General features: G+C 61.0%; 118 protein-coding genes, 1 pseudogene and 1 riboswitch (2 of these 120 only partly in view). Of the genes and pseudogenes, 58 read left to right on the plus strand and 61 right to left on the minus strand.

Features of this window, described 5'->3' with window-relative positions:
* A protein-coding gene (locus HGHM_RS13610; RefSeq protein ID WP_019142093.1) for a 5-formyltetrahydrofolate cyclo-ligase crosses the window boundary here: on the plus strand, positions 1–545 show its 3' portion. It extends 7 nt beyond the left edge of the window; 545 of the gene's 552 nt are visible here — the last part of the coding sequence; the start codon falls outside the window, past its left edge; the stop codon is at positions 543–545.
* A gap of 35 nt (positions 546–580) precedes the next feature.
* Here the strand turns inward: HGHM_RS13610 and metF are convergent, their stop codons facing one another.
* The 5 genes from metF to metK all read right to left on the minus strand — a co-directional run bounded on the left by metF (position 581) and on the right by metK (position 5635).
* A complete protein-coding gene (metF, locus tag HGHM_RS13615) occupies positions 581–1441 on the minus strand; it encodes a methylenetetrahydrofolate reductase [NAD(P)H] (RefSeq protein ID WP_019142094.1) in 861 nt (286 codons plus the stop codon).
* A 1-nt stretch (position 1442) separates the two neighbouring features.
* Positions 1443–1781 carry a phage holin family protein gene (locus tag HGHM_RS13620; protein WP_019142095.1) on the minus strand — a complete coding sequence of 113 codons (339 nt, stop codon included), beginning with the start codon at positions 1779–1781 and terminating at the stop codon, positions 1443–1445.
* A gap of 130 nt (positions 1782–1911) precedes the next feature.
* A complete protein-coding gene (gene ahcY / locus HGHM_RS13625) occupies positions 1912–3339 on the minus strand; it encodes an adenosylhomocysteinase (RefSeq protein WP_019142096.1) in 1428 nt (475 codons plus the stop codon).
* Between the two features lie 25 nt (positions 3340–3364).
* Positions 3365–3438: riboswitch (S-adenosyl-L-homocysteine riboswitch) on the minus strand.
* Between the two features lie 37 nt (positions 3439–3475).
* Positions 3476–4447: a M14 family zinc carboxypeptidase gene (locus tag HGHM_RS13630; protein ID WP_245549216.1), complete on the minus strand. Its 972-nt coding sequence runs from the start codon at positions 4445–4447 to the stop codon at positions 3476–3478.
* 9 nt (positions 4448–4456) lie between these two features.
* Complete coding sequence (gene metK / locus HGHM_RS13635) at positions 4457–5635, minus strand: methionine adenosyltransferase (RefSeq protein WP_019142098.1); 1179 nt, start codon at positions 5633–5635, stop codon at positions 4457–4459.
* A 175-nt stretch (positions 5636–5810) separates the two neighbouring features.
* On the opposite strand from metK, the gene HGHM_RS13640 reads away from it, so the two are divergent.
* From HGHM_RS13640 to HGHM_RS13695, 12 genes are all read left to right on the plus strand, one after another.
* The gene (locus tag HGHM_RS13640) at positions 5811–6668 is read left to right on the plus strand and encodes a lysophospholipid acyltransferase family protein (protein ID WP_019142099.1); all 858 of its coding nucleotides are present in this window, start codon (positions 5811–5813) and stop codon (positions 6666–6668) included.
* Complete coding sequence (locus HGHM_RS13645) at positions 6665–7564, plus strand: LpxL/LpxP family acyltransferase (protein ID WP_019142100.1); 900 nt, start codon at positions 6665–6667, stop codon at positions 7562–7564. The genes HGHM_RS13640 and HGHM_RS13645 overlap by 4 nt, the downstream gene beginning before the upstream one ends.
* A gap of 36 nt (positions 7565–7600) precedes the next feature.
* The gene (dapF, locus tag HGHM_RS13650; protein WP_019142101.1) at positions 7601–8452 is read left to right on the plus strand and encodes a diaminopimelate epimerase; all 852 of its coding nucleotides are present in this window, start codon (positions 7601–7603) and stop codon (positions 8450–8452) included.
* A 217-nt stretch (positions 8453–8669) separates the two neighbouring features.
* Entirely contained in the window at positions 8670–9338 is a 669-nt protein-coding gene (locus HGHM_RS13655; RefSeq protein ID WP_019142102.1) for a DUF484 family protein, read from the plus strand.
* Position 9339: 1 nt separating this feature from the next.
* Positions 9340–10317 carry a tyrosine recombinase XerC gene (xerC, locus tag HGHM_RS13660; protein WP_020693850.1) on the plus strand — a complete coding sequence of 326 codons (978 nt, stop codon included), beginning with the start codon at positions 9340–9342 and terminating at the stop codon, positions 10315–10317.
* A gap of 45 nt (positions 10318–10362) precedes the next feature.
* Positions 10363–11565: a class I SAM-dependent rRNA methyltransferase gene (locus tag HGHM_RS13665; protein ID WP_019142104.1), complete on the plus strand. Its 1203-nt coding sequence runs from the start codon at positions 10363–10365 to the stop codon at positions 11563–11565.
* A gap of 103 nt (positions 11566–11668) precedes the next feature.
* A complete protein-coding gene (locus tag HGHM_RS13670) occupies positions 11669–12697 on the plus strand; it encodes a CobW family GTP-binding protein (RefSeq protein WP_019142105.1) in 1029 nt (342 codons plus the stop codon).
* A 499-nt stretch (positions 12698–13196) separates the two neighbouring features.
* Positions 13197–13685, plus strand: a complete 489-nt coding sequence (gene dksA, locus HGHM_RS23855; protein ID WP_075111750.1) for an RNA polymerase-binding protein DksA — start codon at positions 13197–13199, stop codon at positions 13683–13685.
* Positions 13686–14046: 361 nt separating this feature from the next.
* Entirely contained in the window at positions 14047–15450 is a 1404-nt protein-coding gene (locus HGHM_RS13680; RefSeq protein ID WP_019142107.1) for an STAS domain-containing protein, read from the plus strand.
* Positions 15451–15663: 213 nt separating this feature from the next.
* Complete coding sequence (gene hslV, locus HGHM_RS13685; protein ID WP_019142108.1) at positions 15664–16200, plus strand: ATP-dependent protease subunit HslV; 537 nt, start codon at positions 15664–15666, stop codon at positions 16198–16200.
* A 43-nt stretch (positions 16201–16243) separates the two neighbouring features.
* Positions 16244–17575, plus strand: coding sequence for an ATP-dependent protease ATPase subunit HslU (hslU, locus tag HGHM_RS13690; protein ID WP_019142109.1), 1332 nt, complete (start codon positions 16244–16246; stop codon positions 17573–17575).
* A gap of 51 nt (positions 17576–17626) precedes the next feature.
* Entirely contained in the window at positions 17627–17827 is a 201-nt protein-coding gene (locus HGHM_RS13695; RefSeq protein ID WP_026076025.1) for a hypothetical protein, read from the plus strand.
* A 52-nt stretch (positions 17828–17879) separates the two neighbouring features.
* Here HGHM_RS13695 and HGHM_RS22330 read toward each other — a convergent pair whose 3' ends face one another.
* From HGHM_RS22330 to gspG, 12 genes and pseudogenes are all read right to left on the minus strand, one after another.
* Entirely contained in the window at positions 17880–18776 is an 897-nt protein-coding gene (locus HGHM_RS22330; protein ID WP_081583565.1) for a type II secretion system protein N, read from the minus strand.
* A 280-nt stretch (positions 18777–19056) separates the two neighbouring features.
* On the minus strand, positions 19057–20277 hold the full coding sequence (gspF, locus tag HGHM_RS13705) for a type II secretion system inner membrane protein GspF (RefSeq protein WP_019142112.1): 1221 nt from the start codon (positions 20275–20277) through the stop codon (positions 19057–19059).
* An 8-nt stretch (positions 20278–20285) separates the two neighbouring features.
* Complete coding sequence (gene gspE, locus HGHM_RS13710) at positions 20286–21725, minus strand: type II secretion system ATPase GspE (protein WP_019142113.1); 1440 nt, start codon at positions 21723–21725, stop codon at positions 20286–20288.
* A gap of 2 nt (positions 21726–21727) precedes the next feature.
* Complete coding sequence (gene gspD / locus HGHM_RS13715) at positions 21728–23941, minus strand: type II secretion system secretin GspD (RefSeq protein WP_019142114.1); 2214 nt, start codon at positions 23939–23941, stop codon at positions 21728–21730.
* A complete protein-coding gene (locus HGHM_RS13720) occupies positions 23938–24711 on the minus strand; it encodes a type II secretion system protein N (protein WP_019142115.1) in 774 nt (257 codons plus the stop codon). The genes gspD and HGHM_RS13720 overlap by 4 nt, the downstream gene beginning before the upstream one ends.
* A gap of 13 nt (positions 24712–24724) precedes the next feature.
* Entirely contained in the window at positions 24725–25246 is a 522-nt protein-coding gene (gspM, locus tag HGHM_RS13725) for a type II secretion system protein GspM (protein ID WP_019142116.1), read from the minus strand.
* Positions 25243–26493 carry a type II secretion system protein GspL gene (gspL, locus tag HGHM_RS13730; RefSeq protein WP_026076026.1) on the minus strand — a complete coding sequence of 417 codons (1251 nt, stop codon included), beginning with the start codon at positions 26491–26493 and terminating at the stop codon, positions 25243–25245. Before gspL ends, gspM begins: the two co-directional genes overlap by 4 nt.
* Positions 26494–26512: 19 nt before the next feature.
* Positions 26513–27445, minus strand: coding sequence for a type II secretion system minor pseudopilin GspK (gene gspK / locus HGHM_RS13735; RefSeq protein WP_019142118.1), 933 nt, complete (start codon positions 27443–27445; stop codon positions 26513–26515).
* Between the two features lie 8 nt (positions 27446–27453).
* Complete coding sequence (locus HGHM_RS13740) at positions 27454–28113, minus strand: PulJ/GspJ family protein (RefSeq protein ID WP_019142119.1); 660 nt, start codon at positions 28111–28113, stop codon at positions 27454–27456.
* 9 nt (positions 28114–28122) lie between these two features.
* Positions 28123–28531 (minus strand): annotated as a pseudogene (gspI, locus tag HGHM_RS21315) (type II secretion system minor pseudopilin GspI).
* Position 28532: 1 nt separating this feature from the next.
* Entirely contained in the window at positions 28533–29045 is a 513-nt protein-coding gene (locus HGHM_RS13750) for a GspH/FimT family pseudopilin (RefSeq protein ID WP_019142121.1), read from the minus strand.
* Positions 29033–29497: a type II secretion system major pseudopilin GspG gene (gene gspG / locus HGHM_RS13755; RefSeq protein WP_034348528.1), complete on the minus strand. Its 465-nt coding sequence runs from the start codon at positions 29495–29497 to the stop codon at positions 29033–29035. The genes HGHM_RS13750 and gspG overlap by 13 nt, the downstream gene beginning before the upstream one ends.
* Before the next feature lie 549 nt (positions 29498–30046).
* Here gspG and HGHM_RS13760 point away from each other — a divergent pair.
* Positions 30047–30382 (plus strand): cupin domain-containing protein, encoded by a 336-nt coding sequence (locus tag HGHM_RS13760; protein WP_019142123.1) that lies wholly within the window; start codon positions 30047–30049, stop codon positions 30380–30382.
* Between the two features lie 22 nt (positions 30383–30404).
* Here HGHM_RS13760 and HGHM_RS13765 read toward each other — a convergent pair whose 3' ends face one another.
* The 6 genes from HGHM_RS13765 to HGHM_RS13790 form a co-directional block, all read right to left on the minus strand.
* Positions 30405–31673: a glycerate kinase type-2 family protein gene (locus HGHM_RS13765; protein WP_019142124.1), complete on the minus strand. Its 1269-nt coding sequence runs from the start codon at positions 31671–31673 to the stop codon at positions 30405–30407.
* A 15-nt stretch (positions 31674–31688) separates the two neighbouring features.
* Positions 31689–32687 carry an NAD(P)H-dependent glycerol-3-phosphate dehydrogenase gene (locus tag HGHM_RS13770; protein WP_019142125.1) on the minus strand — a complete coding sequence of 333 codons (999 nt, stop codon included), beginning with the start codon at positions 32685–32687 and terminating at the stop codon, positions 31689–31691.
* A gap of 41 nt (positions 32688–32728) precedes the next feature.
* On the minus strand, positions 32729–33175 hold the full coding sequence (locus HGHM_RS13775) for an SH3 domain-containing protein (RefSeq protein WP_019142126.1): 447 nt from the start codon (positions 33173–33175) through the stop codon (positions 32729–32731).
* Between the two features lie 103 nt (positions 33176–33278).
* Positions 33279–33776: a protein-export chaperone SecB gene (gene secB, locus HGHM_RS13780; protein WP_019142127.1), complete on the minus strand. Its 498-nt coding sequence runs from the start codon at positions 33774–33776 to the stop codon at positions 33279–33281.
* A 70-nt stretch (positions 33777–33846) separates the two neighbouring features.
* Positions 33847–34110, minus strand: coding sequence for a glutaredoxin 3 (gene grxC / locus HGHM_RS13785; protein ID WP_026076031.1), 264 nt, complete (start codon positions 34108–34110; stop codon positions 33847–33849).
* A 13-nt stretch (positions 34111–34123) separates the two neighbouring features.
* Entirely contained in the window at positions 34124–34525 is a 402-nt protein-coding gene (locus tag HGHM_RS13790) for a rhodanese-like domain-containing protein (protein ID WP_019142129.1), read from the minus strand.
* A gap of 141 nt (positions 34526–34666) precedes the next feature.
* Here HGHM_RS13790 and gpmA point away from each other — a divergent pair, with 141 nt between their 5' ends.
* The 5 genes from gpmA (at position 34667) to HGHM_RS13815 (ending at position 39872) form a co-directional block, all read left to right on the plus strand.
* Positions 34667–35413 carry a 2,3-diphosphoglycerate-dependent phosphoglycerate mutase gene (gene gpmA, locus HGHM_RS13795; protein WP_019142130.1) on the plus strand — a complete coding sequence of 249 codons (747 nt, stop codon included), beginning with the start codon at positions 34667–34669 and terminating at the stop codon, positions 35411–35413.
* A gap of 92 nt (positions 35414–35505) precedes the next feature.
* Positions 35506–36837, plus strand: a complete 1332-nt coding sequence (locus HGHM_RS13800) for a murein hydrolase activator EnvC family protein (RefSeq protein ID WP_019142131.1) — start codon at positions 35506–35508, stop codon at positions 36835–36837.
* 3 nt (positions 36838–36840) lie between these two features.
* Positions 36841–38304 carry a S41 family peptidase gene (locus HGHM_RS13805; protein WP_019142132.1) on the plus strand — a complete coding sequence of 488 codons (1464 nt, stop codon included), beginning with the start codon at positions 36841–36843 and terminating at the stop codon, positions 38302–38304.
* A 112-nt stretch (positions 38305–38416) separates the two neighbouring features.
* Complete coding sequence (locus HGHM_RS13810; protein ID WP_034349052.1) at positions 38417–39181, plus strand: HesA/MoeB/ThiF family protein; 765 nt, start codon at positions 38417–38419, stop codon at positions 39179–39181.
* Positions 39182–39407: 226 nt separating this feature from the next.
* Positions 39408–39872, plus strand: coding sequence for a host attachment protein (locus HGHM_RS13815; RefSeq protein WP_019142134.1), 465 nt, complete (start codon positions 39408–39410; stop codon positions 39870–39872).
* 247 nt (positions 39873–40119) lie between these two features.
* Here HGHM_RS13815 and HGHM_RS13820 read toward each other — a convergent pair whose 3' ends face one another.
* A complete protein-coding gene (locus HGHM_RS13820; protein ID WP_019142135.1) occupies positions 40120–40536 on the minus strand; it encodes a hypothetical protein in 417 nt (138 codons plus the stop codon).
* A gap of 333 nt (positions 40537–40869) precedes the next feature.
* On the opposite strand from HGHM_RS13820, the gene HGHM_RS13825 reads away from it, so the two are divergent.
* Complete coding sequence (locus HGHM_RS13825; protein WP_019142136.1) at positions 40870–41769, plus strand: DMT family transporter; 900 nt, start codon at positions 40870–40872, stop codon at positions 41767–41769.
* A gap of 108 nt (positions 41770–41877) precedes the next feature.
* A complete protein-coding gene (locus tag HGHM_RS13830; protein ID WP_034349056.1) occupies positions 41878–42765 on the plus strand; it encodes a DMT family transporter in 888 nt (295 codons plus the stop codon).
* Here HGHM_RS13830 and pabB read toward each other — a convergent pair.
* The 5 genes from pabB to argB all read right to left on the minus strand — a co-directional run bounded on the left by pabB (position 42762) and on the right by argB (position 48050).
* Entirely contained in the window at positions 42762–44630 is a 1869-nt protein-coding gene (pabB, locus tag HGHM_RS13835; protein ID WP_051155298.1) for an aminodeoxychorismate synthase component I, read from the minus strand. The genes HGHM_RS13830 and pabB overlap by 4 nt on opposite strands.
* A 34-nt stretch (positions 44631–44664) precedes the next feature.
* Complete coding sequence (locus HGHM_RS13840; RefSeq protein ID WP_019142139.1) at positions 44665–45555, minus strand: DMT family transporter; 891 nt, start codon at positions 45553–45555, stop codon at positions 44665–44667.
* Between the two features lie 131 nt (positions 45556–45686).
* Positions 45687–46262, minus strand: coding sequence for a nucleoid occlusion factor SlmA (slmA, locus tag HGHM_RS13845; RefSeq protein ID WP_019142140.1), 576 nt, complete (start codon positions 46260–46262; stop codon positions 45687–45689).
* A gap of 4 nt (positions 46263–46266) precedes the next feature.
* Complete coding sequence (locus HGHM_RS13850; protein WP_034349061.1) at positions 46267–46992, minus strand: pyrimidine 5'-nucleotidase; 726 nt, start codon at positions 46990–46992, stop codon at positions 46267–46269.
* A 143-nt stretch (positions 46993–47135) separates the two neighbouring features.
* A complete protein-coding gene (argB, locus tag HGHM_RS13855; RefSeq protein ID WP_019142142.1) occupies positions 47136–48050 on the minus strand; it encodes an acetylglutamate kinase in 915 nt (304 codons plus the stop codon).
* Positions 48051–48254: 204 nt separating this feature from the next.
* Here argB and HGHM_RS22685 point away from each other — a divergent pair, with 204 nt between their 5' ends.
* Positions 48255–48476: a cysteine-rich CWC family protein gene (locus tag HGHM_RS22685; protein ID WP_075111723.1), complete on the plus strand. Its 222-nt coding sequence runs from the start codon at positions 48255–48257 to the stop codon at positions 48474–48476.
* A gap of 14 nt (positions 48477–48490) precedes the next feature.
* Here the strand turns inward: HGHM_RS22685 and HGHM_RS13865 are convergent, their stop codons facing one another.
* From HGHM_RS13865 to HGHM_RS13875, 3 genes are read right to left on the minus strand one after another with little or no spacing between them, the layout of a single operon-like run.
* Positions 48491–49183 (minus strand): SPOR domain-containing protein, encoded by a 693-nt coding sequence (locus HGHM_RS13865; protein ID WP_019142144.1) that lies wholly within the window; start codon positions 49181–49183, stop codon positions 48491–48493.
* Positions 49177–49959: a type III pantothenate kinase gene (locus HGHM_RS13870; RefSeq protein ID WP_019142145.1), complete on the minus strand. Its 783-nt coding sequence runs from the start codon at positions 49957–49959 to the stop codon at positions 49177–49179. The genes HGHM_RS13865 and HGHM_RS13870 overlap by 7 nt, the downstream gene beginning before the upstream one ends.
* A 4-nt stretch (positions 49960–49963) precedes the next feature.
* Positions 49964–50761 carry a biotin--[acetyl-CoA-carboxylase] ligase gene (locus HGHM_RS13875; RefSeq protein ID WP_019142146.1) on the minus strand — a complete coding sequence of 266 codons (798 nt, stop codon included), beginning with the start codon at positions 50759–50761 and terminating at the stop codon, positions 49964–49966.
* A gap of 77 nt (positions 50762–50838) precedes the next feature.
* Here HGHM_RS13875 and HGHM_RS13880 point away from each other — a divergent pair, with 77 nt between their 5' ends.
* From HGHM_RS13880 to HGHM_RS13930, 10 genes are all read left to right on the plus strand, one after another.
* Entirely contained in the window at positions 50839–51969 is a 1131-nt protein-coding gene (locus HGHM_RS13880) for an MlaE family ABC transporter permease (protein ID WP_019142147.1), read from the plus strand.
* Complete coding sequence (locus tag HGHM_RS13885) at positions 51966–52748, plus strand: ABC transporter ATP-binding protein (RefSeq protein ID WP_019142148.1); 783 nt, start codon at positions 51966–51968, stop codon at positions 52746–52748. Before HGHM_RS13880 ends, HGHM_RS13885 begins: the two co-directional genes overlap by 4 nt.
* A gap of 18 nt (positions 52749–52766) precedes the next feature.
* The gene (locus HGHM_RS13890) at positions 52767–53702 is read left to right on the plus strand and encodes an MlaD family protein (RefSeq protein WP_019142149.1); all 936 of its coding nucleotides are present in this window, start codon (positions 52767–52769) and stop codon (positions 53700–53702) included.
* Positions 53703–53711: 9 nt separating this feature from the next.
* Complete coding sequence (locus tag HGHM_RS13895; protein ID WP_019142150.1) at positions 53712–54326, plus strand: ABC-type transport auxiliary lipoprotein family protein; 615 nt, start codon at positions 53712–53714, stop codon at positions 54324–54326.
* 71 nt (positions 54327–54397) lie between these two features.
* Entirely contained in the window at positions 54398–55525 is a 1128-nt protein-coding gene (locus tag HGHM_RS13900) for a VanZ family protein (protein ID WP_019142151.1), read from the plus strand.
* Between the two features lie 50 nt (positions 55526–55575).
* Positions 55576–55893: a (2Fe-2S) ferredoxin domain-containing protein gene (locus HGHM_RS13905; RefSeq protein ID WP_019142152.1), complete on the plus strand. Its 318-nt coding sequence runs from the start codon at positions 55576–55578 to the stop codon at positions 55891–55893.
* Between the two features lie 70 nt (positions 55894–55963).
* Positions 55964–56599, plus strand: coding sequence for an alpha/beta hydrolase (locus tag HGHM_RS13910; protein WP_019142153.1), 636 nt, complete (start codon positions 55964–55966; stop codon positions 56597–56599).
* Between the two features lie 78 nt (positions 56600–56677).
* Complete coding sequence (locus HGHM_RS13915) at positions 56678–57823, plus strand: D-alanyl-D-alanine carboxypeptidase family protein (RefSeq protein ID WP_019142154.1); 1146 nt, start codon at positions 56678–56680, stop codon at positions 57821–57823.
* 303 nt (positions 57824–58126) lie between these two features.
* Positions 58127–58972 (plus strand): D-amino acid aminotransferase, encoded by an 846-nt coding sequence (locus tag HGHM_RS13925; protein ID WP_019142156.1) that lies wholly within the window; start codon positions 58127–58129, stop codon positions 58970–58972.
* Positions 58973–59078: 106 nt separating this feature from the next.
* Positions 59079–59348, plus strand: coding sequence for an HP0495 family protein (locus tag HGHM_RS13930; RefSeq protein ID WP_085940186.1), 270 nt, complete (start codon positions 59079–59081; stop codon positions 59346–59348).
* Between the two features lie 25 nt (positions 59349–59373).
* Here the strand turns inward: HGHM_RS13930 and gcvA are convergent, their stop codons facing one another.
* Positions 59374–60276: a transcriptional regulator GcvA gene (gcvA, locus tag HGHM_RS13935; RefSeq protein ID WP_019142158.1), complete on the minus strand. Its 903-nt coding sequence runs from the start codon at positions 60274–60276 to the stop codon at positions 59374–59376.
* A 151-nt stretch (positions 60277–60427) separates the two neighbouring features.
* Between gcvA and HGHM_RS22335 the strand changes: the two genes are divergently transcribed.
* Positions 60428–60781 (plus strand): DUF2917 domain-containing protein, encoded by a 354-nt coding sequence (locus HGHM_RS22335; RefSeq protein WP_019142159.1) that lies wholly within the window; start codon positions 60428–60430, stop codon positions 60779–60781.
* Positions 60782–60828: 47 nt separating this feature from the next.
* A complete protein-coding gene (locus HGHM_RS13945; protein ID WP_019142160.1) occupies positions 60829–61140 on the plus strand; it encodes a cupin domain-containing protein in 312 nt (103 codons plus the stop codon).
* Between the two features lie 158 nt (positions 61141–61298).
* On the opposite strand, the gene HGHM_RS13950 is transcribed toward HGHM_RS13945, so the two are convergent.
* The gene (locus tag HGHM_RS13950; RefSeq protein ID WP_019142161.1) at positions 61299–62315 is read right to left on the minus strand and encodes an asparaginase domain-containing protein; all 1017 of its coding nucleotides are present in this window, start codon (positions 62313–62315) and stop codon (positions 61299–61301) included.
* Positions 62316–62546: 231 nt separating this feature from the next.
* Between HGHM_RS13950 and lipB the strand changes: the two genes are divergently transcribed.
* A complete protein-coding gene (lipB, locus tag HGHM_RS13955; RefSeq protein WP_019142162.1) occupies positions 62547–63188 on the plus strand; it encodes a lipoyl(octanoyl) transferase LipB in 642 nt (213 codons plus the stop codon).
* Positions 63189–63238: 50 nt separating this feature from the next.
* On the plus strand, positions 63239–64222 hold the full coding sequence (gene lipA, locus HGHM_RS13960; protein WP_019142163.1) for a lipoyl synthase: 984 nt from the start codon (positions 63239–63241) through the stop codon (positions 64220–64222).
* A 62-nt stretch (positions 64223–64284) separates the two neighbouring features.
* On the opposite strand, the gene HGHM_RS13965 is transcribed toward lipA, so the two are convergent.
* The 8 genes from HGHM_RS13965 to HGHM_RS21325 all read right to left on the minus strand — a co-directional run bounded on the left by HGHM_RS13965 (position 64285) and on the right by HGHM_RS21325 (position 71026).
* Complete coding sequence (locus HGHM_RS13965; protein WP_019142164.1) at positions 64285–64812, minus strand: TlpA family protein disulfide reductase; 528 nt, start codon at positions 64810–64812, stop codon at positions 64285–64287.
* Positions 64813–64869: 57 nt separating this feature from the next.
* Positions 64870–65301, minus strand: coding sequence for a DsrE family protein (locus tag HGHM_RS13970; protein WP_019142165.1), 432 nt, complete (start codon positions 65299–65301; stop codon positions 64870–64872).
* A 13-nt stretch (positions 65302–65314) separates the two neighbouring features.
* A complete protein-coding gene (locus HGHM_RS13975; RefSeq protein WP_019142166.1) occupies positions 65315–67258 on the minus strand; it encodes a M48 family metalloprotease in 1944 nt (647 codons plus the stop codon).
* 52 nt (positions 67259–67310) lie between these two features.
* Positions 67311–67898, minus strand: coding sequence for a LemA family protein (locus HGHM_RS13980; RefSeq protein ID WP_019142167.1), 588 nt, complete (start codon positions 67896–67898; stop codon positions 67311–67313).
* 81 nt (positions 67899–67979) lie between these two features.
* Complete coding sequence (locus tag HGHM_RS13985) at positions 67980–68642, minus strand: BON domain-containing protein (protein ID WP_019142168.1); 663 nt, start codon at positions 68640–68642, stop codon at positions 67980–67982.
* Positions 68635–69231, minus strand: a complete 597-nt coding sequence (locus HGHM_RS13990) for a phosphoheptose isomerase (RefSeq protein WP_019142169.1) — start codon at positions 69229–69231, stop codon at positions 68635–68637. The genes HGHM_RS13985 and HGHM_RS13990 overlap by 8 nt, the downstream gene beginning before the upstream one ends.
* A 203-nt stretch (positions 69232–69434) precedes the next feature.
* Positions 69435–69806: a YraN family protein gene (locus tag HGHM_RS13995; protein ID WP_019142170.1), complete on the minus strand. Its 372-nt coding sequence runs from the start codon at positions 69804–69806 to the stop codon at positions 69435–69437.
* Positions 69806–71026, minus strand: a complete 1221-nt coding sequence (locus tag HGHM_RS21325) for a penicillin-binding protein activator (RefSeq protein WP_019142171.1) — start codon at positions 71024–71026, stop codon at positions 69806–69808. Before HGHM_RS21325 ends, HGHM_RS13995 begins: the two co-directional genes overlap by 1 nt.
* A 14-nt stretch (positions 71027–71040) precedes the next feature.
* Here HGHM_RS21325 and rsmI point away from each other — a divergent pair, with 14 nt between their 5' ends.
* Positions 71041–71949 carry a 16S rRNA (cytidine(1402)-2'-O)-methyltransferase gene (gene rsmI / locus HGHM_RS14005; RefSeq protein ID WP_019142172.1) on the plus strand — a complete coding sequence of 303 codons (909 nt, stop codon included), beginning with the start codon at positions 71041–71043 and terminating at the stop codon, positions 71947–71949.
* Between the two features lie 8 nt (positions 71950–71957).
* On the opposite strand, the gene HGHM_RS14010 is transcribed toward rsmI, so the two are convergent.
* The 6 genes from HGHM_RS14010 to HGHM_RS14040 form a co-directional block, all read right to left on the minus strand.
* Complete coding sequence (locus HGHM_RS14010) at positions 71958–72971, minus strand: septal ring lytic transglycosylase RlpA family protein (RefSeq protein WP_034349068.1); 1014 nt, start codon at positions 72969–72971, stop codon at positions 71958–71960.
* A 315-nt stretch (positions 72972–73286) separates the two neighbouring features.
* Positions 73287–74399: a rod shape-determining protein RodA gene (gene rodA / locus HGHM_RS14015; RefSeq protein WP_019142174.1), complete on the minus strand. Its 1113-nt coding sequence runs from the start codon at positions 74397–74399 to the stop codon at positions 73287–73289.
* A gap of 5 nt (positions 74400–74404) precedes the next feature.
* Entirely contained in the window at positions 74405–76423 is a 2019-nt protein-coding gene (gene mrdA / locus HGHM_RS14020; protein ID WP_019142175.1) for a penicillin-binding protein 2, read from the minus strand.
* 89 nt (positions 76424–76512) lie between these two features.
* Positions 76513–77025 carry a rod shape-determining protein MreD gene (gene mreD / locus HGHM_RS14025; protein WP_026076035.1) on the minus strand — a complete coding sequence of 171 codons (513 nt, stop codon included), beginning with the start codon at positions 77023–77025 and terminating at the stop codon, positions 76513–76515.
* Positions 77025–78140, minus strand: a complete 1116-nt coding sequence (mreC, locus tag HGHM_RS14030; protein ID WP_019142177.1) for a rod shape-determining protein MreC — start codon at positions 78138–78140, stop codon at positions 77025–77027. Before mreC ends, mreD begins: the two co-directional genes overlap by 1 nt.
* 121 nt (positions 78141–78261) lie before the next feature.
* Entirely contained in the window at positions 78262–79305 is a 1044-nt protein-coding gene (locus HGHM_RS14040) for a rod shape-determining protein (protein WP_019142178.1), read from the minus strand.
* 244 nt (positions 79306–79549) lie between these two features.
* Between HGHM_RS14040 and gatC the strand changes: the two genes are divergently transcribed.
* The 4 genes from gatC (at position 79550) to gatB (ending at position 83404) form a co-directional block, all read left to right on the plus strand.
* Positions 79550–79858 carry an Asp-tRNA(Asn)/Glu-tRNA(Gln) amidotransferase subunit GatC gene (gatC, locus tag HGHM_RS14045; protein WP_019142179.1) on the plus strand — a complete coding sequence of 103 codons (309 nt, stop codon included), beginning with the start codon at positions 79550–79552 and terminating at the stop codon, positions 79856–79858.
* A gap of 45 nt (positions 79859–79903) precedes the next feature.
* Positions 79904–81376: an Asp-tRNA(Asn)/Glu-tRNA(Gln) amidotransferase subunit GatA gene (gene gatA / locus HGHM_RS14050; RefSeq protein WP_019142180.1), complete on the plus strand. Its 1473-nt coding sequence runs from the start codon at positions 79904–79906 to the stop codon at positions 81374–81376.
* Positions 81373–81876 (plus strand): hypothetical protein, encoded by a 504-nt coding sequence (locus tag HGHM_RS14055; RefSeq protein ID WP_019142181.1) that lies wholly within the window; start codon positions 81373–81375, stop codon positions 81874–81876. Before gatA ends, HGHM_RS14055 begins: the two co-directional genes overlap by 4 nt.
* Positions 81877–81943: 67 nt before the next feature.
* On the plus strand, positions 81944–83404 hold the full coding sequence (gene gatB, locus HGHM_RS14060) for an Asp-tRNA(Asn)/Glu-tRNA(Gln) amidotransferase subunit GatB (RefSeq protein WP_019142182.1): 1461 nt from the start codon (positions 81944–81946) through the stop codon (positions 83402–83404).
* A 102-nt stretch (positions 83405–83506) separates the two neighbouring features.
* Here the strand turns inward: gatB and HGHM_RS22340 are convergent, their stop codons facing one another.
* Both HGHM_RS22340 and pyrE read right to left on the minus strand, forming a co-directional pair.
* Positions 83507–84100, minus strand: coding sequence for a DUF4124 domain-containing protein (locus HGHM_RS22340; RefSeq protein ID WP_019142183.1), 594 nt, complete (start codon positions 84098–84100; stop codon positions 83507–83509).
* Positions 84101–84118: 18 nt separating this feature from the next.
* Entirely contained in the window at positions 84119–84784 is a 666-nt protein-coding gene (gene pyrE / locus HGHM_RS14070; protein ID WP_026076036.1) for an orotate phosphoribosyltransferase, read from the minus strand.
* Positions 84785–84949: 165 nt separating this feature from the next.
* Between pyrE and HGHM_RS14075 the strand changes: the two genes are divergently transcribed.
* Entirely contained in the window at positions 84950–85747 is a 798-nt protein-coding gene (locus HGHM_RS14075) for an exodeoxyribonuclease III (protein WP_019142185.1), read from the plus strand.
* Here the strand turns inward: HGHM_RS14075 and HGHM_RS14080 are convergent.
* The 11 genes from HGHM_RS14080 to HGHM_RS14130 form a co-directional block, all read right to left on the minus strand.
* Entirely contained in the window at positions 85737–87023 is a 1287-nt protein-coding gene (locus HGHM_RS14080; RefSeq protein ID WP_019142186.1) for an AmpG family muropeptide MFS transporter, read from the minus strand. The two genes, HGHM_RS14075 and HGHM_RS14080, sit on opposite strands and share 11 nt — an antisense overlap.
* Positions 87024–87157: 134 nt before the next feature.
* Entirely contained in the window at positions 87158–87760 is a 603-nt protein-coding gene (metW, locus tag HGHM_RS14085) for a methionine biosynthesis protein MetW (protein WP_019142187.1), read from the minus strand.
* Complete coding sequence (gene metX / locus HGHM_RS14090; protein WP_026076038.1) at positions 87757–88896, minus strand: homoserine O-succinyltransferase MetX; 1140 nt, start codon at positions 88894–88896, stop codon at positions 87757–87759. The genes metW and metX overlap by 4 nt, the downstream gene beginning before the upstream one ends.
* A 238-nt stretch (positions 88897–89134) precedes the next feature.
* Positions 89135–90886: a phosphoenolpyruvate--protein phosphotransferase gene (gene ptsP / locus HGHM_RS14095; RefSeq protein WP_019142189.1), complete on the minus strand. Its 1752-nt coding sequence runs from the start codon at positions 90884–90886 to the stop codon at positions 89135–89137.
* A 19-nt stretch (positions 90887–90905) separates the two neighbouring features.
* Positions 90906–91175, minus strand: a complete 270-nt coding sequence (locus tag HGHM_RS14100; protein ID WP_019142190.1) for an HPr family phosphocarrier protein — start codon at positions 91173–91175, stop codon at positions 90906–90908.
* Positions 91176–91189: 14 nt separating this feature from the next.
* Positions 91190–91597 (minus strand): PTS sugar transporter subunit IIA, encoded by a 408-nt coding sequence (locus tag HGHM_RS14105; protein WP_019142191.1) that lies wholly within the window; start codon positions 91595–91597, stop codon positions 91190–91192.
* A gap of 65 nt (positions 91598–91662) precedes the next feature.
* The gene (gene gshB / locus HGHM_RS14110; RefSeq protein WP_019142192.1) at positions 91663–92607 is read right to left on the minus strand and encodes a glutathione synthase; all 945 of its coding nucleotides are present in this window, start codon (positions 92605–92607) and stop codon (positions 91663–91665) included.
* Positions 92608–92617: 10 nt separating this feature from the next.
* Positions 92618–93916: a glutamate--cysteine ligase gene (gene gshA, locus HGHM_RS14115; protein WP_019142193.1), complete on the minus strand. Its 1299-nt coding sequence runs from the start codon at positions 93914–93916 to the stop codon at positions 92618–92620.
* 264 nt (positions 93917–94180) lie between these two features.
* Positions 94181–95713, minus strand: a complete 1533-nt coding sequence (locus HGHM_RS14120; RefSeq protein WP_019142194.1) for an ammonium transporter — start codon at positions 95711–95713, stop codon at positions 94181–94183.
* 11 nt (positions 95714–95724) lie between these two features.
* Entirely contained in the window at positions 95725–96063 is a 339-nt protein-coding gene (locus tag HGHM_RS14125; protein WP_019142195.1) for a P-II family nitrogen regulator, read from the minus strand.
* Between the two features lie 20 nt (positions 96064–96083).
* Complete coding sequence (locus HGHM_RS14130; RefSeq protein ID WP_019142196.1) at positions 96084–96839, minus strand: TorF family putative porin; 756 nt, start codon at positions 96837–96839, stop codon at positions 96084–96086.
* 236 nt (positions 96840–97075) lie between these two features.
* On the opposite strand from HGHM_RS14130, the gene HGHM_RS14135 reads away from it, so the two are divergent.
* The 16 genes from HGHM_RS14135 to HGHM_RS21340 form a co-directional block, all read left to right on the plus strand.
* Positions 97076–97321 carry an accessory factor UbiK family protein gene (locus tag HGHM_RS14135; RefSeq protein WP_026076039.1) on the plus strand — a complete coding sequence of 82 codons (246 nt, stop codon included), beginning with the start codon at positions 97076–97078 and terminating at the stop codon, positions 97319–97321.
* Positions 97318–98841 (plus strand): YifB family Mg chelatase-like AAA ATPase, encoded by a 1524-nt coding sequence (locus HGHM_RS14140; RefSeq protein ID WP_019142198.1) that lies wholly within the window; start codon positions 97318–97320, stop codon positions 98839–98841. Before HGHM_RS14135 ends, HGHM_RS14140 begins: the two co-directional genes overlap by 4 nt.
* Entirely contained in the window at positions 98841–99779 is a 939-nt protein-coding gene (locus HGHM_RS14145; RefSeq protein ID WP_019142199.1) for a DMT family transporter, read from the plus strand. Before HGHM_RS14140 ends, HGHM_RS14145 begins: the two co-directional genes overlap by 1 nt.
* Before the next feature lie 41 nt (positions 99780–99820).
* Entirely contained in the window at positions 99821–100354 is a 534-nt protein-coding gene (locus HGHM_RS14150; RefSeq protein WP_034348531.1) for a hypothetical protein, read from the plus strand.
* Positions 100355–100483: 129 nt separating this feature from the next.
* Entirely contained in the window at positions 100484–100831 is a 348-nt protein-coding gene (locus HGHM_RS14155) for a DUF1840 domain-containing protein (protein WP_019142201.1), read from the plus strand.
* The gene (locus tag HGHM_RS14160) at positions 100828–101664 is read left to right on the plus strand and encodes an alpha/beta hydrolase (RefSeq protein ID WP_019142202.1); all 837 of its coding nucleotides are present in this window, start codon (positions 100828–100830) and stop codon (positions 101662–101664) included. The genes HGHM_RS14155 and HGHM_RS14160 overlap by 4 nt, the downstream gene beginning before the upstream one ends.
* Before the next feature lie 63 nt (positions 101665–101727).
* Positions 101728–102366 (plus strand): LysE family translocator, encoded by a 639-nt coding sequence (locus HGHM_RS14165; RefSeq protein ID WP_019142203.1) that lies wholly within the window; start codon positions 101728–101730, stop codon positions 102364–102366.
* 47 nt (positions 102367–102413) lie between these two features.
* Complete coding sequence (rsmB, locus tag HGHM_RS14170) at positions 102414–103724, plus strand: 16S rRNA (cytosine(967)-C(5))-methyltransferase RsmB (RefSeq protein ID WP_026076041.1); 1311 nt, start codon at positions 102414–102416, stop codon at positions 103722–103724.
* A 149-nt stretch (positions 103725–103873) separates the two neighbouring features.
* Positions 103874–104455: a DUF4390 domain-containing protein gene (locus HGHM_RS14175; RefSeq protein WP_019142205.1), complete on the plus strand. Its 582-nt coding sequence runs from the start codon at positions 103874–103876 to the stop codon at positions 104453–104455.
* A gap of 2 nt (positions 104456–104457) precedes the next feature.
* The gene (locus HGHM_RS14180; RefSeq protein ID WP_026076042.1) at positions 104458–106758 is read left to right on the plus strand and encodes a sensor histidine kinase; all 2301 of its coding nucleotides are present in this window, start codon (positions 104458–104460) and stop codon (positions 106756–106758) included.
* A 195-nt stretch (positions 106759–106953) separates the two neighbouring features.
* A complete protein-coding gene (locus HGHM_RS14185; RefSeq protein WP_019142207.1) occupies positions 106954–107670 on the plus strand; it encodes a response regulator in 717 nt (238 codons plus the stop codon).
* Positions 107667–108029 (plus strand): hypothetical protein, encoded by a 363-nt coding sequence (locus HGHM_RS14190; protein ID WP_019142208.1) that lies wholly within the window; start codon positions 107667–107669, stop codon positions 108027–108029. Before HGHM_RS14185 ends, HGHM_RS14190 begins: the two co-directional genes overlap by 4 nt.
* Before the next feature lie 143 nt (positions 108030–108172).
* Positions 108173–108430 (plus strand): BTH_I0359 family protein, encoded by a 258-nt coding sequence (locus HGHM_RS14195; protein ID WP_026076043.1) that lies wholly within the window; start codon positions 108173–108175, stop codon positions 108428–108430.
* A 296-nt stretch (positions 108431–108726) separates the two neighbouring features.
* Positions 108727–109422 carry a tRNA (guanine(46)-N(7))-methyltransferase TrmB gene (gene trmB, locus HGHM_RS14200; protein WP_019142210.1) on the plus strand — a complete coding sequence of 232 codons (696 nt, stop codon included), beginning with the start codon at positions 108727–108729 and terminating at the stop codon, positions 109420–109422.
* A 370-nt stretch (positions 109423–109792) separates the two neighbouring features.
* Positions 109793–111235, plus strand: coding sequence for a sigma-54 interaction domain-containing protein (locus HGHM_RS21335; protein WP_222859830.1), 1443 nt, complete (start codon positions 109793–109795; stop codon positions 111233–111235).
* Between the two features lie 236 nt (positions 111236–111471).
* Positions 111472–111622, plus strand: partial view of a hypothetical protein gene (locus tag HGHM_RS21340; protein ID WP_148415511.1) — the start only. Its footprint extends 1037 nt past the window's final position; 151 of the gene's 1188 nt are visible here — the first part of the coding sequence; its start codon is at positions 111472–111474; its stop codon lies off the right edge, out of view.

The following is a 111622-nucleotide window of genomic DNA, read 5'->3' on the forward strand; positions in this document are numbered from 1 at the left end:
ACAAAGCGAATTTGCGCTCCACGCTGCTTGCGCACAGACAGGCAATTCCCGCCGAAGTTCGCGCAGAGTGGGATGCTGTGATAGGCGCACGCGTGCTCGCATGGCTCGCCACGCATTCTGTGCAGACACTTGGAATCTACTGGCCAATGCGCGGCGAACCGGATTTGAGGGAAACCTATCGGGAACTGGCAAGGAGCGGCGTTCAGCTGGCCTTGCCCATGGTGGAGGTGCGAGATGCGCCGCTGCGCTTTGCAGCATGGACGCCGGATGAGCCCTTGGTCAAGGATGCGCTTGGCGTCTTGGTACCGGCTGATGGCAGGCATGTGATCAAGCCCGAAGCCCTGCTGATTCCCTGCGTCGGATTCAATTCAAACAACTTCCGCTTGGGATATGGCGGCGGATTCTATGACCGCACGCTTGCGAGTCATCCCCGTCCATTCGCGATCGGCATCGCCTACGCATCCCTGTTCGCCGATTTCGAAGCGGCGCCGCATGACATTCCGCTGAATCTCGTCATTACCGAACAGGCCGGAGCAGCGTATTGATACTCGTGCGCCGTCCTGAGGCAGCGCACAATAATTCAAATTGCAGTTGCGGCTGAAGTTTTGCCAAGCCGCTCGCAAATATCGAGCGTCGCATTGGCCTGATTCAGCGTATAGAAATGCAGGCCGGGCGCACCACCCGCGAGCAGGCGTTCGCACAGCTCGGTCACCACATCCAGCCCGAACGCTCGGATCGACTGGGCATCGTCGCCGAAGCTGGCAAGCTTGAGCCGGATCCAGCGCGGGATCTCGGCCCCGCACATGTCGGAGAAGCGCATCAGCTGCGAGTAGTTCGTGATCGGCATGATGCCGGCCACGATGGGGATGTCGACTCCGGCCTTGCGTGCTTCCTCGGCAAAGCGGAAGTAGGCATCGGCATTGTAGAAATACTGGGTGATCGCGGCATTGGCTCCGGCCTTGACCTTGCGGACGAAGCTCTGCACATCGTCTTGCGGCGACTTGGCCTGGGGATGCATTTCCGGATAGGCAGCCACTTCAATGTGGAACCAGTCGCCGGTTTCGGCGCGGATGAATTCCACCAGCTCATTCGCATAACGCAGTTCGCCCGATGTCAGGCCCGCGCCATAGCCGCTCGGCAGGTCGCCGCGCAAGGCCACCAGGCGCCGGATGCCATGCGACTTGTATTGCTGCAGGATCTCGCGCAGGCTGTCGCGCGAACTGCCGATGCAGGACAGATGCGGCGCCGCCTCATGACCTTCGCGCATGATTTCGAGCACGGTTTCCAGCGTGCCCTTCTGGGTGGAGCCGCCGGCGCCAAAGGTGACGGAAAAATATTTCGGCTTCAGCTGAGCCAGTTTCGCACGCGTGGTGCGCAGCTTTTCCAAGCCCTCCGGTGTCTTGGGCGGGAAAAACTCGATGCTGATGTTTTGCTGAGTCATGTTATTTCAGGATGAGCGCTGACAGTATCCAGGAGATCAGGCTGTACAGGAGCGCGCCGAAAACGGCTGCCATGAATCCCGTGACATGGAAACCCTGGACAAAATTGGCGACGGCCCAGAACAGCAGGCCATTGATGACGAGGATGAACAAGCCGAGGGTCAGCACCGTCACCGGCAAGGTCAGCAGGACCAGGATCGGCCGGATCAGGGCATTGACCAGGCCCAGCACCAGGGCTGCGATCAGGGCCGAGGTAAAGTCCCGCACCTGGATCGACGGCAGGACATAAGGCAGGACGAACAGGGCTGCGGCATGGATAAGCCAGCTAATGAGCAAGCGCACAGTCTCGGCTCCTTCAGTAAGACGGCAAACAAGGCAGGCACGGGAAGCCGCAATCTGCCTGCGCAGCTCCCACACACCCACTCCGGACACTTCACCAGCGCATCCTTCCGCATGCGGAAGGATGGTGGCCTTAGTAGCGATAATGCTCCGGCTTGTACGGCCCCGTCTTGTTGACGCCGATATACGACGCCTGCTCGTCGGTCAGTTCGGTCAATTGCGCATTGAGCTTCTTCAGCTGCAGGCGCGCGACCTTTTCATCCAAGTGCTTGGGCAAGGTATAGACGCCGACCGGATAGTCCTTGGTATTGGTGAACAGCTCGATCTGCGCGATCGTCTGGTTGGCGAAGGACGAGCTCATCACATATGACGGATGGCCAGTAGCGCAGCCAAGGTTGACCAGGCGGCCTTCCGCCAGCAGGATGATGCGCTTGCCGTTGGGGAAGATCACATGATCGACCTGGGGCTTGATGTTTTCCCAGGTGTACTGGCGCAGCGCCGCGACTTCGATCTCGTTGTCGAAGTGGCCGATGTTGCAGACGATGGCCTGGTCCTTCATGCGCTTCATGTGCTCGTGTGTGATGACATGGTAGTTGCCGGTACAGGTGACGAAAATGTCGCCATGCTCGGCGGCGTAATCCATGGTTACGACGCGGTAGCCTTCCATGGCTGCCTGCAATGCGCAGATCGGGTCGATTTCCGTGACCCAGACTTGGGCCGACAGCGCCCGCAATGCCTGCGCCGAACCCTTGCCCACGTCGCCGTAGCCGCAGACGACGGCGATCTTGCCGGCGATCATAACGTCGGTGGCGCGCTTGATGCCGTCGACCAGCGATTCGCGGCAGCCGTACAGGTTGTCGAACTTGGACTTGGTCACCGAATCATTCACGTTGATCGCCGGGAAAGCGAGCTTGCCTTCCTTGTGCATCTGGTACAGGCGATGCACGCCGGTGGTGGTCTCTTCGGTCACGCCCTTGATCTGCGCGAGACGAGTGGAATACCAGGTCGGGTCGGTCGCCAGCTTCTTCTTGATTGCATTGAACAGGCAGACGGCTTCATCGGAATCCGGATTGTTCAGGACGCTCGGGTCTTTCTCCGCGCGCGCACCCAAGTGCAGCAACAGCGTGGCATCGCCGCCGTCATCGAGGATCATGTTGGAATAGCCGCCATCCGGCCATTCGAAGATGCGATGGGTGAAGTCCCAGTACTCGTCGAGCGACTCGCCCTTGAAGGCGAACACTGGCGTGCCGTTGGCAGCAATCGCGGCGGCAGCATGGTCCTGGGTCGAGTAGATGTTGCAGGATGCCCAGCGGACTTTCGCGCCCAGCGCTTCCAGCGTCTGGATCAGCACCGCGGTCTGGATGGTCATGTGCAGCGAACCGGTGATGCGCGCGCCCTTCAGCGGCTGCGACGCCGCGTATTCTTCGCGAATCGCCATCAGGCCGGGCATTTCGGTTTCGGCAATCTTGATTTCCTTGCGGCCCCAGTCAGCCAGGCTGAGGTCGGCGACGAGAAAATCCTGAGTCGGGGAAGTGGTGGTTTTCGAGATTACGGCGCTCATCACGCCCTCCTTTCATAAGAAAAAAGTAACGTGAGCGCCGTTGTAGAGATATCCAAGCCTGACACGGCGCTAGGCCGTGCTGCAACGCTCCTTGGAGGGCAAAATTATACCGCAGCTTTTCGGGGCCGATCCCTGGTCAGGGCCGTGCGCCGCCGTTTTTCCTCTCGTCCACAGGCGACAAGGCCACTGGCCGCAGCGCGGGCACCGTATCCTTCTGCGGCACATTGCGCTCGATCCAGCCCAGCATGTCCTGCCAGATGCGTTGCACTTCTGCCTTGGGCGGCATGGCTTGCGCATTGGGCAACTCGATTGTGACTACCGGCACCTTCTTGTGCAAGCCGCTGTAATTGCCGAGCGATCCGGGATAGACGCCAACCCGGTTGAACAGCAACCGGCCGAAACGGCGCGGCGGCGTGGCAGGGCCGTCGAGGTCGAGCACGCCGAAGGGCGCATGCACGGAAATGATGACATGCGGCCTGAAGCGCTCCATTTCCTGATGCAGCCAGCGGCTTTCCGGCTCGGACAGCGGGGTCGTGCCCGGAAAGCGGCGCGGATCGCTGCGGGTGGTTTTCATCCAGTAACGCGGCGCCTCCTGTTGCCAGCCGGGCGTTGGAAAGTTCCGGTTCAGGTCGACGCCATTTGCATTCATGCGCTGTGGCTTGGAGGCAAGCAAGCCGTCGGGATTCACCACGGGCATCACGCGCCAGTGGAATCGTTGTGCAACCGGCCCCTGCATCCATTGCATCCACTGGAACACGATCGCCGAGGAAGTCAGCTCATCGCCGTGTATCCCGCCGAGCAAAAGGACACGCACCGGCTCTTTGGCCGGAATGTCATTTGCTACAGGAAAGTCACGCGCAAGAAGCGGGAAGCCCTTTAGGGAGAACGAGCCGGTCGGCACCAAGGCACCGTGCTCGCAATTCGCAAGCAGCACGCCGGGCAGTCGCCCGATCAACCGCTTGCACCAGCCGCTCTGCTGCCCGGGATCGGCGGTTCCGGCAACTGCGGCTGCCGCGGAACCGGGCAGGCCAGCGCCGGCTCCGGCCATGAGGATGCAAGAGACAAGGCGCGCAATCAGGCCAACGGTGCGCACTCCTGCCCTTCGCATGGGCAGCGCTTACAGGCCGGCCGCAGCGCGCAGCGCCGCCGCCTTGTCAGTACGCTCCCAGGTGAACTCCGGCTCTTCGCGGCCGAAGTGGCCGTAGGCGGCCGTCTTCGCATAGATCGGGCGCAGCAGGTCGAGCATCTGGATGATGCCTTTCGGGCGCAGGTCGAACAGCTCGTTGACGAGTGCGGCGATCTTTTCATCCGGGATCACCCCCGTGCCCTCGGTGTAGACCGTCACGTTCATTGGCCGTGCCACGCCGATGGCGTATGCCACCTGAATCTGGCACTGGCGCGCCAGGCCGGCGGCGACGACGTTCTTGGCCACGTAGCGCGCGGCATAGGCCGCCGAGCGGTCGACCTTGGTCGGGTCCTTGCCCGAAAATGCGCCGCCGCCGTGCGGGCAGGCGCCGCCATAGGTGTCGACAATGATCTTGCGGCCGGTCAGGCCGCAGTCACCCTGGGGGCCGCCGATGACAAAGCGGCCGGTCGGGTTGACCAGGTAGCGGGTGTCCTTGAGCCACTCCTTGGGCAGCACCGGCTTGATGATTTCTTCGATCACGGCTTCGACGAATGCCGGCTTCATCTTGGCGCCGTCGCTCATCTCGGGGCTGTGCTGGGACGACAGCACCACGGTGTCGACCGAGTGCGGCTTGCCGTCGACGTAGCGCATGGTCACCTGGCTCTTGGCGTCGGGACGCAGGAAAGGCAGGCGGCCATCCTTGCGCAACTGAGCCTGGCGTTCGACCAGGCGGTGCGCGTAGTAAATCGGCGCGGGCATCAGCTCCGGCGTTTCATCGCAGGCATAGCCGAACATCAGGCCCTGGTCGCCGGCACCGGTGTTCAGGTGATCGTCGGAGGCATGGTCCACGCCCTGGGCGATGTCATTGGATTGCTTGTCGTAGGCGACCAGTACCGCGCATCCCTTGTAGTCGATGCCGTATTCGGTATTGTCGTAGCCGATGCGCTTGATGGTGTCGCGGGCGACCTGGATGTAGTCGACGTGTGCATTGGTCGTGATCTCGCCGGCCAGCACCACCAGGCCGGTGTTGCACAGCGTCTCGGCAGCCACGCGCGAACGCGGATCCTGCGTGAAGATCGCATCAAGAATAGCGTCGGAAATCTGATCGGCGACTTTGTCCGGGTGACCTTCCGAAACCGATTCGGAAGTGAAGAGATAATCATTTGCCATCGCAGGCTCCTATTGATTAAGAAGTTGACCCTTGTCGCGGCCAATCGATGAGCCTGCGACGCTTTAGCGAGATTTGTATTCCGCCTCGCAAGTTGTCTGTTAACTCGGCGGATAAAACTTTCGTGATATTTTACGCCTCTTGGAAAAAATCACCAACCGCCCCCCTCTTTTATTGATGCTCGTCACACTTTTTCGTTTTTTGTCCAAATTGCCATTGCCGGTGCTGCATGCGGTTGGCATCGTGATCGGCTGGCTGGTCTATCTCCTGTCTCCCTCCTACCGGAACCGGCTGAAAGAAAACATCTCTCGCGCCGGCTTTGCATCCGCGCTGCCGGCTTCGATCCGTGAAGCCGGCAAGAATGTGTTCGAACTGCCTTTCATCTGGTGCGCGAAGCCCGAGCGCGTCCTGAAAACCGCCACCGTGGAAAACTGGGAACTGGTGCAGGCGGCACTGGACGCGAAGCGCGGCGTCATCCTGCTGACGCCCCATCTCGGCTGCTTCGAAATCATCGCCCAGGCGATTGCGCAAAGGATTCCGCTCACCGCGCTCTACCGCCCGCCGCGCAAGGCAGCCCTCAAGCCCTTGATCGAAGGCGCGCGCTCCCGGCATAACCTGTTCCTCGCGCCCGCCAACCTGGGCGGCGTGCGCACGCTCCTCAAGGCGCTCAAGCAGGGCGGCGCCATCGGCCTGCTGCCGGACCAGGTTCCGCAAAACGGGGAAGGTGTTTGGGCCGACTTCTTCGGCAAGCCGGCATACACCATGACCCTGTCGGCCAAGTTGCAGCAGATGAGCGGTGCACCCATCATCCTCAGCTATGCCGAGCGCCTGCCCCGCAGCAAGGGCTATCTGGTGCGATTCGTGCCGTTCGAGCAAGCCTTGGGCGAGACGCCGGAACAACAGGCGCGGGCCATCAATGTCGCAATGGAAAAATTGATCGCGCGCTGCCCGGCACAGTATTTGTGGAGCTATAACCGCTACAAGAGGCCGGCCGGTGTCAGTGCGCCGCCGCCCGCCAAGGACGAGAAAGCATGAGGTTGCTGCTGGCTCTGATGTGGCTGCTGCACTGGCTGCCTCTGCCCGTGCTCGGACGCCTGGGCGAGGCGGCCGGTTCACTCTTGTTCCGAATCATGGGGCCGAGGCGCAACATCTGCCTGACCAATCTGCGTCTGTGCCTCCCCGAGCTGTCGGACAAGGAGCGCGAAGCGATCGCAAAGCGGCACTTCCAGGCCTACGCTCGCAGCATTCTCGAGCGCGGCATCCTCTGGTGGGCCTCCGAAGCGCGCATCAAGCGCCTGGTGGAATTCGAGCCTTGCATGCCACTGGATGAGATACGCGCCAACCCTACCATCCTGTTGTGCCCGCATTTCGTGTGCCTGGACGTCGCCGGCGCCGCGATTGCGATGCAAACATCCGGCTGCTCGATCTATACGCCGCAACGGAACCCGGTATTCGATGCCGTCCTGCGCAAGGGCCGCTCACGCTTCAATCCAGTGAAGCTGCTCTCCCGGGCGGAAGGCATCAAGCCCGTGATTCGCGTCTTGCGCCAGCGCTTGCCTTTTTTCATGCTGCCGGACCTCGACTTCGGTCCGCAGGATGCGGCCTTCGTTCCGTTTTTCGGCATCCCGGCAGCAACCCTGACCGCCCCTGCCCGGCTCGCAGCCGTGACCGGTGCCAAGGTCATTCCCGTCATCTCTACCTTTCTGCCGAATTACCGGGGATGGAAGGTGACTTTCTATCCGGCCTGGGAAAACTATCCGGGCGATGACATTCTGGCAGCGACACGGCGCATGAATGAATTCATCGAAGAACGCATCCGGGAGGTACCCGCGGAGTACTTCTGGACCCACAAGCGTTTCAAGACCCGTCCTCCTGGCATGCCGAGCGTGTATGCCAAGAACGCACCGGACGCGATGCCTTTCGAAGAGTAAAGCAAGCGCGGCCCGACGACAGCCTATAATCACAGTATGAAAATCAAGTTCACCAAGATGCATGGTGCCGGCAATGATTTCGTCGTCATCGACGCCATCAGCCAGCACATCAAGCTCACGCCCGCACAATGGCGCTTCCTGGCCGACCGCCGCTTCGGCGTCGGCGCTGACCAGATACTGGTGGTGGAAAAGCCGCAATCGGCTGGTGTCGATTTCCGCTACCGCATCTACAACGCCGACGGCGGGGAAGTGGAACAGTGCGGCAATGGCGCACGCGCCTTCGTCAAGTTCGTGACTGACAAGGGCCTGACCTCAAAGCAGGCCATCCGTGTCGAAACCATGGCAGGTGTGATCGAGCCGCGGCTCGAAGCCGACGGTCGCATCACGGTGGACATGGGCGCCCCCTTGCTGGAGCCGCACCAAGTACCTTTCGATGCCAGCGGGTTGACGGGAAAACAGGAAGGCGAAGACTTGCTGTGGCCGGTCGACATCCATGGCAAGGCGAACTGGATTTCGGTGGTTTCGATGGGCAATCCGCATGCAGTGCAAGTCGTGGAGGATGCGGAGACCGCGCCCGTCACCGCCGATGGCCCGGCGATCGAACACCATCCGCGTTTCCCGAAACGGGTGAATGCCGGCTTCATGCAAATTCTCGACCGCCATCAGATCAAGCTGCGTGTATTCGAGCGCGGCGCCGGCGAAACGCTGGCCTGCGGCACCGGCGCCTGTGCCGCCGTTGTCGCCGGCATCCGGCGCGGATTGCTGGATTCGCCGGTGAAGGTGAGCACGCGTGGCGGCGAACTGTCTATCGCCTGGGAGGGCCAAGGGTCGGCGGTCATGCTGACCGGTCCGGCAGTCAGCGTGTTCGAGGGCGAGATCGAGGTTTGACGCAATTATCCTGACGCTATCCGCCTTCCTCCAGGAGGCGGATCAGCCACCCTCCCTGCGCCGTTTTCTAGCCCGCTGCCGCAGGCTGTCCGCATGCGGATTTCCTTCCTGTTCCTGCAAATCCGCTGCTTTTGTCGGTTAAAATCGAGCCTCAATTGCGGCTCGGCATTGAAGCCGGCGCACCGGTGATCTCCCACCACTATTGATCCTTCTACCCATGAGCCATCCACTTGATTCCGACGCGGTTGCCGATTACCTGGCAACCAATCCCCATTTTTTCGAAGAACACGGCGATCTGCTGGCGAGGCTCAGACTGGTCAGCCCGATCGGCGGTCGCACCGTGTCCTTGCAGGAAAGGCAAATGGAGGTCCTGCGCGAAAAGGTCAAGACGATGGAATTACGCCTGGCCGAGTTGCTGCGGATCGGGCAGGAAAACGATGCGATCAGCCAGAAGTTCGTGCAGTGGACACGTTCCCTGCTGCTGGCGCGCAACGATGTCGACCTGCCGCATGTGCTCGTCAACGGACTGCAGACGATCTTCTCCGTGCCCCAGGCCACCTTGCGCATCTGGGGCGTAGCGCCCGAGTTTTCCCATACCTGGTTCGCGGCCGCGGTGTCCGACGATGCGAAAATCTTCTGCAACGGCTTGACCGCCCCCTTCTGCGGCCAGAACCTGGATTTCGAGGCAGCCTCCTGGCTCGACGATGGTGCCGCCGTCCAGTCGATCGCGATGCTGCCGCTGCGCACGGGCGCTGCGCCGGAAGCCTTCGGCCTGCTGGTGCTGGGATCGCCCGATCCGACCCGGTTCACCTCCGACATGGCGACCGATTTCCTGCAAATGATCGGCGAAACCGCAAGCGCCGCACTGACCTACTTCCTCGACTGACTTGCTTTTCCCCGTGGGCGCCGACGCCAATCACGCCAGCTTGAACGGCTACCTGGAAAATCTGCGTACCCAGCGCAAGCTGTCGGCGCACACCCTCGATAGCTATCGGCGCGACCTGGCGGAACTCGCGGCCTTTGTCGAAGCCTTGCCGGGCAAGCCCGGGGTCGGCGCGGTCAACCACTTTCAGATCCGCAAGTTCGCGTCGCAACTGCATGCGAAAGGCTTGAATCCGCGCTCCATCGCCCGCAAATTGTCCGCCTGGCGCGGCTTTTACGAATGGCTTGCCGAGCATGAGACGCTGGCAGCCAACCCGGTCGATGGCGTGAAGGCGCCGAAACGCAGCAAGCCCTTGCCGAAAGCCTTGTCCGCCGACGATGCGGTGCGGCTGGTCTCGGAACATAATCCCGCCAAAGACTCCCATTCGCCCTCGCAGCTATGCAATCGCGCGATGTTCGAACTGTTGTATTCCAGCGGCTTGCGCGTGTCGGAACTGACGGCGCTGGATGTGCGCTATGCAAAGGATGGTGACCATGAATCGGCCGGCTGGGTCGATTTCGATGCCGCTGAAGTGATTGTCACCGGCAAGGGCAGCAAGCAGCGCAGGGTGCCGGTCGGGAAGCCGGCGCTCGAAGCGCTTGCATCCTGGATGGCTGTGCGCGGAGCGCTGCTGAAGAGTGACTCGCATCCGCTATTCCTGACCGAGCGCGGCACTCGCATGTCGCCGCGCGTCGTCCAGACACGGCTGAAGGCGCATGCACGCGCACTCGGGATTCCCGCAGATGTGCATCCACATGTGCTGCGGCATTCCTTCGCGTCCCACGTCCTGCAGTCGTCAGGCGATTTGCGTGCCGTGCAGGAAATGCTCGGCCATGCATCGATCGCTGCCACGCAGATCTACACTTCGCTCGACTTCCAGCGCCTTGCACAGGTCTACGATGCGGCGCACCCGCGCGCGAAGAAGGCGAATTCCGGCAAATAAGCGCAGCCAAGCGCGCTCCTGCTACTAGAGATTAGAGTTCAGACCATGCTCACCATTACACTCAAGCCCGGCAAGGAAAAAAGCCTGTTGCGCCGCCATCCCTGGATCTTCCCCGCCGCGATCGAGCGAATCGACGGCAAGCCGGAAGAAAAGTCGAAGCCCGGCGCCACCGCGGTGGTGCAGTCGGCATCCGGCCAGTTCCTGGCGCGCGCCGCGCACAGCCCGAAGTCGCAAATCCGCGCACGGGTCTGGAGCTTCAGTGAAAATGAGCCGGTCGATCATGCGATGATCAAGCGCCGCCTGAAAAAGGCGATCGACTATCGGCGCGCTGCCGTCCGCGATACCGATGCAATCCGGCTGGTGTTCGGCGAGGCGGATGGCTTCCCGGGACTGGTGGTCGACTGGTATGGCGGCAAGGATGGCCACCTGGTCTGTCAGTTCCAGTCGGCCGGCGTGGAAACCTGGAAGGTGCCGATCGTGCAAGCACTGATTGCCGAAACCGGCTGCCCGAACGTGTATGAGCGTTCCGACGCGTCGGTGCGCGAACGCGAAGGCCTGCCGCTAGTAACCGGCACCCTGGCCGGCGCGGAACCGCAGGAAGAAACCCTGGTGACCGAAAACGGCGTGCGCTATGCGGTCGATATCCGAACCGGCCACAAGACCGGCTTTTATGTCGACCAGCGCGACAACCGCAGGCTGGTGATGGACCATGCAAACGGGCGCGATGTACTCAATTGCTTCTGCTATACCGGAGGCTTTTCGCTGGCGGCACTGAAAGGCGGCGCGAAGAGCGTGATCTCCATTGATTCATCCGGTGAAGCGCTGGCAGTCGCTCAACGCAACATGGCATTGAACGGTTTCGACGACGCAAAAGCGCAATGGTGGGATGCGGATGTGTTCAAGACGCTGCGGAGCCTGCGTGAGCAAGGCCAGTCCTTCGACCTGATCGTGCTGGACCCGCCGAAGTTCGCCTCCTCTCCCGCCCATGTCGAGCGCGCGGCGCGGGCTTACAAGGATATCAACCTGCTCGGGCTGCAACTGCTGCGCGAAGGCGGCTTGCTGTTCACCTATTCCTGCTCCGGCGCCATCAGCGCGGACCTGTTCCAGAAGATCGTCGCTGGCGCTGCGAGCGATGCCAGAGTCGATGCGCGCATCCTGCGCCGGCTGTCGGCTGGCGCTGATCACCCGATGACGACGAACTTCCCGGAAGGGGAATATCTGAAGGGCTTGATGCTGCACAAGCTGTAATACCGACCGGTGCCGGATTTTGCACGCCGATCGCACAATTTGGGCATAATCCTCGGTCCGGTTTCTTTTTGAGGATGGCGCACAGCGCGCGCCCAGTTAAGTCATGGCACTGATTCCAACCACAATTCTGACCGGCTTCCTCGGTGCTGGGAAAACTACCTTGCTCAACCGCATGCTGCGCGAGCCGCACGGCCACAAGATCGCCGTGATCGAAAACGAATTCGGCCAGGAAAACATCGATAACGAAATCCTGGTGCAGGAGAGTAACGAACAGATCGTCGAGATGAACAACGGCTGCATCTGCTGCACCGTGCGCGGCGATCTGATCGTGGCGCTGGAAACCCTTGGACGCAAGCGCGACGAGGGTGAATTGCAGTTCGACCATGTGGTCATCGAAACCACGGGCGTGGCGAACCCGGGGCCGGTCGCGCAAACCTTTTTCATGGATGACGCAGTCGCCTCCCGCTATCTGCTCGACGCCATCATCACCGTCGTCGATACCAGACATGCGATGCAGCAGCTCGACGAACATGAAGAAGCCCAGCGGCAGGTTGGTTTCGCCGACCGGATACTGCTGTCCAAAACCGACCTGGTCGACGCTGCCCAGACAGAAACGCTGATCGCGCGCCTTCGTCGCATCAACCCGCGCGCCACAATCGGCAGGACCGAATTCGGCAAGGTGCCGGTCAGCGAAGTGCTTGACCTGCGCGGCTTCAATCTGAATGACAAGCTGGAAATCGACCCGGCCTTCCTCGCGGAAGAAGAACATGAACATCATGATTGTGACGAACATTGCGATCATGATCATCACGATCACCATCACGCCCATCATTCGGATGGCATTGCTGCCTTTGCATTCAAGAGCGACCGCCCGTTCGATGTGGCGAAGCTGGATGAATTTCTGGGCAGTCTGGTGCAGGTTTATGGACCGCGCATGCTGCGCTACAAAGGGGTCCTGTGGATGGAAGGCGCCGACCGCAAGGTGGTTTTCCAGGGCGTCCATCAGATGATGGGAACCGATATTGGGGCGAAATGGAGCGATTCCGAACCGCGCGGCAGCAAAATGGTGTTTATCGGCAAGAATCTGCCGAAAGACATTTTTATTCGCGGTCTGGAACAATGTTTGGTATAAACTATGAAAGTTTTGATTCAGGCTTGACGTCCGGAGGCAGCTAATCACTTGACAATAAGCATGGGAAAGTTCCATGCGAGGCCCGCCGCAAATCCGGGCAGTTCTTTGAATTGAGGACACTATGAACGCAACCGTTACAAGATCCGTCCCGAAGAGCAAGGCGAGCAAAACCGACACCAAGCTGTCCGCCAAATCAAGCGCTACCGGTAAGCTAGCTTCAGCGACCAAAACCGCAAGCAAGCCTGCAGTCAAGGCAGCGGCAAATCCGACAAAAGCCGTGGTCAGGAACAGCAAAATAACTGCTGAAGTCAAAATCCGGTCGGAAGCGGCGCCTGAAGCGGTGCGAAAATCCAACACCAAGCCGGCTCCTGTCAAAACTGTGGCATTGTCTGCGGCAAGCAGGACCGGATCTTCATCGAAAACCGCTGCACAACACGGTCAGGCTTTGCCGCCTGATGTTATGAGCAGCAACAATGCAAATCCAGGATCAGTAGATAAAATGGGACAAACCCAAGTTTCGAAAGCAAGCGAAGTGGCTACCAAAACAACGAAACCGACTCCGAGTAGCGCAGGCAATGCTCCTTTGCTGACTGAAGAAGAAATTCTTCAGATGAGCGACAAGGATTACATGAACGACGCGCAATTGGCCTTTTTCAAGGCTCGGCTGCAGCAACTCGAAAGAGATCTGCTGAAGAATGCCGGTGAGACGACGGAGCACTTGCGTGAAACCGTCCTCGTGCCGGACCCTGCCGATCGCGCGACGATCGAGGAAGAGCATGCGCTGGAGTTGCGTACCCGGGATCGCGAGCGCAAGCTGCTCAAAAAGGTGCAGCAGGCAATCGCCAGCATCGATGCTGGGGAATATGGCTGGTGCGAAGAAACCGGGGAACCGATTGGCATTCCACGCCTGCTTGCACGCCCGACCGCAACCCTGTCGCTGGAAGCGCAACAGCGCCGCGAACTGAAACAGAAGCTGTACGGCGACTGATATTAGCCGCGCCGGTTGAGAATTCCGGCTCGCAGACCAGCAGAATAAGTGTGCATTTCTCCTGAATTGCACACTTGTTTGCTTATGAGGGCTGCACCTTTCCCGCCTTGCCAGCCATTAAACCAAATGCAACATTTTGCTTGCTTTTTGTGGCTGGCACTCGGCTTCGCCAATTGACAAAGCACAATACTCACGCTGTAATCCTTTTCCGGCGTCGAATTTGTGTTACCTTTAGGCACTATCAGTCACTTTTGTCCGCAAGGGCGGTGAACGCACACTGTCACGGCCGATAGCAGCTATACGAACGGACACAAGCCACGCCACCGCAAGTAGCGCGTGGCCACACTCAATCAGGGACAACGTGGGAATTTTTACGCTTTTTGGAAAGAAGGATGAGCCGGAAGAAAAGCCTTCCGGCAAAAGTTCTTCGCAAGCAAAACGCGACAAAACCCTGCCCGGCAACGATGGCGGTCGTTCGCAGGCAGGTCAACGCAATATGCACGTCGCCCGCGCTGCGACGGCAAAGAAAATCGATGCCATCGAATCCGAAATGTCCTCGGAATTCGTCCGGGCGGCCAATACCATTCCCGGCAACACCGTGCCCGGCCCCGCTACTGTCCCGGGGAACCTGCCCCAACCATCGCGCGCCAATGCTTCAGCATCCGCACAGCCCGGCAGCCCCACGCTGAGCCAGCCCACACTGCCGGTCATGGGCCCCACCACGGAATTCTTGCTGGATGGGGCAACCGCCCTCGGCGATATCGCCGTGCCCGCATCGGATGCGACGGCTGTTCTTGAGGAAGCCGCAATTCTGTTTGCCAATGGGCAAACCGCTGTGGTTGAGCAAATGCTGCTGGGAGCGATTCAGGAAGACAATCTCGGTGGCGCCACGCTGACGGCATGGTGGATGCTGTTTGACCTGTACCAGATCAGCGGGAAGCAGCAGGAATTCGAAAATCTCTCCATCGAGTACGTCAGCAAGTTCGAAACTTCACCACCGGCATGGGTCAACGCCAGCGCCGCCAGCGTAAAGAAGGCACCGGCCGGCGCCGTACCGACAGTGGCGTTTTCAGGCAAACTGGATGCCAGCAGCAGCAAGCTGCTTGAACGCCTGCAGAAGCTGTCCGAAACCAACCGCACCTTGCGTCTCGAATTCAACCGGGTCAGCGAAGTCGCGCCAGAAGGCTGCAGCCTTTTGCTGGATATGCTGAAGAAGCTGCACAAGTCCGGACATGACCTGATCCTGGTCGGCGCTGCAGAGCTTCTCAACAAGATCCGGGCAGTCGTGGAAGTCGGCAGGCGTGATGAAACCGAAGATCCATGGCTGCTGCTGCTGGAAATCCTGCGCCTGTTGAACCGGGAAAAGGAATTCGAGGAAGCCAGCATCGATTACTGCGTCACGTTTGAAGTTTCTCCGCCGGCCTTTGTCGCGCCGAAAAACAAGGTGACGACGGCAGCCGCGGAAGCGGCGGCAGCCGACGGCGAAAGCGACCACTTCAAGATGCCTGCAATAATCGAAGGCGCGATCGATCCACTGATCCTGGCAATCGGTGCCTATACCGATCAGCATAATCCAGCGTTCATCGATTGCTCGCGCCTGAACCGCGTCGATTTCAGCGCAGCAGGAAAATTGCTGACCGGCCTGGCGCCATTCTGCAGCAATGGCAAGACCATTGAATTCCATAACGTCAATCATCTGGTTACTGCCCTGTTCAGCATCATCGGATTGAAGGACATCGTCCGCATTTCCCCCCGCAAGAGCTGATTCCGGCCCGCGGGAACCTTCCCTGTAAATTCAAGCCTCTTCACAAACCTTCTCCGCTTCCCGCGGCGAAGGTTTTCGTTCATTGCCGCCGTTTTGTCCTTGCGTTGCCGATTAGCGGCTTCCAGGACGGCACTTGTAATCCGCCATGGCATCCCCAACTGGACAAAGTTACGCGCACAACAATTTCTGTTTTATCGTTTTCAGAGGCCAAGCATGGAACAATTTCACGGCACCACCATCCTGACGGTGCGCCGCGGCAATGTCGTCGCATTAGGCGGCGATGGCCAGGTGACCCTGGGCAATGTGGTCATGAAAGGCAGCGCCCGCAAGGTACGCAAGCTGTATCAGGGCAAGGTGCTTGCCGGATTCGCGGGCGGAACCGCGGATGCCTTTACCCTGCTCGAACGTTTTGAAGGCAAGCTGGAAAAGCACCAAGGCCATTTGCTGCGTGCCTCGGTGGAATTGGCCAAGGACTGGCGTACCGACCGCATTCTGCGGCGTCTGGAAGCCATGCTTTTGGTAGCAGACCGCGAATCGACGCTGATCATCACCGGCAATGGCGATGTGCTGGAACCGGAACTGGGCATTGGCGCAATCGGTTCCGGCGGCGTGTATGCGCAGTCAGCGGCGAGAGCCCTTTATGAAAATACCGAGATGTCGCCGGCCGAGATCGTGAAGAAATCGCTCACCATTGCTGGAGAGCTATGCATCTACACCAATCTGTCGCACATCATTGAAACGCTGGATTAACCCGCCCCTGGTTTGCGGGCCACTTGAATAGCAAAGATTCATCATGAACATGACCCCTCAAGAGATCGTTTCCGAACTCGACAAGCATGTCGTCGGCCAAGGACGCGCGAAACGCGCCGTCGCCATTGCGCTGCGCAACCGCTGGCGGCGGCAGCAGGTAGCGGAACCGCTGCGTCACGAGATCACGCCCAAGAACATTCTCATGATCGGCCCGACCGGTGTCGGCAAGACCGAAATTGCGCGTCGCCTCGCCAAGCTGGCCGACGCGCCTTTCATCAAGGTGGAGGCAACCAAATTCACCGAGGTCGGTTATGTCGGGCGTGACGTAGACACGATCATCCGCGACCTGATCGATATCGGCATCAAGCAGACGCGCGAAGCAGAAATGCGCAAGGTGCGCGCGCGCGCCGAAGACAATGCGGAAGACCGGGTGCTCGACATCCTCGTGCCGCCGCCGCGCGATTTCGGTTTCGGCACTTCCGCTTCTTCCGACAGCGACTCCAGCACGCGTCAGACCATGCGCAAGCGCTTGCGCGAAGGCGCGTTCGACGAGCGCGAAATCGAAGTGGAAGTGGCCGATGCCGTGCCGAGCATGGAAATCATGGCCCCGCCCGGCATGGAAGAAATGACGGAACAGATCAAGTCGATGTTTTCCGGCCTGGGCAGCGGCCGCAAGAAGATGCGCAAGCTCAAGATCAAGGAAGCGATGAAGCTCCTGGTCGAGGAAGAAGCGGCGAAGCTGGTCAACGAAGACGAGCTGAAGCAGAAGGCGATCGCCAACGTCGAACAGAACGGCATCGTGTTCCTGGACGAGATCGACAAGATCGCCACCCGCTCGGAAGTCGGCGGCGCCGATGTCTCGCGTGCCGGCGTGCAGCGCGACCTGCTGCCTCTGGTGGAAGGCACGACCGTCAACACCAAGTACGGCATGATCAAGACCGATCACATCCTGTTCATCGCATCGGGCGCCTTTCACTTGTCCAAGCCTTCGGACCTGATTCCGGAATTGCAGGGTCGCTTCCCGATCCGGGTCGAACTGGAATCGCTGTCGATCGCCGATTTCGAGCGCATCCTGACCGGCACCGATGCCTGCCTGACCAAGCAGTATGAAGCCCTGCTGTCGACGGAAGGCGTGCGGGTTGAATTCACCGCGGACGGCATCCGGCGCATTGCGGAAATCGCCTTCTCCGTGAATGAGAAAACAGAAAACATCGGCGCGCGCCGCCTGTACACAGTGATGGAAAAGCTGCTGGAAGAAATGTCGTTCTCGGCCACCGAGAAGGCAGGCCGGACGGTAAGCGTGGATGCGGCCTACGTGGATGAAAAGCTGGGCGCACTCTCCGTCAACGAAGACTTGTCGCGTTACGTGTTGTGATCAACAGCGCAGGCCAACGTGCCTGCGCTCCTTTCTGATTCCACCAGCATCATGGCAAACAAGGCGCTTGCCAAACGGCAGAAGATGACCATCCGGGTCGAACCGTCCCAGAAGGCGTTGAAGCCGCGCAACCCAATTGCACTCGCTGCAAAACAACGCGTTGCCGGCAGCCATCAGAAATCCGTTTCCGCCCAGCGGCAGATGGAAAAGCGCGCGCTGAAAAAGGCGGTCAACGAACCGGAAGACAAATAAAGGCGACAGGCCGCCTGAGTGTGCCGCCTGCCGCCTACCTCATTGTCTGCCCTTACTGTGGCGCCGAAGCAGCGCTGCCATGGGATTGACGCAAGGCGGGATTGGCAGCCGGGTTGGTGTTGGTCGTACCCGCAGGTGCGGCCGGAGTTCCTGAAGAAGCACCGGTGCCGGTCGCTCCTGTCTGTGCTGCTACCGAACCCGGATTGACCACCATCGAGGGCGGCGCGGTTGTACCGGGGGTTGCAGGCATGGCGGCGGGAGCAGCCGGAGAAACGGATGACTGCGCGGATGACTGGGGCAATGCTTGTTGTACCGGCGGTGCCGCCGTCGGGGCGGCGCCAGGCTGTTGCGTTCCCGGCAGGGAAGGAACACCCGGTGCGGCCGAAGACGGGGCTTGCGCAGCGGGAGCGGCCGGTGCAGCTGCCGCCGGCATCTGGGGCGCGAGTACACCCGACGGACGAGCCTGAGCGGCAGCACCTGGTGCTGCGGACGCCGGGGATGATGCGGGCGCCGAAAGCGGCGAATTGCTCGCCAGATTCACTTGCGCCTTTGCGCTTTCCGGCAATTCCACCCGCTTGCTGGCACCACCATCCGACAGCAGTACGTAATCCTTGTGCACTTCCTTGACGATCACACCCGGCACCACTTCCCTGCCCGCTCTCACCGCCTGCGCTGGCTTGCCGTCGGCGCTGAGAATCGCCACACTTTCACTTGCAGTGCCGGACATGATGATGCCGCGCAACTGATAATTGGTCGCGACATCGGCCTTGCCGGCGCGTCCTCCAAACAGGGAGGACGCCGAATCCACGTTGACTTCAGCATTCGCCACGCGCGGCGGCGCGGCCACCGGGCGCAAGGGCGGCTTGAACAATTGCAGCCCCCAGTACGCGAGCGACGCGCACAGGGCCAGGAACAGAACAAAACTCGCAACCAGGGGCAAGCGTTTCATTGGTTCTTGTCCTCGAGGGTGTTATGAAGCAGGTAGGGGGCCGCGCAGCCCCGCGAACTGGTCGAATGCAAGGCGCGCCGACGCGTCGTAGCGGTGCTACGGCAAGGAGCCGCAACGCTGCAGGCGGCCCGTTCCCGGGGCTGCCCGCAGGGTTCATGCGAGAAGGGCGCCCCGCGGTGTCGCGTGCCGCTTGCAGTGCCCGCACTGCGGCGCATCCCGCTCCTGGCGGATGCATCCCTTCTCGCATGAACGCGACCCCCTGCCTGCTTCATAACACCCTCTACCGTACCAGCTGATTGATTTCAATGATCGGCATGAGCACCGCCAGCACGATCAGCAACACCACCACCCCCATGACCAGGATCAGCGCCGGCTCAAGCAGGCCGGCGATCGTCATCGCGCGCCGCTCCAGATCCTGTTCCTGCGCATTCGACGCGCGCTCCAGCATCGCCGGCAATTCCCCGGTCACTTCGCCGGCGCGTATCATGTGGATCAGCATTGGCGGAAAATGCTTGTGAGCCGACAGGGCGCGGGCCAGCCCCACGCCTTCGCGCACGCTGTTGGTCGCGTCTTCCACCTGCTCGCGCATGGCAACGTTCGACAAGGTGTCACGGCTGGTCTGCAGCGCACGCAGGATGGGCACGCCAGAGCCGGTTGTGATCGCCAGCGTGCTGGCAAAGCGCGAGGTATTCAGGCTGCGCTCGAACTTCCCATATAGCGGCGCGGTCAGCAGCCAGCTGTGCCAGCGGTACTTGATCTCGGGATTTTTCAGCGCCCTGTTCCATGCGAAAAACACGCCCGTCAGGATGATCAGGACGATCCAGCCATAGCTGCGCACGAAGTCCGAAATGGCCAGCATGATTACCGTCAGCAAAGGCAGTTTCTGCTTGGTATTGGCGAACACCGACACGATCTGCGGGACAACATAGGCCAGCAGGAAGATCACGATCGCAAATGCCACCACCGTCACGATGGCCGGATAAGTAAAGGCAAGCCGAACCTTTTGCACCAGCGAATTGCGCCGCTCGATATAGTCGGCCAGGCGCGACAGCACCCGGGCCAGCTGGCCGATCTGTTCGCCGGACGTAACCAGCGCCCGGTAAATGTCGGCGAAGTCTCGCGGATGGCGCGCCAGCGCATCCGACAGCGAGGAGCCGCCCATGACTTCCGCGCGGATCGATGCAATCAGGTCACGTACGTAAGGCCGCTCGGCCTGTTCCAGCAAGGCGGAAAACGCTTGTTCCAGCGGCAGGCTGGCTTCCAGCAGGCTGGCCAGCTGGCGTGTGAACAGGGCCAGCTCGGTGGTCGACAGACGGTCGCCGAAGGCACGCCTGCGCGCCTGGCCGAGTTCGTCGACCTGGGCGGCAATCGCTTCCACCGTGATCGGCACCAGGCCCTGCGTACGCAAGTCGGAGCGCGCGGCGCGCGCATTGTCGGCATTGACGACACCTTTCCGGGTGGCGCCAACGGCATCAACGGCTTCGTAGCGGAATGCTGGCACGGCGCTTCCTAGTCTTTAGTCACGCGCAGCAGTTCTTCCTGCGTGGTAACACCCGCAGCCAGCCAGCGCTCGCCGTCTTCACGCATGGTGCGCATGCCGTTGCGCTGCGCAGTAGTACGGATCTCGGCTTCGGGCGCCCGGTCATGGATCTGGGAGCGGATTTGATCGGTGGTGGTCAGCAGTTCGTACACCCCGACCCGCCCCTGATAGCCGGTATGGCCACACTTGTCGCAGCCGACCGCATGCCAGCGCTGGCCGTCGTTACGCTTGCACACCGGGCAGAGCTTGCGCACCAGACGTTGCGCCACCACGCCAAGCAGCGAGGACGACAACAGGAAAGGTTCAATGCCCATGTCGAGCAGGCGGGTGACCGCCGACGCCGAATCATTGGTATGCAGAGTGGCCAGCACCAGGTGACCGGTCAGCGAAGCCTGGACCGCGATCTGCGCGGTTTCCAGGTCGCGGATCTCGCCGATCATGATGATGTCCGGGTCCTGGCGCAGGATTGCGCGCAGTGCCTTGCCGAAGGTCATGTCGATGCGCGAATTGACCTGGGTCTGTCCCACGCCCTGCAGTTCGTATTCGATCGGGTCCTCCACCGTCAGGATATTGGTGGTGGGCGCATTCAGCTGCGACAGCGCCGCATACAGCGTGGTGGTCTTGCCGGAACCGGTCGGCCCGGTGACCAGCACGATGCCATGCGGCTGGCTGATCAGGTGATCGAATTCGCGCCGCACCTCTTCACTCATTCCAAGGTGCTGCAGATCGAGCCGGCCGGCTTCCTTGTCGAGCAGACGCAATACTGCGCGCTCGCCATGCCCGGTCGGCAGGGTGGAAACGCGCACGTCGACTGGCTTGCCGCCCACGCGCAAGGTGATGCGGCCGTCCTGCGGCAGGCGCTTCTCGGCGATGTCGAGCTGCGCCATGATCTTGATCCGCGAAATCAGCGAAGCATGGATCGCCTTCTTCGGCCGCACGATGTCGCGCAGGTTGCCGTCGACGCGAAAGCGCACCACCGATACCTGTTCGAAGGGTTCGATATGGATGTCGGATGCTTCCTCGCGCAGTGCCTGGGTCAGCAGTGCATTGATCATGCGGATCACCGGTGCATCGTCGGCCGACTCCAGCAAGTCTTCGACCGCCGGCATGTCGTTCATCAGCTTGGTGAGGTCGAGGTCGGATTCGAATTCATCGACCACTTGCGCCGCATCGCCGCCGGAGCCGGCATAGGCTTGGGCAATCGCCGCTTCAAGCTCTTCGCGCGGCATCGGTTTCAGTTTTACCCGGCCGAAGCGGCGGCTTACTTCCGCGATGGCCGTGGGTGCGGTGGCGTCGGATACCCAGACCTCCACCGCATTGTTGGCCGCCTCGCTGCGCCGCGCCAGCAGCGCGAAATCGCGCGCAAAGGCGTAAGGCAGGAGGCGGGCGTCGTTTACTACTGTACTCATGGTTATCTGCTTTGCTTCAATTCCGGATTCGTTTCCGGCGCAGCTGGCGCCGGGACCTGTTCGGGCGGAGATTCTGGTCCGGGCACGGTCGGCGTGTTTTCGGGGCCGATGATTTTCAGTACCTTGCCGCCCATGGGACGGCCGTCCTGCAGCGGCGGCAGCACTGGCGCAGTCTCATCCGAGAACAGCACATTGTGCTTCGGCTGGCTTTCGATTTCCACACCGCGGATATAGTCGTAGCGGTCAGCCACGACATCCATGCTCTGTTCATTAGTCCGAATGACGGTTGGCCGCAGGAAAACCATCAGATTGGTCTTCGTATGGTTGCGCGTCCGGTACTTGAACAGATTGCCAAGTACGGGAATGTCGCCGAGCCCCGGCACCTGTTCGGTGGTCGAGGTGTCGTTGTCTTCAATCAGGCCGCCCAACACAATGATTTGACCATCGTCAACCAAAACGTTCGATTCGATCGAACGCTTGTTGGTAATTATTCCCGCGGCATTCGTGGTATCACGGATGCTGGACGTTTCCTGATAAATGTTGAGCTTGATCGTGCCGCCCTCGGACACCTGCGGCCGCACGCGCAAGGACAGGCCGATATCCCTGCGCTCGATCGTCTGAAATGGATTGGTGCCCGCTGCCGACGTCGTGTATTGGCCGGTAATGAATGGCACGTTCTGGCCGACGATGATTCTTGCCTCTTCGTTATCGAGCGTGATCAGGTTCGGTATCGAGAGAATATTGGCGTTGTTGTTGGTTTCAAGCGCATGGGCGAGAGCGCCCAGGGTCAGCTGCCCATTGATCTGCCGGAATATGCCGATGTTCAAGCCATTGTTGGGCGGAAGAAGCGTATTGTTGGTGCGATTGGAAATTGCCTGTGCAATAAGGTTATTGCCGCCGGTAGAGAATGTGGTGCCGCCGCCCACCCGGTAGGCGCTGGTAGAGTCGCCGGACAAGCCGAGCCACTGGACGCCGAGTTCGGCTGCCTTCTCGGCCGACACTTCGACGATCAGCGATTCGACATACACCTGGACACGGCGCGCGTCGAGCTGGTCGATCACGTTGCGCAGGTTGCGATATACCGTCTCATTGGCCGTGATGATCAGGGAATTGGTTGCGGGATCAGCCTGAATGAATCCCCCGGCGCCGCCGGCCGGCAGCGCAACCGGCGACGAACCGGTGGAAGGATTCATCGGGGAACTGCCCAGCTGCGCCTGCTGCCCGGACGCAGTATTCGTGGTTTGCTGCTGCGTTTGCGAGGGTGTCGTCGTGGTCGTTGTCGTGGTTGGCGATGCCCCGGTATCGGATGCAACGACGGCACGCAGGGTCTGGGCCAGCCTGAGCGCATCTGCATTCTTCAGGTACACGACGTGCACGTTGCCGGGCAGCGACGTAGGCTGGTCGAGCTTGGCGATCAGCGACTTGGCAAGATTGGCACGTGCAACCGAGGGCGCGCGAATGATGACGGAATTGGTGCGCGGATCGGCCTGGACGCTGGTGCGTCCGGCCGCGCCGCCGGCAGCGGCCGGGCCGGTCGCTCCCCCGGGTTCCAGCAGACGGTTTGCCAGCACCGCAATGTCGGTGGCGATCGCATGCCGGAGCGGCACCATGTCCAAGTTGGTGTCGGCAGGTGAATCCAGGGAGGCAATGATCCGACCGAGGCGCTTCAGATTATCCGCATAATCCGTGATGACCAGGCTGTTGCTGCCCGGCTCGGCGCTGATCGTGTTGTTCGGGGAAATCAGGGGCCGCAGCACGCCAACCAGGTTGGCGGCTGTTTCATAATTCAGGTGGAATACCTGGGTGGCAATCTGGTCGCCGCGTACCGTGCCGGCGGTAATCGGACTGGCCTGCAGCTTTGCATCGGCCTCCGGCACCACCTTCGTGTAGCCAGCGCCCCTGACCAGCGCAAAGCCCTGAAGCCGCAGCGTCGAACTCAGCATCTGCAAGGCCTGAGCCTTGGTAACCGGACGCTCGGAAACCAGGTTGATCGTGCCCTTGACGCGCGGATCGATGATGAAGGTGGTATTGGTGTAATGCCCGACCGCCTTGATCACGGATTCAATATCGGCGCCGACAAAATTGAGCGTGGCCTGGTTGGAGGATGGATCCTGTGCATGGACAGGCTGCATGCCGGCGATGACGCAGCCCAGCAGCACACTTGCCCCCCAGCGGCGCCATCCCGCTCCTCCCTGTGATGTTTGATTTTTTTTCATTTGAATTCTAGAGCGATAACATCCTTGTTGCCTTCTTTCCGGCGCTGCCCAAGCAAATTGAGCAGATTCGCCAGCCTCTCTTCCTGCCCTGCCTGCGCTTCCGCCTTGCCTGAAAACCGGAGCCGGCCGTTCGTCAGCGTCCCCGCTCCGCTGAGCAGCATCGGTCCCTCTATCGTCTTCAGTGCCAGGTCGGCCCGCTCCCCTTTCCAGTCCATTATCATTTGGTAAGTCCCCAATGGTTTGATCGGAGACAGACGCGATGCAATGTCATTCATCTGCAAGGTCATGTTGCCGACCACACCAACGCTCTGGCCGCGCCGCGTCACCTGCAGCGGAGTCCACGACAGTCGCATCTGCCCGGACGGACGGACCGTGTTCAGCGGCGCTCCCAAGCCGGCCAGCCTTTCAGCCGGCAGCACCACCGCGGCCGGACTGACCTGCCACTGATACCAGCTGCCGGTGATCTTGACCGGCTGCGACAATGCAGTCGGGTTTTCCAGATCGAGGTCAACCTGCCCCAGCAGCACCATGGGCGACAGGCGCCATGCAAAACGTCCCGGCAGCAGGGGCGTAACCGGATCAGCGGCGCTCGGGGCACCTCCGATGAACGCCGAACCGCGCCACAGGCTGCCCTGCGCATCGCCCAGTGTCAGGCGGCCCCGGGTCTGGGCCTCCAGTGCGGCTGCCATCCAGGAAGCCGGACAGAACGCCAGGACGGTCAGCACCACGACGACAAGCGCCGCCAGCACCCAGATTACGGCGCGACGCACATCAACTCCATGCTCATTGCGACTGTTCGCTGCGCTGCTGGCGCAAGCTTAACGTGGCATTTACCGTGTCGGCTTGCGCTAGCGCATCAATGTTGGCGTCAAGCACTGTCAGCCGCGCTGATTTCTGCATTTCCTCCAGCCAGCCCACTAAGCCGGCAAACGATACCGAGCTTAGTTGTATTTTGGCAAGCTCGCCCGTGACCAGCACGCTTTGCGCCTTCAAGCCATTGCGCGCCAGGGAAGCATCAAGGCTTTCCCGGGTGATGGGCGGGACTGGTGCCGCTGCCTTGCCTGACAGGGCTGAAGCTTCCTGGGCCATGGCCCGGATTTCCGCAGATTGCTGGCGCATTGCCGGCAGCTTCTTTTCCAGATCCTTGCGGCCACTGAGTGCCGGGTCTATCAGCAGTACGTAAAACAGCCCTACCACGACCACCACCATGGCGACCAGCAGCAGGTTGCGCTCGCGGCGGTTGCGCTCGCTCCAGAAGGTCGAGAAGGATTGCTTCAGGCCGCTGAATGAATTCACTGCTTTCATTTGGCGCTCCGGATCTGCCAGACGCCCGCGCTCGGTTCCGTCAGGCTCAGGTTGCGGGCGGCAAGCGCAGTGCGCATGCGGTCCGCCGATACATTGCTGCCGGGCTTGAGTTTCACGGTCAAGGCCCGTTCATGATATTCCAGGCCGCTGATCGCCTGGCTGCCCTGCCCCATTGCGGCCCAGGCATCGCCGAAGGCGGCCGCCAGCGCGATGAAATCGTCCGGTGCGATTTGTCCGGATTCGCGCTGCGCGGCGCTGATTTTCTGGCGCATCTGAGCCAGCGGATCGACGACCACCTTGTCTTTCGGAAAGGCTGTCCGGTAGGTCTGCATCATGCCCGCGCGCAGCGCGTCGGCTTCGCGCCTCATGCGCCACCAGTCGATATTCAGGCCGAGCGCATTGATCAACAGCAGCGCCGCCACGAGCGCAATCGGCCAGCGCCACGGGCGCCAGTTCATCTGCGGTCCGGCGGCCATGCCCAATCCCGACATCAGGTCGAGCGACAGCTTGTCCGCACCGGCGATCCAGCGCGTCCACACGTCCGCCGCCAGCGTCACCCGGTCGGCGCAGGCCGGCACTCCCTCGATCGCGTCTCGATAGGCGCGCTCGCGCGCCTGCGGCACGTAAAGGCTGATTTCCCCCTGGGGCACGACTGCGCACAGCGTCTGCACCGCCTCGAAGGCGACCAGTTCATGCTGATCGGCGGCGATCGGCAAGCCCAGGCCTTCCTGCTCCCCGAGGCGGACGGTGAGGTCAGCCTCGACATCATGTTCAGCCACCGCAGCGCTCGTCACACCGCCCTGATATGGCAGGCACAGCTGGGCCGGCACGGCGGCGATACGGCGCGCACCGAGAGCGACAAGGGTCTTCGACAGCAATTCCAGCCATGCCCGCTGCACCACGGCGACGGTGCGCAAGCCATCCACTGCATCGCCGGCAACGAACACGCATTCGGCCGGGTCGCTCATGATCTGGTCTTCGACCAGATTGGGCAGCGCGGCCTTCAGGCGGGCACCGGTCAGCGGCGGCACCTTGGTGCGCAGCAGAGTGACATCGCTGGCGGCCAGCAGCAGCACGACGCGACGCGCGCGCGCCACGATATCCCGCAGATCCGGCAAGGCGGCCACCGCTTCGCGCTCGATCCTGCCACCGTCGGACACCAAAGCGAACTCGCAATACAGCGGCATGCCTGGCTGCAGGTTGTCGGCAGCGGCGCTGGAGGGTAGGCGTAAGTACAGTGTGCTCAAGGCTTCTCTTTGTTGGTTTTCAGCTTTCTCGAATCCATACGATGCGGGTATTGACGCCATCGCGCTGGATCAGGGTCTGCATTTCCATCGCTGCACGGTTCAGGCGCACATTGCCGTTGACGAGGAAGAAACTGGTCCTCACATCGATCTGTGCCCCGGATGATGGCAAATTTTTTCCCGGCAAACGCTGTGCAAAATCATTGGTGCTTGAAAAATAGGTACGCTCCCGGCTCGCCACCAGGGCGGCCGCTTCCGAGAGCGTCAGGCCCTCGATCCGTGCCGCCAGCACTTCCGCCGGCGCAGTGTTCACATTCACCGGCGTCACGCGCGGCAGCACCACCAGGAAATCCCTCACCTTGGCCAGTGCTTCCGCCGTGAAGCCGGGCACTGCCAGCAAGTCATCCACATATACGATGTTCAGCGGCTGGGGCGAGCCTCCCGTCCCCGCGCCACCGTTGACGGTCGCGCTCGCCTGGGCCGAGGCCATCAGTTCGGCCGTGGCCTGCGCCAGCGACGGATTCAGCTGCGCCTGGTTCAGCAAACGCGCGAACGCGGCGACTTCCGCATCGTTGATCTTGCCATTCTGACACAGGTTCGTCAGGTTATAACGCGACTGCGCATCGACAATGCTGCCGGAAATCGCTGCATCCGGGACATCGGTCTCGGCACGCCCGTTTTCCACATACTGGTCGAGTCGGGTTTCAGCCAGCGACACTGCCCAGGGCTCGCCGAGGTAATCCACGTTCGAATAGCGCGCGTCTTCACGCAGGATCAGGCGCGTCCAGTCGAGCGCACCGCGCAGGATCCACTGTTTCTGCAGTTGCAGACGCTGGTTTTCGATGGAGCGCACCTGCACCTGCTGCTGCCAGAACAGGCTGGCGACGATAGTGACTGCCAGGGTCGTCAGCAGCAGCGCGGTGATGATCGCCACGCCCCGCTCCCTGGATAGCATGCACCTCTTCATGCCGCCCCCAGCAGGAACACCTTCACCATGCCGGCGCTGCGGCCATTGAGCAGAAGCGTCACTTCCAGGCCCGTAGTGTTGCCAACAATCGGAATGGCTGCATTGGCGGCGCCCGCATTCGCCGCGGCTGCCGCGTTCGCTGCCTGCTCCGTGCCGCCGGCGCCGGTGCGCCAGCCCTTTCCGTCATCCACCCATGAACGTATCGCCATGTCGGCCACGCCTGTCTGCAGCGCCACCGGCTGGGCGGTATCGCGATCCCCGGCCACGGCAGACCATGCATCGTCGAGCTCCTTCAGGTCGCGCGTGGCAATCGATTCGCGCCGCGTCAGCACGCCATCGCGCAAGCGATATGCCACCACCTGCAGCCGTGATGGCTGATTGTCGGCGAACACGGTGCGCACCAGCGTCAGGCTGCCCGCCTGCGCTGTCAGGAGCGGCCGGTTGCCGACGACCGCAGTAGTCGCGATATTGGCGCAATCGCTCTGCATCTGGGCGAAGGCAAGCTGCAGCCCGCGCGTCTGCTCCAGGTCTTCATTGAGCGCGACACGAGCACGCACGATGCTGTCCAGGCCGCGCCAGCCGAGCACCGCCACGATCGCCAGCACGGTGATCGCCACCAGCAATTCCACCAGAGTGAAGCCGCGCGTCCTGTTCATGGTCGTCAACTATTGATTGGGCACGACCTGGGTCAGCTTGATGATGCGCCGATCCGGATACTGCGCGTCGTACACGCTCACTTCCACCCGGCGGAAGAAGGGATTGGGCGTCGCCAGCACCTCTTCTTCGCACACCAGCGCAAGGTCGCCTTGCGGGCAGTCGAAACCGACGCTTGCCGAAAGCCGGCCATTCATGGGCCAGGCGGATCTGGGCCAGACGGTTTTCAGCCGACCAGGTCGCCATCATCGATCCGCGCAAGCCGCTGCTGTTCTGCGTCAGGCTGCCGATCGCGCGAAGACTCGCGCCAAGCGCAGTGCCGACGATCACCAGCGCCACCAGCACTTCGAGCAGGGTGAAACCCTTTGCCCTGCGGTGCGGTGCCGCTCTGGAAACCGGGTGCCGGGAACGGGGCCGCATCTCATTCCACCACAAAATGCCCGATACCGTCGGCACGAATGGCAACCTGCACATCGCCGGAGGAAAGGGTCAGGACGAAAGGCTTGTCGACCGGCTCGCGCCCGAACACCAGACGCATGGGATCGTTTTGTACCGCCACCGGAGGCTCAATCGACAGGGCCACCGGCGCCTGCTTGAACTCTCTTTCATGCAGCAAGTCATCGCCGCCGAGCGTCTGCCAGGTATCGCCGTTGCGAACCAGGAAGCGGTAAGTAGTGCCATCCGCCTCGAAGGCGATCGGCCGGTTGCGCACGATCGCTTCGTCGCGCGCCAGCTGCAGCAGCAGCGCGATCCGTTGCGCCTCGTTCTGCAAGGCCTGGCGCGCATCCGGCATGGCGTTGAATGACACGACGCCGAGCATGATGCCGGCGATTACCAGCACCACCAGCAATTCAAGCAGGGTGAATCCGCGCGCGGCGAAATGACGACGGCTGCGCGCCTTGATAGCAAAGGATGGCTGGATTACTGGTCCCATGAACCGATATCGGCATCCACGCCGGTTCCACCGGGCTGGCCGTCCGCACCGAAGGAAAACACATCAACTTCGCCTTTGACACCAGGCGACATGTATTGGTAAGGATTCCCCCACGGGTCATTCGGCAACTTGTCGACATAGCCCCCGGTTTTCCAGTTGGGCGCGGCCGGTCCGTTGGTCGGCTTGCTGATCAGCGCCTGCAAGCCTTGTTCCGTGGTCGGATAGCGCTGGTTGTCGAGCTTGTAAAGCTTGAGTGCCTGCATCAGCGTGGAGATGTCCTGGCGTGCCGCGGTAATGCGCGCGTCGTCAGTACGCCCCATCAGCTTGGGAACGACCAGTGCTGCCAGAATGCCCATGATGACCACGACCACCATGATTTCAATCAGGGTAAAACCGCGTTGCATTTTTCGGGCAGGCCAAGGACGAGTGCGAATGGGAGAAGCTTTATGCATAAGGATTTTCTTGGGATATTTACAAAAGAAGTGAAACAGTCGGAGTATATGCTGAAGCGGCGGCATTAATATGTTTTTGTCAAGCCCGCCACTCGCTTGGCCGATGCGTGGCCATCATGAATTGACCCCGGGCGCACGAAAAAGTGCCTGCAATATAGTTGATTCCAATAATCTTTCTTGGCAGCTGCAGAGGCATCGCTGTTTTCTTGGCTGATTTTTCAAGAAAGTCTCCTGATTAATTGTCCAAGGGGCAAAAAAAGGCGGCTTATCTGCCTGGCATCGGTTCCATCTCACAAGGGTGCTGCTTCTTGTCACGTGTCGGCTTACTATGCAGCAACAGCTTTATTGCCATATTGACTTTGCACAATCTTCTTGCCATGCCACAAAGTATGCGAGGCATTACTGGCAAAAAAGCTAGTCATTCCACGCGTTTGTCTTGCTTCTCAAGGGAAGGGGTGAAACGGCTTGAGCCGCTCTGGCTTCAAGGAACCAATCCAGCCGGGATGCACTCTGCGCAACTATCAGCTGCCCGCCCGAAGGAGCCTGCCCATGTCCCTGCACCATGTCACATCCGGCGAAGTATTTACCTTTCACCCACTGAAGGAAACGCTGGAAGAAACGATCTCCCACGCCTTGTTCAAGTCTTCCTCGCTCGAAGTGATACGCATGGTGCTACGCCAGGGCAGGTCGGTGCCGGAACATCATGTGGGCGGTGAACTCACCATGCAATGTCTGGAAGGCGCGGTGCAGCTGACCGCGCACGGCAGAACACAGACACTGCATGCAGGGGAAATGCTCTACCTAGAAGGCAGCGTCCCCTACTCGCTACAGGCAGTGGAAAACTGTTCGCTGCTGCTGACCATCGTACTAAAGCGCGATGACTGAATGCTGATGGCCAAGCCGGCCGTCACAGAATCAGCACGGCCCGGAAGTCATTCACATTGGTACGGGTGGGACCGGTGGTGACCAGGTCGCCGAGGGCCTGGAAGAAGCCGTAGCCGTCATTGTTCTCGAGCAAGGCGCGCGCTTGCAGGTTTTGGCTGACGGCACGGGCAAGCGCATCGGGCGTGCAAATCGCGCCGGCATTGTCCTCGGAGCCATCGATACCATCGGTGTCGCAAGCCAGGGCGTACACACCGGGGCAGCCATCCAGGGCCACCGCCAGGCTCAGCAAGAATTCCGCGTTGCGCCCGCCGCGTCCCTGTCCGCGCACCGTGACCGTGGTTTCACCCCCGGACAAGAGCACGCAGGGCTTGGCCATCGGTTGGTTGCGCCTGGCAATCTGGCGGGCAATGGCGGCATGCACTTGCCCCACATCGCGCGCTTCGCCTTCGATATCATCAGACAGGATGTAAGGCGTGATGCCTGCCGCCCGCGCCCGCGCTGCAGCGGCTTCCAGCGCATCCTGGGCGTTGGCAATGACTTGGTAGCGATCGCTGGCAAAACGGGCATCGCCGGGTTTCGGCGTTTCCCCGGCCCCCGATTCCAAGTGCCGGCGCACATTGTCAGGCACGTCCAGGCCATACTTGCGCATGATCGCCAGAGCATCGGCGCAGGTAGTGGGATCGGGCAGGGTCGGGCCGCTGGCTATGATGCCCGGGTCGTCGCCTGGCACATCGGAAATCAGCAAGGTCACGACTTGCGCCGGAGCGCATGCCAAGCCCAGGCGCCCGCCCTTGATGGCGGATAAATGCTTGCGCACGCAATTCATTTCGGAAATTGTGGCGCCGCTTTTGAGCAAAGCTTTGTTGATCGCCTGCTTCTGCTCGAGGGTGATGCCGGGCGCGGGCAAGGCAAGCAAGGCCGAGCCGCCGCCGGAGATCAGGCACAGCACCAGGTCATGTTCGGTCAAGCCCTGCACCATGTCCAGCATGCGTGCCGCCGCTTGCCGTCCCGCTTCATCCGGCACCGGGTGCGCTGCTTCCACCACTTCAATGCGCCGGCAATCCGCGCCATGGCCGTAGCGCGTTACCACCAGCCCCGAGAGCTCGCCCTGCCAATAGTCTTCCACCACTTTGGCCATGGCCGCTGCCCCCTTGCCCGCGCCTATGACCAGGGTGCGGCCCTTGGCTGGCGGCGCCGGTAAATGGGGCGGCAGGCATTTCTCGGCGCTGACGGCCGCGACGGCACTACCATACAAATCGAGCAAGAATTGGCGGGGATCGGAGAGCGACATGGTTTGTTTTCCTGTTCAGGCCGCTTCCTCGCGCGGGTCGCGCGACAGCAGCTGCGTCACCATTTCCCTTGGCGAGTCGCCGTCGAACAGGACGCCTGCCACGGCATTGGTAATGGGCATTTCGATGCCATGCTGTTGCGCCAGCGCACGCACCGCCTGAGCGCAGCGCACGCCTTCGGCGACATGACCGAGTTCGGCGACGATGGCATTGAGTTTTTTTCCCTGGGCCAGACCGAGGCCAACCTGACGATTGCGCGACAAGTCGCCGGTACAGGTCAGGATGAGGTCGCCGACACCGGTCAGGCCCATGAAAGTTTCGGATCGACCACCAAGCGCCACGCCGAGTCGCGTGATTTCGGCCAAGCCGCGCGTGATCAGCGCGGCGCGCGCATTCAGCCCGAGCCCCATGCCATCAACCACACCGGTCGCGATCGCAAGAATGTTCTTTACGGCACCGCCGACTTCGACGCCAATCAGGTCATCGGACGAATAGACGCGGATATTGCGCCCATGGGCCGCCTGCACCACCCGGTCGCGCAGAGCGGCCGTTCCGGATGCCACAGTCAATGCACAAGGCAGGCCGCGCGCGACTTCCTGCGCGAACGAGGGTCCGGACAAGGCGCCATGGGGAATGCTATCGCCCAACACCTCGCGCACCATCTGATGCGGCAGCAGCCGGGTGTCCTGCTCAAAGCCTTTGCACAGCCAGATGAGGTTCGGGATGGGGCGTTCCTTCAGCCGCTGCACGAGCGGGCGCAATCCTGCCACAGCAGTGGCCGCAATCAGGAGCGCAGGGCCATCATTGACATGCGCGATCGCAGCCTCGAAATCCGCAGTCACGCGCAATCCCTCTGGCAGCTTGAAGCCCGGCAGGTAGGCGCGATTTTCGCGCTGCTGCTCCGCCTCGCGCATGGCTTCCTCATCCCGCCCCCAGAGGACGATCTGATGCCGGTCGGCCAGCGCAATTGCCAGCGCAGTGCCCCAGGCACCTGCGCCGAGGACGCCGATCTTCATGGGACTGATCGCGAGATTTTCTTGCATGGGAAACGGCAGCCTTATTCGCCCCAGATCTCGGCCGCCTTCACGAAGCCGGCCTGGCCATCACGATGCCGGACCCTGATCCAGCTGGAGGCGACCGGATCGGCCAGTTCGAGCAGCACGCCCTTGTCGGCGGTAAAGACGAGGGGTGCATTATCATCCGCCGCAGTCCGCACCTTGGCGCTTGCCGCGCTGACGATCACGCTGCGCCTGGGGGACAGCATTTTCGATTCAATCCAGGACAGGTCGCCGGAGGCATCGCGCACCTTGGTCCAGGCGCCGTAGGTCAGCACCACTTCAACCGGCATGCCGCGTGGGGCGATGAATACCTTGCGCCCTTTTTCGGTAGGCGCATCGTACAGCACGGCCGGGGCCGCCCCTACCGACCTGAATTCGGTGGCATGCGCCACGCCGCACGCAGCAAAGACCAAGGCAAGGAAAGCGATTGGGCGCGCAAATTTCATTCGAGACCTTTGGCGATGTTCTTCAGGTGATTAGGCGAAGACGTGGGCGGAACCCGGCCGACACGTCAGGCAAGCCGGCCGGGGCAAATCCGCCAGGCGGAATTCAGTGCTTGGCTGCGGTACCGTCGGGCATCACAATGCCGGAGCCGCCTTGCTGTTGCTGCTGCTCGGCCAGTGCCTGCAGGCGCTGCTGGTAGAAAGCCTCGAAATTGATCTCCGCCAGGTGCACCGGCGGAAAGCCCGCGCGGGTAATCGCATCGGCCAGGTTGGCGCGCAGGTAGGGATATACGATATTCGGGCAGCCGATGCCCAGCAGGGGATCAAGCTGCGCTTCAGGAATGTTGCGTGCCTCGAAAATTCCAGCCTGCTTGCCTTCAACCAGGAAGGCAATCTTGTCCTTGATCTTCGCGGTCACGGTGATCGTGACGGTGGATTCGAAAACCCCGTCAGCCAGCGCTTCCGCGCCAACGTCAACCGCTACTTCGATATTGGGAGCTTCCTGCTCGAGGAAGATGGCCGGGGAATTCGGCTGCTCCAGCGACAAATCCTTCAGGTAGACGCGCTGGATCTGGAATACGGGTTGCTGGTTCTGGTCGGACATCAAGAGCTTTCAGTAGGATTGACGAAGGACGGCGGTGCGCCGCCCGCGTGGAGGACCTTGCCTGCCGCGCTTACGCGCCTTTCAGCAGAGGATCCAGTTTACCGCTGTGATCGAGGGCGCTCAAGTCGTCGAAGCCGCCCACATGGGTGTCGCCAATGTAAATCTGCGGGACGGTACGGCGGCCGGTTTTCTGCATCATCTCGGCGCGCTGTTCAGGATCAAGATCGATCCGGATTTTCTCGATGTGTTCGACACCCTTGGCTTTCAACAGGCGCTCCGCCATCATGCAATAGGGGCAAACGCCAGTGCTGTACATCAATACTCGTGCAGTCATGCTGATGCCTCCATTATTTCGCCAACGGCAAGCCCTGCCCTTGCCATGCATTGAGGCCGCCTTGCAGGCCGACCACTTGATTGAAACCAGCCTTCTTGAGCTGCGATGCCGCCTTGCCCGAATTGGTGCCGGACTGGCAGACGACGATGACCGTCTTCGACTTGAACTTGTCGAGTTCGGAAATTCTGCCAGGCAATTCCTTGAGAGGGATATTCTTTGCGTCACGCATATGACCGGCAGCAAACTGAGCCGGATCGCGCACGTCTAGAATGAGCGCCTTTCCCTGATTAATAAGTTGGGTGGCTTGCAATGAGGTGAGATTGTTGCCGCGTCGCTGCACGTTCGGCCACAGCAATGCGCCGCCGGAGATGGCTGCAATGGCAATGAGCCAGATATTGTCGATGATGAATTTCACTTGAATTTCGCGTGGTTGAAATGGTTAAGGGTCCATTAATAGACCCTAAGCAATCCCGCCATTATAAAATAGAAGGCGAAGCACGATTGCAGCTGCCATTCCGGCCCTGAAAAATTTCCTCCAACATTTCCCGTTTCAACCATGTACAAAATCGTTTTGATGCGCCACGGCGAATCCACGTGGAATCTCGACAACCGCTTTACCGGCTGGACCGATGTCGATCTGACTGAAAAAGGCATGGCCGAAGCCCGGCAGGCAGGCAAGATCCTGAAGGAAGCCGGATTCATGTTCGACCTGTGCTACACCTCGGTGCTCAAGCGCGCAATCCGCACCTTGTGGCTGACGCTCGACGAGATGGACCTGATGTGGCTGCCCGTCGTTCACAGCTGGCGCCTGAACGAACGCCACTACGGCGCCCTGCAAGGCTTGAACAAGGCGGAAACCGCCGCCAAGTACGGCGACGAGCAGGTTCTGGTCTGGCGCCGCAGCTATGACACCCCACCCAATCCGCTGGAAGAAAACGATCCGCGCACCTCATTCAACGACCCGCGCTATGCGAAGCTGAAAAGGGAGGAAATTCCGCTTACCGAATGCCTCAAGGACACCGTGGCGCGCGTGATGCCAGTCTGGAATGAATCGATCGCGCCGGCGATCCGTGCAGGCAAGCGCATCATCATTTCGGCGCACGGCAACAGCCTGCGCGCCCTGATCAAGAGTCTGGACGGCATCAGCGATGAAGACATCGTGGGCCTGAACATTCCCAACGGGCAGCCGCTGGTGTACGAACTGGATGCGGACCTGAAGCCGATCAAGAAATATTACCTGGGCGATCAGGCAGCCATCGAGGCGGCCATGAAAGCGGTGGCGAACCAGGGGAAATCGAAGTAATACGTCCGTTCATGCAGCCCGGCGGTCATTCGAAGCGCGTCCCGGCAAGGTCGCGGCACCCCGCTCGCTGGCGCGGGCTGGGTGTGGCCGGGATGGCGCTGGCGCTCGCACTTGCCTTGCCATCCGCCCAGAGCGCCAAGCTCTCGGAACGCTCCAGGCAAAAGCGGGACGCCGAAGCCGAACGTGCCGAACTGCAGCAAAAGCTGAATGCGCTCAAGCGCGACATCAACCGTACGGAAACCGCAAAAGGCCATGCTGCCGATGCACTGGCGGAATCGGAAGCGGCGATATCGGATGCCAATCGTGCACTGCGCGACCTGGCCGACGAGCAGCGCCGGACCGAGGCAAAACTGAGCAGGCTGTCCCGCGAACAGGAACGCCTCGCCAGACTGGTGGAAGCACAGCGCGGGCAACTGGGGCGGCTGCTGCGGGAGCAATACGCCGCCGGCAACGAGGACAGGATGAAGCTGCTGCTGTCCGGCGACAATCCGAACCGCATCAACCGGGAGCTGCAATACCTCGGTTATGCATCGCAAGCCCAGGCCAAGCTGATCGGTTCGCTGCGCACCAACCTGCAATCGATCGAGGCCAACAAGGCCGATGTTCAGGGCGCTCGGGATGAATTGTCGGAAATCGCGCAGGAACAGCGCGAGCAAAAGGCACAGCTGGAAAAGGAAAAGGCCCGGCGCACCGTCCTGCTGTCCCAGTTGTCGAACAAGCTCTCGGAACAGCGCAGGCAGGCGGGCAACATCGAGCGCGACCAGCATCGGCTGGGCGCCCTGGTCGAGCGGCTGAACCGCTTGATCGAAGAGCAACAGAAGGCCGAGGCGGCGGCCCGGGAAAAGCGCCGACAGGAGCAACTGGCCCGCATGCGGGAAAAGGCACGGGAGCAGGAAAGCGCCACCCGGCGGGATACACCGGCCGTGGCCAAGAATCCCAATCCGGATGCGATCGACGATGATGAACCACCGGCAAGAGCCTTGGCGCGGAATGAACTCGTGCCGGAGGCCAGCGTCAAAAACGCACGACCGTTCAAGGCGCTGCGCGGCCATTTGCACCTGCCGGTGCAAGGCGAATTGATTGCAAAATACGGCAGCAAGCGCGGCGATGCACCCAGCTGGAAAGGTTTGTTCATCCGCGCACAGGAAGGCGCGGAAGTGAAAGCCGTGGCAAGCGGGCGGGTCATCTTCGCCGACTGGCTGCGCGGCTTCGGCAATCTCATCATCGTCGATCATGGCGATCAATACATGACGATTTATGGTAATAATCAAGCCGTTCTGAAACAGGCTGGCGATACTGTCAAGACAGGCGATATCATTGCCAGTGCCGGCAACAGCGGCGGCAGCGAGCAATCGGGTTTATACTTCGAAATGCGGCATCAGGGCCGCGCATTCGACCCCTTGGACTGGGTAACTATTAGGTGACACATGGGCAGCAAACTCAAGAATTTCGGCCTCATCGGCTTGGGCGTGATCGCTGGCATCGCCGGTTCGATGCAATTCGAAGCGAACGCACAAAAAAGCACTGCCAACCTGCCGGTAGATGAACTGCGGCAGCTGGCTGACGTGTTCGGCCTGATCAAGTCCGACTATGTCGAGCCGGTAGAAGATAAGAAGCTGCTCACCGAGGCCATCTCCGGCATGGTGGCATCGCTCGATCCGCATTCCGCCTACCTGGACAAGAAGGCATTCAAGGAACTGCGCGAGGGTACGCAGGGCCGCTTCGTCGGCCTCGGCATCGAGGTCGGAATGGAGGACGGTTACGTCAAGGTGATCTCGCCGATCGAGGACTCGCCGGCCTACAAGGCGGGCCTGAAGGCAGGTGACCTGATCACCCGGCTCGACTCGACGCCGGTCAAGGGCATGACTCTGGACGAGGCGGTCAAGCGCATGCGCGGCGAGCCGAATACCAAGATCACGCTGACCGTCGCCCGCAAGGAAGAAGACAAGCCCCTGATCTTCACGATCGTGCGCCAGGAAATCCGCGTGCAGAGCGTGAAGGCGAAGATGGTCGAGCCAGGCTATGCCTGGCTGCGCGTATCGCAATTCCAGGAGCCGACGGTGGACGATCTGGCGAAGAAACTCACCGCCCTGTACTCTCAGGAGCCGAACATCAAGGGCATCGTGCTGGATCTGCGCAATGACCCGGGCGGCGTGCTGCCGGGAGCGATCGGCGTCTCCGCCGCCTTCCTGCCGAAGGATGTGCCGGTAGTATCGACCAACGGCCAGTTGCCCGATTCGAAAGCCACCTTCTATGCGCGCCGCGAGTTCTATACCTCCTCGCGCGCCGCGACCAGCGATCCGCTGGCAAAACTGCCGGAAGCGGTGAAGAAGGTGCCGATGGTAGTGCTGGTCAATACCGGTTCCGCCTCTGCCTCCGAAATCGTGGCGGGCGCCCTGCAGGATTACAAGCGCGCCACCATCATGGGCAGCCAGACTTTCGGCAAGGGCTCGGTGCAGACGATCCGCCAGCTGACCGCCGATACCGCAGTCAAGCTGACCACTGCGCGCTATTACACGCCGAACGGCCGCTCGATTCAGGCCAAGGGCATCGTGCCTGACCTGATGGTCGACGAGACCGCGGAGGGCGACGGCCTGAACGGTCTGCGCCTGCGCGAAGCCGACTTGCAGAAGCATTTGTCGAACGACAAGGACAAGGATGAAGTCAAGGGCAAGGTGGATGAGCTCGAGGAAGAGCAGCGCCTGGCGGCCCTGGAGAAAAAGCGCAAGCCCTTGGAATTCGGCAGCAAGGATGACTTCCAGCTGGCACAAGCGCTCAATCATCTGAAGGGCTTGCCGGTCCAGTTGTCCAAGTCGAAAGTGGTCGAAAGCAAGAAAGAGACGACCATCAACGACGAAGACAAGGACAAGAAACACAACGACAAGAAATAAGCGCAACCAGCCATGAACAAGGCCGCAGCGATGCGGCCTTTTCTTTTGTGCGCCACTACAATAGGCGATGACCGAACAGCCATTCCAGCGAACTGCCATCTTGGAACCAACCATGAACGACAATCAGCTCCTGCGCTACTCGCGGCACATCCTGCTCGATGAAATCGGCATCGAAGGCCAGCAGAGGCTGCTGGATGCGCATGCCCTGGTGATCGGCGCCGGTGGACTTGGCTCGCCCGCAGCGTATTACCTTGCCTCGGGTGGCATCGGCACCATCACCCTGGTGGATAATGACACGGTGGACCTGACCAACCTCCAGCGCCAGATCTTGCATACCACCGAACGCATCGGCCAGCCGAAGGCGCAATCGGGCAAGCAGACGCTCGCGCAAATCAATCCCGAGGTCAATGTCGTCGCACTGGCCGAACGCGTCGACGATGAACGCTTGAGCGAACTCGTGCGGCAAGCCAGTGTGGTACTGGATTGCACCGACAATTTCGCCACGCGTCATGCCATCAATCGCGCCTGCATGGCGCATCGCGTGCCTCTGGTCTCCGGTGCGGCGATCCGCTTCGACGGCCAGATTTCGGTGTTCGATCCGCGGCGTGACGACGCACCTTGCTATGCCTGCCTGTTTCCGCCCGATCAGCAGTTCGAGGAAGTGCTGTGTTCGACCATGGGCGTGTTTGCGCCGCTGGTGGGCATCATCGGCACCATGCAGGCGGCCGAGGCGTTGAAGCTGGTTGCGGGAATCGGCGAGTCGCTGGCCGGACGCCTCTTGCTGCTGGATGCGCGCAGCATGGAATGGACCAGCATTAGGATTGCGCGCAACAGTGACTGCCTGGTGTGCGGCAGCCATTCTGCGCATGACCGATAGCGCGGCGGGCACTGGATGAGCGGGATCGCCCTTGCGCTTCACGCTTTATTCTCGCTGCAAACAATTCACCGCGTATTTCACTAGTCGGAAAACCGTCCACCTCCCGCCCTCCTTTCAAGCCGCGGACTGACGCTGCCTGATTCTTTGGAAGCCTTTCCCGCAATAGCCGGAACATTCTGATGGCTCCAGCATCGAAGTTTCTTACTTGGATATTAACGAGGGCAACATGGACGCAACCTGGATCGTTTCAGCAAATGCAAGTCGGGCAAGATTCTTTTCTCAGGAGCACGCATCGGATTCGTTGGAAGAATTCAACGACATGATCAACGACCCCTCGCGTCTGCGCATGCTCGAAAACACCGAGTCGGACAAGAGAGGCCCGACGTCCGGCACGAAAAGCATACACAACACCGGGGGGGCGACACCGAACAAACTGTATGAACCGCCGCAGACACCGGACAAGCATTCGGCGGAATTGTTTGCCCGAGACATCGCCAGCTACCTGCTGCAGGAGTATCAGCAAGGCCGATTCCAGCAACTCTCGCTTGTCGTATCCCCGCAATTCCTGGGCATGTTGCGTAAACTGCTTGACCCCAGGCTGGAGTCCGTCGTGAAGCTGGAGATCAATAAAGACTACACGCATTTCAACGCCGCACAGTTATGGGAGCAGATCCAGGCGCAAAAGGCGTAGGAGCATCGCTGATCACTGCGCGCTTGGTCGGGTAATCGCGTTCATGCCTTGCCAGTTCGGGCCACGGCTGTTTTGCGCGGGTCCCGTTCAAGGAGCATGCGGCCTGACATCAGCCATTCAGCACCGCTTTCCATTCGTAATTTGTTCATGCTGCGCGAGCGAAGATACCGCTTCCGCAAGGACCGGAGTCCCGCTCTGCAGCATGCACCGTCATCCATGGCGGAACGACGCGTGGATGCCTTGAATTTCAGTTGCCGTGTCGCGGATCCGGGCAGGCGAATGTTTCGGCCGCCCCGCTGCTGTCCATCCTGTCGCCCGGGGCCGGATCGGCCTTCGGGGAAGTGACGTCGTCATCGACCGCAGTCGCGCCGCTGGAGGTGCTGGTAAGCGCCCGGTATCTGGCATACGCGGCAAAGTGCCGCAGTTCCGTCAAGCTCTGTCTTGTCAGTTGTTCCTCTTCGCCGCTCGTCGTATCAGACGAAGCAATTCGCGATGATTGACTTGCAGAGGCATTCGCCCCATTCGCACCAGTCGAAGCCTCCACGTATTTCTGCTTGCCGGTCTTTTTCGTGACACATCCATCGTCGCAAGCTTCGGCTGGAATGATCGCGACCGCCATGCCTATCAAACCGAGAACGCCTGCCAGGATTTTTTTGATGATCATGTAATCTCCCCTTGGGCGTGATTATTCGTCTTTGCCAAAAACTCATTTTTGGCCTCTATCAAGCGCCGATTGCACACCCATCCGCAGCGATTTGGCATGAATCAAGCAAGAAGCAAAAGGGCTTGCCGTCTCCAATTTGCATTCTCGTACGACACAGATTCGCTTCATTGGAACCAAGGCAATTGGATGCCATGCAGGGGAATGGATTGCGCGGCAACGCCAGTGTCTTTCCGTCGCCACAGCGGCAAGAAGAAAACGCCGAGCTGGTGAACAGCGTGTTTTTCCCCGGTGCTACAATCGTTCGGCGATTTTCCGCTTGACCACTCTTTCCGAATGCCTGTCGCCGACCTTGCCAAGCTGGTCTTACTTTCTGCCATCTGGGGCGGCTCATTCATTTTCCTGCGCATCATCGTTCCGGAACTCGGCCCGCTCCTGACGGCGATCCTGCGCACGGCATTGGCCGGCAGTGCCCTGCTCGTTTTTGCCCGATGCTTCGGCACCCCATTGAACTGGCGGCGCAACCTGAAGGCTTATGTGCTCGTCGGCCTCTTTGCCGGCGTCCTACCTTTCACCTGCTTTTCCTTTGCGGCATTGCATTTGCCGGCGGCGCATTCCGCCGTATTGAATGCCACCACGCCCTTGTTCGGCGCACTGTTCTCGATCATCTGGCTGGCGGAGAAACTGACTTTGCGCAAACTGGCCGGGCTGTTGCTGGGCGTGACCGGCGTTGCCATTCTGGTCGGAGCCGGCGCCCTGCCGCTGTCCATCACGGTGCTGATTTCCATCGCAGCCTGCCTGTGCGCCGCTGCCAGTTATGCGCTGTCCACCATCGTGGTGAAGAAGACCGGGCATCCGAATGGCGTGCATCCGATCGCAATGGCTACCGGTTCCCTGGTGGCCGGCGGCATGCTGATGGTGCCGGCCATTCCGTTTTCGCTGCCGCCCGCCATGCCTTCCATGACGGCGCTGGCCTGCATGCTGACGCTGGCCCTGCTGTCGTCCGCGCTGGCACAGGCGCTTTTCATCCCCCTGATCGTGAAGATCGGGCCGACACGCGCCATGTCGGTATCGTTTCTGATCCCGCTCTTCAGCATGCTGTGGGCTGCGATTTTCCTGCACGAGTCAGTGCGGCCATCCACACTGGGGGGCGGTGCCATCGTGCTGATGGCGATGGGCCTGGTGCTGCCGGCAGCGCATCCAGAGCAGGAAGAGACCGTCGTCATGGAAGCCTGAGGGCTGCCACAGGCGCCGCGCAGCTGCTCGCATGCCGATGTCCGGTTGCGGCCAGCGCCATTCCGGCGCCTGCCTTATCCTTGCAATTCCTTCATTTGTGGAATGAACATGCGTAACGCCGACCTTGCCCGCCTGCTGCTGCTCGCCGCCATCTGGGGCGGCTCCTTCCTGTTCATGCGCATCCTTGCCCCCGTGCTGGGCGTGCTCTGGACGGCGGAACTGCGCGTCGCCATTGCTGGCATCGCGATGCTTGCATTCATGGGCGCGACCAGGCGCCCGATGAAGTTCGCCGCGAACTGGAAACAATACTTGGTGCTCGGCACGCTGAATTCCGCGCTGCCCTTCGCCCTGTACTCCTATGCAGCGCTCACCCTGCCCGCGGGGTATTCGGCGATCCTGAATGCGACCAGTCCACTCTGGGGCGCGCTGGTCGGCGCCGCCGTGCTCGGAGAACAACTGACGATGCGCAAGCTCGCCGGACTCGCGACCGGCATCATCGGCGTGACTTTCTTGGTGCGCCTCGGCCCGGCCGCGTTCACGCAGCAAGTCCTGGTGGCCGCGCTCGCCTGCGTTGCAGCCGCGCTCTGCTACGGTATTGCCGGCGCCTATTCGAAAAAGGCATTGGCCGGCATCACGCCACCAATGATGGCAACCGGCTCGCAGCTCGCCGCAGCCTTCTTCATCCTTCCCTTCCTGCCGCTGGCACCGATGCGCGGCGAAGTGACTGGCTTCATCATCCTGATCGAGTTCGCTCTGGCCCTGCTGTGCAGCGCGGTCGCCTACTTCATCTATTTCCGCCTGATCGCCGACCTCGGACCGACCAAGGCGCTCACCGTGACTTTCCTGACGCCGCTGTTTGCATTGGTGTGGGGAGCATTGTTCCTGCATGAATCTATCGATCTGAACACCCTGATCGGCTGCGCGCTCGTGATCGTGGCGACCTGGCTGGTGGCATTTCCACCGAAGACGGGCGCTGCCACGGCGGTGCCCGACTAGCCCCAGACAATGGTGGCGGCGAGGACGCCGCGCAAGGCGTTGCAGACGAGCACCTGTTCCGCTGCCCGCAAATCATCCAGGGTCAAACGCCGCTCCTCCGCCTGCCATCCCGGATCGGCCAGCAGCACCGCACGCATCACGCCTGGCAGCACGCCGGCTGACAAGGGCGGCGTGTACCAGCGACCTCGCAGCTTCACGAACAGATTGCTGCGACCACCCTCGGTCAGTTCGCCATCGGCATTGCAGAACAGCTGATCAAAGGCGCCCTGCGCTTCCGCTTCGCGCCAGGCTGCATCATAGTTGGCGCGCACGGTCGTCTTGTGGCGCAGGAACAGGTCGCCGGCATCGGTGGGCTCTTGTGCCAGCAACAGCCGCACCGGGCCAGCCAGTGGCGCCAGCGGCGCGCTTTGCATCGTGCATGTGCCATCCTGCTTGAGCGACAGACGCAGGCGGAATGGCTTCGTCAGTGAAAGTGCAGCGCAATGCTGCTGAAGCCGTTCGCGAATTTGCGCTTCGTCACAGGCAAAGCCGAAATACGCGGCGGAAGCGCGCAGGCGCTGCAGATGCAGTTCGAGATGGCGGCAACCATTCTCGCGCGTCGCATGCATGGTTTCGAACAATTCGAATTCGGCCGGCAGGCCGGTCAGGAATCCTGCCTTGAGCTGGCATTCCGCATATTCGGCAACGGCATTGCTGTCATGGACGATGCCGGCGCCCACGCCCATCTCTCCTTTGCGCACGCCGCCATTTCCGGGAGGCTGCAGCGCCAGCGTGCGGATCGGCACCGACAGGCAGAAAGCGCCAAGACTTTCTCCGGACCGCGGCGCATCGAACCAGCCGAGCGCGCCGGTATAGATGCCACGGGCATCGGGCTCCAGTTCGCGAATGATCTGCATGGTGCGATGCTTGGGCGCGCCGGTGATCGAGCCGCAGGGATACAGTGCCGAGAAGACTTCCGCGAGGCTGGTGCCCTGACGCAGCCCGGCTTGCACCGTCGACGTCATCTGCAGCACGCTGCTGTAGCGGTCGACCCTGAACAGCTGCGGCACCTGCACCGCCCCCGGCATGGCAATGCGCCCGAGGTCATTGCGCAGCAGATCGACGATCATCAGGTTTTCCGCGCGGTTTTTCGGATCGGCGGCAAGCTCGGCGGCGCGCTGCGCATCGACCTGCGCATCGCCGCTGGCAGCGGCCGTGCCTTTCATCGGGCATGCGCTCGCCGTGCCGCCTTCATGCCGCACGAACAGCTCGGGCGAAAACGACAGGACCGCGCCGCCATCGGGAAGCGCGATCAGCGCGCCATACGGCACCGGCTGGCGCAGCCGCAGCCGTTGGTACAGCGCCCAGACGTCGCCATAGGCATCGAAGCGCAGGCGGTAGGTGCAGTTGACCTGATAAGTGTCACCCGCTTCGATATAGGCATGAATGCGTTCAATCGCGGCATGGAAGTCGGCTTCGCTGATACTGGCCTGTACATCCGCTATGCCGGCTGGCTGCGTTGATTGCACGTGCGTGCCAAGCCAGGATGACACTTCAGCCGCGGAAAACGTGTCCATGCGCTCGAACAACAGTACCTGTGCGAGCGGCCCGCACGCGATGCGCGGTGCAATTCCCTGCATTGCCGCGCCGAGTTCATAGCTGAACAGACCCACTGCATGCCGGCCATGCTGCAATGCCTGTTGCATCTGGTCCAGCATCGTCGGCAGCCCGGATGCCTCGTCGCAGGCGAGCATGCCGACATAGCCGGTGTACAGGCGCGAGCGCGGATTGGCGCTGTCGGCATGGGCATCATCGAGCAGCGCGAAGCAATCGACAGTTGATTCGGGCGAAGGATTCAAGCGGATTCGGGAGTCAGGTGTTGTCATTCACCTGCGTATTGTAAATCCCGCCCTTGCAGGACTAGCTGCCGCGCTTGGACAGATAAATGCCCCACAGCAGCAGGACAGCGCCGAGCATTTGCAGCGGGCCGATCGCTTCCTGGAAGATCAGCCAGGCGGCAATGGTGGCGGTCAGAGGCTGGATCAGCAGACTCACCGAGGAGAGCGAGGCCGGCAGATGGGCGAAGGCATAGGCGATGACCGTCTGTCCGCCGATTTGCGCGAGCAATGCGAGCGCAATCAGAGGCAGCCAGCCGGACGCCTGGGTTGGCCAGAATGCGCCAGGCGCACCCAGGGCGAAGGGCAGCAGGGCCAGCGCGGTGATCGTGGTGCTCCATGCCATCAGGCGGGCCGTGGAGTACTGGCTGCGCGCATCCTTGATGGCGAGCTGATACGCGGCATAAAACACTGCGCTTGCGAGCCCCAGCGAATCGCCCAGCAACTTGGTGCTGCCTGCATGCTGCTCGCCGGCGGCATTTGGCGCGACCAGCAGCACCGCGCCGCCCAAGGCGATCACCATGCCAAGGATGAAGACGCGCGCAAAGCGCGCCCGGTGCGCGAACCACATCCACAGGGCGATGAACACCGGTGCGAAGTTCGACAGCAGCGTCGCGTTGGACACTGTGGTGTAATGCAGCGACAAGTGCCACATGCCCATGTCGCCCGCGAAATAGAGTCCAGCCAGCGCGAGTGCGGCAGTGAAATCGGTCCGCAGCTTGGCGGCCCGGTCCTGGCCGCGCACGGCAAATGCCCATGCCCATAACAGCGGCGCTGCCAGCGCCATGCGCCAGAAGGCGGAGGCGATCGGATTCACATCCGACAAGCGCATCAAGATGCCGGCAAAGCCGATCGCCATGCCGCCAAACAGCAATGCGGCGAAAGGCAGCGCCGGGAAGGTCTTGCTTGATTCCATCGTGGGCAGGTCAGTTGTTCCGGACGCCGTCTTCATTGCATGGAAAGACCGGTGCGGAATTAGGCGAAAGAGGCGAAAGCAGCTTCAGAGTGTAACGGGATTCAAAGGCGCGGGGTGCGGAGGCAGCCGGCTCATGCCAGCAGCATGGCGATCTGCGCCTGGGCATTGTCGGTCGGGCTTTGCTTGAACCCGCTCTTGGCGAAACGATGCCAGCGACCCACGACCAGGCTGGTAATCATGTTGGCACGGGTGGCTGTTTCCGCTTCGCTCGCCTGCCCCTGGGTGGCAGCAATGCGCAAGGACTGCTTGAGTGCCAGTTCGATGCGCTCCACGAACTGGTTCATGCGCAATTGCAGGCGCTCGTCTTCGTTCACGAGCGCATCGCCGATCATCACCCGCGTCATGCCGGGATTGCGTTCGGCGAAGCCGAGCAGCATGACGGCAATAGCCTGCACCTGGGACAAGCCGTTCTCCTGCTGCTCCGTGATCTGGTTGATCAGGCCGAACACCGTGGATTCGATGAATTCGATCAGACCTTCGAACATTTGCGCCTTGCTGGCGAAATGCCGGTACAGCGCCGCTTCGGAGACCTCCAGCTTGCCCGCCAGCGCCGCGGTCGTGATCTTTTCTCCCTTCGGCTGCTCCAGCATTGCGGCCAGGGTCTGGAGAATCTGCAGTTTTCGCTCGCCCGGTTTGGTTGTTGCCATTTTGTTATCTGATTTTGTACAGGTTGTCAGGAAGCTGCCGCACCGATTTTACTTTGACATCAATATAAGATGGGCGCTTTGTCAGCCCGGGTGGCGGCAAATGGCCAAGGTGATGTTGTAAATTTGCGCGGGCGGAAAGATACTGCGTCACCCAGACGGTGCGCATTCCGAGCGTCTTGGCCGCCTTCAGGTTATCTACCGTATCCTCCACCAGGATATATCGGCATGCGGGCGCCCGTTCTTTAGCGATGAGCTTGCGCAGCATCTGTTTGGAAGGCTTGGGCCGCAGCTGGCCATGCACCCGCATCGATTCGATCGCAATATGCTTGGCGAAATGCCGATGCAGTCCGAGATGGCGCATCACGTCATGCGAATACTTGTGCGGCGCGTTGGTCAGCAGGATCTTGCGCCCGGGCAGGCGCCTCAGCAGCCGCGCCAGGCCGCGTTCGGCCCGGATCATGGCTATCAAGTCATCGAAGCGGTGCGCCTCCCGCAGGAAGTCTTCGGCACGCACCTGATGATGCTTGACCATCCCGAGCAGGGTCGCGCCGTAGCGCTTCCAGTAGGCGACGCGCGCGGCGTTAACGGCTTGCTCATCGGCCGGCACATCCCCCTCGCCCAGCACCTTCGCCATGTATGCGTTCATGTTGGCATTAATCGCCGGGAAGATCGCGTGCGAGGCATTGTGCAATGTATTGTCGAGGTCGAACAACCAGATCGGGGAAGCCATCTGCGGGATTACCGGAGTTGTGTGGACATGTGAAACTTTCTGGGCCGGCCTGGCAAGGCGGAAAGCATTCAGGGCCACAAGGAACAAAGGGCGCGCCGGGAATGCCGGGACGCGCCCTTTGTGCCATTCAGGCCAACTGCAGCTCAGTGGGAGCGGATCATGGTGCCGAAAGCCTGTTCGGTCAGCACTTCCAGCAGCAGCGAATGCTCGATGCGGCCATCGATGATATGCACCGTGTTTACGCCGGATTTCGCCGCGTCGAGGGCGGAGGAAATCTTCGGCAGCATGCCGCCGGAAATCGTGCCGTCCTTGAACATCTCATCGATTTCACGCGCCGACAGATCGGTCAGCAGATTGCCTTTCTTATCCTGGACGCCGGCGATGTTGGTCATCATGATCAGCTTTTCCGCCTTCAGGATTTCGGCGATCTTGCCGGCGACCACGTCGGCATTGATGTTGTAGGCCTGACCATCCTCACCGAAGCCGATCGGCGAAATGATGGGAATGAAGGCATCGTCCTGCAGCGCCTTGACGACCGCCGGGTTGATCGCCTCGATCTCGCCGACGAAACCGATGTCGAGGAACTGGCCCGGGTTTTCCTTGTCGGGCATCTTCATCTTGCGCGCACGGATCAGACCGCCATCCTTACCGGTCAGGCCGACTGCCTGGCCGCCGTAATGATTGATCAGCATTACGATGTCCTGCTGCACTTCGCCGCCCAGCACCCACTCGACCACTTCCATGGTTTCTTCATCGGTGATGCGCATGCCTTGCACGAAGGTGCCCTGCTTGCCGAGCCGCTTGAGCGCATTATCGATCTGCGGACCGCCGCCATGCACCACGACCGGATTCATGCCCACCAGCTTGAGCAGGATGACGTCGCGCGCGAAGCCGTGCTTCAGGCGTTCTTCGGTCATGGCATTGCCGCCGTATTTGACGACGATGGTCTTGCCGTGGAATTTGCGGATATAGGGCAGCGCTTCGGCAAGAATCTGCGCCTTGATCTGCGGCGCGACCCCAGCCAGGTCGGAACCGTTGAGCTCTGTTGAATCGGTCATGGCCATTCCCAAAAAAAGACTGTCGGGATTTTACAGCGAAAGCTTGTTCGCTTCCCGCTGTTTTCCCACGTTCCGCCGGACACCCCATCATCCGCTTTGCCCAAATTGCAATTCCGTTCGCGCTTCTCCGTGAACGCCGCCCCTCGCTCGGCCAAACGCGTATCCTTCTACTGACGAAACGAGTTCCAGGAATTGCACATCAAGATGAGTACCTGTTCCCGCTGCGGCGCCGGCTTCGAATGCGGAATGGTCGACGGCAAGTCGGCCGAGCCTTGCTGGTGTAGCCGCCTGCCGCCCTTGCCGGCAGGATCACTTCCATTGAATGGAGACAAGAAGATGGACGCGCGCTGCTTCTGTCCCGACTGCTTGCGGGCACTGATGGAGTCTTCGAGCGATGCGCCTCCCGACAGCAGCACCGGGAGCTGAGGAAAGCGGGCCGATCAGGCGGCTTCGCAGTTACGGATTTCCTGCTTCGGAAAATCGGCCTTGATCTTCTCCAGCGCTTCGCGTGCTGCAGGTTCCAGGTCGCGCACCTGGAATGCCACCGTCTTTACCGCAACGGTACGCTCGCCGATGCGCGCACTTCGTACGCCCTTCTGCGCCAGGCTGGCAAGCTGCGCACGCGCCGCTTCCTCATGCCGGAACACGCCGAGGGAAATTCCCCAGCGCAAATCGGAATTGTCCTGGATGATGTAGAAATCCTTGATGCCAAGCCGCCGCAACTCTTCCGCCTTCTTCTCGGCGCCCGCCTTGCTGCCCTGAGACGGCATATAGACGATATGGGTTGCGGCTTCCTGCACGCTGCGCTGCGACAGCTTCAGGCTGTCGGATACCGCCGCGACCTGGGCTTCGAAGCGCTTCGCATCATCCGCCGTGAAATTGCCGATTTCCGCGCAAGCCAGGATGGGCGGCTTTTCGAGCGGCTTTTGCTCCGCCACTTTCGGCGTGGCGGGCGGTGCGACCAGCTTGCTTGCCGCATCCGCCGGAATCTGCCTGATCTTGTCGGCATTGAACTGGTTGTTCATGCGCGCGGGTTCGTGTCCGCTCGGGATCCATGCTTCGAGATAGCCCTGCTGGAATGCCAGAAGAACGGCATTTGCAAGCAACAGGAGCCAGAACAGGAGTTTCAGCATGATGAGTTTGATGAGGTCAAGGCAAAAGCCTGCAAGCCGATCAACACCAGATTGTCTATCCTTTGATGCGGCACCGACAGATGAGGCGCGATCAATGCCGCGGCGCCCCCCGACAGCACACAGCGCACCTGTTCCGCCGGCGCCTGACGCTTGCTGAGCGCCTGCACCGCGCGCTCGATGGCGCCAGCCTGCGCCGCGATGCAGCCGCTGGCGATGGCGGCATCGGTATGATCGGCGAACGGCTGCGATACCAAGAGGTCTTGCGCGATCTGGGGCAGTTGCGCAGTGTTTTTCGCCAGCGAGCTTGCCATCAATCCCAGCCCGGGCAGGATCATACCACCCAGGAAAACGCCGTCTGCCGTCACTGCATCGACTGTCGTCGCAGTGCCACAGGTCGCGACGATCAGTGCCTCGCCCGGGAACAGGGCATGTGCCCCGATGGCGGAAGCGAAGCGGTCGCAGCCGAGCTGCGCCGGATTGCGATATTGATTGCGCACGCCGCCGGCTTCCGGCACGGATGCGAACCAGTGCAACGCCTGCGGCGGCAAGGCAGTCGCTTCAGTCAGCATCTGCTGCAAGCGCTCGCGCATCACGGCGCCGGCGACATTCGACAGCAGCGCCCGCGTGATGCCCAGTCCGCGCCACTCGTCCACCAGCCTGTCCAATTGCGCATGCTCAACCAGACCGGAGTGTGCCCAGCGGCCGAGGCCACCGGAGGCATTCTCCGGCACGGCCCACTTCACCCGCGTATTTCCAGCATCCACCAGCAGCAGCATGGCTTCAATCCTCTTTCACTCGCAGGGAAATGTCGCCCGCCATGACGGCGATGCGGCCGGCGACCGTCTCCAGCAAAAACCGTCCCGTCTCGTCAACGCCGACAGCCAGCCCTTCATGCAGCACGCGCCCCTGGTCGAGAATGCATACCGCCTGCCCGGCATAGGCATGCAATGCATTCCATTGCCCGATGAATGCGGCTAGACCCTCGCTTTCGAACCGGGCCAGTGCCTGCGCCAGCTTGTTCAGGAGTACAGCCATGAGACTGTCGCGGTCCGTTTGCATCAATCCCGGAACCTCGGCTGCGGGGCGCCCGATCCGGGCCGCCAGTTCCCCGTCGAGCGCAAGATTGATGCCCACGCCCACGACGGCCCAGCTCGCCGAGGCCGTGTCATGTGCATCGACTGCGCTTTCGATCAGGATGCCGGCAAGCTTCTTTCCTTCGAGGAGGATATCGTTGGGCCACTTCAGCTGCGCGTTCACGCCGTACGTGGCAAGTGCTTCGGCAATCGCCACGCCCACTGCCAGCGGAAGGCCGACCAGGCTGCGCAGGGGCAGCCCGAAACGCCAGGCGAGCGAGAAGGTGAGCGATGCGCCGGGGGCGGAATACCACGTGCGGCCGGCGCGCCCTCGCCCCGCGGTCTGCTCCTCCGCGATCAGCAGGGTCGGCTGGCGCAAGCTGCCCAGGCGGGCGAGGAGGTCGGCATTGGTGGAACCGGTCTGCGCCACCACCTCGACCGCCACCTGTTCGGCGGCCCCCTGGCGCAGGGCGGCAATGCCTTGGGAAGAAAGTCGGTTCGTCATCCCGGCATTGTAGCGGGATGGGTGTAACAATGGAGCGGCGTGATGACGCTGTCCGCGATCTCCCTTAAACTGCGCACATGACAATCGAGCAATTCCCTACCCTCATCCTGGAACAGCGCGAGCGCCCGACCATCGTGGCGCGCGGTTCCTGGCGGGTGCAGGCGCTGGCGCAGCGCGGCGTCATCGCCAGGCTGCGGGCAACGCTGCGGGAATTGCCCTCCGGGGCGCAGGCGGCATGGGATTTGTCGCACATCGCTGCCCTCGACCATATCGGCGCCCAGCTCTTCTGGAATATCTGGGGCAAGTCCCGGCCGACGCAGCTCGCGGTTGCGCCGGCTCATGCGGACTTCTTCCAGCGCATCGAGCAGGCCGGCGCGACCGCGCTGCCGGCCGAGCCGCGGCGGCCCTGGTATGCCCCGCTCGTCCCGGTCCGGGCCTTGCGCAACTTTCTCCAGCACCTGCACGACTTCGTCGCACTCATCGGGCAGCTGGTGCTGGATGCCGGGCGCTTCCTCGCACGCCCGCAGCTCGGCCCGTGGAAGGAAATTTCGGCGAATGTCTTTCACATTGGCTATCAGGCGCTCGGCATCACGGCGCTGGTCGGATTCCTCATCGGTATCGTGCTGTCCTTTCTCTCGGCCCAACAGTTGCATACCTTCGGCGGCGACATCTACCTGGTGAACCTCCTCGGCATGAGCATCATCCGCGAACTCGGGCCGATGCTCGCCGCCATCCTGGTGGCCGGCCGCTCCGGTTCCGCGATCACCGCGCAGCTTGGCGTGATGCGGGTGACCGAGGAACTCGATGCGATGCTGGTGATGGGCATGCCGCACGGCTTTCGCCTGATCCTGCCGCGGGTGCTGGCGCTGTCAGTGTCGATGCCGCTTCTGGTGGTATGGACCGATGCCATCGCCCTGCTTGGCGGCATGGTGGCAGCCAAGATGCAGCTTGATCTGTCGATGGCCTATTTCCTGCAGAAGCTGCCGAACGCGGTGCCGCTGGCAAATTACTGGATCGGGCTTGCCAAGGGCGTGGTGTTCGGCGCCCTGATCGCCCTCGTCGCCTGCCACTTCGGGCTGCGCGTCAAGGCCAATACCGAAAGCCTGGGCGCGGGCACCACCTATTCGGTGGTAACTGCCATCACCGTCGTGATCCTGGCCGACGCAATTTTCGCCATCCTGTTCAAGGGCGTGGGGTTCCGCCTATGAGCGCCAGCACTCCGGTCATACGCATACAGAACCTGTGGACGCAGTTCGGCCAGTCCGTCGTACACCAGGACGTGAGCCTGGAAGTGGGGCAAGGCGAAATCCTGTCGCTGGTGGGCGGCTCCGGCTCCGGCAAGACCACGCTGCTGCGGCAGATGCTCGGCCTGGAAAGGCCGACGCGCGGCAGCGTCGAGGTTTTCGGCGAGAATATCCACCGGATCAATGGCGTACGACTGCAGCGCCTGCGCAACCGCTGGGGCATGTTGTTCCAGCAAGGCGCTCTGTTTTCCGCGCTTACCGCCTTTGACAATGTCGCGCAGCCGATGCGGGAATTGCGCACGCTGCCCGAAGACCTGATCCGCGATGCAGCCCTGCTGAAGCTGGACATGGTAGGCATCCGTCCTGTCGACGCCTTGAAGATGCCGGCCGATCTGTCGGGTGGCATGGTCAAGCGGGTGGCGCTGGCGCGCGCGCTGGCGCTGGAGCCGGAACTGCTGTTTCTGGACGAGCCCACTGCGGGACTGGACCCCGACCGGTCGGACAATTTCGTGGCCTTGATTCGAACCCTGCACCAGGCAATGCGTCTTACGGTGGTCATGGTGACGCACGATCTCGACACGCTGTTCGCGCTGTCGACCAGGATCGCGGTGCTGGCGGACCGGCATGTGATCGCCTCCGGCACGCCGGAGGAAGTCATCCGTGTGCAGCACCCCTTCATCGAGCACTTTTTCCTCGGCGGGCGCGGACGGCGCGCGCTGGAAGTATTGAACCAGGCATCATGAGCATCAGGAACACAGTCTATGGAAAATAAGTCGCATGCCCTGCTGGCGGGAGCCTTCACCATCGCGCTGCTGGTGGCGACGGTGTTGGCCGCGCTCTGGCTGAACCGAGACCGGGTGGAATGGGTGCCATACCAGATCGCGACCAAACTCTCCATTCCGGGACTCAGCCCGCAGGCGGCAGTGCGTTACCGCGGCCTCGACGTCGGCAAGGTGGAAAACATCGAGTTCGATCCCGAGGTACCGGGGCAGATCCTGGTGGACATCGGCGTGCGCCCCGACACGCCTGTCACCGAATCGACCTTCGCCATACTCAACTATCAGGGCGTGACCGGCATCGCCTACGTGCAGCTGGATGACGACAGTTCGCGTCCTGTGCGCGTCAGAAGCGGGCCGGACCATGTCGCCCGGATCGAGATGCGCCCGAGCCTGATTGACCAGTTGCAGAATCGCGGGCTGGCCATCCTGCAGCAGACCGAGGAAGTTGCGCGCAAGATCAATGACCTGCTAGCGCCGGCGAACCAGAAATCGATGCTTGCGGCCTTCAACAACGTCAGCAAAACCGCCAACGAATTCGAGGATATTCCGCGCCGGCTCCAGCCCACGCTCGCAAAACTGCCGTCCCTTGCAGAGCAGACACAGCAGGCGCTGGATTCGATCACTGCGCTGTCGACGGAAGCCCATGCGCTTACCGGCAATCTGAACGGGATCGCAACGCAGCTGCGGACGCCGAACGGCCCCCTGGAAAGATTGTCGACCGCCGTCGACCAGTTCGGATCGGTGGCGAGCCGCTTCGAGCAGGATGTGCTGCCCCTCACCAGCGAGGCGCGAACTTCGATGCGTGCGCTCAACCGTGCGCTCGACAATTTCACCGATCGCCCGCAAAGCGTCCTGTTCGGCTCGCCCGCAGTCCAGCCCGGTCCGGGTGAAGCCGGCTTCTCCGCACCACATCAATAACGACACTTCATGGAAAAACTTATCCGATTCCATTTCATCCTGCTTGCAGCCTGCGCGATCGCGCTCCTCGGCGGCTGCGCGTCCCGCGTGGCGCCCACGATCTATGATTTCGGCCCGGTACGCGCCGAAGAGGGCAATGCTCCCCTGCCGGCACTGCGTCCGGTCAGCATTGCCGAGCCAGTCGCGCCGACATGGCTCGACAATACGTTCATGCTCTATCGCCTGTCCTATGCCAATGACCAGCAGCCGCACGCCTATGCGCAAAGCCGGTGGAGCATGGCACCGGCAGCCCTGCTGGTACAGCGTTTGAAATCGCGGATTGCCCAGGCAGGCGGCGCGGCGCTCTCCGCAAGCGATGGCGCGGCCAATGTGCCGCTGCTGCGGATCGAGCTCGAGAATTTCATGCAGGACTTCACCGTCCCGGCGCACAGTCTCGCTCAGATCAGCCTGCGCGCCTCCCTGTTCAACGGCCGCACCCTGGTTGCGCAAAAGACCTTCGCGGCGCAAACACCTGCTCCGTCAGCCGACGCAAGTGGTGGCGCCCGCGCCTTGGCAGCTGCCAGCGACATGCTCATCCGTGATATGGTGAACTGGCTAGCGATGCTGCAGACAGCCGGGAAGTGAATGCACATGTGGCCGGACCACAAATTTCATGCTGCAGCAACTGCGGCATCTGACGCACCCGCACCATCTCCATGACTGAACCGCCTGCCAATCCGCGCGCCGACGCCTCCGTATTCGCCCGGGTCGGGCTGCTGATGTACATCCTGCTGATCGTGTACGCCAGCTGGTATCCGTTTTCAGGCTGGCACAACATGGGGCTGCAGCCGTGGTCATTCCTGTTTGCGCCCTTGCCGCATTACTGGACCGTCTTTGATGCCGTCACCAATGTGATCGCCTATTTCCCCTTCGGCATGCTGATGGTGTTTGCGCTCTATCCCCGCCTGCGCGGTCTTGCGGCGGGCGCGCTTGCCATCCTTGCCGGCATCCTGCTGTCGGGCGTGATGGAGGCGGTCCAAACCTTCCTGCCGAGCCGGGTGTCATCCAATCTCGACCTGATCACGAATGCCGCAGGCAGCAGTCTTGGCGCGCTGGCGGGCATGCTGCTCACGCGCGGCTTCCTGCAGCAGGGCCGGCTGGTGCAATTGCGCCAGCAGTGGTTTTCGCAGGAAGCGAGCCGTGGCCTGATCGTGGTCGGGCTCTGGCCCCTGGCCCAGATTTATCCGCAAGCCTATCTGTTCGGCCATGGACAGGTCCTGCCCATCCTGTCGGACTGGCTGACACAATGGATGGAAGAGCCCTTCGATCTGGCAGCCATGCTCACCAGCGACCTGAAGCTGACGGCGCAGGAATACTGGCTGTCGGAGACCATCATCACCGCTTCGGGCCTGACCGGCGCGGCATTGACCCTGCTTTGCATGATGCGCCGGCAAGCCCCGCGCGCGCGCCTGATGCTGCTGATGATCGCCGCCGCATTCGCCGTCAAGTCGATGGCAAATGCCCTTGCGTTTTCACCCGACAGCGCTTTCGTGTGGCTCACGCCGGGCGCCAAGGGCGGGCTGCTGGTCGGCGCCATGATGCTGTCGGGCTTGGCCTTCACCGGCCAGGCGGTGCAGCGGCGCGTGGCGGCGCTCATGCTGACGATCAGTGTCGTCGTCGCCAACCTCGTGCCCATCAATCCTTATTTCGTGGCAACCTTGCAAACCTGGATACAAGGCAAATTCTTGAACTTCAATGGCGCGGCCCAGTTCCTGTCGCTGTTCTGGCCCTTCCTCGCGCTCTGGTTCCTGTCCCATCCGACGCATCGCCTGATGAAGAAATGAGCGAGGTGTATCATTCCTCCTCCCGAACAGTTTTCCCAAGCAGGTCACTCATGGCTGATGAGCAGTATTACAAGCATCACGTCTTCTTCTGCCTGAACAAGCGCGAGGAAGGCCGGCCCTGCTGCGCCGACAAGGGCGCGCAGGCGGCACAGGAACATGCGAAACGCCGCATCAAGGAATTGAATCTGAATGGTCAGGGCAAGGTCCGCATCAACAAGGCCGGCTGCCTCGACCGCTGCGAAGAAGGGCCGGTGGTCGTGGTCTATCCGGAAGGCACCTGGTACACCTATGTCGACCAGGAAGACATCGATGAAATCATCGACAGCCATCTCGTCGGCGGCAAGCCGGTCGAACGCTTGAAGATCTGATATCGCATCCCGCATCCGTGCGGCACCTGCATCTGCATGCATTGCCGCAGCCTGGCATGAACAAAAAAGCATGAACGCTCAAACCCGATACTTTTTCCTCACCGGCGCGGCCGGCGCCATGGAATGCGCACTGGACTTGCCGGATCCCGAGCAATTCCCCTCGCCGCGCGGCATCGCGCTGGTGGCGCATCCGCATCCCCTGTATGGCGGCACCATGGACAACAAGGTCACGCAGACGCTGGCACGCGCCTTCGTTGCCCTCGGCTACGCCACCGCGCGCATGAATTTCCGCGGCGTCGGCAAATCCGAAGGCGTGCATGACACGGGCCGCGGCGAAACCGACGACATGGCCCTGCTGCTGGAGCACATGCGCAGCCAGTATCCGGGGCTGCCGGTGGCGCTTGCCGGATTTTCATTCGGCACCTTCGTCCAGTCACAATTGCAACAACGCCTGACGGAACGGGGTGTTCCGGCCGAGCGTCTGGTGCTGGTCGGTTCGGCCGCCGGTAAATGGGCGATGCCAAATGTGCCACCCAATACCATCCTGATCCACGGCGAACTCGACGACACGATTCCCCTTGCCAATGTGCTCGACTGGGCACGGCCGCAAGACCTGCCGGTCATCGTGATTCCGGGCGCGGATCATTTTTTCCATCGCAAGTTGCAACACATAAAGAATTTCGTGGTCGAAATGTGGCGCCGTTGATGCGGCGCTATAATTCGCAGCGTCTTTCCCTGGTCCTGCCGTAGCGTTTCCGCCCCGGCCTTATTCAATTTGCCACCCATGAAAAAATTTCTAGCGGCCATCGCCGCCTCCGTCCTTTCCATGTCCGCCGCGTTGGCGCAATCCGTGCCTGCTCCGATCGTCGCCGCCAAGTCCTGGCTGCTGCTGGACGCCACCAGCGGTCAGGTATTGGCATCGCACGAGCCGAATCTGCGCATCGAGCCAGCTTCGCTGGCCAAGCTCATGACCGCCTATCTGGCTTCCTCGGCCATCAAGGAAAAGCGGCTCGATCCGAACCAGATGGTCAACGTCTCGGTGCGCGCCTGGAAAGTCGATTCGGGCAGCTCGAAAATGTTCATCGACCCGGCCACTCCGGTCAAGGTCAACGACCTGCTGTACGGCCTGATCATCCAGTCCGGCAATGATGCCGCTGTCGCGCTGGCCGAAGCCGTCGCCGGCACGGAAGAAAGCTTCGTCACCCTGATGAACCGCGAAGCCGAACGCATGGGCCTGAAATCGACCCACTTCGCCAATGCCCACGGCTTGCCCGATCCCGGCAACTATTCGACCGCGCAGGACCTGGCCACCCTGTCCACGCATGTGATCAATGACCACCCCGAGGATTACAAGATCTATTCGATCAAGGAATACACCTATAACAAGATCAAGCAGCCCAACCGCAACCGCCTGCTGTGGCTGGATCCGACGGTCGATGGCCTGAAGACCGGACACACTTCCAGTGCCGGCTACTGCCTGATCGCGACGGCGCATCGCCCGAATGGCAACGTCGACCGCCGCCTGGTCGCCGTCGTCATCGGCACCGCCTCCGACCAGGTGCGCACCCAGGAAACGCAGAAGCTCCTGAACTGGGGCTTCCAGAATTTCGATACCGTCAAGCTGTACGCCAAGGGCCAGCCGGTCGCGACGCCGGACGTCTGGAAAGGCTCGCAAGGCCAGGTCAAGATCGGCTTCAACCAGGACGTCTACGTGACCGTGCCCAAGGGCGTGGCCGAGAAGATGAAGCCGGTACTGGAGCGCAAGGATCCGCTGGTGGCCCCGATCGCGCAGAACAGCAAGGTCGGCACCCTGAAGATGATGGTGGACGGCAAGCCCGTGACCGAACTGCCGGTGCTCGCGCTGGAACAGGTGAACCAGGCCACCATCTTCGGCCGCGCCTGGGATTCGGTGCGCTTGTGGATGAAGTGATGTAGTAACGACCAGGCGCTCATGCGTCCGGTCATCCGGCTTGCGGCTCCCCCCTCATGGCCGCAAGCCTCGGTTCCTGCGGGACGGACTATCGAAAATTCTTTCGCACGCACTCAGCCCCCAGCGAACACCAGTCGCCGATATGCAGCACAGCGCGATGCACCGCGTCTTTGTCTTGCGGCACCACCGTCTCCACCTGCCCCCCTTCCCACGCAGCACAGCCTGTCCCCATACCCATTTTGCATAACCCACTCTCCGCGTTTATGCAAAAATTCCTCATCCCCCATTCACAAGGACCACAGCATGCAAGACCCTCTCGTCTACCTCAATGGCGAAATGACGCCCCTGTCTGAAGCAAAGATCCCCGTACTCGACCGCGGCTTCATTTTCGGAGATGGCGTGTATGAAGTGGTGCCGATGTATGCGAGGAAGCTGTTTCGCGCCAGACAGCACATGGCGCGCCTGTTCCGCAGCCTAGCGGCGATCGGTATTCCGAATCCGCATAGCGAGGAAGAGTGGATGACCTTGATCGGCAAGGTGGCGCAAGCCCATCCCTCGGACGACCAGCTGATCTACCTGCAGGTCACGCGCGGCGTGGCCAAGCGGGGTCACGCATTTCCGCAGGAGGTGAAGCCGACGGTGTTCATCATGACCAATCCGATCACCCCGCCTTCCGCGCAGGCGCGTGAAAATGGCGTGGCCTGCGTGTCGATGGAGGACAAGCGCTGGCTGCGCTGCGACATCAAGTCGACTTCGCTGCTCGGCAATGTGCTGGCTGCGCAGCATGCGGCGGAAAACAGTGCCACGGAAACGATCCAGTTCCGCGATGGCTTCCTGAGCGAGGCATCGGCGTCGAACGTCTGGATCGTCAAGGATGGCAAGCTGATGGCACCGCCGAAAGATAACCTGATCCTCGAAGGCATCCGTTACGGCCTGATCGAAGAATTGTGTGCCGCCAGCGGCATTACCTTCGAAGCGCGCCGCATTCCCCGTAAGGAAGTATTCGCCGCCGATGAAGTGTTGTTGTCTTCGGCGTCCAAGGAAGTGCTGCCGGTGGTCACGATCGATGGCAAGACCATAGGTAGCGGCAAGCCCGGCCCGGTGTTCCGCAAACTGTATGCGGCTTATCAGGCGGCAAAGGCGGCATGAGTTGCGCATTGGCGTAAAATGAAAATCATGTGAGCGGTCCTTATGCGAAGGGCCGCAAGTTTTTCAGGCCGGGTGCGCGCGCCCGGCCCTGCCATAGATGATTGCCATGCCCCAGCCTACCGACAGCCTCATCGAATATCCGAGCGACTTTCCGATCAAGATCATGGGTGTGATGCAGGATGCCTTTGCCCAGACCATGGTAGAGGTCGTCACCCAGCATGATCCGACTTTCCATGCCGGCAAGATGGAAATGCGCCCCTCTTCGAAAGGCACTTATCTCTCGCTCACCGTCACCGTGCGCGCCACCAGCCGCGAACAGCTCGACAACCTCTACCGCGCGCTGACTTCGCATCCGATGGTGAAAGTGGTTCTGTAACAAAAGGACTACTTCGCCTGCGGCCTCAGGGCGCGGCTTGCTGCTGCTTGCCGAGTTCCTCAAACAGCCAGTTTCGGAAAGCCTGCACCTGCGGCTTTTGCAACGCGCTCGGCGGACACACAAAGTAATAGGAATGCGGGCAAGCGGTCGCCACATCGAACAGGCGCACCAGTTCGCCGGCTTGAAGTTCGGTAAGCGCAATCGAGTGGCGCGCCAGCGCAATCCCATGCCCTTCCGCGGCAGCGCGGATCAGCATCGATGAATCCTGGAAGATCAACCCGCCGGTTGGCTCCGGTAACTGCACGCCGGCCGCGCGGAACCACGGCGCCCAGGGTTCGCCTTCGCAGCGCAGCAGCATGCCTTGCGCCAGCTTCTGAGGTGTGCGCGGCAACTGTCCACGATTGAAGCGCGGGCTTGCCACCGGGTAGTACCAGTCATCCATCACCTTTTCCACAGTCAGGCCCGGGTAATTGCCGCTGCCGAAGCGGATGGCGACATCCACCGACTCGCGGACGAAGTCGGTCAGATGGTTGCTCGCCTGCAGCATCACTTCCAGGTCGGGATACTGCTCGATGAAGTGCCCCAGGCGCGGCGCCAGCCAGCGTGCCGCGAATGAAGTCAGTGCAGAGATCGTGAGTTTCTTTTGGGAAGACGAGGCCTTCAGGGCTTCGGCCGCGCTCGCCACCTCTCCCAGCGCCCTGCGCAGCACGGCGGCGAACTGCTCCCCTTCCGGCGTGATGGCGATGCGCTTGCCATGCCGCGCGAACAAGGCGACGCCCAGCTCTTCTTCCAGCATGCGCACTTGATGGCTGATGGCGCCATGGGTGACGTGAATCTCGTCGGCGGCACGCGAAAAGTTCTGATGCCGCGCCGCCGCTTCAAAGGCGCGCAGCGCGGCGAGGTTTGGCAGTCGGCGCAGATCAGCCATGTTTTTATGTGAATTGAATTAGCAAGGAAAGAGAAAATATATCGTTTAGATAATTGCCTTGCAAGGACTACCATTCATCTGTGGCAGACGAAAAAGCATAAAAAACTCGGCCCGCCTCCGCAGACCGGGAATCCTTCCAGGAGCAATTATCATGACAGATTTATTCACAAAACAGGCGATCACGATCGAACCCGGCGAGGCGGTGTCCGGCATCGCCCGCGAACCACGGATCTTGCATGTCCGCAGTGGCCGCGTATGGCTGACGGTGAATGGAAACTCCGGTGACTTCTGGCTGCATGCGGGTGACAGCTTCGCGATCCCGCCGAGCCGGCTGACGGTGATCGAGGCGGATCAGGGGGCAAGCCGGATGGACCTGATTGCTGCCGGGCGCCCTTCCTTCCTGCGGGAACTGGGCATGCAAGTTGTCCAGAGGGTGCGGCACCTGGCAGGCACCCGGAAGACAGGCCGTGCTGCCGCCGCGCAGGGCCAGGCATGTCATCTGTAACCGGGACGGCGGCAACACAATACCCGGATATTTCAGGGAGAAAAAAAGTGAAAGTCATCCGCAGCCGCGAATTCACTGCAGAGCGGGCATGGGGCGCGCTCGATATTGCGAATATGGACGGCACCACCGTCCGCCTGCACTGGACCGATGCGCCCTACGAATGGCATGTCAATGATGGCGAGGAAGTGTTTGCTGTGCTCGATGGCATCGTGGACATGCACTACCGTGAGGATGGAACGGAAAAAGTCGCCGCGCTGCACGCCGGGGACGTATTCTTCGCCGGCGCCGGCTGCGAGCATGTCGCCCATCCGCGCGGCGCGGCCCGCATTCTGGTCGTGGAGAGAGAAGGAAGCGTCTGATGGGAACGAATATGCCATGGGGAAGTAGGGTGCGCCGTGCGCACCCTACCTTCTTTCACACTGTCGGAAACCGCTTCAAACCGCTTTAAGCGAGGAGTCGAAGGCAAGAGCAACGCCTCAACCGCAACACCTCGGCTCGTCGTTACAACTCCCATCAGCTACCGAATAGTCAGCTCGCCACTCAGGTCCCGCAGCAGCGCCAGCCGCACCTCATCCGCAGTCAAGCCCAAGGCAAACAAATGATGCAGCTTGGCGAACGTCGCTTCGAAGGTCATGTCGGCTGTGCCGACCACTTTCGCACCGTCCAATACCGACCCGGTCGCATAGGCATGCAGTTGCACACTGGCTTGCGGAGCCTGACTGCCGCAAGCGAGCACCACGCCGCGCTCGCTTGCTGCGCGAAGCATCTCCCTCAGCGCCGGATCGCGGTCGGGCACATTGCCTGCGCCATGGCCTTGCAGGATCAGCGCCTTCGGATCCAGGTCGAGCAAGGCTTGCACCGCCTGCAGCGGCAGGCCCGGCACAAAGCGCAAGGGCACCACCTGTCCGCATGCGTAGGAAGGCAATTCGAAGCACTCCCTGTCCGGGCATGGCAGCAGTGCAGCAGAATTCATCGCAACCTCGATCCCGACTTCCGCCAGCTTCGGATAGTTCGGGCTGTCGAAAGCATCCAGGCGCTGCGCACTCAGCTTGGTCGCACGGTTGCCGCGCAACAGGCGCTGGCTGAAATAGATCGCGACTTCATGGATGTCATCGCGGGCGGCGAGCTGCATGGCTCCGATCAGATTTTGCGGCGCGTCGGAGCGCAGTTCCAGCATGGGAATCTGGGAACCAGTGAGGATGACCGGCTTGCGCAAGCCGCGCAGCATGAAGGACAGGGCCGCCGCGGTATAGGCCATGGTGTCGGTACCATGCAGCACCACGAACGCGTCGTGCTGCTGATAGCAACTCGCGATGTCGTGTGCGATCCGGCACCAGTCCTCCGGCGTGGCATTGGTGCTGTCGATGGGCGCTTCGAATTGTCGCAGGGTATATTGCGGCAGGCTGTTGCTGTGTTCGCGCAGGAGCTGCGACAGGACCATGGCGAAATGCCTCATCGGCGCGTAACCCTGCGCCGTTCTTTCCATGCCTATGGTGCCACCCGTGTAGATCAGGCAAATGTTTTTATCACGCATTGAAGCTTTGTCCTTTTCCAGACGACGAAAGACAGTCCGCGGCCCACGTTCGGCGGCCTTGTCATCGAGACATTCTATTCTGGGGGGCGCGCAAGCGTCTCTTGTCCAAGCGAAAAGACTATTACCCAGCGCCGGGCCGAATGCAAGCGATGATGCATGTCCGCCCGCCGCCAGCACCCACGATGCCCGTCTTCCCGGCCATCCCGCGGAAGCTTTCGGTACAATTTCGGAATGCCAACACCGAAGATCATTCATCGCGGTCTCGAGCCGTATGAAGCCAGCTTTGCCGCGATGCGCGCTTTCACCGATGCGCGAACCGGCGACACACAGGACGAATTATGGATCGTCGAGCATCCGCCGGTATTCACCCTCGGCCTCGGTGCCGACCCCTCCCATGTACTGAATGCCAACGGCATTCCCGTCATCCAGACCGACCGCGGCGGCGAAGTCACCTATCACGGACCGGGCCAGGTCGTTATCTACCTGTTGATGGATTTGCGCCGCAGTGGTCCGGGCGCGCGTCTGTTCGCACGCGAATTCGTGCACAGGATCGAGCAGTCGGTCATCGATACGTTGGCGGCGTATAATCTTGCGGGTGAGCGCAAGCCCGGCGCGCCCGGCATCTACATCGCCGATGGCAAGCTGAAAGGCGCAAAGATTGCCGCGCTCGGCCTGAAAGTGCGCGGTAACGGTTGTACTTATCATGGCGTATCGTTGAATGTCGCAATGGACCTCGCGCCGTTTTCATGGATCAATCCCTGCGGCTATGCCGGACTGGCAACGGTCGACATGAAAACCATGGGCGTGGAAGTGCCTTTGCGCGAAGTGCAACTGAGGCTCGCCGACAACCTGGCCAATTTATTAACGACCTGACGATTCCGCCTGTCGCTGCAAGAAGCTTCCGGCGACAGGGGAACAGCATCATGAGCACCGAGAACAATTCCGCCGCACCCGCCACTGGCTACAACCCGAGCGAAAAGCAGAAAGGCGCCGGCAAGACCGCGCGCATCCCGATCAAGATCGTGCCGGCGGAAAAGCTGCCCAAGCCCGACTGGATCCGCGTGAAGGCGGCTTCGCCCTCAACCCGTTTCTATGAAATCAAGGACATCCTGCGCGCGAACAAGCTGGTGACGGTGTGCGAAGAAGCTTCCTGCCCGAACATCGGAGAATGCTTCGGCAAGGGCACGGCCACCTTCATGATCATGGGCGACAAATGCACCCGGCGTTGCCCGTTCTGCGACGTCGGCCATGGCCGTCCCGACCCGCTCGATCCGAATGAACCGGAAAACCTGGCGAAGACGATTGCGGCGCTGAAGCTCAAGTATGTGGTCATCACCAGCGTCGACCGCGACGACTTGCGCGATGGCGGCGCCGGCCACTTTGTCGAGTGCATCCGCCATGTGCGGGAATTGTCGCCCGACACGCGTATCGAGATCCTGACGCCCGATTTCCGCGGCCGCATGGATCGCGCGCTGGAAATCCTCAAGGCCGCGCCGCCGGATGTGATGAACCACAACCTGGAAACCGTGCCACGCCTGTACAAGGAAGCACGTCCCGGCTCCGACTATGCCTATTCGCTCAGCCTGCTAAAGCGCTTCAAGGAATTGCATCCGGAGACCCCGACCAAGTCCGGCATCATGGTCGGCCTCGGCGAAACCGACGAAGAAATCCTGCAAGTCATGCGCGATCTGCGCGCCCACGATGTGGACATGCTGACCATCGGCCAGTATCTGATGCCTTCCGGCGACCACCTGCCGGTGCGCCGCTACGTGCATCCCGACACCTTCAGGATGTTCGAGGAAGAAGCCTACAAGATGGGCTTTGCGCATGCGGCTGTCGGCGCGATGGTACGCAGCTCCTACCATGCCGACCAGCAGGCGCATGGCGCGGGCATGGCGCTCGGCTGATCCTTTCCCGGGCAAACAAAAAGGCGCCGCAGAGGCGCCTTTTTTATTGATGCGACATTCCCTTATGCGGCCAGCGCCTTGTCCAGCAGCTTGTGCAGCTCGGCAAACTCGGGTTCGCCGACATAGCGCTTGATGATATTGCCCTGCTTGTCGATCACGAAGGTAGTCGGAGTCAGCTTCACATCACCGAAGGATTTCGCCAGGTCGCCCTGCACATCCAGCGCCACCCTGAAAGGCAGCTTGCGGGTCTGCGCATAGTTCAGCACATAATTCGGCGGATCGTAGCTCATCGCCACTGCCACGAAGTCCAGTCCCTTGCCCTTGTACTTGTTGTAGGTCTCGACCATCTGCGGCATTTCATGAATGCAGGTGGTGCAACTCGTCGCCCAGAAATTCACCATCACCACCTTGCCGCGCAGATTTTGCATGGCCAGTTTTTCGCCTTGCAAATCGGTGAAGGTGACATTCGGCGCCGCCTGCTCTGTCGAGAAGGAGAAATAGCCGATGCCTGCAATCGCCAGGACCAGGACGGCGGCAAGGCCCTTGAGCAAGGAGCGCTTGGTGGCAGAGGAAGCGATGTCGGTTTGCATGATGGTACGCGGAAGCGATTGAGTGACCTTCTTATTATAGCGGGCGATCCGATTCGCCTATGGACGCAGATAAACAAAGCCTTCCCTGGCCTGCAGGCGCGCCACTTCGACCACGCCGGACGGCACCAGCTTGGCCTCGGGCAGCAGCTGTGAGGCTGAAATGTCATGCGCCGTCAGGGTATTGTTGCATACCCGAAATTCCACGCCTTGCGCCGCGAGCGCACTGACTGCGCTGTCGAAAGGCCTGCCGTTGCGCTCTTTCGCGCCGGCCAGCAGGAAGCGGATGCCATCACCATTGGCGACCACGACGATTTTCGTGTCCGGCTCGGCCCGCAAGTGGTTGCGGATATTTGCCATGGCACGCGATGCCTGGTCAATGCCATCTACCAAGTGATACACGACCTTGATCTGCTCCGCCGCATGGACTTGCGCGGAAAGGCCGAAGCCGAGAAGGACGATGAACAGGACGCGCAGCAATGTCTGACGCATGTTTGGACTCCAATCAATGGCTGATGAGGATGTCAGTATACGTGGCGGCGACCGCGGGCGGCACCGGGACCTCGATCGCGGCACAGATTGCGCGCAGCAGGTCGGCGAGAGCCTGCGGCAAAGCTTCCTCGGAAGAAACCGCCAGAAGCGCCTTGAACAGTGCCGGCTTGGCCAGGGGCGCCAGCCGGTTGATGCGATCCAGCGCTTGCCGGACGCGGGCAAAATCGATGGTATCGGCGGGCAGAAGCGCCGCCTCGGTCAGGCGCAGATCCTTGCACGATGCAGCCGCGCGCAGGAAGGGTACCGTGGGCGATTCATGCTTCCCGGAAGCAGCGACATGCGCCAGCAGCGAAAGCAATACCGCCACTTCCTGCCTGACTGCTTCCAGCCTGGCATAGCTTGCGGGAGTGGCGCGGCCGGCGCGCGAGTCGAGCCGACGCGACAGAACAGTCTGCAGCACGAATTCCGTCAGCGTCATCCTTTGGTCGGCGGCAATCAGCCGGTTGACGGTCGAAAGCAGTGCCTGCCTTTCCGCACCCGGCAACTGCTTCAGCACAGGCGTGGCCAGATCAAGCAAAGGCAGGCGCGCGCTTTTCGGCAGCCGGCCGATACTTTGCGCGAGGAAGGCGCAAAACTCTGCCTGTGCCGGCGCATCGGCTTTCAACACGACCATCTGGGCTTCCCGCTCGGCGCCGCTGCCAAGGAGCATGGCATAGACCATGGCACGGGCAGCTTCCGGCTCGCGGATTGCCTCGTCGAGTTCGGGGGCGAGCGAAACCGAAGCGGAGGCACCGCGGAAGGCTTCCGGAGTGGTCGCAGGTACCGATGCCATCGCCGTCTGCAATCCTGCATGTCCTGTAAAAGCTGGCGCGACATAAGGCAGATCCGGCAAGCGCTCTGCAGGCGGATCGAAGGCCGGCAGTTCCGGAGCCTCAAGCAGGTCCACCTGCCTGCCATAAATGCGCCGCAACCGTTCTTTGATGGGCGGATGCGTGGCGAACATGCCGCTCAACAGATTGCGCTTCGGCGCGGCGAGGAACAGGTGCGACAGCAGTTCGGCATTCGGATGGCGGATGCGCGATCCGGTTTCCATGCTGCGCGTCAGGCCACCGATCTTGCGCAGGGCGCCGCCAATGCCGTCGGCATTGCGCGTGAACTGCACCGCGCTGGCATCGGCGAGAAATTCCCGCTGGCGCGACACCGCCGCCTTGATCAGGCGGCCGAAGAAGATGCCGATATAGCCCACCAGGAGCAAGGCGAAGCCCACCGCGCGCAAGATGGAACGGGCGGGCCTTTCCTTGTCGTCGCGGCTGTACCAGCCCCAGGAGGATGTGCCGAAATCCATCAGGTGCTGCCCGAAGCTGGCCAGCATCTGGATGCCGAATATGACGCCGATCAGGCGGACATTCAGCCGCATGTCGCCATTCAGGATATGACTGAATTCATGCGCAACCACACCCTGCAATTCGTCGCGCGTCAGCCGCGTCAACGCGCCGCGGGTCACGGCAAGCGCCGCCTCGTTCGGGTTGTAGCCGGCCGCAAAGGCATTGATGGCGTCCTCGCGATCCATGACATAGACATTCGGGCAGGCGATGCCGGAAGCCAGCGCCATTTCCTCGACCACGTTCAGCAGCCGCTTTTCAAGGAAATCCTGCGATGCCGGCGCGACCAGCCGCCCGCCGGCCATTCTTGCCACTGCATCGCCGCCATCGCGCAGCTTGACCATTTCCAGCATGGTGCCCGCGGCGATCAGGACCAGCGTGACCAGGGTATTGGTGGCGAAGAAGCCGCGCGGATAGACATGGGACTGCAAGGGATGGAAAGCCTGGCTCGCATGCCAGATCAGGGCCATTGCCGCATTGACGGCGATGACGATCGCGATGACCGCGAGGATGAACAGGATGACCAGCGTCCTGCTGTGTCGGCGCGCCTCATCCTGCCTTTCGAAGAAATTCATCGTGCCGAAGCCGATCAGGTTCGCTTCCGGTTCGCCATACTGGGCAGCACGTTCAGAACGACACCTTCACTGCCTTGCGTTCTTCAGGCGCCTCGGTTGCCTGCAGCAATTCAGCCGGCTTGAAGGAAAACATGCTGGCGATGAACGAGCCCGGGAACTGCTCTAGCGAAATGTTGTATTGCATGACGCCGTCGTTATAGGCCTGGCGGGCAAAGGCAATGCGGTTTTCGGTGCTGCTCAGTTCTTCGGTCAGCTGCATCATGTTTTGATTGGCCTTGAGTTCTGGATAGGCTTCCGACAGGGCGAACATCTTGCCGAGCGATGAAGCCAGCATTCCTTCGGCAGCGGCCATCTGCTGTATCGCGTCCGCATTGGCCGGATTGCCGGCTGCTCTCGCATTGGCGCTGGCGGCTTGGTTGCGCGCTGCAATGACCGCTTCCAGCGTTTGCCGCTCATGCTGCATGTAAGTCTTTGCCGTTTCCACCAGGTTCGGAATCAGGTCGTAACGCCGCTTCAGCTGCACATCGATCTGGGCAAAGGCGTTCCTGAACTGGTTGCGCAGCGACACAAGGCGGTTGTAGGCGCCCACTGCCCAGAACAGGGCCAGCATCGGCAGCGCCAGGACGACGATCATTGCCATGTTTTTCCTCCCCAAGAAAAAAGCCGCCGGCCAGAACTGGCGGGCGGCTTACTATAGCATTCCCGTCGGAACGCTCAGGGATCAGTTCCTGCTGCCCTGATTGTCCGGAATGCTTTGTGTCTCGGCGACGGGACCCAGCTGCTTCAGGTCGTCTTCCGAAATGTATTCGAATACCTTGACCACTTTCTTCACACCGCTGATGCCGCTTGCCGCATTGGCAGCGAGCTGGCCTTCGCGCTGTGTCACGCGGCCCATCAGGTAGACATTGCCGCGCTCGGTGACGACCTTGACGGAGTTGGCATACAAGTCGCGGGTATCGACGAGCGCCGCTTTTACCCTGCCGGTAATCAGGGTATCGTTCGAGCGGGAAGCGATGCTGGACAGGAAGGTCACTTCGAGCTCATTGATCACCGATTCGACGTTCTCGATCGCCGCCGCTTCGCGCTCGACCGCTGCCTTCATGGCTTCGTCCCTCACTTCACCGGTCAGCAACACCTTGCGGTTGAAGCTGCTCACATTCACATGGCCGGCGTCGCCAACCAGTTTGGTGATGCGGCCTTCGCCCTTCAGGACGATCGCCTTGTCTTCGGTCTGGGCCCCGAAGGTACGGCGATCCGATGCTGCCAGCGTGCCCACTACGGCAGTGCCGATGGCCATCTCGATGCATCCTTGCAGGCTGCCTGCGACCACTGCGCACAGGGCAAGGGTTGCGAGGGGACGTGTAAGGCGCTGCAGTTTAATCATTCGTATCTTCTCCAAACAGGGCGACGTCGATACCGTCGCATAAACAATGAATCGTGAGCAAATGCACTTCCTGGATGCGAGCCGTGCGGTCGTGCGGCACGCAGATATGCACATCGGCATCGGTCAGGCGCTTGCCGATGGCGCCGCCGCCCTTGCCAGTCAATGCAACGATCCGCATGTCCCGCTCCAGCGCAGCGTCGATCGCCGCTACCACGTTGGGCGAATTGCCGGAAGTCGATAGCGCGAGCAGCACATCGCCCGGTTGGCCGAATGCCTGCACCTGCTTGCTGAAAATCTCCTGGTAGCTGTAGTCGTTGCCGACCGCCGTGAGGATAGAAGTGTCGGTCGTCAATGCAATCGCTGCCAGCGGCAGGCGCTCGCGTTCGAAGCGGCCTACCAGTTCGGCCGCGAAATGCTGGCAATCCGCTGCCGAGCCGCCGTTGCCGCAGGCGAGAATCTTGTTGCCGTTCGACAAAGCATTGAACATGAGCTCCACTGCGAGCCCGATGGGCTGCGCAAGCGCAGCACCGGCTTGGAGCTTGAGATTCGCGCTTTCCTGGAAGTGGGCGAGGATACGTTGCTTGTTCATAGTGTTGGCGATTATAAAGCAGGCGTGGTCTTGCCGAGCCGAATGATGACGAAAAACAAGGCATGTTCCGGCATATTTCCCATGCCTGGCGACAGAATCAGCGGAATTATTGACGGATTGAAATGTGAATCGGGATGCGGCGGCGGGATGGCATCAGCGCCTGTTATGCATTGGCTAATGAGTCGGTGGCGAGCGGCGAGCGCTCAGGCATCGATTGCATTTTTCAGCCAGGTCATCTGTTCGCCGTCGATGGCGATGACATCGAAGCGGCATGCTGGCAGGTTTGTGTAACGTTGCAGAAAAACCTGCGCCGCGATCACGAGGCGCGCCTGCTTGCGTGCCGTGACACTGATGGCGGCGCCGCCGTAGCGCATGTCTGCGCGCTTACGGACTTCCACGAACACCAGCATCTCGCAGTCCTGCATGATGAGGTCGATTTCGCCGCCCTTGCAACGAAAGTTGCGCTCGACCAGGGCCAAGCCCTGACGCTGCAGGTATTGCAGCGCATCATCTTCGGCTGCCTGCCCGATCACCTGCTTGTCAGTGCGCCGGCGAAATGAATCGAACAGTCCCATCATTGCGTAGCGGCGACGACGCCGCCGTCGCGATAGACGGCATGCGGGGTGCTGCGTTCAAAGAAGGCGGTCTTCTGGCCAAAGCGTACCGTCAGCTTTCCGGTCACGCCATCCAGCTGGAAATTGGTGTGGTCATAGGCGATTTCCCGTCCCACGCGGAAGGCATCGATGCCGAGCGCATACAGGCGTTCGAGATCGGCGCTGCGCTTCTGGTCCGCGCTCACTACCGGGCGCGGATAGATCATCACTGCAGGATGATCGGGCTGCAGCTGCCAGGGAATATCGAGCAGGCGGGTGCCGTCCATGGCGATGGCCGGTTCTTCGGCTCGCCGTTCGGAAAGAGCAAAGGGATTGAGCTGGGAAGTGCCATAAAGAGGAATCTGACTGCCGACGATGGCGCGCACGTGCATCGCCTGGTCGGCGTCAAGCGCGGCAAACAGCAGTGTCGACTTGTCGGACTGGATACGCTTCTTCAGTTCCAGCAGGCTTCTTCCGTTGAGGTAACCGCCGGGCGCATTGATTTCGACCATTTCCTGCTCCCGCCCCATGCGTTGCCACTCTGCAGCAAATGCCTTGGCGGCACGCTGTTGCCAGGCAGCGCTGGTCGCCAGCACGAAGGCCTTGGTCTTCGATTTGTCCTTGCCGGCCCAGATGGCGGCCTGCTTCGCCTCGTCTTCGACCGACAATCCCATGAGCAGCATCTTCGGCGGCGCTTCGACTTCCGCATCCGGCTGGGTCAGTGCAATGGTGGGTTTGCTGATATTGCCGCTCTGCGCCAGGGCGGTCACGCCGCTGCGCGAGAGCGGTCCGATCACGATGTCGCTCTGCGCCGCGGCCTTGTTATAGGCGGACAATACATCCTGGGGCGCATCGCTGGTCTCGACCACATTGACTTCAATCCCGGCCTGGTCGCGTTCAAATGCGGCAAGAAAACCGGCACGCAACGCCTCTGCCGGCTGGCGCAAAGCGTCCGACTGGAGCGGCAGGAGCAGGGACATGCGCACCAAGGGCTTCAGTGGAAGAATTTCGGTGGTCGGTATGGAAACGGCACCGGTCACTGGCCCGAATTGAAGCGGCGCATCCGGAGTGGATGTGGATGGAGCGACACTCGCGGTCGTCGCCACTGGCTCGGCAACATTGGTTGAATTTGCCTGCACGGGGAGGCACAATCCGCCGAGTACGCTTCCGATGAACAATGCTTTCGCCACGTGGTAAAACATTCTCGCCTCTCCCGATGACTCAACCTGACTCCAACCTGTCCGCCACTTTGCCGCTGATGCAAGAAGTGTCGCAACAGGTTTATCCCGCTTCCACATTATATGTGGTGGGCACACCCATTGGAAATGCCGCCGATATCGGCTTGCGGGCGCTCAATGTGCTGTCCCTTGTCGACGCAGTGGCCTGCGAGGATACCCGCAATACCGCGCATCTGCTGGCGCGCTATGGCATCTCGAAGGAACTGATCCCGGCGCATGAACACAACGAGCGCGAAGCCGCGGAAAAACTGATCCGCCGCCTGCGGGGTGGCGCACGCATCGCGCTGGTGTCCGACGCAGGCACGCCAGCGATATCCGATCCCGGCGCGCGCATCGTGGACGCGGTGCATGCAGCGGGCTTGCGGGTGATGCCGGTGCCCGGCGCATCGGCGGTAATCGGCGCCTTGTCGGCCAGCGGACTGGTGAATGACAGGTTCCATTTCGTCGGTTTCCTGCCGGCGAAGGCGAAGCAGCGCGAAGCGGCACTCGTGGAGTTGCGCAAGCTGCCTGCAACGCTGGTGTTTTACGAAGCGCCGCACCGGATCGTGGAAACCGTCGATGCGCTGCATGCCGTACTCGGTGCGGAGCGGCAGATCGTGTTTGCGCGCGAGCTCACAAAGCTGTTCGAGGAAATCCATCGCTGCCGCTTGTCGGATGCGGCTGCCTGGCTCGCCGCGGACGCCCACCATCAGAAAGGTGAATTCGTGATCGTGGTCGAAGGCGCGCCCGCAGCGGGAAGCGCCGAGGATGCCGAAGCCGAACGCATCCTCGCCATCCTGCTTGAGGAATGCCCGGTGAAGCAGGCGGCGTCGCTGGCAGCCCGCATCACGGGGCAGAAAAAGAATGCCCTGTATGACCTCGCGTTGAGAATGAAAGAACAAGGCTAACCCGGAAATCAGCGCTGCACGATCATGGGTTTCGGCGCGCCGGCCTGCTGCAGCTTTTGCGCGGCCAGCGCAGCTTCCGTGCGCGAGGCAAATGGCCCGGCATACAGACGATAGCCCATGCCATGCACCGCCACCTCCACCGTCGGCAGGCTGAGGTCCCAATTCTTCATCAGCCTGGCGCGCGCCGTTTCCGCATTTCCTGCCTGGGCGTAGGCGCCGAGCTGCAGGTAGATGCCGGAGGCTGCGGTCGTTGCGGATGCTCCGGCAGCGGCCGTCTGTGCCGCCTCCTGGGTAGCTGGCGTACTGCTGCTCGCAATGTTGCCACCCACCGCGCTCGCGCCTTCGGCGACGGACGCGGCCTGCGTTTCGGTATTGGATTGGCTCCCTTCGCCGCGCGCCATCTGCTCGCGCTTGCTGTCGGCAATGCGGGCGATTTCATCGGGCAGCAGTCGTTCGACCTCGAGAGTGCTGCTTCCGTTGGCAAGATAGCCGAGCTTGAGCGCCGCAGCGTAAGACAGGTCGATGATGCGGCTCGAGTGGAACGGCCCGCGGTCATTGACCCGAACGATCACCTGCTTGCCATTGGCAAGATTGGTGATGCGTGCGTAGGACGGAATCGGCAAGGTTGGATGCGCCGCGGTCATTTTGTACATATCGTAGGGCTCGCCCGACGATGTCTTCTGGCCGTGGAATTTCTTTCCGTACCAGCTGCCGATGCCGCGCTGCTTGAAAGGCCGCAGGTCGGTAAACGGCCTGTAGGTCTTGCCGAACACGACGTAGGGCCGGTTGCCACGGCTGGAATACGGCTCCACCCTGGGTTCCGGATCTTCCAGATCGAGCAAGCCCTCAGGCGGATTGTCGCCGGGACCGTCATCCTGATAATAGGCGCCGCGTCCCGAGCCGGCCGGCGGCAGCTTCGGAATATTGGCAGAGGAGGATTTGCCGGACGGGCGCGAAGCCGACGTGGTGGCTGAAGGGGATAGCGGAGCGGTGCTGCATCCGGCAATGAGCAGCGCCGACATGACTGCGGCAAGCCATGAGAAAAGACATCGCCCGCGGGCATGGTGAATGAATGGCATCGCGCTCCCCTTTCCAATGCTGCGAGATGCGCTCTGCGTGGCACAGCATGGCAAGGCAGGAAGCACTGCATGCCGTCCTGCGTCTCCCCACACTGCGAAGCAAAGGATGCCATCCTCCCAGACGACAATCCGTCAACGCATCTTCTGATTTTTCCTGACGGAATAGTTTGCCACGGCATCTCCCATGCCGTGGCACAAGTTTGTAAGCGTACTTAACGCCGGTTGACGGTTATGGCCAGTACGATTTAACGGGTCTCATCAGCTTTGCACCAGTTTTCGGTGACGCTGGATACTCATGAGCATGCCGGCGCCCAGTCCCAGCGTGGCAAGCGCGGTGCCGCCATAGCTGAAGAAAGGCAGCGGCACGCCGACCACCGGCAGGATGCCGCTCACCATCCCCATGTTCACGAAGGCATAGGTAAAGAAAATCATGGTGATGGCGCCGGCAAGCAGGCGGGCAAAGAATGTGGGCGCGTTGGCGGAAATGATGAGGCCCCGGCTGATGAGGAGCAGGTACAGGATCAGCAGGATCACATTGCCGATGAGGCCGAACTCTTCCGAATAGACGGCGAAAATGAAGTCCGTGGTGCGCTCCGGGATGAATTCCAGGTGAGTCTGGGTCCCGTGCAGCCAGCCCTTGCCGGTGACGCCGCCCGAGCCGATCGCAATCGTCGACTGGATGATGTGGAAACCCTTGCCGAGCGGGTCGGTCGTCGGATCGATCAGGGTCATTACGCGGGCACGCTGGTAGTCATGCAGCATGGACCAGACGACTGGCAGGCTGGCAGCGCCTGCCAGAAAGAGAGCGAGCAGAACTTTCCAGGACAGGCCCGCGAGAAAAATCACATAGAAGCCGGCTGCCAACACGAGCAGCGCAGTGCCCAAGTCGGGCTGCTTCGCGATGAGACCGACCGGGATCACGAGCAGGATTCCCGCCAGCAGGAAGTCCTGCCAGCGCAACGCGCCTTCGCGTTTCTGGAAGAACCATGCGAGCATCAGCGGCACGGCGATTTTCAGCAGTTCGGAAGGTTGAATCACGACGCCGACATTGATCCAGCGCCGTGCGCCCTTTTTGATGATGCCGAACATGGCGACCGCAATCAGCAATGCCACGCCCACGGTGTACAGCGGTACGGCAAAGCGCATCAGGGTTTGCGGTGGCACCAGCGCTGCGACCCACATGATGACGAAGGCGATCAGGATGTTGCGCATCTGATCCTCGACCCGTCCCGGAAAATCGATCCCGGCCGAATGCAGAGTGACCAGACCCACGCACAGGATCAGGAAGATGATCAGCGCCAGCGGACCGTCGAACACGCTGAAGTAGGGTTTGATGCTTGGCCACAGGGGCCGCTTTTCGGCGTAGTACATTGCAATCAGTCCTTGTTGCCGCGGGTTTCAGCGCCCGGCTTGGGGCCGCCTGCCGATTCAGCATCAGCCTTCAGTTCGGCCAGCGGGCGCGTGTTGCCTGCATCGGCCATGTCTGCAGGAGCGGTCACCTTCTCGGCTTCCTTCTTGCCTGCGGGCGGCTTGTCCTTGTCAGCGGGCCTTTTGCCCAGCAAGTAGTAATCCAGGGCTGCTCTCGCAATGGGGGCAGCCGCCGCGGCACCAAAGCCCCCGTTCTCGACGATCATGGCCAGAGCAATGCGCGGATTGTCTGCCGGCGCAAACGCGGTGTACAGCGCATGGTCGTGATGGCGCTCATCGAGCTTGCTTGCGTTGTATTTTTCATTCTGCTTGATCCCGATCACCTGCGCAGTACCGGTCTTGCCCGCCGATACATACTCGGCGTTGGCAAAGGAGCGCGCGGAAGTGCCTTCCTTCGTCACACCCACCATTGCGCGCTTGATGACGTCGATGTTCTCCTGCTTGAGCGGGATCCTGTAGCTCTCCTTCGGTACCGTCAACGTGCGCTCGTGGGTGACGCCATTCTCGATGATCTTGACCAGGTGCGGCTTCATCACGGTGCCATTGTTGGCGAGGATGGCCGTGGCATGCGCCAGCTGCAGAGGGGTGAAAGAGTTGTACCCCTGGCCGATACCGAGCGAAATCGTTTCGCCGGCATACCACTTCTTCTGCTCCGGCCTCTTGTAGGCGGCACGTTTCCAGGCAGTGGACGGAAGGATGCCGGTGCGCTCGTTGTCGAGGTCGATTCCCGTCAACTGACCAAAGCCGAAGGGTTTCATGAAGTCATGGATCGCATCGACCCCGAGGTCGTTTGCCAGCAAGTAGTAGTAAGTATCGCAGGACTGGACGATGGATCGGTACATGTCGACCATGCCATGTCCGCCTTCTTTGTCATCGCGGAACTTGTGGTTGCCGAACCAGAAATAGCCGGGGTCGTGCACGGCGCTCGCTGGTGTGCGCTTGCCGAGCTCCAACGCAGCCAGTGCCATGAAGGGCTTGTAGGTGGAACCCGGCGGATAGCTGCCGATCAGGGGGCGATTCAGGAGAGGCTTGTCGGGCGACGTATTCAGTTCGTCCCAGCTTTGCTGATCGATGCCTTCGACAAACAGATTGGGATCGAAGGTCGGCTTGGAGACATAGGCCAGCACATCTCCGGTCGAAGGCTCGATCGCAATCAATGCGCCGCGCCGGTCGCCGAAGGCTTCCTCGATGATCTTCTGCAGTTCGATATCGATCGACAGGATCAGGTTGTTGCCGGGCAGTGCTGCCGTACGCGACAGTGTGCGCACGGCCCGGCCGCTGGCAGACACCTCGACTTCTTCATAGCCGGTCGTGCCATGCAATGCGCTCTCGTATCGCTTTTCCAGGCCTTCCTTGCCGATGTAATCCGTGCCGGCATAGTTGGCAGAATCTTCCATGGCCTCGATCCGTTCGGCATCTCTCTGGCTGATGCGGCCGATATAGCCTATGACATGGGATGCCACTTCGCCGAGCGGATACTGGCGGAACAGGCGGGCCTGGACTTCTACCCCCGGAAAGCGGTAGCGCTGCGCGGCGAAGCGTGCCACTTCTTCATCGGTGAGGCGGGTACGGATCGGCACGCTTTCGAAGTTCTTCGATTCATCCAGCAGCCGGCGAAAGCGCCGGCGGTCCTTGGGCTGGATGTCGACCAGCTCGGACAGTTGCGCAATCACCGTCTCGAGGGGCGCCTGGATTTTCGAGGGTGTGATTTCCAGCGTATAGGCGGAGAAATTCCGCGCCAGTACCACCCCATTGCGGTCCAGGATCAGGCCGCGGTTCGGCACGACCGGCACCACTGAAATCCGGTTGTCTTCGGCCTGCGCCGCGTAGTCATTGTGCTTGAATACCTGCAGCCAGAGAAAGCGTGCCAGAAGCAATCCGAAGCAGATCAGGACGAAAACCGCCGCCGCCGACAGCCGCAGGCGGAACAGATACAGTTCGCGTTCGGTATTCTTAAACTCGGTCATTTACGATCTTTGCCAGTACGGATAGGGCGAGGCAGGCTGTATCCCTTGTGCCGGCGAACATCCCGCAGGTGTTTGCCTGGCGCGCTGCATCAAATTGGTCGGGTGTCATCCCGGTCGATTGCCCGTCTTTGCGGCGCGAGCAGCGCCCAGGTTGCAACTGGCCACAGGGCCGCAGCGACTACGCTTTCGGTGAAATAGAGCCATCCCGGGAACTTGCCGCTGACTGCCAGCCGCACTACCAGTTGTACGATCTGGGCCAGCAGCAGCAGTGGAAATATGTGCAGCGCCTGGGTAGTCATCGGGAACCACAATACGCGCCGATGGATCATGATGGCAAAGTAGGACAGCAGGGTATATGCAAGCGCATGCTGCCCGAGGAGGTTGGCGTCATGCACATCCATCAGCAGGCCCATCAGGAATGCAATGCCGATGCCTACCTTTCGCGGCTGGTGGATGCTCCAGAACACCAGCACCAGCGCGACGAAATCCGGCACGCCTATCCACTGCCCCCATGGCAGCAGGTTCATCAGGAAGGCACCGATCACCGTTGCTGCGATAAACAGCGGGTTGACCGGCAACAGGATGTAATGTGGGCGGTCCATCATGGCATGGGGGCTTTCTGCAGCGGGGCCTGGGGTGCGGTCTTGTTCTGCTGCGCGCCTGGCTGCGCCGGCTTTTGCGTTTCCTTCTGCGGCTCGGCCTTTGGCTGTGGCGCTGGTGCCGGTGCATTTTCCTTCGGCTGCGCCGGGGCAGCGGCAGTTGCCGGCGCGTCGTCCTTCTTCGGATCCTTGGCCTGTTCTTTAGCAGGCTCAGCGGCGCGCTTCTTGCCGCCCTTGTCCTTCTTGTCCTTGCTCGGGTCTTCCGGTTCGGGGCGCGGCGGAATTGCAAATTCCGTCAGCAGGATCAGCAGGTGACGGTTGCGGTCGATGCCGGCCAGCGGCTGACAAACAATACGCGCGAATGCATCGGTGGACTTGTTTTCGACATTCGTGATCTTGGCCACCGCAAGCCCGGGCGGATATACGCCGTCAATGCCGGACGTCACCAGGATGTCGCCGTTCTTCACATCGGCATTGACCGGCATGAAGCGCAGGTCGAGCGATCCGGAGTGCCCCTGCCCGTATGCGATGCTGCGCAAGCCGCTGCGCACAACCTGCACCGGAATGGCCAGATCCTTGTCGGTCAGCAGCGTGACTTCGGAGGTGAAGGGGAACACGCGCGTCACCTGGCCGACCACACCGACATCATCGATGACCGGCTGCCCCGGCATCACGCCGTGCTGGCTGCCGCGGTCGACCACGATCTTCCGGGTAAAGGGATCGCGCGCATCGTACAGGATCTCGCTCATGACGGCCTTGACCGGCAGGCGTTCGGTCGCGGCCAGCAGTTTGCGCAACTGCGCGTTCTCGGCGGCGAGTTGCTGGGCTTCCTGCAGTTGCTGGGCATTGACCACCTGCTGCTGCTTCAGCAACCGGTTTTCCTTCTGCAATCCCGAGAGCGACGAGAAATAGCCGCCGACCATGTAAGCCGCATCGCGTGGCAGCAATGCTGCCGTCTGCACCGGGTACAGGAGCGTGCCGACGACTTGGCGGATCGTCGTCAGCGACCGCATGTGAGAGTCGACCAACAGCAGCGCAAGCGAAAGCAATGCAAAGAGAATCACTTTGACGCGCGCGGAGGCGCCTTGCTTGAAGAGTGGCGGCGGGCTGTATTCCATTTAATACCAAATGCGCGGACGCATGATGAACTTGCCGCGGCCGGCCATGCTATTTCGCATGTTCGAGCCGCGGCACTGTGCCACGCGTCCAGTCTTGCAAGGCGTGCAAAGCACTGAGGATTTATTCGTAGGAGAAGATCGAACCGAGCTTGTCCATGCGCTCGAGCGCCATGCCGGAACCGCGCACCACGCAGGTCAGCGGATCTTCGGCGACGATGACGGGCAAGCCGGTTTCTTCCATCAGCAGGCGGTCGAGGTCGCGCAGCAATGCGCCGCCGCCGGTCAGCATCATGCCTTTTTCGGCGATGTCGGCACCGAGTTCGGGCGGGGTTTGCTCGAGCGCATTCTTCACTGCAGACACGATGTTGTTGAGCGGATCGGTCAGCGCTTCCAGGATTTCGTTGCTGGAAATCGTGAAGGAACGCGGAATCCCTTCGGACAGGTTGCGGCCCTTGACTTCCAGTTCCTTGACTTCGGAGCCCGGGAAGGCGGAGCCGATTTCCTTCTTGATGGTTTCCGCAGTCTGCTCGCCGATCAGCATGCCGTAGTTGCGGCGGATGTAGTTGACGATCGCTTCGTCGAACTTGTCGCCGCCGACGCGCACAGAGCCCTTGTAGACCATGCCGCCCAGAGAGATGATGCCAACCTCGGTAGTACCACCGCCGATGTCAACGACCATCGAGCCGGTCGCATCCGCCACCGGCAGGCCGGCACCAATTGCCGCCGCCATCGGCTCTTCGATCAGGTAGACCTGGGATGCACCGGCGCCAAGCGCCGATTCGCGGATCGCGCGACGCTCCACCTGGGTCGAACCGCAGGGTACGCAGATGATGATGCGGGGAGAAGGCTTGAACAGCTTGGAGTCGTGCACCATGCGGATGAACTGCTTGAGCATCTGCTCGGTGACGGTGAAGTCGGCGATCACGCCATCCTTCATCGGACGAATCGCCTCAATGTTGCCCGGCACCTTGCCGAGCATCTGTTTTGCTTCCTTGCCGACGGCCTGAATCGTCTTCTTGCCGTTCGGACCGCCTTGCTGACGAATTGCAACTACCGAAGGTTCGTCCAGCACGATACCCAAGCCACGCACATAAATCAGCGTGTTGGCAGTACCCAAATCGATCGCCAGATCATTCGAAAAATAACTGCGTAGAAATCCAAACATGAATTATCCCGATGCGCAACGAGCGCGCGATTAACATTTGAGGTTGATTTATATGCGCCAGCTTGGTATTGGCGCGGGCAAGGCAATAGCCTAACATTGTACCTTATAATTTAGCCGAAATTTGCTAGCGGAAACTCCAAAAATGCCTGCAAAAAGCTCGGTTTTGACAAGTTTTTGCCAGGATTAACACATTTTTTGTCTGATTTAAGAAACTTCCCAGCCGGCTTGTCCGTGCTAATTGATCATGTCACTCGACCTTTCCGATGTAAGACGCCTTGCCCGCCTCGCGCAACTCGATCTTGATGATGCACAAGCGGCAAAAACCCTCGATAAACTCAATGGCATTTTTGCACTGGTTGAGCAGATGCGCGCCGTTGATACTGCCGGCATCGAGCCCCTGAACCACCCGACCGCCATCCAGCACAGCGGCCCCGCTCCGGGGCTGCGCCTGCGCGAAGATGCGGTGACAGAGCCCAACCGCCGCGAGGAATACCAGAAAGTGGCGCCGGCCACGCAGGACGGGCTGTACCTGGTTCCCAAGGTCATCGAATAAACGCCGCTTGCGCGTCGTTCATTCCTCACGAATCTCATCAAGCTCATGCACACAAAAACACTGAAAGAACTGTCGGCACTGCTGCACGCCAGGCAGATCTCCGCCACTGAACTGGCCAAACTGTTCCTGGCGCGCATTGCGCAAAGCGACCTCAATGCCTTCATCGATGTCAACGAAGAATTAACGCTGCAGCAAGCCGCAGAAGCCGATCGGCGCATTGCCAGCAACGACACCACGCCACTGACCGGCATTCCGATTGCACACAAGGACATTTTCGTTACCCGCGGCTGGCGTTCGACCGCCGGCTCGAAGATGCTCTCAGGATACACAAGCCCCTTCGATGCGGCTGTCGTCGAACAGTTCCATAAAGCAGGCATGGTCACGCTCGGCAAGCTCAACTGTGATGAATTTGCCATGGGCTCGTCCAATGAAAATTCCTTCTTCGGCCCGGTGAAGAACCCCTGGGACAGGGCTGCCGTTCCCGGCGGCTCCTCGGGCGGCTCTGCCGCAGCCATCGCAGCCGGTCTGGCGCCGGCCGCCACCGCCACCGATACAGGCGGCTCGATCCGGCAGCCGGCGGCCTTCTGCGGCGTGACCGGCATCAAACCGACTTATGGCCGGGTGTCGCGCTTCGGCATGATTGCCTTCGCCTCTTCGCTCGATCAGGGCGGCCCGATGGCAAGAACGGCAGAAGACTGCGCCCTGCTGCTCAGCGTCATGGCGGGTTTCGACGAGCGCGACTCGACCAGCATCGAACCCGGGCAAGGCGGCGGCAAGGAAGATTTCACGCGTGACCTGGACAAGAGCCTGCAAGGCTTGAAAATCGGCGTGCCGCGCGAGTATTTTGGCAAGGGCCTGGCTACCGACGTGGAACAGGCGGTGCGCGCCGCGTTGCACGAATATGAAAAGCTGGGCGCCACCCTGGTCGACATTTCCCTGCCCAAGACGGAGCTGTCGATCCCGGTGTATTACGTCATCGCGCCGGCCGAAGCCTCGTCCAACCTGAGCCGCTTCGACGGCGTGCGCTACGGCCATCGCGCCCAGGAATACAAGGACCTGGCCGACATGTACCGCAAGTCGCGCGCCGAAGGCTTCGGCGAGGAAGTGAAGCGGCGCATCCTGGTTGGCGCCTATGTGCTGTCGCACGGCTACTATGATGCCTACTATCTGCAGGCGCAAAAGATCCGGCGCCTGATCGCGCAGGATTTCCAGAATGCGTTCAAGGAATGCGATGTCATCATGGGCCCGGTTGCGCCGACGGTCGCCTGGGATCTCGGCGACAAGGCGGATGATCCGGTTGCCAATTATCTGGCTGACATTTTCACGCTCTCTCCCAGCCTGGCGGGATTGCCCGGCATGTCGATTCCCTGCGGCTTCGGCCAGGGCGAGAAGAATGCGCGCCGCCCGGTCGGCCTGCAATTGATTGGCAATTATTTCGCTGAAGCGAAGCTGCTCAACATCGCGCATCGGTACCAGCGCGTGACCGACTGGCATCTGCGCACACCGGAAGGCATGTGAAAACCGTCGCCGACATCGTCCTGCGCACTGCGTTGCCGACCCTGCTTGCCGCAGGCGCCGTCAATGCGGCAGCCCAGCAGCTTGCTACGCATTTTTCCTGCAGCGCCACGCAGGAGCGGGATGGCGAGCCGGCGACGCTGGCGGATAATGGTGAATTCCGCCTGGACGGGGATCGCATCAGCACCTTCCGCTGGGAGTCTGCCCTGTACCGCAGCACGCACGGCTTCGATTGCAGCATCGATGAAGAAGACGGCTTGCTGGCGGAAGTGCGGAACGAGTCAGGCGAAAGCCAGTGGCGCATCAGCCTGGCGGATGCCCGGCAAGCGCGCGACCGGCGCGGCTACGATTTTGATCGCGGAATGAATTGCACGATCCGACTCGAGCGCATGGGCAACCAGTTGGCAATCAAACCAAGCTGCCCGGCGCTGTGCGGTTCGCGCGGGAATTTCTCGGCTTTGTCGGTCGACCTGAAGACCGGCAAGTGCCATTACGAAGAGTAAAACACAACCCATCCCCACCCCTCCCCTTGAAGGGGAGGGAACCAGTCAGATTAAAAGTGAGGAAATTATGCAGTGGGAAGTCGTCATCGGCCTGGAAACACACGCACAACTTTCGACGCAGTCGAAGATTTTCAGCGGCGCCTCGACGCGCTTCGGCGCCGAGCCGAATACCCAGGCCTGCCCCGTCGACCTGGCATTGCCCGGCGTGCTGCCGGTGATGAACAAGGGCGCCGTCGAACACGCGATCCAGTTCGGCCTGGCAATCGGCGCCAAGGTGGCGCCGCAATCGGTATTCGCACGCAAGAATTATTTTTATCCCGACCTGCCCAAGGGTTACCAGATCAGCCAGTATGAAATCCCGGTGGTGCAAGGCGGCACGATTTCCTTCGTGCTCGAGAAGGATGGCAAGACGGAAATGAAGACCGTGAAGCTGACACGTGCGCATCTCGAAGAGGATGCCGGCAAGTCGCTGCACGAGGATTATCACGGGATGACCGGCATCGACCTGAATCGCGCCGGCACGCCGCTGCTGGAGATCGTGACCGAACCGGACATGCGCAGCGCCGCCGAGGCAGTAGCCTATGCCAAGGCCTTGCATTCCCTCGTGGTATGGCTCGGCATCTGCGACGGCAACATGCAGGAAGGCTCCTTCCGCTGCGATGCCAACGTCTCGGTGCGCCCGCTCGGGCAGCAGGAATACGGCACCCGCTGCGAGATCAAGAACCTGAACTCTTTCCGCTTCCTGGAAGACGCGATCAACTATGAAGTACGGCGCCAGATCGAGCTGATCGAGGATGGCGGCAAGGTGGTTCAGGAAACCCGACTTTATGATCCGGACCGCAAGGAAACCCGCTCGATGCGCAGCAAGGAAGATGCGCAGGATTACCGCTATTTCCCGGACCCGGACCTGCCGCCGCTGGTGATTGCGCAGGAATGGATCGAGCGCGTGAAAGCGACGATGCCGGAACTGCCGGGCGCGATGCGCGAACGCTTCGTGCGCGACTACGGATTGCCGGAATACGATGCGGCGGTCCTGACCCAGTCGAAAGGGATGGCTGCCTACTTCGAGGCCGTGGTGGCCAAGGCCGGCAGGGAACAAGCCAAGCCCGCGGCCAACTGGCTGATGGGCGATGTATCGTCGACATTGAATCGCGCCGGCACCGACATCGCTGAGGCACCGGTCAGCGCGGGACAGCTCGCCCTGCTCCTGCAGCGCATTGCCGACGGCACGATTTCGAACAAGATCGCCAAGGAAGTGTTCGCGGCGATGTGGGATGCGCAATCGGACAAGCCGACGCTGGCCGACGACATCATCGAAGCCAAGGGCCTGAAGCAGATCTCCGACAGCGGCGCGCTGGAAAAGATCGTGGATGAAGTGCTGGCCGCGAATGCCAAGTCGGTCGAGGAATTCCGGGGCGGCAAGGAGAAGGCATTCAATGCCTTGATCGGACAGGCGATGAAAGCCACCAAGGGCAAGGCCAATCCGGCACAGTTGACCGACCTATTGAAGAAGAAGCTGGCGGGATAAGTTTCAGGCGCTGCAGCGCTTGGCAATATGAAACGGGGCGCGGCCTTTCGGCTGCGCCCCGTTTATTTCTCAGGCGGGAAAACCGCCGAAGGATGTTTGCGCTTACTTCCCGGCGGAAGCGATTTGCCGATAGCGCTTGAGCGTCGCGGCATATTTCGCGTTCAGCCGCTCGATCTCCGTCGTCTGCTCCTGTATGGCCCGCTTCCTGCCCTCGACCGACTGCCCCACCTCGTCGAGATCGCGTCGCAGGGACGCCGGCATCGGCCTGTTGTTCTTCTTGTATGTGTCGGCTTCGTCCGCCAGCTCCCGCAGCAGCTTTTCCGCGCTGGCAAGAGGAATCTTTTCGCGCTCCATCCTTTCCTGGAAGGGCTGAATGGCCTTCAGCCGCTCGCGCTCGATATCGCCTTCGCTGGGATAGCGGGCACGCAGCAGGCGGTCGCTATCCCTCGTTTGCGCGGCGGATCGGCTGCGACCGTCCTGTCCCGCCTGTTCGCCTTCGGAAGCGGAACCGATTTCGCCCCGTACCCTGCCCTTGCGATCGCGCACAGTAAGCTTGCGGTCAAAGCATTCGGGGATCGGCTGATCGGAAGTGATGGTGCGGCCCGACGCGTCCTTGCACGTGTAGATCTGGGCCTGCGCGCTCGGCAGCGCCAGGAATAGAGGAAGAAAAAGCAAACCTGCTGTCAGACTGCGCATGCGCTCTCCAGGACGGATTTATTTCACGCCATAGCGGCTGCGGTAAGCCGCGACTGCGTCCTTGTACTGCGCCAGTTCCGGATTGGTCCCGGCGGCGGAAATATATTCCAGCAAATCGTCCAGGTTGCCAATCGAAATCACCGGCATGCCGTAAGTTTGACTCACTTCTTCCACAGCCGAATGCACTGACAACGCGCCATCCTTGCCCGAGCGTTCCATGCGGTCAAGCGCAATCAGCACCGCGCAAGGTGTGGCGCCGGCGGCACGAATCATCTCGACCGATTCGCGCACCGAGGTACCGGCGGAAATCACGTCGTCGATGATGACGACCCGCCCCTGCAGCTTGGCACCGACGATGGTGCCGCCTTCGCCGTGGTCTTTCGCTTCTTTGCGATTGAAGGCGAAGGGCACGTTGCAGCCCTTGTTCGCGAGCGCGACTGCAGTGGCGGAAGCCAGGGTGATGCCCTTGTAGGCCGGCCCGAACAGCATGTCGAATTCGACACCCGAATCGAGCAGCGTCTGCGCGTAGAAGTCGGCCAGCTGCCCCAGCACCTTGCCGTCGTTGAACAGGCCGGCGTTGAAGAAATAGGGCGATGTGCGGCCGGCTTTGGTGATGAATTCGCCGAACTTCAACACGCCGGACGATACGGAAAACGCAATAAATTGCTGACGTAACTTGCTCAAGGCTGCCTCGGTGTCTGGATAAAAAAACAGGCTTCGCTTCATCAGCGAACCAAAGCGGCATTGTAAATCGAATCGCCTTCGTTTCCGCGGCAACGCGGGGACAAATGCAGGCGCAGGCCGGCGACGGATCGGTTATCCTACCCGCCTCTTCATACTCTTCATGCCATGTTAAAGATCATTTCCGCCAATCTGAACGGCATCCGCTCTGCCGCGAAAAAAGGCTTCTTCGACTGGATGTCGCAACAATCCGCGCATTTCGTCTGCGTGCAGGAACTCAAGGCGCAGGCAGCCGACATGACGCCGGAATTCCTTGCGCCGGCCGGCTATCACGGCCATTTCCACTATGCCGACAAGAAGGGCTATTCCGGCGCAGGAGTCTATTCGAAGTTCAAGCCGGATGCGGTGCAGATCGGTTTCGGCTGCCCGGAATTCGATGCCGAAGGACGCTATGTGCAATGCGATTTCGGCAAGCTTTCGGTGATCTCGGTATATTGCCCCTCGGGCTCGTCAAGCGAAGAGCGGCAGCAGGCGAAATTCCGCTTCATGGAGGTTTTCCTGCCACACTTGATGAAACTGCGAGCCAGCGGGCGCGAAGTCGTGATCTGCGGCGACTGGAATATCGCGCACAAGGAAATCGATCTGAAGAACTGGAAGAGCAACCAGAAGAATTCCGGCTTCCTGCCGGAAGAGCGCGCCTGGATGACGCGGGTGTTCGACGAGCTGGGCTGGAAGGACGTGTACCGGCACCTGCACCCGGACAGCACCGACGAAGCCTATACCTGGTGGAGCAACCGCGGCCAGGCCTGGGCCAAGAATGTGGGATGGCGCATCGATTATCACGTCGCCACCCCGGGCGTAGCGGCCAAGGCGAGTGCCGCGTCCATCTACAAGGAAGCACGGTTCTCGGACCATGCTCCCCTGACGATCGAATACCAGGGCGCCTCGGCCTTTATCAATCCCTGATGCGCCAGGGCGCAATCTTCGGCAGCAGCAGCATGCCGGGCAAGGCCAGCAGGAAGCAGATGATGAAGAAGCTGAACCATCCGGTCTGCGCCACGATGTAGCCGGTGATGGCGTTGAAGAAGGTGCGGGGCACGGCCGCCAGGCTGGTGAACAGGGCGTACTGGGTCGCGGTGTAGCGCGGATCGGTGGTCTTTGCGATATAGGCGGTGAAGGCGGCAGTGCCAAGCCCGACTGCAAACGCCTCCAGTCCAATCACCAGGCCCAGCAACAGGGTGTTGGGATTCGATGCTGTTGTGCTGACACCAACTTTTGCCAGCATTGCGAAGCCGAGGATCGCCACCGCCTGCAGCACGCCGAAAATCCACAGGCCGCGGTTGACGCCAGTCTTTTCCAGCCAGACGGCGCCGAGTATGCCGCCGGCAAGGCTGGCCCACAGGCCTGCATTCTTGGCGACCAGGCCGATCTCGGTGCGGGTGAAGCCGAGGTCGAGATAAAAAGGCGTTGCCAGCGCAGTGGCCATGGAATCGCCGAGCTTGTACAGGAAGATGAAGGACAGGACCAGCAGCGCTCCCGACCAGCCGCTGCGGTTGATGAATTCCCGGAATGGCAATACCACCGCCTCGCGCAGGTTCTTCGGCGGCGTGCCATAAATCTTGGGCTCCTTGATCAGCAAGGTCGTCACGATGCCCGGAACCATGAAGAGCGCGGTCACCGCGAACACTGCCTGCCAGCTCATGATGTCAGACAAAATCAGCGACAGCGAGCCCGGCACCAGGGTCGACAGCTTGTAGGCATTGACGAACAGCGCCGTGCCAGAGCCCTGCTCATGATCGGTCAACAGCTCGCGCCGGTAGGCATCGATCACGATATCCTGGCTGGCCGACAGGAAGGCGATCAGGCCGCACAGGAACACGATCGCCGACAGGTCGGTCTTGGGCGAATAAAAGCCCATGGCGCCGATGGCCCCCAGCAGGACGAACTGGGTCGCCAGCATCCAGCCACGGCGGCGGCCGAGCAGGGGAAACTGGAAGCGGTCCATCAGCGGCGACCACAGGAACTTCCAGGTGTACGGAATGCCCACCAGTGCGAACAGTCCGATCGCCTTCAAGTCCACGCTTTCCGACTTCAGCCAGGCCGACAACAGGTTATACAGGATGAACAGCGGCAGGCCGGAGGAAAAGCCGAGCGAGACGCAGATCAGCATCTTGCGGCTGAAATAATGGCGCCAGCCGGTCACGGCTGCGGAGTCGGTTGCAGGAGGTACGGCCTGGGTCATAAGCGTGTGCGCAATGCTGAGAGGTAGAGCGTTTGACAAAAGGAGCGCAGGGATTCCCGGCAAGGCGAACGGATGCAGGCAGCGCGCGCTGGGGCTGGGCGACGCCACATTGCCGGGAACAGGCTGGGATGCTCTTATTTTTTACGAAAGCGAAACACGGCTAGACTACCACGCCAATTCGGCAAGACCTTGACGGGCTTGCCTTCCTGCAACGCCACGCATTCGAGTACTTCGAGCCCCACTTCATTAGCAAGTTCCTGGAAATCCCAGATGGTGGCGCAGCGCACGTTGGGCGTGTCATACCATTCATAAGGCAGCGATTTCGACACCGGCATGCGCCCGCCCATCAGCGCAAAGCGGTGCGGCCAGTAGGCGAAATTCGGGAAGGACACGATGGCTTCGCGCCCGACGCGCGCGATGTCGCGCAACACGCCTTCCACGTTTTTCATCATTTGCAAGGCCGACAGGCAGAGCACCGTGTCGAAGGCATCATCGGCGAAGATGGCAAGTCCTGCTTCCAGATCCTGCTGGATCACCTGCACGCCGCGCGCAATGCAGGCCGGGATTTTCGCATCGTCGATTTCAATGCCGTAGCCGATGCACTGCTTCTCGGATTGCAGGTATTCGAGCATCACCCCATCGCCGCAACCCAGGTCGAGCACATGGGAGCGCTCGCGCACCCAGTGTGCGATGAAGGCAAGGTCGGCACGCAAGACGCTCAAGTCATGGAAATTCATGCGCGGCCTCCATTCATGTCCTTCCACGCACGGTCATAGTAGGCGCGTACCGTGTTCATGTACCGCGGGTCTTCGAGCAGGAAGGCGTCATGGCCGTGCGGCGCGGCGATTTCCGCGTAGCTGACCTGGCGCTTGTTGTGCACCAGCGCTTGCACGATTTCGCGGCTGCGCTCCGGCGAGAAGCGCCAGTCCGTGGTGAAGGACACCAGCAGGAACTGTGCCTTGGTATTGGACAGTGCCTTGGTCAGGTCGCCGCCGAATTCCTTGGCAGGATCGAAATAGTCGAGCGCCTTGGTAATCAGAAGATACGTATTGGCATCGAAGTATTCGGAAAACTTGTCTCCCTGGTAACGCAGATAGGATTCGATTTCGAAATCGATGCCGAAGCCGAACTGGTAATCGCCGTTGCGCAGGTCGCGCCCGAATTTTTCGGCCATGCTGTCATTGGACAGGTAGGTGATGTGGCCGATCATGCGCGCCACCCGCAGGCCGTTTTTTGGCACCACGCCATGCGCGTAATAGTCGCCGCCATAGAAATCCGGATCGGTGAGAATCGCCTGGCGCGCCACGTCGTTGAAGGCGATGTTCTGCGCCGACAGCTTGGGAGTGGACGCGATCACCACGCAGTGGCGCAGCCGCTCCGGGAACAGGATGCTCCAGGCCAAGGCCTGCATGCCTCCGAGCGAGCCACCCATCACGGCTGCGAATTGTTGAATGCCGAGCGCGTCGGCCAAGCGCGCCTGCGCCCGCACCCAGTCTTCCACCGTCACGACCGGGAAATCCGCGCCGTAGGGCTTGCCGGTGGCCGGATTGATGTGCATCGGCCCGGTCGAGCCGAAGCATGAACCGAGGTTGTTGACGCCGATGACGAAGAAACGGTTAGTGTCGACCGGCTTGCCGGGCCCGACCATGTTGTCCCACCAGCCCACATTTTTTGGCTCGTCCGCATACACACCGGCCACGTGGTGCGATGCATTCAAGGCATGGCAAATCAGCACCGCGTTCGAGCGGTCCGCATTCAGCGTGCCGTAGGTTTCATAAACCAGCTTGTAGTCGGCCAGCGACGCGCCGCTGCTCAAGGCCAGCGGCGTGGAAAAATGCATCGTCTGCGGTACTACGATTCCGATGGATGACATATCTTCTTTTAAGCGGTCGACGACGGGGCAGGCGGCCCATTGCAGCGCCCGATTGCCTCATCATCAACAGAGGGAAATGAAAAAGCCCGACAGCGCACAGCTTGTCGGGCTAAATTCGGGAGCTCATGCTCAAGCACGCTTTAGCCGTATTTGTTATGCGCCCGCAAGCTGATTATCAAATCGGCGCCATTCCGTAAGAATAACCAAGTCACTCCACGCCGTCAAACCCGACCGGCAATCACTCCTTGCCCAGCAGGCGGACCGCCTCGGCAATCGCTGCGGGCTCGAAAGTGCGCAGAATCTTCTTGACCTGCGGCGTGAGCTTGCCAAGATCGCTGTTCAGGATTTCCTGCTTGACCGAGAGCAGCTGGGTCGGATGCATGGAAAATTCGCGCAAGCCCATGCCGAGCAAGAGGCGAGTCAGTCTTGGATCACCTGCCATCTCGCCGCACACTGCAACCGGAACGCCGGACTTGGCGCCGACCGAGATTGTATTGAACAGCAGGTGCAGCACCGCCGGGTGCAGGGGATTGTACAGATGCGCCACATCGCGATCGACGCGGTCGACCGCGAGGGTGTACTGGATCAGGTCGTTGGTGCCGATCGACAGGAAATTCATGCGCTTGACGAACAGGGGCAGCGTCAGCGCAGCAGCCGGAATTTCAATCATGGCGCCGACCTGCAGGGCGGGATCGAATTTCCTGTTGGCTTCGCGCAGTTGCTGTTTTGCCAGTTCGATCAGGGAAAGCGTCTGTTCAATCTCGAAGGCATGCGCAAGCATGGGTATCAGCAGCTTAATCGGCCCATATGCAGAAGCGCGCAGGATGGCGCGCAATTGCGTCAGGAACATCTGCGGCTCGGCAAGGCAATAGCGGATGGCGCGCAGGCCGAGCGCAGGATTGAGCGCCGTCTGCTCGGCGGCATCGAGCGGCTTGTCGGCACCGATATCGAGCGTGCGTATCGTCACCGGCAAACCCTTCATCGACCGGACCGCCTTGCGGTACGACTCGAACTGCTCATCCTCGGAAGGCAATTGCATGAGGTAGCCGGCGCGCCCCATGAACAAGAATTCGGTCCGGAACAATCCGATGCCGACAGCACCCGCTTCCAATGCCGATGGGCAGTCTTCCGGCAACTCGATATTGGCAAGCAACTCGATGGACGTGCCATCGCGGGTGACGGCCGGGGTCTTCTTCAGCTTGGCGAGCTTCTTGCGCTCGCGGACCAGCTGCGCCTGCCGCTCCCGGTATTGGGCCAGCACGGTCGGGGTGGGATCGACGATCACCACGCCGGCATCGCCATCCACGATCAGCCAGTCGTCCTGCTGGATCAGGGTGGATGCCTTGTACATGCCGAGCACGGCCGGGATGTCCAGGCTGCGCGCCACGATGGCGGTATGCGAATTCTGGCCGCCGACATCGGTCACGAACCCGCCGAAGGCGCGGTCCCGGAACTGCAGCATATCGGCCGGTGAAATGTCATGCGCGACCACGATCAGGTGCCGGACGCCGTCATCCGATCCGCCCAGCACAGGCAGGGAACTGGCGCTGCCGGTCAAAACCTTGAGCACCCGTTCGCCGACCTGCTGGATATCTGCCTTGCGCTCGCGAAGATAGGGATCCTCGATTTCGTCGAATTGCGCGGACAATTCCTCGATCTGCGTGACCAGTGCCCATTCCGCGTTGTATTGGCGGGTGCGGATGATTTCCAGCGGCACTTCGGCGATCATCGGATCCGACAGGATCAGCGCATGCACATCGATGAAGGCGCCAAGCTCTGCGGGCGAATCCTTGGGCAGCTCGCTCCACAGGGTTTGCAGTTCCCAGTGCACGGTGGCGATCGCCTTCTGCAGGCGCTGCACTTCCGCCTCGACCTGTTCCTGCGGGATCAGGTAATGCTTGACGTCGAGCGCGGCCGGCGCAAGCAGGTGCGCGCGGCCGATCGCGATGCCGCGCGAAACTGGAATACCGTGGAGGGTGAAGGAGGCCATATATCAATGCCGGAACAAGCTACTCGTTTTCCCCAAACCTGTCATTGATCAAGGCTACCAGCGCATTGAAACATTCCTGCTCATCGACACCGTCGGCCTCCAGCGTGACGGTTGCGCCCTTGCCCGCTGCCAGCATCATCACGCCCATGATGGATTTGGCATTGACCCGCCTGTTGTTGCGCGCGAGCCAGACCTCACTCTTGAATTTCGCAGCGAGCTGCGTCAGCTTGGCAGAGGCGCGCGCATGCAATCCCAGCTTGTTGATGATCTCGATTTCCTGTTGAATCATTTTTATTGACGGATTTAATTGGGAGAGAGGCGAATGCGGGGATCGACACGAACCGCGCCGCTTTGTCCACCCGCCAGCGCCATCTCGACCACCACATCCAGAGTGTCGTGGCGATAGGTCAGCGCGCGCAGCAACATCGGCAGGCTGATGCCCGCGATGACTTCGACGCAGCCCGGGTCCGAAAGACGGCGCGTGCAATTTGAGGGGGTGCCGCCCATCACATCGGTGATGACGAGCACGCCGGAGCCGTCGTCGATGCGGCTGATGGCCGCCCTGGCCAGCTCATTGACTTGCGCCGGATCCTGATCGGCACTGACGTCGATCGCCTCCAGCCGCTCCGGCCGCCCGCGAAAGACATGGGCAGCCGCCTCGATGAAGGCATTGCCTAAAGGCGCATGCGTCAGAAGTAGGATACCAACCATGGTGTTTGCGTTATCGAGCTGGAGCGCCTGCCATGCGCATCATGCCCATGGCCTTTATTGTATTTTTACTGCCGTGCCGCCTTTTCGAGCGCGTCAATAAACTTGGCCGCGACATCAAAGCCGGTTTGCTGCTTGATTTCCTGGAAACAGGTAGGACTCGTGACATTGATTTCAGTCAGGCAATCCCCGATCACATCCAATCCTACCAGCAACAAACCGCGCTGGGAAAGTATGGGGCCGAGCGTTTCGCCGATTTCCCTGTCCCGCGCGGAGATCGGCTGCGCCACGCCGCGTCCGCCGACCGCCAGGTTGCCGCGCACTTCATTGCCCTGCGGGATGCGCGCCAGGCAGAACGGTACGACCTCGCCATCGATCAGCAGAACGCGCTTGTCGCCCGCGCTGATTTCAGGAATGAAGCGCTGTGCCATGATGGTACGGGTGCCATTGGCGGTCAGGGTCTCGATGATGGAACCGAGGTTCAGGCCGTCTTCCTTCACCCGGAAAATCCCGGCGCCGCCCATGCCGTCCAGCGGTTTCAGGATGACGTCGCGGTGCTGCTGATGGAAGGCGCGCAGCCGGGCCGCATCGCTGGCAATCAGCGTCGGCGCAGTGAACTGGGAAAACTGCGCGATCGCCGCCTTTTCATTGTGGGTACGAATCGCTTCCGGCTTGTTAAATATGCGCGCCCCTTGTCGTTCCGCCATTTCCAGCAGGTAGGTGGCGTAGATGTATTCCATGTCGAAGGGCGGATCCTTGCGCACCATGACGGCATCGAATTCCGACAGGTGCATCCGTGCCGGCGGATCGGCGCGGTACCAGTCCTTCGCATCGCCGGTCAGGGTGATCCGGGCGACATGGGCGACGACGTTATCGACCTCGAACGCCATGTCCTTCTGTTCGAAGGCATAGATCGCGTGGCCGCGCCCTGCGGCTTCGGCCATCATGGCGTAAGTCGTGTCCTTGTAAATCTTGAAGCTGTCCAGCGGATCGGCGAGGAAGGCGAATTTCATGCTGGACCTGTCAATAGATTTCCGGATTGGGATCGGTCTTTTCCAGCTCGAGCGAAGCCGCCAGAAGCGCCAGGCGCGCCACCACGCCATACATGTAGAAGCGGTTCGGCGCGGCAGTGCCGGGTTTGGCCTGCGGGTCGGGCAAGGCATGCTGCTGCGCAAACGCCAGCGGCACGAAATGCGCGCCCGGCGAGTTCAGGTTCTCGTCGACGCCGCGCTCCGCATGCACCCGGTAGAAGCCGCCCACCACATAGCGGTCGATCATGTACACCACCGGCTCGGCCACCGCATCGTTGATGCGCTCGTAGGTATGCACGCCTTCCTGGATGATCACGTCGCTGACTTCCAGGCCTTCCTTGACCACCGCCATCTTGTTGCGCTGCTTGCGGTTGAGGTCCTTCACCTCGCTCGCATCGCGCACCGTCATGATGCCCATGCCATAAGTGCCGGCATCGGCCTTCACGATCACGAAAGGCGTTTCCTTGATGCCGTATTCCCGGTACTTCTTGCGAATCTTGGCCAGCACGGCATCGACTGCGCTCGCCAGACAATCTTCGCCGGTGCGCTCATGGAAATTGATCTCGCCGCACTTGGCGAAGTACGGATTCAGCATCCACTGATCGACGTCGATCAGCTTTGCAAATTTCTTGATCACTTCATCATAGGCTGCGAAGTGATTGGTCTTGCGCCGCACCGTCCAGCCGGCATGCAGCGGCGGCAGCAGATTCTGTTCATGCAGATTCTCGAGGATGGGCGGAATGCCGGACGACAGGTCGTTGTTCAGCAGGATCGTGCATGGATCGAAGTTCTTCAAGCCGAGCCGGCGGCCGTTCGATGAGCGTTCCAGGGGCTCCAGCAGGATGGTTGTTCCATCCGGCAATTCGACCGGCGTCGGCTCCTTCACTTCTTCCGAAAGCGAGCCCAGCCGCACGTTCAAGCCGGTCTGGCGGAAGATCTGCGTCAGGCGCGCAACGTTTTGCAGATAGAAAGTGTTGCGGGTATGGCGCTCCGGGATCAGCAGCAGGTTTCTGGCGTCAGGACAGTATTTTTCGATGGCTGCCATCGCCGCCTGAACTGCCAGCGGCAGCATTTCGGGCGACAGGTTGTTGAAACCGCCAGGGAACAGGTTGGTATCGACCGGCGCCAGCTTGAAGCCGGCATTGCGCAAGTCCACCGAACAATAGAATGGCGGAGTGTGCTCCTGCCATTCCAGGCGAAACCAGCGCTCGATCGCGGGCGTCGCATCCAGGATTTTCTTTTCAAGGTCGAGCAGGGGGCCATTCAAGGCCGTGACAAGGTGCGGCACCATATGAACCTTCACATCTAATCAATTAAGCAAGGGCGGCTGACGCTGATTCTAACGGGAATCCCCGATTTGCGCCGGGCATGGCGAGCGAATCGGATGCGCCGGCAACCTCTCATGATTGGCGGAATGCAAACGCATGCAGCCATGAAACGATTGCTTCAAGCGCAGCAGATGGGGGCGGATCGGGGATTTTTAAAGGCAGAAAAGAAAAGGCGCTTCCAATCGGAAGCGCCCTGGCAAAGCCGGCGCGGTGAAGCGCCCGGATGCTTACAAATGGTAGGCGGATTCGCCATGGCTGGTGACGTCCAGCCCCTCGCGCTCCTGTTCTTCCGGCACGCGCAATCCGAGGATCAGGTCGACCACCTTGTAGGCCACGAAAGCCACCACACCGGACCAGACGATGGTGGTCAGCACGCCCTGCAACTGGATCCATACCTGGCCGGCGATGGAGTAGTCGGGAGAGACCTTGTTGGCCACATAGTCGTAGATGCCGGAGCCACCCAGGGAGGGAGCCGCGAACACGCCAGTCAGCAATGCACCCAGGATGCCGCCCACGCCGTGCACGCCGAACACGTCGAGCGAGTCGTCGGCGCCGAGCAGGCGCTTCAAGCCATTCACGCCCCACAGGCAGATGAGGCCGGCCAGCAGGCCGATGGCGAGCGCCCCCATGGGGCCGACGAAGCCGGCGGCAGGCGTGATCGCAACCAGTCCGGCAACGGCGCCGGAAGCTGCGCCCAGCATCGAAGGCTTGCCCTTGCCCATCCACTCGCCGAACGACCAGGACAGGGTGGCAGTGGCAGTCGCCAGCAGCGTGTTGACGAAGGCGAGCGCGGCGGTGCCGCCGGCTTCCAGTGCGGAACCCGCATTGAAGCCGAACCAGCCCACCCACAGCAGCGATGCGCCGACCATGGTCAGGGTCAGGGAATGCGGCGCCATCGACTCGCGGCCATAACCGATACGCTTGCCGATCACATAGGCGCCCACAAGGCCCGCCACTGCAGCATTGATATGGACGACGGTGCCGCCGGCGAAATCAAGCGCGCCTTTCTGGAACAACCAGCCGGCAGCCGCAGTTGCCTTTTCGGCCGCAGCCGCGTCGGTGAAGGCGTCAGGACCGGGCCAGAACCAGACCATGTGCGCGATCGGCAGGTAGCCAAAGGTGAACCACAGGGCAATGAACAGCAGCACGGCCGAAAACTTGATGCGCTCTGCGAAGGCGCCGACGATCAGGCCGCAGGTGATGGCGGCGAACGTCGCCTGGAAGGCTACGAACACATATTCCGGAATCACCACGCCCTTGCTGAAGGTCGCGCCGGTGGAGTCGGGCGTGATCCCTTTCAGGAACAGCCGGTCGAACGAGCCGATGAAGCTGCCGCCCTCGGTAAAGGCCAGCGAGTATCCGTATATGCACCACAGCACCACGATCAGCGAGAAGATCATGAAGACCTGCATCAGCATCGAGAGCATATTCTTCGAACGCACCAGGCCGCCATAGAACAGCGCGAGGCCGGGAATCGTCATCAGGATCACGAGCACTGTTGCCACCATCATCCAGGCGGTATCGCCCTTGTTGGGCACCGGTGCCGCGGCCGCAGGAGCAGGTTCGGAAGCGGTGGCGGCTGGTGCCGGCGCTGCTACCGAAGCAGTCGCTGCCGGCGCAGCAGGCGAGGACGCCGTGTCGGCGGCAACGGCTGTCGCGGCCGGAGCAGATGCAGTATCAGCAGCAAGAACGGGGTGCGCGAAACCCAGCGTAAACAGCAAGGTGCCGGTGGCAACGATGCTGGCAAAAAGTTTTTTCATTTCATTTCTCCTCAGAGTGCATCCATGCCGGTTTCGCCGGTGCGAATCCGCACCACCTGCTCCAGGTCATAAACAAAAATCTTGCCGTCCCCGATCTTGCCGGTGCGTGCGGAGCCTTCGATTGCCTCGATCGCCCGCTCCACGATGGCGTCGTCGACTGCCGCCTCGATCTTTGTCTTGGGCAGAAAATCGACCACGTACTCGGCACCGCGGTACAACTCGGTATGCCCTTTCTGCCGGCCAAAGCCTTTCACTTCTGTCACGGTAATGCCCTGCACGCCGATTGCCGACAGCGCTTCGCGCACTTCGTCCAGCTTGAACGGTTTGATGATTGCAGTGATGAGTTTCATATCAGCCTCTTTCGGGTATTTCAGAAAGTTTTCGAGATTGACAGGACCGCGGTCGTCTTGCTCACGTCCTTCGATTCCGTCCCGCTTGCATTGGAATAGGTATAGAGCGCCTCGTCGGCATTGGAGCCGACTACGGCCAGGCCGAGTGTGGCAAAGCCGAAGTCGCGCGAGATCCCGACCTTGAAGTCGGTGTAGTCGAGATCACCGGCGTGCCTGAACTTCTGCCGTCCCGCGTGAAAGCCCAGGACAGTCTTGTCGGCGACCTCGAAGTTCGCATTCAGATCGAGGTAGTAGGATCCCTTCGCATCCGCAATGCCGAAATAGTTGTCGCTGACGCCGTGGCTGTACTTGGCGGAGAACCATTTGTAGGCGGCGCCGACGTAGACTTCCGTCGCGTTGGCATTCCTGCCGCCGATGCTCGCGCCCGGATAGTAGTAGCGAAGGACGCCAACGTCGGCCGTCATGTCCTGCAGCGGAGTAAACTTGTAGCCGCCATACAGATCCATCTCGATGCTTGCGCCATCCGGGAACTGGTTGCCGCTGACATTCGAGTTCCAGTTGCCGACATAGAATCCGCTGCTGTGCGCATAATCGAAGCCGCCCTGCACCGCAGGCTTGTTGAACGTCTGCGAAATGCCGCGGAAGCGGTAATCACTCGCCACCGTCAGGTTGCCGGTAAAGGAGTGCTCCGGTGCGGGTTCGGCTTGTTGCGCATGAACGGAAGACGCAAACGCAGCACAAGCACATACAGCAGCAGCAAGAATCAGTTTTTTCATGGCGGTTCCCTGTGGTGGTTGTTAGAATAAAAAAGCATTCGGTTGCTTTTTTCCAACTACTTAGCAGGACTTATGCCATGCCTTGCATGCATGAATAGCGGGGATTTTGCGATTAAACTTGGCATCAATCCGGTGCACTCCCCTAAGTTGCGCACCACACTTTCAACCCCGCACCATAATGAAGCGCCGATGCGATGAATCGCACCATCGCGGAGCCAGTTATCTTGAGGAACATCATGGACAGAACCAACTTTTTTAACGATCTGCAAGCCAAGATCAATCAGGCTCTGGAAAACTCGCCTGCCAAGGACATCGAGAAAAACGTCAAGGCCATGCTGAACCAGGGCTTCTCCAAGCTGGACCTGGTCACGCGCGAGGAATTCGACGTGCAGATGCAGGTGCTGGCGAAGACCCGTGCCCGGCTGGAGATGCTGGAACAGCGGGTGGCGGAACTCGAAGCGCAGCTGAAGACCAGGCAATGAGCCTGGCGGTCCTGAAAAGCCGGGCGCTGGAAGGCACGCATGCGCCGGAAGTCACGGTCGAGGTGCACCTGGCCAATGGCCTGCCTTCCTTCACCATCGTCGGCTTGCCCGAGACCGAGGTCAAGGAATCCAAGGACCGCGTGCGAGCCGCATTGCAGAATGCGCGCTTCGAATTCCCGGCACGCCGCATTACCGTCAACCTAGCGCCTGCCGATCTGCCGAAGGAATCCGGACGTTTCGACCTGCCGATTGCACTCGGCATCCTGGCGGCTTCCGGCCAGATACCGGCGGATGACTTCGACCGCTACGAGTTCGCGGGCGAGCTGTCGCTGTCGGGCGAACTGCGTCCGATCCGCGGCGCGCTGGCGATGACCTATGCGATGCACCGCGCCGCCGACGCTTCCGGTCGCCAGCGTGCATTCATCCTGCCGCGCGCGAATGCCGACGAAGCTGCGCTGGTGAAGGATGCCGCCATCTTCCCCGCCGATTCGCTGCTGCAGGTCTGCGCGCATTTCGCAGCGACCGACAACGATGCGAAACTGAACCGGCACCGCCCGTCCGCTGATGTAGTGCGGCCGCAGTATCCGGATTTTGCCGAAGTCAAAGGCCAGGCCCAGGCCAAGCGAGCGCTCGAAGTGGCGGCGGCTGGCGGCCATAGCCTCCTGATGGTCGGCCCGCCTGGCACCGGCAAGTCGATGCTGGCGGCGCGCTTCCCCGGCATCCTGCCGTCGATGACGGATGAGGAAGCACTGGAATCGGCGGCCGTGCAATCGCTCACCAGCGGCTTTTCAATGACACGCTGGAAGACGCGGCCGTATCGTGCGCCCCACCATACCGCCTCCGGCGTGGCACTGGTCGGCGGCGGCGGCACGCCTCGCCCCGGCGAGATCTCGCTCGCACATCGTGGCGTGCTGTTTCTCGATGAATTGCCGGAGTTCGACCGCAAGGTGCTGGAAGTCTTGCGCGAGCCGCTGGAGTCCGGGCAGATCACGATTTCGCGCGCAGCGCGGCAGGCGGATTTCCCGGCCCGCTTCCAGCTGATCGCCGCCATGAATCCCTGCCCCTGCGGTTATCTCGGCCACCATTCGAACAAATGCCGCTGCACGCCGGATGCGATCGCGCGCTATCAGGACAGGATTTCGGGGCCGCTGCTCGACCGCATCGACATGCAGATCCAAGTCGGCGCGCTGCCGCATGAGGAATTACTGAAGCAGGCAGACGGCGAAGCGTCGCAATCGATCGCACAGCGGGTCGAACGCGCGCACGAAAGACAGCGCGAACGCCAGGGCAAGGCCAATCATGCCCTGTCCCCGGCGGAGATCGATGACCACTGCAAGCCGGATGCCTCAGGCGAGCAATTGCTGCGCACCGCGATGACCAGGCTGAACTGGTCGGCGCGCGCCTACCACCGCGTGCTGAAGGTGGCGCGCACCATTGCCGATCTCGCCGCCGCGCCAGGCGTCGGCCAGGCGCATGTAGCCGAAGCCATCCAGTACCGCCGGGCGCTGCGCGAACACTGATGCTGGTCGGTTTCCTGTGCGCCCTCGGCGCCGGCCTGCTCTGGGGGCTGGTCTTCGTGACGCCCCTGATCCTCGCAGAGTATCCGGGCCTGGTCTTGTCCTTCGGACGCTATGCGGGCTTCGGCCTGATTGCACTGGTTCCGGCCTACCTGGACCGGCGCCGGATCGCTACCCTTACCAAGGCAGACTGGATCGCCGCATTCAAGCTGTCGATGGTGGGCAATATCCTGTACTACGCCGCACTGGCCACCGCGATCCAGCTGGCCGATGCGCCCTTGCCGACCATGCTGATCGGCACCCTGCCTGTCGTGATTTCCTTTTGCTCCAACTGGGCGCCGGGCCATCCCTCGGAAGCGATCGCATGGAAACGGCTGCTGCCTTCGCTGCTCATCATTTTCATTGGGATCATGCTGGTCAATGTCAGCGAGCTGGCGCATCTCGATGGTCGTCGCTCGCCGCGCGAATATGCCGCCGGGTGCGTGATTGCCCTGGGCGCAGTCGCTGCCTGGACCTGGTATCCCATCATGAATGCGCGGCATTTGAAACAGCATCCGCACATCCGGTCCTCGACCTGGGCAACCGCGCAAGGCCTGACGACCTTGCCCCTGGCCTTGCTCGGATTCGTGGCATACGGACTCTATGTCCACCTGTCCGGGAGCGGCTATGCGTTTCCCCTCGGGCCAAGTCCAGGCTTGTTCATCGGGCTGATGCTGACGCTGGGCCTGTGCGCATCCTGGATGGGTACCCTGCTCTGGAATCAGGCAAGCCAGCGGCTACCGACTTCACTCGCCGGACAGCTGATCGTGTTCGAGACCCTGTCGGCCCTGTTGTATGCCTTTCTCTGGCGCGGCACCGTGCCGGCATTGCCGGTTCTGGCCGGCATCGTCCTGCTGTGCGCAGGCGTCATCCTGGGCGTCCGGATATTTCGCGCTGCGTAAGCCGACAGACAGGTGCCGTCCGCCCTGTTACCATCCTGATCATGCCAAAAGTATCTTTATCTGCAATCGCAGTACCCCTTTGCGCCGCACTCCTTCTGTGTGCCTGCAGCCCCAAGCTCGACTGGCGCGAAGTGCGCGGCACCAATGTTCCCTACACCGTCCTGCTGCCGGCCAAGCCCACCTCGGCATCGCGCCCGGTCGAACTCGACGGCCTGCACATGACGCTGACAATGACGGCGGCGGAGGCCGAGGATGTCACCTACGCAGTGGGCTCCACGGAATTGCCGGATGCCGCCGCGGCGCAGCGCGCGCTTGCTGCGATGAAATCTGCACTTGTGAAGAATGTCGGCGGCGCTGTCAGGAACGAAAGCACGACCGCCGTGCCTGGACTCATCACGACCGACATGGAAGCCGTAGGACGGCCAGGCTCGGCGCCGGAAAGCGAGACCAGGCTGATGTTTGCCCGCCTCGTTGCCAAGGACAGGCGCGTCTACCAACTGGTCGCGGTCGGCAAGGAAAAGGCGGTCTCGCGCGAAGCGGTCGATACTTTTCTGTCCTCCTTTAAGCCGGGGTAAGGCCGGCGGACACCATCGCGTGTCCGTGCAAGCCATTCCGCAGCCGGGACAAGAGCCGACGGGCGAGGGCGTATAAAATGAAAACATGAAATTCCGGCATTTCATGCCCGCTTACCATTTGGAGGCTCCATGTTAGTAAGGTTCAAGTCCAAGGCCGCCGCCGAAGTGATGATGTATGAAGAACATGCCAAGCGCATTCTTGACCTGCTGAACAAGGATGTGAAGATGGGCGTCATCACCGCTGCCGAAGCCCCGCATGCAATCGAAACGCTGGAACGGGAAATTGCCGAATGCAAACGGCATCCGGTGACGGATGAAGTCGAACAGGACGTCAAGGCGCACCACGGGGAAGACGGCGACGACAACGAGCATGAGCAGATTCAGTTCGTTTCCTTTGCTACCCGAGCCTATCCCTTGCTGGAAATGCTGCGTGCCGCAAAGAAAGGCGGCAATGACGTGACCTGGGGAGTATATTGAATGCGCCACGCGAGTCGCTGCTGGCCGGCAGCGACGACACGCCGCTGTTCGTGACGGATTGGCCGGCCGACGCCACCCATGCCTTTCGGGGCGGCATCCTGCTGATGCATGGACTGGGCGAGCATTGCGGGCGTTATGCCCATGTGGCGCGCTTCTTCCATGCCCGCGGCTGGTCGGTGCGCGCCTATGATCATCGCGGCCATGGTCGCTCCGGCGGCAAGCGCGGCGATGCGCCGCATCAGGGTACGTTGCTGACCGATGCCAAGATCGTGCTCGATGAATTCGCCAGGCAATTGCCCACGCCACCGCTCCTGCTCGGGCACAGCATGGGAGGCCTGTTCGCGGCGCGCTTTGCAACGGCACAGCTGTCGCCACTGCGTGGCTTGATCCTGTCCTCCCCGGCATTGGCCGTCCGGCTCTCCGGCGCGCAAAGAACGCTGCTCAAGCTGATGCTTGGCGTAGCGCCGGGCCTGCCTCTGCCCAACGGTTTGCAGGTGGACTACCTTTCCCATCGGCGGGATGTCATCAATGCCTACCGAAATGATCCGCTAGTGCACGGCAAGATTTCGGCGCGTCTGCTCACCGCCATGCTGAATGCCATGGACTTTTCCCATACCCATGCATCCAGCCTGTCGGTGCCCACCCTGATGGTGGTGGCAGGGGATGACCATCTTGTCGACCCCCGCGGCAGCAGGGAATTCTTTGCGAAGCTCGTGCCGGGCATCGGCAGATTGCACTGGTACCAAGACTTCTATCATGAAGTATTCAATGAAGCCGAAGCAGCGCGGGTGTTTGCGGATGTCGGCAACTGGCTGGACGACTGCATAAAGTAGGCTGCTGAAAATAGGCTGCCGAGACAGACGCTACAATCAGGTCTTTTTTCGAATCACCACCCCATGAATCTCTTCGGCATTTCCGACTTTGGCCTGTTTTGCCTGGCAGTCCTGCTGCTGAATGCAACACCCGGACCGGATACCGCGTACATCATTGGCCGCAGCATCGCGCAGGGCCGCAACGCCGGCCTCGTGTCTGCGCTGGGAATTTCCGTCGGTTGCTGCATCCATGCGCTTGCGTCCGCTCTCGGCTTGAGTGCGCTGCTGGCGGCATCGGCCACTGCTTTCATGGCCATCAAGCTGGCAGGCGGCACCTATCTGATCTACCTCGGAGTGCGCATGTTGCTAGCCAGGCCAGATCAGGCGGCCGGTCAAGTGCCTGCTGCCCAAACCCGCTCGCTGCAAAAAATCTTTTGGCAGGCAATCTTGACCAATGTGTTGAATCCGAAAGTCATCCTGTTTGTCCTTGCCTTCCTTCCCCAGTTTGTCCGGGCAGACTCTTCCGAAAAAACCGCAGCCTTTCTGATGCTTGGCCTTGTATTCGCAGCAATCACCATGTGCTGGAACAGCAGCACCGCTTTTCTTGCCGGCACACTGGCAAGAAAAGCCCGCCAAAATCGGCAGGTCCGGACATGGCTGCAGCGTATCGTCGGCACCGCCTTTATCGCGCTCGGAATAAGGCTGGCGCTTGCTAGGAACTGATCCCTTCGCTTTTCGCCCCAAGAAAAGCGGCTTGTGAAAAACGCATCGTGCCAAGACTACAATTAAAACCCGATTCCCTCGCATACAGCCTGTCTGGCGCAGCGCAAGCCGTCGCCAGAGTGAGCGCCGGTACTGCCTTGCCGCAGGCGCTGGCACAGGTATTCGACGACATCCAGGCCCCGGCTCCAGCGCGTGGTGCCATCCAGGACATCTCCTACCGGACCATGCGTCGGCTCGGCCTTGCCGATGCCCTGCTGAGGCTGCTCGCGAAAAAGACGCCGCCGGCGCCGAAGCTGCAGGGTTTGCTGCGCGCTTCACTGGCCCTGATTTCGGCATCCGGTCATATGGAGGAAGAAGCACCATATGAAGCCTTCATCATCGTGGACCAGGCGGTGACGGCGGCCGCGGCAGATCCCGCAATCGCGCATGCCAAGGGGATGGTCAATGCAGTGTTGCGGCGGTTCCTGCGCGAGCGCGATCCCCTAATGCAGAAAGCGCTGAAACAGCCGGAAGCGCGCTGGAACTACCCGGCATGGTGGATCGCCGCCGTGAAGTCGGCATACCCGCGGGACTGGGAATCCATCCTGGAGGTTGGCAATGGCCAGCCACCGCTGACCCTGCGCATCAACCGCCGCAAGACCACGGTGGACGACTATCTTGAACGCCTGACAACGCAGAGCATGGCGGCAAGCCGCATCGGCGAATATGCAGTACGCCTTTCCAGGCCGGTTCCGGTAAGCCAGATCCCCGGCTTCGATGAAGGCTTGGCGTCCGTGCAGGATGCCGCTGCGCAACTGGCAGCACCATTGCTCGACCTGCGGGACGGCATGCGGGTACTGGATGCCTGTGCCGCCCCCGGCGGCAAGACCGGCCATATTCTGGAGTCCGCCGATATCGACTTGCTCGCGCTCGACAGCGATCCCAAACGCCTGTCGCGTGTCGAGGAGAACCTGCAGCGTCTGCAGCTTGACGCCACGCTGCGTTCCGGCGATGCGGGTGAGCGGGATTGGTGGGATGGCAAGCCCTTCGACCGCATCCTGGCCGACGTTCCTTGCACGGCTTCGGGCATCGTCCGCCGCCATCCCGACATCCGCTGGCTGCGGCGGGAGGACGATGCTGCTCAGCTTGCAACAGTTTCGGCCCGAATTCTCGACAACCTTTGGCAGATGCTGCACCCCAATGGTAAATTGCTGCTTGTGACATGCTCGCTCTGGCCCCAAGAGTCGGAATTGCAGGCAGCTGCTTTTGCGGCACGCAACCATGCCGTACGACTGCCGGCGCCCGGCCAGCTGTTGCCGACAGCGAGGGTCGAACGAGATCATGACGGCTTGTTTTACGCGCTGTTCCAAAAAGCCTAGAGCGTCCAACAAAATGAAGGCTGTCCAGCCCGAATGCGTGTCGCGCGCGGCGCCAAGAGAATAAATGACGTACGGCAAGAGGACACTGTATCTGCCGGCATTTTGTTCGACGCTCTTAAGAAAACAATAATTTCTCATCCTGCAACAGAGTGACGCCCGCTTCTCTTTACTTTCCGCTGCGCTGGCTGGCTGCAACGTTGCTGCTGGTATTGTCATTTGTCATGCTGCCAGTCCAAGCGGCGGAAGGCATCGAAATCACGCAGGCGCAAATCGAGCGCACGGACGAAGGCTACAGGCTGGCGCTGGCGGCATCCTTCGAATTGAACCGCGGCCTGGAAGATGCCCTGAACCGGGGGGTTCCCCTGTATTTCACCACCGAGGTTGAAATCACGCGCCCACGCTGGTATTGGTTTGACGAGAGGGCTGTCAGCACCTCGCAAACCATGCGCATCTCCCACAATGCCCTGACGCACCAGTATCATGTCTCGATCAATGGCCGCCCGCAGCAAAGTTTCGGCTCCCTGGAAGATGCCCTGTCGCTGTTGCGGCGACCGGCGCGCTGGATCGTCGCGGAAAAGGGCGAACTCAAGACGGGGCAGCTTTACAATGTCGCGGTCCGCATGGGGCTCGACGTTGCCCGCCTGAGCAAGCCGTTTCAGGTCAATGCATTGAACAACAGCGACTGGCGCTTTTCATCCGATTGGGAGCAATTCATATATAGGGCCGAATAGCAGTGTCGCGCTTGTTGCGTTATTTCCTGGTCGTCGGTGGCGCGGTTGTCAGCATCCTGCTGTTCCTGCTGGCCTCTGCAGCAGAAAACTCCATCTTTTTCGATCAGCATTATCCGTGGCTGCTGGGCTTGAACGCGCTCGCAGCCGTGGCCTTGCTGTTCCTGGTATCGCTTCTGCTCACGCGCCTGTTCAAGCGCTACCGGCGGCGCGAGTTCGGTTCGCGCCTGATGGCGCGGCTGGTGCTGCTGTTTGCCACGATAGGCATCCTGCCGGGCATCATCATCTATACCGTCTCGGTGCAGTTCGTGTCGCGCTCGATCGAATCCTGGTTCGACGTGCATGTCGAAGCCGCGCTCGAATCCGGTCTCAGGCTGGGGCGTACCGCGCTCGACGCATCGCTGGCGGACCTGAGCGCCCAGGCACGAGGCATCGCGCTGGAATTGTCCGAACTCTCTGACTCGGCGCAAGTCACTCAGCTGTCCCGGCTGCACGACCAGAACCAGACGCAGGAAGCGGTCATCGTGACCGCTACCGGCCAGGTGATTGCCAGCGCCGGCGGCCGGCTCGGCAACCTGGTACCCGACCTTCCGACGGCAAGCATGCTGCGCCAGGCCCGCATGTCGCGCGGCTACTATGCGATCGAAGGCAGCGAGAATGAAGAAAGCGCGTCGGGCAATGCGCAATCCCGCAAGTCCTCAAGGTCGGACGCGGTGCCGGCCGACCCTTCCGGCGGGCTGCGCCTGCGCGCGGTGGTACAGATCCCGGGTTCCGACAATGTCCTCGCCTTTCACAGGGAAGCCCGCTTCCTGCAGTTGCTGCAGCCGGTACCGCCCCATCTGGCAGTCAATGCCGAAGCTTTGCGGGTCGCCTACAGCGATTACCAGGAACGCTCGGTGGCGCGCACCGGCCTGCGCAAGATCTACATCGTGACCTTGACCCTGACGCTGCTGCTGGCGATTTTCGGTTCCATCACCGCCGCCTTCCTGATTGCCGGCGACCTGGCCAAGCCGCTGCTGCTGCTGGCGGAAGGCACCAAGGCGGTTGCCGAGGGCAATCTCTCGCCGCGCCCCATCGTCGCAACCACGGACGAGCTTGGCACCCTGACCCAGTCATTCAACGTGATGACCCGCCAACTGTCGGAGGCACGCGCCTCGGTCGAGAAGAACCGGGCTGAACTGGAAAACGCAAAAGCCTATCTCGAATCGGTTCTTGCCAACATGTCGGCAGGCGTGATGGTGCTCGATGGCCAGTTCCGGCTGATCACCTGCAATGAATCGGTCGAGCGCATCCTGCAGCGTGATTTCGATGCGCATATCGGCAAGCCGCTCGGAGAGATCGAAGGCCTGGATGCACTGGCCAATGCCGTCATCACGGCCTTCTCGGACCAGCACGCGCAACTGGCCGCAGCCGACGCCGACCTCGGCAACCTGCACTGGCAGCAGCAGATAGAAGTCCCGCGCCACGATGGAAGCGAACCGGACCAGCAGAACATTACGCTGCTGGCACGCGGCTCCTACCTGCCGGTCACCAGCGATACCGGCTATGTGGTGGTGTTCGACGACATTACCGACGTGATTTCAGCCCAGCGATCCGTTGCATGGGGAGAGGTGGCGCGGCGCCTGGCGCATGAAATCAAGAATCCGCTGACCCCGATCCAGCTATCGGCAGAACGCCTGCAGATGAAACTGGTCGATAAGCTGGAAGGACCGGACCAGGCGATCCTGACCAAGGGAACAGGCACGATCGTGAACCAGGTCGCGGCCATGAAGCGCATGGTCGACGATTTCCGCAATTACGCGAAAACGCCGCCGGCGGTACTGTCGCCCCTGAACCTGAATGAACTGGTCGAGGAAATCCTGCATCTGTATGTGGGCGGCGAGGATGGCGGCATCATCCATGCCGACCTGGAACCGGCTTTGCCCCAGGTCATGGGCGACGCCACCCAGCTGCGCCAGGTGATCCACAACCTTTTGCAAAATGCGCAAGATGCGGTTGTCGACCGCCCGGGCGTGCCATCGCAGATCGACGTGACGACGGAAGCCATCCATTACAAGGCATCCGACGGCAGCCGCCGCATCGCGGTACGATTGTCGGTGGCCGACAATGGGCCAGGATTTTCATCGAAAATCCTGGCTCGGGCATTCGAACCCTATGTCACGTCGAAGCCGCGTGGCACGGGTCTGGGACTCGCAATGGTCAAAAAGATCATTGATGAGCACGGCGGGCGCATCGATGTGCATAACCAGCCGAATGGAGGGGGCGCAAAAGTCTCCATTTTGCTGTTAAAGTTAGCGCCAAATTGAAATGAATTTTAACAATTCACCTGTATCGCGGCAGACACCTATAAGATAAGGGCGTCTAACAAAATGTGCGCAGCGGTTCCCGTGAACAATCTCTGCGCCTGCAAGCAGTGCAGTACCTGCAAGCACACTCTGTCAGGGCCATTTTGTTAGACGCTCCAAGAAACCAGCGAACATGCAAACGGAGAAGACAAGCATATGGCAAATATTCTGGTAGTCGATGACGAGATGGGCATCCGTGAGTTGCTCTCGGAAATTCTGGGAGACGAAGGGCATGTCGTGGCTACGGCGGAAAACGCACAGCAGGCGCGCGAAATCCGCGCCACCAGCACGCCGGAACTGGTGCTGCTCGATATCTGGATGCCGGACACCGATGGCGTCACACTGCTGAAGGAATGGCAGCGCGATGGATTGCTGACCATGCCAGTGATCATGATGTCAGGCCACGCCACCATCGACACGGCGGTTGAAGCCACGCGCATCGGCGCCCTCAACTTCCTGGAAAAACCGATCGCCCTGCAAAAGCTGTTGAAAGCGGTTCAGCAAGCCTTGACCCGTAGCCAGGAACCGGTAAGGCCGCCGCAATTCCATGCACGCCCGGTGGTAGCTCCCAAGCCGGAGCAGGCCGCTTCGCAAGCGGGCTCCCTGACGGCCTCCCCTGCTCCCGTGTTGCACGGCAATGCAGCCGTCGCCCCTGCCCTGGCGCCGGAACCGCAATTGTTCGGCCTGTCCTTCGACATGCCCCTGCGTGAAGCGCGCGATGCGTTCGAGCGGGCCTATTTCGAACACCATCTGGTGCGTGAAGGCGGCAGCATGACACGGGTAGCGGAAAGAACGGGACTGGAACGCACCCACCTGTACCGCAAGCTCAAGCAACTGGGCGTTGAACCGGCAAAGGTGGCCAAGAAGGGGTGACGCTTACCACCTTGGTCAGCGGCGCCGGTGCTGCCGCGCGTGAAGCCTGGATTGCCGACAGCATTGATCCGTCCGTCCCCACCACCATCATCCTGGAAGGATTGCCCGATGGGTCGACCCGGCTTGATGCACTCGCCGCTTCGCCCACGGTGCAGATTCATCGAATAGCGCCGGGCTGCCTGTGCTGCACAGGAAACCTGACCATGCGCGTGACACTGAATCGTGTCCTGCGCAATTCTCCGCAGCGCCTCTTCATTAGCCTCGCAACCGCCGGCCATCTGGACCGCATCCGCGATACTCTCCTGCAGCCACCGTATGACAGTTTGCTGAGCCTGACTCAGGACACCCAGCTGTCGTAGGGTTTCCTCAGGCAAGACTGAATCTGTTCACCCTGCGCATCGGTTTACATGGGGCATCGACTTGAAACTGTTCGGGATGGCCCCATTTTTGCATTAGCCTGAATGGGTACTCAGTAATCATTCCGAAGCACAAGGAGCGCAACATGAACTTAATCTACAACAGCGAGCAATATAGCGTAGTGGAATTTGGCGCTGACGATGGCCGGGAAGCATTACGTTTTGGTGGTTACGAAATCATGGACAAATCCGGGAAGCGGGAAATTTTCATCGGTGGAACATTGGCCAAGACCTTCCGCAAGGAAGTGGAGAGCCTGATTGCAACCGAGCCCACGATTGAGGAAATCGATGATTTCCTGGGGAAGTACGACGAATTGATGCGTCAGCCGGTCACCCTGCACTGATCCCCTCCTTTCCCGACACGTCATGGAACGCGGGCTGCGCTCGCATTTCATGGCGTTCTCTTTCCGCGGTCCCTTTTCTCACGTCCGTTCACCCGACTTGATGCGCCCCGGCACTCTTTTTCCGGAAAAAACTACGTGCCCGCATTCTGCCTTTACGCATGGGCGGTAATCTCTACAATTTCAGCGCATTGATCATAAGCTACGACACGCCTCACCATGAAAGGCAAAATTGGCAGGGACGAACATGGTTCTGTTCAACACACCGGGGACGAATAGCGTCAGGGTATACTTTGCCCATGCATGCCAATTCCCGCCCCATTACGACGAGCCAAAATGACATTCACTCGCAGCTGGCATCGGTTGTTGCCCGGCATGCTGCCACTGCCTTTCTCAAGCCTATCCTTTCTTACAACCGGCAAGCGTTTGAAGCAAGCATGGAGGCATGGCAAGCCTGCGGCAGCAAGCCGCTGATTCTCGATGCAGGATGCGGGGTAGGTTTGTCGACGCGGCATTTGGCGCAGCAGTTTCCAGACCACTTCGTCATCGGTGTCGATCAATCAGCGCATCGCCTGTCACGCAACACGATGTGGCAAGGCTCCTTGCCCACCAACTTCATGCTGGTACGTGCCGACCTGGTGGATTACTGGCGCCTCATGCATGCGGCTGGCATTCGTCTCGCAAGGCACTATCTGCTGTATCCGAACCCGTGGCCGAAAATCGGACAACTCGCCCGACGCTGGCATGGACATGCAGTATTTCCGGCAATGCTTGCACTGGGTGGCGAATTCGAATGCCGCAGCAACTGGGCGCTGTATATCGAAGAGTGCGCTGCCGCCATCCGACAACTGACCTCGGCTGAAGTCTCGATGGAACGCCATGCTCCGGTTTCACCCATCACACCCTTCGAACAGAAATACCTCGCATCAGGCCATAGCTTGTGGCGTTGCCGCGCGAGACTCTCTCCTGTTGCCGCTGCTTGCAAGCCTGTTTGATGGCAGGCACGGACATCCCTGCAAGCAGCATTTCCTCTATGCTTTTGATCACAAGCACCGTCATGAAATGGGCCGTTTGACGCAGCACAAACGGAAGTTTGGTTCCCTCAAATCCCAAATCTGCAGCATTGTTCGGGTATCCAAAAGGCGGTAATCTGTTTTCGCATTTCGGGCCGTAGATGAAGGCGCACTTCCATGGAGTGCCCCATGCAGCAAAGGCCCCGCGAAACCGAATCAGACGCCGGAGGTATTTCCGTAAATGACCACGATGGCGAACTGAGGAAGCCATCGCAACTGAAGACGAGTGGGCATTTGCATGTCATCCTTTGCAGCCTTCGGTGGCCAAGAATACCAAGAAGGATATTTGAAAATGCTATACGTCACCAATTCGGCGCCGATGAACCAGACCGTTCTGGTTCCGCGCATTTCACCCCACAATGACCAAACCTCCACCTATTCAGCCGCACTCAGAGAACATGGCCTGAACCTGACAGAGTGCGCAACGCCCGCAGCTGCTTACCACCTGGCACGGGATGGTTGCCGTGTCGGCCTGCTGATCCTGACGCAGGAAGCGGAGCTGGACCGGATTGCCGCATGGGAGCCGTTCATCCGCAGCCAAAGCCTGTCCTGGGTGGGGCTGATCTCGCGCGAAATTATTTCCAGACCGCGAGTGCGCGCCTTTGTCAGCGAGCACCTCTTCAATTTCATCACCATCCCGGCCGAACTAGAGCATATTTCACTGACCTTGCGCCACGCATGGGGCATGGCATTCATGCGCGATGAGCACGGCATAGGCACACAGGACTCGCCGGAGTTCGATGCCGACTTGATGATGGTCGGCAAGACTGCGCAGATGCATGCGGTACGGACGCAGATCCGGAAGGTGGCCCGTACCGATGCGTCTGTGCTGATTGCCGGACCATCGGGCACCGGCAAGGAACTGGCGGCACTGTCCATACACCGCCAGTCAGCACGCAAGAATGCGCCTTTCGTTGTCGTCAATTGCGGCGCCATCGCGCCGCAACTGTTCCAGTCCGAATTGTTCGGCTATGAAAAAGGCGCTTTCACCGGCGCCCATCAGCGCAAGATCGGCCGCATCGAAGCCGCCCAAGGCGGAACGCTCTTCCTCGACGAAATAGGCGACATGCCATTCGACATGCAGGTCAACCTGCTGCGCTTCCTGCAGGAGAAAACCATCGAGCGCGTCGGCGGTACCGAGCCTATTCCCATCGATGTGCGTGTCATTGCCGCCACCCACGTCGATCTGGCAGAAGCGGTGAGGCAGGGGCGCTTCCGCGAGGACTTGTATTACCGGATCAATGTGGTGTGCATCACGCTTCCGCCGCTGGCCGAGCGCGGGGCGGATATCGAAGACATCGCGAAGCATTACTTCTACAAGTTCGCGCCGATGCATAACCGGAGCCTGCGCGGCTTTTCCCGCGCCGCCATGGAAGCAATGATGAGCCATTCCTGGCCCGGCAATATCCGGGAACTGGTCAACCGTGTGCAGCGCGCCACCGTGATGGCGGAAGGCCGCTTCATCCAGCCGGAAGACCTCGGCTTCGAGCGCGGCATCGACGATGCCCCGACCCTGTCCCTGGAAAATGCGCGTGCCGATGCGGAACGCATGATGATCCGCCGCGCCCTGTCGCAGTCACGCAACCAGATCTCGCGCGCGGCGTCACTGCTGGGCGTGTCGCGCGTCACGCTGTACCGCCTGATCGACAAATACAATATCCGGCCGGATCTGCCGTCCGGCGCCGGGGCCTCGCTGCTCAGCAATGCGAAACCGGATCTCAAAGTCCACAAGTGAACGATTCATGCTCGCGGCAAGTAGCCGGCCGCCGGCGTTGAAGCCGTCCTACAGGCGCGGCTTGCCGCATTATCCTTCCAGAAATTCATTCCCGGCCGGATAACGTACTGCCCTCAAACCATCATTGTCGTTCCTCAACTGCGCTCCGCCAGTTCATTGATACCTTTGCATGTGAAGTAACGCTTTCCCAATCAATCAAAACCAACAAGGAAAGGTGTACAAGGATGGAATGGCAGATGAGGCGCAGCGCACGGATCGTGCCGGCTACCCTGATCGGGTTGCTGCTGGCCGCGCAGGCAGCAGAAAGTCCGGCACAGGAACGAGACGTGGAATTGCGCGAAAGGCTGGCGCAAAGCGAAGCCAAGGCTGCGGCCCTGCAGCAGAGGC

It is taken from the genome of Noviherbaspirillum massiliense JC206, from assembly GCF_000312045.1.
Classification (GTDB): domain Bacteria; phylum Pseudomonadota; class Gammaproteobacteria; order Burkholderiales; family Burkholderiaceae_D; genus Noviherbaspirillum; species Noviherbaspirillum massiliense.

Bases quoted from the DNA above. Each gene is read 5' to 3' on its own strand.
- metF (WP_019142094.1), bottom strand. From the start codon at position 1,441: ATGACTCAGCAAAACATCAGCATCGAGTTTTTCCCGCCCAAGACACCG.
- ahcY (WP_019142096.1), bottom strand. From the start codon at position 3,339: ATGAGCGCCGTAATCTCGAAAACCACCACTTCCCCGACTCAGGATTTT.
- HGHM_RS13630 (WP_245549216.1), bottom strand. From the start codon at position 4,447: ATGCGAAGGGCAGGAGTGCGCACCGTTGGCCTGATTGCGCGCCTTGTC.
- metK (WP_019142098.1), bottom strand. From the start codon at position 5,635: ATGGCAAATGATTATCTCTTCACTTCCGAATCGGTTTCGGAAGGTCAC.
- HGHM_RS13640 (WP_019142099.1), top strand. From the start codon at position 5,811: ATGCTCGTCACACTTTTTCGTTTTTTGTCCAAATTGCCATTGCCGGTG.
- HGHM_RS13645 (WP_019142100.1), top strand. From the start codon at position 6,665: ATGAGGTTGCTGCTGGCTCTGATGTGGCTGCTGCACTGGCTGCCTCTG.
- dapF (WP_019142101.1), top strand. From the start codon at position 7,601: ATGAAAATCAAGTTCACCAAGATGCATGGTGCCGGCAATGATTTCGTC.
- HGHM_RS13655 (WP_019142102.1), top strand. From the start codon at position 8,670: ATGAGCCATCCACTTGATTCCGACGCGGTTGCCGATTACCTGGCAACC.
- HGHM_RS13665 (WP_019142104.1), top strand. From the start codon at position 10,363: ATGCTCACCATTACACTCAAGCCCGGCAAGGAAAAAAGCCTGTTGCGC.
- HGHM_RS13670 (WP_019142105.1), top strand. From the start codon at position 11,669: ATGGCACTGATTCCAACCACAATTCTGACCGGCTTCCTCGGTGCTGGG.
- dksA (WP_075111750.1), top strand. From the start codon at position 13,197: ATGGGACAAACCCAAGTTTCGAAAGCAAGCGAAGTGGCTACCAAAACA.
- hslV (WP_019142108.1), top strand. From the start codon at position 15,664: ATGGAACAATTTCACGGCACCACCATCCTGACGGTGCGCCGCGGCAAT.
- hslU (WP_019142109.1), top strand. From the start codon at position 16,244: ATGAACATGACCCCTCAAGAGATCGTTTCCGAACTCGACAAGCATGTC.
- HGHM_RS13695 (WP_026076025.1), top strand. From the start codon at position 17,627: ATGGCAAACAAGGCGCTTGCCAAACGGCAGAAGATGACCATCCGGGTC.
- HGHM_RS22330 (WP_081583565.1), bottom strand. From the start codon at position 18,776: ATGAAACGCTTGCCCCTGGTTGCGAGTTTTGTTCTGTTCCTGGCCCTG.
- gspE (WP_019142113.1), bottom strand. From the start codon at position 21,725: ATGAGTACAGTAGTAAACGACGCCCGCCTCCTGCCTTACGCCTTTGCG.
- gspD (WP_019142114.1), bottom strand. From the start codon at position 23,941: ATGAAAAAAAATCAAACATCACAGGGAGGAGCGGGATGGCGCCGCTGG.
- gspM (WP_019142116.1), bottom strand. From the start codon at position 25,246: ATGAAAGCAGTGAATTCATTCAGCGGCCTGAAGCAATCCTTCTCGACC.
- gspK (WP_019142118.1), bottom strand. From the start codon at position 27,445: ATGCTATCCAGGGAGCGGGGCGTGGCGATCATCACCGCGCTGCTGCTG.
- HGHM_RS13740 (WP_019142119.1), bottom strand. From the start codon at position 28,113: ATGAACAGGACGCGCGGCTTCACTCTGGTGGAATTGCTGGTGGCGATC.
- HGHM_RS13750 (WP_019142121.1), bottom strand. From the start codon at position 29,045: ATGGGACCAGTAATCCAGCCATCCTTTGCTATCAAGGCGCGCAGCCGT.
- gspG (WP_034348528.1), bottom strand. From the start codon at position 29,497: ATGCATAAAGCTTCTCCCATTCGCACTCGTCCTTGGCCTGCCCGAAAA.
- HGHM_RS13760 (WP_019142123.1), top strand. From the start codon at position 30,047: ATGTCCCTGCACCATGTCACATCCGGCGAAGTATTTACCTTTCACCCA.
- HGHM_RS13765 (WP_019142124.1), bottom strand. From the start codon at position 31,673: ATGTCGCTCTCCGATCCCCGCCAATTCTTGCTCGATTTGTATGGTAGT.
- HGHM_RS13770 (WP_019142125.1), bottom strand. From the start codon at position 32,687: ATGAAGATCGGCGTCCTCGGCGCAGGTGCCTGGGGCACTGCGCTGGCA.
- HGHM_RS13775 (WP_019142126.1), bottom strand. From the start codon at position 33,175: ATGAAATTTGCGCGCCCAATCGCTTTCCTTGCCTTGGTCTTTGCTGCG.
- secB (WP_019142127.1), bottom strand. From the start codon at position 33,776: ATGTCCGACCAGAACCAGCAACCCGTATTCCAGATCCAGCGCGTCTAC.
- grxC (WP_026076031.1), bottom strand. From the start codon at position 34,110: ATGACTGCACGAGTATTGATGTACAGCACTGGCGTTTGCCCCTATTGC.
- gpmA (WP_019142130.1), top strand. From the start codon at position 34,667: ATGTACAAAATCGTTTTGATGCGCCACGGCGAATCCACGTGGAATCTC.
- HGHM_RS13800 (WP_019142131.1), top strand. From the start codon at position 35,506: ATGGCGCTGGCGCTCGCACTTGCCTTGCCATCCGCCCAGAGCGCCAAG.
- HGHM_RS13805 (WP_019142132.1), top strand. From the start codon at position 36,841: ATGGGCAGCAAACTCAAGAATTTCGGCCTCATCGGCTTGGGCGTGATC.
- HGHM_RS13810 (WP_034349052.1), top strand. From the start codon at position 38,417: ATGAACGACAATCAGCTCCTGCGCTACTCGCGGCACATCCTGCTCGAT.
- HGHM_RS13815 (WP_019142134.1), top strand. From the start codon at position 39,408: ATGGACGCAACCTGGATCGTTTCAGCAAATGCAAGTCGGGCAAGATTC.
- HGHM_RS13820 (WP_019142135.1), bottom strand. From the start codon at position 40,536: ATGATCATCAAAAAAATCCTGGCAGGCGTTCTCGGTTTGATAGGCATG.
- HGHM_RS13825 (WP_019142136.1), top strand. From the start codon at position 40,870: ATGCCTGTCGCCGACCTTGCCAAGCTGGTCTTACTTTCTGCCATCTGG.
- HGHM_RS13830 (WP_034349056.1), top strand. From the start codon at position 41,878: ATGCGTAACGCCGACCTTGCCCGCCTGCTGCTGCTCGCCGCCATCTGG.
- pabB (WP_051155298.1), bottom strand. From the start codon at position 44,630: ATGACAACACCTGACTCCCGAATCCGCTTGAATCCTTCGCCCGAATCA.
- HGHM_RS13840 (WP_019142139.1), bottom strand. From the start codon at position 45,555: ATGGAATCAAGCAAGACCTTCCCGGCGCTGCCTTTCGCCGCATTGCTG.
- slmA (WP_019142140.1), bottom strand. From the start codon at position 46,262: ATGGCAACAACCAAACCGGGCGAGCGAAAACTGCAGATTCTCCAGACC.
- HGHM_RS13850 (WP_034349061.1), bottom strand. From the start codon at position 46,992: ATGGCTTCCCCGATCTGGTTGTTCGACCTCGACAATACATTGCACAAT.
- argB (WP_019142142.1), bottom strand. From the start codon at position 48,050: ATGACCGATTCAACAGAGCTCAACGGTTCCGACCTGGCTGGGGTCGCG.
- HGHM_RS22685 (WP_075111723.1), top strand. From the start codon at position 48,255: ATGAGTACCTGTTCCCGCTGCGGCGCCGGCTTCGAATGCGGAATGGTC.
- HGHM_RS13865 (WP_019142144.1), bottom strand. From the start codon at position 49,183: ATGCTGAAACTCCTGTTCTGGCTCCTGTTGCTTGCAAATGCCGTTCTT.
- HGHM_RS13870 (WP_019142145.1), bottom strand. From the start codon at position 49,959: ATGCTGCTGCTGGTGGATGCTGGAAATACGCGGGTGAAGTGGGCCGTG.
- HGHM_RS13875 (WP_019142146.1), bottom strand. From the start codon at position 50,761: ATGACGAACCGACTTTCTTCCCAAGGCATTGCCGCCCTGCGCCAGGGG.
- HGHM_RS13880 (WP_019142147.1), top strand. From the start codon at position 50,839: ATGACAATCGAGCAATTCCCTACCCTCATCCTGGAACAGCGCGAGCGC.
- HGHM_RS13885 (WP_019142148.1), top strand. From the start codon at position 51,966: ATGAGCGCCAGCACTCCGGTCATACGCATACAGAACCTGTGGACGCAG.
- HGHM_RS13890 (WP_019142149.1), top strand. From the start codon at position 52,767: ATGGAAAATAAGTCGCATGCCCTGCTGGCGGGAGCCTTCACCATCGCG.
- HGHM_RS13895 (WP_019142150.1), top strand. From the start codon at position 53,712: ATGGAAAAACTTATCCGATTCCATTTCATCCTGCTTGCAGCCTGCGCG.
- HGHM_RS13900 (WP_019142151.1), top strand. From the start codon at position 54,398: ATGACTGAACCGCCTGCCAATCCGCGCGCCGACGCCTCCGTATTCGCC.
- HGHM_RS13905 (WP_019142152.1), top strand. From the start codon at position 55,576: ATGGCTGATGAGCAGTATTACAAGCATCACGTCTTCTTCTGCCTGAAC.
- HGHM_RS13910 (WP_019142153.1), top strand. From the start codon at position 55,964: ATGAACGCTCAAACCCGATACTTTTTCCTCACCGGCGCGGCCGGCGCC.
- HGHM_RS13915 (WP_019142154.1), top strand. From the start codon at position 56,678: ATGAAAAAATTTCTAGCGGCCATCGCCGCCTCCGTCCTTTCCATGTCC.
- HGHM_RS13925 (WP_019142156.1), top strand. From the start codon at position 58,127: ATGCAAGACCCTCTCGTCTACCTCAATGGCGAAATGACGCCCCTGTCT.
- HGHM_RS13930 (WP_085940186.1), top strand. From the start codon at position 59,079: ATGCCCCAGCCTACCGACAGCCTCATCGAATATCCGAGCGACTTTCCG.
- gcvA (WP_019142158.1), bottom strand. From the start codon at position 60,276: ATGGCTGATCTGCGCCGACTGCCAAACCTCGCCGCGCTGCGCGCCTTT.
- HGHM_RS22335 (WP_019142159.1), top strand. From the start codon at position 60,428: ATGACAGATTTATTCACAAAACAGGCGATCACGATCGAACCCGGCGAG.
- HGHM_RS13950 (WP_019142161.1), bottom strand. From the start codon at position 62,315: ATGCGTGATAAAAACATTTGCCTGATCTACACGGGTGGCACCATAGGC.
- lipB (WP_019142162.1), top strand. From the start codon at position 62,547: ATGCCAACACCGAAGATCATTCATCGCGGTCTCGAGCCGTATGAAGCC.
- lipA (WP_019142163.1), top strand. From the start codon at position 63,239: ATGAGCACCGAGAACAATTCCGCCGCACCCGCCACTGGCTACAACCCG.
- HGHM_RS13965 (WP_019142164.1), bottom strand. From the start codon at position 64,812: ATGCAAACCGACATCGCTTCCTCTGCCACCAAGCGCTCCTTGCTCAAG.
- HGHM_RS13970 (WP_019142165.1), bottom strand. From the start codon at position 65,301: ATGCGTCAGACATTGCTGCGCGTCCTGTTCATCGTCCTTCTCGGCTTC.
- HGHM_RS13975 (WP_019142166.1), bottom strand. From the start codon at position 67,258: ATGAATTTCTTCGAAAGGCAGGATGAGGCGCGCCGACACAGCAGGACG.
- HGHM_RS13980 (WP_019142167.1), bottom strand. From the start codon at position 67,898: ATGGCAATGATCGTCGTCCTGGCGCTGCCGATGCTGGCCCTGTTCTGG.
- HGHM_RS13985 (WP_019142168.1), bottom strand. From the start codon at position 68,642: ATGATTAAACTGCAGCGCCTTACACGTCCCCTCGCAACCCTTGCCCTG.
- HGHM_RS13990 (WP_019142169.1), bottom strand. From the start codon at position 69,231: ATGAACAAGCAACGTATCCTCGCCCACTTCCAGGAAAGCGCGAATCTC.
- HGHM_RS13995 (WP_019142170.1), bottom strand. From the start codon at position 69,806: ATGGGACTGTTCGATTCATTTCGCCGGCGCACTGACAAGCAGGTGATC.
- HGHM_RS21325 (WP_019142171.1), bottom strand. From the start codon at position 71,026: ATGTTTTACCACGTGGCGAAAGCATTGTTCATCGGAAGCGTACTCGGC.
- rsmI (WP_019142172.1), top strand. From the start codon at position 71,041: ATGACTCAACCTGACTCCAACCTGTCCGCCACTTTGCCGCTGATGCAA.
- HGHM_RS14010 (WP_034349068.1), bottom strand. From the start codon at position 72,971: ATGTCGGCGCTGCTCATTGCCGGATGCAGCACCGCTCCGCTATCCCCT.
- rodA (WP_019142174.1), bottom strand. From the start codon at position 74,399: ATGTACTACGCCGAAAAGCGGCCCCTGTGGCCAAGCATCAAACCCTAC.
- mrdA (WP_019142175.1), bottom strand. From the start codon at position 76,423: ATGACCGAGTTTAAGAATACCGAACGCGAACTGTATCTGTTCCGCCTG.
- mreD (WP_026076035.1), bottom strand. From the start codon at position 77,025: ATGGACCGCCCACATTACATCCTGTTGCCGGTCAACCCGCTGTTTATC.
- mreC (WP_019142177.1), bottom strand. From the start codon at position 78,140: ATGGAATACAGCCCGCCGCCACTCTTCAAGCAAGGCGCCTCCGCGCGC.
- HGHM_RS14040 (WP_019142178.1), bottom strand. From the start codon at position 79,305: ATGTTTGGATTTCTACGCAGTTATTTTTCGAATGATCTGGCGATCGAT.
- gatC (WP_019142179.1), top strand. From the start codon at position 79,550: ATGTCACTCGACCTTTCCGATGTAAGACGCCTTGCCCGCCTCGCGCAA.
- gatA (WP_019142180.1), top strand. From the start codon at position 79,904: ATGCACACAAAAACACTGAAAGAACTGTCGGCACTGCTGCACGCCAGG.
- gatB (WP_019142182.1), top strand. From the start codon at position 81,944: ATGCAGTGGGAAGTCGTCATCGGCCTGGAAACACACGCACAACTTTCG.
- HGHM_RS22340 (WP_019142183.1), bottom strand. From the start codon at position 84,100: ATGCGCAGTCTGACAGCAGGTTTGCTTTTTCTTCCTCTATTCCTGGCG.
- HGHM_RS14075 (WP_019142185.1), top strand. From the start codon at position 84,950: ATGTTAAAGATCATTTCCGCCAATCTGAACGGCATCCGCTCTGCCGCG.
- HGHM_RS14080 (WP_019142186.1), bottom strand. From the start codon at position 87,023: ATGACCCAGGCCGTACCTCCTGCAACCGACTCCGCAGCCGTGACCGGC.
- metW (WP_019142187.1), bottom strand. From the start codon at position 87,760: ATGAATTTCCATGACTTGAGCGTCTTGCGTGCCGACCTTGCCTTCATC.
- metX (WP_026076038.1), bottom strand. From the start codon at position 88,896: ATGTCATCCATCGGAATCGTAGTACCGCAGACGATGCATTTTTCCACG.
- ptsP (WP_019142189.1), bottom strand. From the start codon at position 90,886: ATGGCCTCCTTCACCCTCCACGGTATTCCAGTTTCGCGCGGCATCGCG.
- HGHM_RS14100 (WP_019142190.1), bottom strand. From the start codon at position 91,175: ATGATTCAACAGGAAATCGAGATCATCAACAAGCTGGGATTGCATGCG.
- HGHM_RS14105 (WP_019142191.1), bottom strand. From the start codon at position 91,597: ATGGTTGGTATCCTACTTCTGACGCATGCGCCTTTAGGCAATGCCTTC.
- gshB (WP_019142192.1), bottom strand. From the start codon at position 92,607: ATGAAATTCGCCTTCCTCGCCGATCCGCTGGACAGCTTCAAGATTTAC.
- gshA (WP_019142193.1), bottom strand. From the start codon at position 93,916: ATGGTGCCGCACCTTGTCACGGCCTTGAATGGCCCCCTGCTCGACCTT.
- HGHM_RS14120 (WP_019142194.1), bottom strand. From the start codon at position 95,713: ATGAAAAAACTTTTTGCCAGCATCGTTGCCACCGGCACCTTGCTGTTT.
- HGHM_RS14125 (WP_019142195.1), bottom strand. From the start codon at position 96,063: ATGAAACTCATCACTGCAATCATCAAACCGTTCAAGCTGGACGAAGTG.
- HGHM_RS14130 (WP_019142196.1), bottom strand. From the start codon at position 96,839: ATGAAAAAACTGATTCTTGCTGCTGCTGTATGTGCTTGTGCTGCGTTT.
- HGHM_RS14135 (WP_026076039.1), top strand. From the start codon at position 97,076: ATGGACAGAACCAACTTTTTTAACGATCTGCAAGCCAAGATCAATCAG.
- HGHM_RS14140 (WP_019142198.1), top strand. From the start codon at position 97,318: ATGAGCCTGGCGGTCCTGAAAAGCCGGGCGCTGGAAGGCACGCATGCG.
- HGHM_RS14145 (WP_019142199.1), top strand. From the start codon at position 98,841: ATGCTGGTCGGTTTCCTGTGCGCCCTCGGCGCCGGCCTGCTCTGGGGG.
- HGHM_RS14150 (WP_034348531.1), top strand. From the start codon at position 99,821: ATGCCAAAAGTATCTTTATCTGCAATCGCAGTACCCCTTTGCGCCGCA.
- HGHM_RS14155 (WP_019142201.1), top strand. From the start codon at position 100,484: ATGTTAGTAAGGTTCAAGTCCAAGGCCGCCGCCGAAGTGATGATGTAT.
- HGHM_RS14165 (WP_019142203.1), top strand. From the start codon at position 101,728: ATGAATCTCTTCGGCATTTCCGACTTTGGCCTGTTTTGCCTGGCAGTC.
- HGHM_RS14185 (WP_019142207.1), top strand. From the start codon at position 106,954: ATGGCAAATATTCTGGTAGTCGATGACGAGATGGGCATCCGTGAGTTG.
- HGHM_RS14195 (WP_026076043.1), top strand. From the start codon at position 108,173: ATGAACTTAATCTACAACAGCGAGCAATATAGCGTAGTGGAATTTGGC.
- trmB (WP_019142210.1), top strand. From the start codon at position 108,727: ATGCATGCCAATTCCCGCCCCATTACGACGAGCCAAAATGACATTCAC.
- HGHM_RS21335 (WP_222859830.1), top strand. From the start codon at position 109,793: ATGCTATACGTCACCAATTCGGCGCCGATGAACCAGACCGTTCTGGTT.